Source organism: Vibrio sp. 1727, assembly GCF_033344415.1.
Taxonomy (GTDB): Bacteria; Pseudomonadota; Gammaproteobacteria; order Enterobacterales; family Vibrionaceae; genus Vibrio; species Vibrio alginolyticus.
On record NZ_JAWPOT010000001.1, the window covers coordinates 288358 to 403700 of the forward strand.

115 protein-coding genes, 1 tRNA gene and 1 riboswitch (2 of these 117 only partly in view) are annotated in these 115343 nt (G+C 45.4%); of the genes, 68 read left to right on the plus strand and 48 right to left on the minus strand.

Annotated elements, in window-relative coordinates; translation table 11 throughout:
• The 21 genes from rpsC to rplQ all read left to right on the plus strand — a co-directional run.
• Positions 1-357, plus strand: the 3' portion of a protein-coding gene (gene rpsC, locus R8O10_RS01355; protein ID WP_005383161.1) for a 30S ribosomal protein S3. Its footprint begins 342 nt before the window's first position; only the last 357 of its 699 coding nucleotides appear in the window; its start codon lies off the left edge, out of view; its stop codon occupies positions 355-357.
• Between the two features lie 11 nt (positions 358-368).
• The gene (gene rplP, locus R8O10_RS01360; RefSeq protein WP_005379577.1) at positions 369-779 is read left to right on the plus strand and encodes a 50S ribosomal protein L16; all 411 of its coding nucleotides are present in this window, start codon (positions 369-371) and stop codon (positions 777-779) included.
• Positions 779-970: a 50S ribosomal protein L29 gene (gene rpmC, locus R8O10_RS01365; RefSeq protein WP_005392379.1), complete on the plus strand. Its 192-nt coding sequence runs from the start codon at positions 779-781 to the stop codon at positions 968-970. The genes rplP and rpmC overlap by 1 nt, the downstream gene beginning before the upstream one ends.
• Complete coding sequence (gene rpsQ, locus R8O10_RS01370) at positions 970-1224, plus strand: 30S ribosomal protein S17 (RefSeq protein WP_005379575.1); 255 nt, start codon at positions 970-972, stop codon at positions 1222-1224. Before rpmC ends, rpsQ begins: the two co-directional genes overlap by 1 nt.
• A gap of 162 nt (positions 1225-1386) precedes the next feature.
• Positions 1387-1758 (plus strand): 50S ribosomal protein L14, encoded by a 372-nt coding sequence (gene rplN, locus R8O10_RS01375; protein WP_004410450.1) that lies wholly within the window; start codon positions 1387-1389, stop codon positions 1756-1758.
• 13 nt (positions 1759-1771) lie between these two features.
• The gene (rplX, locus tag R8O10_RS01380) at positions 1772-2089 is read left to right on the plus strand and encodes a 50S ribosomal protein L24 (protein ID WP_005379574.1); all 318 of its coding nucleotides are present in this window, start codon (positions 1772-1774) and stop codon (positions 2087-2089) included.
• A 23-nt stretch (positions 2090-2112) separates the two neighbouring features.
• Positions 2113-2652 carry a 50S ribosomal protein L5 gene (rplE, locus tag R8O10_RS01385; protein ID WP_005379573.1) on the plus strand — a complete coding sequence of 180 codons (540 nt, stop codon included), beginning with the start codon at positions 2113-2115 and terminating at the stop codon, positions 2650-2652.
• A 17-nt stretch (positions 2653-2669) separates the two neighbouring features.
• The gene (gene rpsN, locus R8O10_RS01390; protein WP_004410442.1) at positions 2670-2975 is read left to right on the plus strand and encodes a 30S ribosomal protein S14; all 306 of its coding nucleotides are present in this window, start codon (positions 2670-2672) and stop codon (positions 2973-2975) included.
• A gap of 29 nt (positions 2976-3004) precedes the next feature.
• Positions 3005-3397 (plus strand): 30S ribosomal protein S8, encoded by a 393-nt coding sequence (gene rpsH, locus R8O10_RS01395; protein ID WP_005379572.1) that lies wholly within the window; start codon positions 3005-3007, stop codon positions 3395-3397.
• 13 nt (positions 3398-3410) lie between these two features.
• Positions 3411-3944: a 50S ribosomal protein L6 gene (gene rplF, locus R8O10_RS01400; RefSeq protein ID WP_005392377.1), complete on the plus strand. Its 534-nt coding sequence runs from the start codon at positions 3411-3413 to the stop codon at positions 3942-3944.
• Positions 3945-3953: 9 nt separating this feature from the next.
• Positions 3954-4307: a 50S ribosomal protein L18 gene (gene rplR / locus R8O10_RS01405; RefSeq protein ID WP_005379568.1), complete on the plus strand. Its 354-nt coding sequence runs from the start codon at positions 3954-3956 to the stop codon at positions 4305-4307.
• A gap of 14 nt (positions 4308-4321) precedes the next feature.
• Positions 4322-4825, plus strand: coding sequence for a 30S ribosomal protein S5 (gene rpsE / locus R8O10_RS01410; protein WP_004745894.1), 504 nt, complete (start codon positions 4322-4324; stop codon positions 4823-4825).
• Between the two features lie 7 nt (positions 4826-4832).
• A complete protein-coding gene (gene rpmD, locus R8O10_RS01415; RefSeq protein ID WP_005379565.1) occupies positions 4833-5009 on the plus strand; it encodes a 50S ribosomal protein L30 in 177 nt (58 codons plus the stop codon).
• 5 nt (positions 5010-5014) lie between these two features.
• A complete protein-coding gene (gene rplO, locus R8O10_RS01420) occupies positions 5015-5449 on the plus strand; it encodes a 50S ribosomal protein L15 (RefSeq protein WP_005383155.1) in 435 nt (144 codons plus the stop codon).
• Between the two features lie 20 nt (positions 5450-5469).
• Positions 5470-6804: a preprotein translocase subunit SecY gene (gene secY, locus R8O10_RS01425; RefSeq protein WP_005379562.1), complete on the plus strand. Its 1335-nt coding sequence runs from the start codon at positions 5470-5472 to the stop codon at positions 6802-6804.
• A 38-nt stretch (positions 6805-6842) separates the two neighbouring features.
• Positions 6843-6956, plus strand: a complete 114-nt coding sequence (gene rpmJ / locus R8O10_RS01430; protein WP_000868186.1) for a 50S ribosomal protein L36 — start codon at positions 6843-6845, stop codon at positions 6954-6956.
• Between the two features lie 149 nt (positions 6957-7105).
• Positions 7106-7462: a 30S ribosomal protein S13 gene (gene rpsM, locus R8O10_RS01435; protein ID WP_005383154.1), complete on the plus strand. Its 357-nt coding sequence runs from the start codon at positions 7106-7108 to the stop codon at positions 7460-7462.
• Between the two features lie 18 nt (positions 7463-7480).
• Positions 7481-7870, plus strand: a complete 390-nt coding sequence (rpsK, locus tag R8O10_RS01440; protein WP_001118870.1) for a 30S ribosomal protein S11 — start codon at positions 7481-7483, stop codon at positions 7868-7870.
• 27 nt (positions 7871-7897) lie between these two features.
• On the plus strand, positions 7898-8518 hold the full coding sequence (gene rpsD / locus R8O10_RS01445; RefSeq protein ID WP_005383146.1) for a 30S ribosomal protein S4: 621 nt from the start codon (positions 7898-7900) through the stop codon (positions 8516-8518).
• A 24-nt stretch (positions 8519-8542) separates the two neighbouring features.
• The gene (locus R8O10_RS01450) at positions 8543-9535 is read left to right on the plus strand and encodes a DNA-directed RNA polymerase subunit alpha (protein ID WP_005383143.1); all 993 of its coding nucleotides are present in this window, start codon (positions 8543-8545) and stop codon (positions 9533-9535) included.
• 26 nt (positions 9536-9561) lie between these two features.
• Positions 9562-9942: a 50S ribosomal protein L17 gene (gene rplQ / locus R8O10_RS01455; RefSeq protein ID WP_005383141.1), complete on the plus strand. Its 381-nt coding sequence runs from the start codon at positions 9562-9564 to the stop codon at positions 9940-9942.
• A 135-nt stretch (positions 9943-10077) separates the two neighbouring features.
• Here rplQ and R8O10_RS01460 read toward each other — a convergent pair whose 3' ends face one another.
• Both R8O10_RS01460 and R8O10_RS01465 read right to left on the minus strand, forming a co-directional pair.
• Positions 10078-10557: a DUF2780 domain-containing protein gene (locus R8O10_RS01460; protein WP_017820297.1), complete on the minus strand. Its 480-nt coding sequence runs from the start codon at positions 10555-10557 to the stop codon at positions 10078-10080.
• Between the two features lie 153 nt (positions 10558-10710).
• Positions 10711-11331: an FKBP-type peptidyl-prolyl cis-trans isomerase gene (locus R8O10_RS01465; protein WP_005383137.1), complete on the minus strand. Its 621-nt coding sequence runs from the start codon at positions 11329-11331 to the stop codon at positions 10711-10713.
• A gap of 232 nt (positions 11332-11563) precedes the next feature.
• Between R8O10_RS01465 and R8O10_RS01470 the strand changes: the two genes are divergently transcribed.
• Complete coding sequence (locus R8O10_RS01470; RefSeq protein ID WP_033906006.1) at positions 11564-12160, plus strand: LysM-like peptidoglycan-binding domain-containing protein; 597 nt, start codon at positions 11564-11566, stop codon at positions 12158-12160.
• 89 nt (positions 12161-12249) lie between these two features.
• Here the strand turns inward: R8O10_RS01470 and R8O10_RS01475 are convergent, their stop codons facing one another.
• Positions 12250-12711 carry a GNAT family N-acetyltransferase gene (locus R8O10_RS01475; RefSeq protein ID WP_033906124.1) on the minus strand — a complete coding sequence of 154 codons (462 nt, stop codon included), beginning with the start codon at positions 12709-12711 and terminating at the stop codon, positions 12250-12252.
• Positions 12712-12853: 142 nt separating this feature from the next.
• On the opposite strand from R8O10_RS01475, the gene dbpA reads away from it, so the two are divergent.
• Complete coding sequence (gene dbpA / locus R8O10_RS01480) at positions 12854-14233, plus strand: ATP-dependent RNA helicase DbpA (protein WP_213916451.1); 1380 nt, start codon at positions 12854-12856, stop codon at positions 14231-14233.
• Positions 14234-14287: 54 nt separating this feature from the next.
• Here the strand turns inward: dbpA and R8O10_RS01485 are convergent, their stop codons facing one another.
• On the minus strand, positions 14288-14866 hold the full coding sequence (locus R8O10_RS01485) for a Crp/Fnr family transcriptional regulator (RefSeq protein WP_033906009.1): 579 nt from the start codon (positions 14864-14866) through the stop codon (positions 14288-14290).
• A gap of 97 nt (positions 14867-14963) precedes the next feature.
• Entirely contained in the window at positions 14964-16925 is a 1962-nt protein-coding gene (gene cpdB / locus R8O10_RS01490) for a 2',3'-cyclic-nucleotide 2'-phosphodiesterase (RefSeq protein WP_206970488.1), read from the minus strand.
• A gap of 275 nt (positions 16926-17200) precedes the next feature.
• Here cpdB and cobA point away from each other — a divergent pair, with 275 nt between their 5' ends.
• The 5 genes from cobA to cysC all read left to right on the plus strand — a co-directional run bounded on the left by cobA (position 17201) and on the right by cysC (position 23111).
• Complete coding sequence (cobA, locus tag R8O10_RS01495) at positions 17201-18076, plus strand: uroporphyrinogen-III C-methyltransferase (RefSeq protein ID WP_031780800.1); 876 nt, start codon at positions 17201-17203, stop codon at positions 18074-18076.
• Positions 18077-18135: 59 nt separating this feature from the next.
• Entirely contained in the window at positions 18136-19044 is a 909-nt protein-coding gene (cysD, locus tag R8O10_RS01500) for a sulfate adenylyltransferase subunit CysD (protein ID WP_005379592.1), read from the plus strand.
• Positions 19045-19062: 18 nt separating this feature from the next.
• Positions 19063-20493, plus strand: a complete 1431-nt coding sequence (gene cysN, locus R8O10_RS01505; protein ID WP_017633444.1) for a sulfate adenylyltransferase subunit CysN — start codon at positions 19063-19065, stop codon at positions 20491-20493.
• Between the two features lie 251 nt (positions 20494-20744).
• Positions 20745-22469: an SLC13 family permease gene (locus tag R8O10_RS01510; protein WP_005379596.1), complete on the plus strand. Its 1725-nt coding sequence runs from the start codon at positions 20745-20747 to the stop codon at positions 22467-22469.
• Positions 22470-22493: 24 nt separating this feature from the next.
• Positions 22494-23111, plus strand: a complete 618-nt coding sequence (gene cysC, locus R8O10_RS01515) for an adenylyl-sulfate kinase (RefSeq protein WP_005379598.1) — start codon at positions 22494-22496, stop codon at positions 23109-23111.
• Positions 23112-23200: 89 nt separating this feature from the next.
• On the opposite strand, the gene R8O10_RS01520 is transcribed toward cysC, so the two are convergent.
• From R8O10_RS01520 to R8O10_RS01550, 7 genes are all read right to left on the minus strand, one after another.
• Entirely contained in the window at positions 23201-24106 is a 906-nt protein-coding gene (locus tag R8O10_RS01520; protein ID WP_005379599.1) for a TIGR03899 family protein, read from the minus strand.
• A gap of 322 nt (positions 24107-24428) precedes the next feature.
• The gene (locus tag R8O10_RS01525; RefSeq protein WP_005379600.1) at positions 24429-24923 is read right to left on the minus strand and encodes a DUF3299 domain-containing protein; all 495 of its coding nucleotides are present in this window, start codon (positions 24921-24923) and stop codon (positions 24429-24431) included.
• Positions 24924-24927: 4 nt separating this feature from the next.
• Complete coding sequence (locus R8O10_RS01530) at positions 24928-26187, minus strand: ABC transporter permease (protein ID WP_047101909.1); 1260 nt, start codon at positions 26185-26187, stop codon at positions 24928-24930.
• Complete coding sequence (locus R8O10_RS01535; RefSeq protein ID WP_005379603.1) at positions 26184-26912, minus strand: ABC transporter ATP-binding protein; 729 nt, start codon at positions 26910-26912, stop codon at positions 26184-26186. The genes R8O10_RS01530 and R8O10_RS01535 overlap by 4 nt, the downstream gene beginning before the upstream one ends.
• A 52-nt stretch (positions 26913-26964) precedes the next feature.
• Positions 26965-27618, minus strand: coding sequence for a zinc uptake protein ZrgA (gene zrgA / locus R8O10_RS01540; protein ID WP_025768357.1), 654 nt, complete (start codon positions 27616-27618; stop codon positions 26965-26967).
• Positions 27619-27751: 133 nt separating this feature from the next.
• Positions 27752-28051 carry a DUF2607 family protein gene (locus tag R8O10_RS01545; protein ID WP_005379608.1) on the minus strand — a complete coding sequence of 100 codons (300 nt, stop codon included), beginning with the start codon at positions 28049-28051 and terminating at the stop codon, positions 27752-27754.
• A gap of 226 nt (positions 28052-28277) precedes the next feature.
• Positions 28278-28829, minus strand: coding sequence for a YtfJ family protein (locus R8O10_RS01550; protein WP_005383122.1), 552 nt, complete (start codon positions 28827-28829; stop codon positions 28278-28280).
• A gap of 215 nt (positions 28830-29044) precedes the next feature.
• Here R8O10_RS01550 and R8O10_RS01555 point away from each other — a divergent pair, with 215 nt between their 5' ends.
• On the plus strand, positions 29045-29245 hold the full coding sequence (locus R8O10_RS01555) for a DUF1107 domain-containing protein (RefSeq protein ID WP_005379612.1): 201 nt from the start codon (positions 29045-29047) through the stop codon (positions 29243-29245).
• Between the two features lie 70 nt (positions 29246-29315).
• Here R8O10_RS01555 and msrA read toward each other — a convergent pair whose 3' ends face one another.
• Positions 29316-29954 carry a peptide-methionine (S)-S-oxide reductase MsrA gene (msrA, locus tag R8O10_RS01560; protein WP_047101912.1) on the minus strand — a complete coding sequence of 213 codons (639 nt, stop codon included), beginning with the start codon at positions 29952-29954 and terminating at the stop codon, positions 29316-29318.
• 167 nt (positions 29955-30121) lie between these two features.
• On the opposite strand from msrA, the gene R8O10_RS01565 reads away from it, so the two are divergent.
• From R8O10_RS01565 to R8O10_RS01580, 4 genes are read left to right on the plus strand one after another with little or no spacing between them, the layout of a single operon-like run.
• Positions 30122-31834, plus strand: a complete 1713-nt coding sequence (locus R8O10_RS01565; protein ID WP_065274120.1) for an autotransporter assembly complex protein TamA — start codon at positions 30122-30124, stop codon at positions 31832-31834.
• Positions 31831-35595, plus strand: coding sequence for a translocation/assembly module TamB domain-containing protein (locus tag R8O10_RS01570; protein ID WP_065274121.1), 3765 nt, complete (start codon positions 31831-31833; stop codon positions 35593-35595). Before R8O10_RS01565 ends, R8O10_RS01570 begins: the two co-directional genes overlap by 4 nt.
• A gap of 44 nt (positions 35596-35639) precedes the next feature.
• Complete coding sequence (locus R8O10_RS01575) at positions 35640-35987, plus strand: gamma-glutamylcyclotransferase (RefSeq protein WP_054576638.1); 348 nt, start codon at positions 35640-35642, stop codon at positions 35985-35987.
• Positions 35988-36036: 49 nt separating this feature from the next.
• Entirely contained in the window at positions 36037-36399 is a 363-nt protein-coding gene (locus tag R8O10_RS01580; protein ID WP_025768360.1) for a DUF2799 domain-containing protein, read from the plus strand.
• A 73-nt stretch (positions 36400-36472) separates the two neighbouring features.
• Here R8O10_RS01580 and ppa read toward each other — a convergent pair whose 3' ends face one another.
• Positions 36473-37003: an inorganic diphosphatase gene (gene ppa, locus R8O10_RS01585; protein ID WP_005379635.1), complete on the minus strand. Its 531-nt coding sequence runs from the start codon at positions 37001-37003 to the stop codon at positions 36473-36475.
• 127 nt (positions 37004-37130) lie between these two features.
• Positions 37131-38147, minus strand: coding sequence for a class 1 fructose-bisphosphatase (gene fbp / locus R8O10_RS01590; RefSeq protein ID WP_005383114.1), 1017 nt, complete (start codon positions 38145-38147; stop codon positions 37131-37133).
• A gap of 312 nt (positions 38148-38459) precedes the next feature.
• Between fbp and mpl the strand changes: the two genes are divergently transcribed.
• The 5 genes from mpl to thiQ all read left to right on the plus strand — a co-directional run bounded on the left by mpl (position 38460) and on the right by thiQ (position 44033).
• The gene (gene mpl, locus R8O10_RS01595) at positions 38460-39818 is read left to right on the plus strand and encodes a UDP-N-acetylmuramate:L-alanyl-gamma-D-glutamyl-meso-diaminopimelate ligase (RefSeq protein WP_065274123.1); all 1359 of its coding nucleotides are present in this window, start codon (positions 38460-38462) and stop codon (positions 39816-39818) included.
• Between the two features lie 5 nt (positions 39819-39823).
• Positions 39824-40462 (plus strand): flavin prenyltransferase UbiX, encoded by a 639-nt coding sequence (locus tag R8O10_RS01600; protein ID WP_033906022.1) that lies wholly within the window; start codon positions 39824-39826, stop codon positions 40460-40462.
• 37 nt (positions 40463-40499) lie between these two features.
• Positions 40500-40636: riboswitch (TPP riboswitch) on the plus strand.
• 72 nt (positions 40637-40708) lie between these two features.
• Complete coding sequence (gene thiB, locus R8O10_RS01605) at positions 40709-41701, plus strand: thiamine ABC transporter substrate binding subunit (RefSeq protein WP_065274124.1); 993 nt, start codon at positions 40709-40711, stop codon at positions 41699-41701.
• A 41-nt stretch (positions 41702-41742) separates the two neighbouring features.
• Positions 41743-43329 carry a thiamine/thiamine pyrophosphate ABC transporter permease ThiP gene (thiP, locus tag R8O10_RS01610; RefSeq protein ID WP_017820277.1) on the plus strand — a complete coding sequence of 529 codons (1587 nt, stop codon included), beginning with the start codon at positions 41743-41745 and terminating at the stop codon, positions 43327-43329.
• Complete coding sequence (gene thiQ, locus R8O10_RS01615) at positions 43329-44033, plus strand: thiamine ABC transporter ATP-binding protein (RefSeq protein ID WP_005379648.1); 705 nt, start codon at positions 43329-43331, stop codon at positions 44031-44033. Before thiP ends, thiQ begins: the two co-directional genes overlap by 1 nt.
• An 18-nt stretch (positions 44034-44051) precedes the next feature.
• Here thiQ and R8O10_RS01620 read toward each other — a convergent pair whose 3' ends face one another.
• Positions 44052-44999 carry a LysR family transcriptional regulator gene (locus R8O10_RS01620; protein ID WP_005379650.1) on the minus strand — a complete coding sequence of 316 codons (948 nt, stop codon included), beginning with the start codon at positions 44997-44999 and terminating at the stop codon, positions 44052-44054.
• Between the two features lie 92 nt (positions 45000-45091).
• Between R8O10_RS01620 and R8O10_RS01625 the strand changes: the two genes are divergently transcribed.
• Positions 45092-46168, plus strand: a complete 1077-nt coding sequence (locus R8O10_RS01625) for an alkene reductase (RefSeq protein WP_047101924.1) — start codon at positions 45092-45094, stop codon at positions 46166-46168.
• A 63-nt stretch (positions 46169-46231) separates the two neighbouring features.
• Here the strand turns inward: R8O10_RS01625 and R8O10_RS01630 are convergent, their stop codons facing one another.
• The 4 genes from R8O10_RS01630 to argR all read right to left on the minus strand — a co-directional run bounded on the left by R8O10_RS01630 (position 46232) and on the right by argR (position 51430).
• A complete protein-coding gene (locus R8O10_RS01630; protein WP_005379654.1) occupies positions 46232-46669 on the minus strand; it encodes a universal stress protein in 438 nt (145 codons plus the stop codon).
• Positions 46670-46714: 45 nt separating this feature from the next.
• Entirely contained in the window at positions 46715-49294 is a 2580-nt protein-coding gene (locus R8O10_RS01635) for a TRAP transporter permease (protein ID WP_005383099.1), read from the minus strand.
• 291 nt (positions 49295-49585) lie between these two features.
• The gene (locus tag R8O10_RS01640; RefSeq protein WP_065274126.1) at positions 49586-50554 is read right to left on the minus strand and encodes a TAXI family TRAP transporter solute-binding subunit; all 969 of its coding nucleotides are present in this window, start codon (positions 50552-50554) and stop codon (positions 49586-49588) included.
• Between the two features lie 405 nt (positions 50555-50959).
• Positions 50960-51430 carry a transcriptional regulator ArgR gene (gene argR / locus R8O10_RS01645; protein ID WP_005379659.1) on the minus strand — a complete coding sequence of 157 codons (471 nt, stop codon included), beginning with the start codon at positions 51428-51430 and terminating at the stop codon, positions 50960-50962.
• 359 nt (positions 51431-51789) lie between these two features.
• Between argR and mdh the strand changes: the two genes are divergently transcribed.
• Together mdh and R8O10_RS01655 are read left to right on the plus strand one after the other, a co-directional pair.
• Positions 51790-52725 (plus strand): malate dehydrogenase, encoded by a 936-nt coding sequence (mdh, locus tag R8O10_RS01650; protein ID WP_005379660.1) that lies wholly within the window; start codon positions 51790-51792, stop codon positions 52723-52725.
• Positions 52726-52838: 113 nt separating this feature from the next.
• Complete coding sequence (locus tag R8O10_RS01655; RefSeq protein WP_005379661.1) at positions 52839-53030, plus strand: hypothetical protein; 192 nt, start codon at positions 52839-52841, stop codon at positions 53028-53030.
• Between the two features lie 93 nt (positions 53031-53123).
• Here the strand turns inward: R8O10_RS01655 and ispB are convergent, their stop codons facing one another.
• Positions 53124-54095 carry an octaprenyl diphosphate synthase gene (ispB, locus tag R8O10_RS01660; protein WP_047101929.1) on the minus strand — a complete coding sequence of 324 codons (972 nt, stop codon included), beginning with the start codon at positions 54093-54095 and terminating at the stop codon, positions 53124-53126.
• A gap of 256 nt (positions 54096-54351) precedes the next feature.
• On the opposite strand from ispB, the gene rplU reads away from it, so the two are divergent.
• The 6 genes from rplU to folA all read left to right on the plus strand — a co-directional run bounded on the left by rplU (position 54352) and on the right by folA (position 58287).
• Entirely contained in the window at positions 54352-54663 is a 312-nt protein-coding gene (gene rplU, locus R8O10_RS01665; protein WP_005383096.1) for a 50S ribosomal protein L21, read from the plus strand.
• 20 nt (positions 54664-54683) lie between these two features.
• Entirely contained in the window at positions 54684-54941 is a 258-nt protein-coding gene (rpmA, locus tag R8O10_RS01670; RefSeq protein ID WP_005383095.1) for a 50S ribosomal protein L27, read from the plus strand.
• A 212-nt stretch (positions 54942-55153) separates the two neighbouring features.
• Positions 55154-56329, plus strand: coding sequence for an Obg family GTPase CgtA (gene cgtA, locus R8O10_RS01675; RefSeq protein ID WP_005383091.1), 1176 nt, complete (start codon positions 55154-55156; stop codon positions 56327-56329).
• Positions 56330-56524: 195 nt separating this feature from the next.
• Positions 56525-57325 (plus strand): threonine/serine exporter family protein, encoded by an 801-nt coding sequence (locus R8O10_RS01680; protein WP_065274127.1) that lies wholly within the window; start codon positions 56525-56527, stop codon positions 57323-57325.
• The gene (locus tag R8O10_RS01685) at positions 57325-57798 is read left to right on the plus strand and encodes a threonine/serine exporter family protein (RefSeq protein WP_005379665.1); all 474 of its coding nucleotides are present in this window, start codon (positions 57325-57327) and stop codon (positions 57796-57798) included. The genes R8O10_RS01680 and R8O10_RS01685 overlap by 1 nt, the downstream gene beginning before the upstream one ends.
• A gap of 9 nt (positions 57799-57807) precedes the next feature.
• The gene (gene folA / locus R8O10_RS01690; protein WP_005379666.1) at positions 57808-58287 is read left to right on the plus strand and encodes a type 3 dihydrofolate reductase; all 480 of its coding nucleotides are present in this window, start codon (positions 57808-57810) and stop codon (positions 58285-58287) included.
• Positions 58288-58556: 269 nt separating this feature from the next.
• On the opposite strand, the gene apaH is transcribed toward folA, so the two are convergent.
• The 6 genes from apaH to lptD all read right to left on the minus strand — a co-directional run bounded on the left by apaH (position 58557) and on the right by lptD (position 65317).
• Complete coding sequence (gene apaH, locus R8O10_RS01695) at positions 58557-59363, minus strand: bis(5'-nucleosyl)-tetraphosphatase (symmetrical) ApaH (RefSeq protein WP_047101938.1); 807 nt, start codon at positions 59361-59363, stop codon at positions 58557-58559.
• Between the two features lie 15 nt (positions 59364-59378).
• Entirely contained in the window at positions 59379-59759 is a 381-nt protein-coding gene (gene apaG / locus R8O10_RS01700; protein WP_005379668.1) for a Co2+/Mg2+ efflux protein ApaG, read from the minus strand.
• Between the two features lie 75 nt (positions 59760-59834).
• Positions 59835-60644 carry a 16S rRNA (adenine(1518)-N(6)/adenine(1519)-N(6))-dimethyltransferase RsmA gene (gene rsmA, locus R8O10_RS01705; protein ID WP_005379669.1) on the minus strand — a complete coding sequence of 270 codons (810 nt, stop codon included), beginning with the start codon at positions 60642-60644 and terminating at the stop codon, positions 59835-59837.
• Positions 60641-61639 carry a 4-hydroxythreonine-4-phosphate dehydrogenase PdxA gene (gene pdxA, locus R8O10_RS01710; RefSeq protein ID WP_005383085.1) on the minus strand — a complete coding sequence of 333 codons (999 nt, stop codon included), beginning with the start codon at positions 61637-61639 and terminating at the stop codon, positions 60641-60643. Before pdxA ends, rsmA begins: the two co-directional genes overlap by 4 nt.
• Complete coding sequence (gene surA, locus R8O10_RS01715; protein ID WP_206970486.1) at positions 61629-62912, minus strand: peptidylprolyl isomerase SurA; 1284 nt, start codon at positions 62910-62912, stop codon at positions 61629-61631. The genes pdxA and surA overlap by 11 nt, the downstream gene beginning before the upstream one ends.
• A 59-nt stretch (positions 62913-62971) precedes the next feature.
• On the minus strand, positions 62972-65317 hold the full coding sequence (lptD, locus tag R8O10_RS01720) for an LPS assembly protein LptD (RefSeq protein WP_206970485.1): 2346 nt from the start codon (positions 65315-65317) through the stop codon (positions 62972-62974).
• Positions 65318-65583: 266 nt separating this feature from the next.
• On the opposite strand from lptD, the gene djlA reads away from it, so the two are divergent.
• The gene (gene djlA, locus R8O10_RS01725; RefSeq protein ID WP_005383076.1) at positions 65584-66438 is read left to right on the plus strand and encodes a co-chaperone DjlA; all 855 of its coding nucleotides are present in this window, start codon (positions 65584-65586) and stop codon (positions 66436-66438) included.
• 141 nt (positions 66439-66579) lie between these two features.
• Here djlA and R8O10_RS01730 read toward each other — a convergent pair whose 3' ends face one another.
• The 5 genes from R8O10_RS01730 to leuA form a co-directional block, all read right to left on the minus strand.
• Positions 66580-67362 (minus strand): DUF547 domain-containing protein, encoded by a 783-nt coding sequence (locus tag R8O10_RS01730; protein ID WP_206970484.1) that lies wholly within the window; start codon positions 67360-67362, stop codon positions 66580-66582.
• Positions 67363-67497: 135 nt separating this feature from the next.
• The gene (gene leuD / locus R8O10_RS01735) at positions 67498-68100 is read right to left on the minus strand and encodes a 3-isopropylmalate dehydratase small subunit (RefSeq protein ID WP_005430484.1); all 603 of its coding nucleotides are present in this window, start codon (positions 68098-68100) and stop codon (positions 67498-67500) included.
• 11 nt (positions 68101-68111) lie between these two features.
• Positions 68112-69512, minus strand: coding sequence for a 3-isopropylmalate dehydratase large subunit (gene leuC / locus R8O10_RS01740; RefSeq protein WP_206970483.1), 1401 nt, complete (start codon positions 69510-69512; stop codon positions 68112-68114).
• A gap of 73 nt (positions 69513-69585) precedes the next feature.
• Entirely contained in the window at positions 69586-70677 is a 1092-nt protein-coding gene (gene leuB / locus R8O10_RS01745; RefSeq protein ID WP_005430431.1) for a 3-isopropylmalate dehydrogenase, read from the minus strand.
• A 93-nt stretch (positions 70678-70770) separates the two neighbouring features.
• Positions 70771-72318, minus strand: a complete 1548-nt coding sequence (gene leuA, locus R8O10_RS01750) for a 2-isopropylmalate synthase (protein WP_206970482.1) — start codon at positions 72316-72318, stop codon at positions 70771-70773.
• Between the two features lie 519 nt (positions 72319-72837).
• Between leuA and R8O10_RS01755 the strand changes: the two genes are divergently transcribed.
• The 8 genes from R8O10_RS01755 (at position 72838) to R8O10_RS01790 (ending at position 83664) form a co-directional block, all read left to right on the plus strand.
• Entirely contained in the window at positions 72838-73635 is a 798-nt protein-coding gene (locus R8O10_RS01755; RefSeq protein ID WP_042522418.1) for an SH3 domain-containing protein, read from the plus strand.
• A 152-nt stretch (positions 73636-73787) separates the two neighbouring features.
• On the plus strand, positions 73788-74336 hold the full coding sequence (locus tag R8O10_RS01760) for a phosphatase PAP2 family protein (RefSeq protein ID WP_042522417.1): 549 nt from the start codon (positions 73788-73790) through the stop codon (positions 74334-74336).
• A gap of 3 nt (positions 74337-74339) precedes the next feature.
• Positions 74340-75386 (plus strand): MJ1255/VC2487 family glycosyltransferase, encoded by a 1047-nt coding sequence (locus R8O10_RS01765; protein WP_042522415.1) that lies wholly within the window; start codon positions 74340-74342, stop codon positions 75384-75386.
• A 555-nt stretch (positions 75387-75941) separates the two neighbouring features.
• Positions 75942-76901 (plus strand): LysR family transcriptional regulator CalR, encoded by a 960-nt coding sequence (gene calR / locus R8O10_RS01770; RefSeq protein ID WP_005379693.1) that lies wholly within the window; start codon positions 75942-75944, stop codon positions 76899-76901.
• A gap of 293 nt (positions 76902-77194) precedes the next feature.
• Positions 77195-79003, plus strand: coding sequence for an AMP-dependent synthetase/ligase (locus R8O10_RS01775; RefSeq protein WP_206970481.1), 1809 nt, complete (start codon positions 77195-77197; stop codon positions 79001-79003).
• A 449-nt stretch (positions 79004-79452) separates the two neighbouring features.
• On the plus strand, positions 79453-81177 hold the full coding sequence (locus R8O10_RS01780) for an acetolactate synthase 3 large subunit (protein WP_005383061.1): 1725 nt from the start codon (positions 79453-79455) through the stop codon (positions 81175-81177).
• A gap of 1 nt (position 81178) precedes the next feature.
• The gene (ilvN, locus tag R8O10_RS01785) at positions 81179-81673 is read left to right on the plus strand and encodes an acetolactate synthase small subunit (protein WP_005379697.1); all 495 of its coding nucleotides are present in this window, start codon (positions 81179-81181) and stop codon (positions 81671-81673) included.
• Between the two features lie 110 nt (positions 81674-81783).
• Positions 81784-83664, plus strand: coding sequence for a GGDEF domain-containing protein (locus R8O10_RS01790; protein WP_206953635.1), 1881 nt, complete (start codon positions 81784-81786; stop codon positions 83662-83664).
• Positions 83665-83718: 54 nt separating this feature from the next.
• Here R8O10_RS01790 and R8O10_RS01795 read toward each other — a convergent pair whose 3' ends face one another.
• Positions 83719-84405: a GntR family transcriptional regulator gene (locus R8O10_RS01795; RefSeq protein WP_080659233.1), complete on the minus strand. Its 687-nt coding sequence runs from the start codon at positions 84403-84405 to the stop codon at positions 83719-83721.
• 160 nt (positions 84406-84565) lie between these two features.
• Positions 84566-85978, minus strand: coding sequence for a pyruvate kinase PykF (pykF, locus tag R8O10_RS01800; RefSeq protein WP_005392243.1), 1413 nt, complete (start codon positions 85976-85978; stop codon positions 84566-84568).
• A 433-nt stretch (positions 85979-86411) separates the two neighbouring features.
• On the opposite strand from pykF, the gene R8O10_RS01805 reads away from it, so the two are divergent.
• Positions 86412-87173 carry a DeoR/GlpR family DNA-binding transcription regulator gene (locus R8O10_RS01805; protein WP_005379701.1) on the plus strand — a complete coding sequence of 254 codons (762 nt, stop codon included), beginning with the start codon at positions 86412-86414 and terminating at the stop codon, positions 87171-87173.
• 110 nt (positions 87174-87283) lie between these two features.
• Complete coding sequence (gene glmS / locus R8O10_RS01810; RefSeq protein ID WP_033906046.1) at positions 87284-89116, plus strand: glutamine--fructose-6-phosphate transaminase (isomerizing); 1833 nt, start codon at positions 87284-87286, stop codon at positions 89114-89116.
• Positions 89117-89201: 85 nt separating this feature from the next.
• On the opposite strand, the gene R8O10_RS01815 is transcribed toward glmS, so the two are convergent.
• On the minus strand, positions 89202-90284 hold the full coding sequence (locus R8O10_RS01815; protein WP_005379703.1) for a glycerol dehydrogenase: 1083 nt from the start codon (positions 90282-90284) through the stop codon (positions 89202-89204).
• 353 nt (positions 90285-90637) lie between these two features.
• On the opposite strand from R8O10_RS01815, the gene dhaK reads away from it, so the two are divergent.
• Genes dhaK through ptsP form a run of 3 tightly spaced genes read left to right on the plus strand, consistent with a single transcriptional unit; the run spans position 90638 to position 94748 of the window.
• Positions 90638-91696, plus strand: a complete 1059-nt coding sequence (dhaK, locus tag R8O10_RS01820; protein ID WP_206970480.1) for a dihydroxyacetone kinase subunit DhaK — start codon at positions 90638-90640, stop codon at positions 91694-91696.
• Positions 91697-91711: 15 nt separating this feature from the next.
• Complete coding sequence (gene dhaL, locus R8O10_RS01825) at positions 91712-92347, plus strand: dihydroxyacetone kinase subunit DhaL (RefSeq protein ID WP_005379705.1); 636 nt, start codon at positions 91712-91714, stop codon at positions 92345-92347.
• Position 92348: 1 nt separating this feature from the next.
• Positions 92349-94748 (plus strand): phosphoenolpyruvate--protein phosphotransferase, encoded by a 2400-nt coding sequence (ptsP, locus tag R8O10_RS01830; RefSeq protein WP_206970479.1) that lies wholly within the window; start codon positions 92349-92351, stop codon positions 94746-94748.
• An 80-nt stretch (positions 94749-94828) separates the two neighbouring features.
• Here the strand turns inward: ptsP and dhaR are convergent, their stop codons facing one another.
• The 5 genes from dhaR to R8O10_RS01855 all read right to left on the minus strand — a co-directional run bounded on the left by dhaR (position 94829) and on the right by R8O10_RS01855 (position 103088).
• Complete coding sequence (dhaR, locus tag R8O10_RS01835) at positions 94829-96754, minus strand: dihydroxyacetone kinase operon transcriptional regulator DhaR (RefSeq protein WP_065274141.1); 1926 nt, start codon at positions 96752-96754, stop codon at positions 94829-94831.
• A 145-nt stretch (positions 96755-96899) separates the two neighbouring features.
• A complete protein-coding gene (locus R8O10_RS01840) occupies positions 96900-97430 on the minus strand; it encodes an MltR family transcriptional regulator (RefSeq protein ID WP_005379708.1) in 531 nt (176 codons plus the stop codon).
• 86 nt (positions 97431-97516) lie between these two features.
• Positions 97517-98665: a mannitol-1-phosphate 5-dehydrogenase gene (locus R8O10_RS01845; RefSeq protein ID WP_005379709.1), complete on the minus strand. Its 1149-nt coding sequence runs from the start codon at positions 98663-98665 to the stop codon at positions 97517-97519.
• Between the two features lie 111 nt (positions 98666-98776).
• Entirely contained in the window at positions 98777-100729 is a 1953-nt protein-coding gene (locus tag R8O10_RS01850) for a PTS mannitol transporter subunit IICBA (protein WP_065274142.1), read from the minus strand.
• 595 nt (positions 100730-101324) lie between these two features.
• Positions 101325-103088 carry a lysophospholipid acyltransferase family protein gene (locus tag R8O10_RS01855; protein WP_065274143.1) on the minus strand — a complete coding sequence of 588 codons (1764 nt, stop codon included), beginning with the start codon at positions 103086-103088 and terminating at the stop codon, positions 101325-101327.
• A gap of 233 nt (positions 103089-103321) precedes the next feature.
• Here R8O10_RS01855 and R8O10_RS01860 point away from each other — a divergent pair, with 233 nt between their 5' ends.
• Together R8O10_RS01860 and R8O10_RS01865 are read left to right on the plus strand one after the other, a co-directional pair.
• The gene (locus R8O10_RS01860) at positions 103322-104041 is read left to right on the plus strand and encodes an SIMPL domain-containing protein (RefSeq protein WP_005379714.1); all 720 of its coding nucleotides are present in this window, start codon (positions 103322-103324) and stop codon (positions 104039-104041) included.
• 223 nt (positions 104042-104264) lie between these two features.
• Entirely contained in the window at positions 104265-104540 is a 276-nt protein-coding gene (locus R8O10_RS01865) for a hypothetical protein (protein ID WP_005383040.1), read from the plus strand.
• Between the two features lie 95 nt (positions 104541-104635).
• Here R8O10_RS01865 and R8O10_RS01870 read toward each other — a convergent pair whose 3' ends face one another.
• The 6 genes from R8O10_RS01870 to rpsU all read right to left on the minus strand — a co-directional run bounded on the left by R8O10_RS01870 (position 104636) and on the right by rpsU (position 110496).
• A complete protein-coding gene (locus R8O10_RS01870) occupies positions 104636-105439 on the minus strand; it encodes a MetQ/NlpA family ABC transporter substrate-binding protein (protein ID WP_017633488.1) in 804 nt (267 codons plus the stop codon).
• A 261-nt stretch (positions 105440-105700) separates the two neighbouring features.
• A tRNA-Ile gene (locus tag R8O10_RS01875) sits at positions 105701-105776 on the minus strand.
• A 155-nt stretch (positions 105777-105931) separates the two neighbouring features.
• Entirely contained in the window at positions 105932-107794 is a 1863-nt protein-coding gene (gene rpoD / locus R8O10_RS01880) for an RNA polymerase sigma factor RpoD (RefSeq protein WP_005395986.1), read from the minus strand.
• 99 nt (positions 107795-107893) lie between these two features.
• Positions 107894-109660 (minus strand): DNA primase, encoded by a 1767-nt coding sequence (gene dnaG / locus R8O10_RS01885; RefSeq protein WP_005379719.1) that lies wholly within the window; start codon positions 109658-109660, stop codon positions 107894-107896.
• Between the two features lie 149 nt (positions 109661-109809).
• Positions 109810-110253 (minus strand): GatB/YqeY domain-containing protein, encoded by a 444-nt coding sequence (locus R8O10_RS01890; RefSeq protein ID WP_005379720.1) that lies wholly within the window; start codon positions 110251-110253, stop codon positions 109810-109812.
• Positions 110254-110280: 27 nt separating this feature from the next.
• Complete coding sequence (gene rpsU, locus R8O10_RS01895) at positions 110281-110496, minus strand: 30S ribosomal protein S21 (RefSeq protein WP_001145625.1); 216 nt, start codon at positions 110494-110496, stop codon at positions 110281-110283.
• A 230-nt stretch (positions 110497-110726) separates the two neighbouring features.
• On the opposite strand from rpsU, the gene tsaD reads away from it, so the two are divergent.
• Both tsaD and R8O10_RS01905 read left to right on the plus strand, forming a co-directional pair.
• Positions 110727-111743 (plus strand): tRNA (adenosine(37)-N6)-threonylcarbamoyltransferase complex transferase subunit TsaD, encoded by a 1017-nt coding sequence (gene tsaD / locus R8O10_RS01900; RefSeq protein WP_005379854.1) that lies wholly within the window; start codon positions 110727-110729, stop codon positions 111741-111743.
• 176 nt (positions 111744-111919) lie between these two features.
• Positions 111920-112735 (plus strand): alpha/beta fold hydrolase, encoded by an 816-nt coding sequence (locus R8O10_RS01905; RefSeq protein ID WP_065274166.1) that lies wholly within the window; start codon positions 111920-111922, stop codon positions 112733-112735.
• A gap of 34 nt (positions 112736-112769) precedes the next feature.
• On the opposite strand, the gene plsY is transcribed toward R8O10_RS01905, so the two are convergent.
• Positions 112770-113381, minus strand: a complete 612-nt coding sequence (plsY, locus tag R8O10_RS01910; RefSeq protein WP_065274167.1) for a glycerol-3-phosphate 1-O-acyltransferase PlsY — start codon at positions 113379-113381, stop codon at positions 112770-112772.
• A 250-nt stretch (positions 113382-113631) separates the two neighbouring features.
• Between plsY and folB the strand changes: the two genes are divergently transcribed.
• The 3 genes from folB to R8O10_RS01925 are packed head-to-tail and all read left to right on the plus strand — an operon-like array spanning position 113632 to position 115288.
• The gene (gene folB, locus R8O10_RS01915) at positions 113632-113991 is read left to right on the plus strand and encodes a bifunctional dihydroneopterin aldolase/7,8-dihydroneopterin epimerase (RefSeq protein ID WP_005379859.1); all 360 of its coding nucleotides are present in this window, start codon (positions 113632-113634) and stop codon (positions 113989-113991) included.
• On the plus strand, positions 113988-114470 hold the full coding sequence (folK, locus tag R8O10_RS01920) for a 2-amino-4-hydroxy-6-hydroxymethyldihydropteridine diphosphokinase (protein WP_005387457.1): 483 nt from the start codon (positions 113988-113990) through the stop codon (positions 114468-114470). The genes folB and folK overlap by 4 nt, the downstream gene beginning before the upstream one ends.
• A gap of 14 nt (positions 114471-114484) precedes the next feature.
• The gene (locus R8O10_RS01925; RefSeq protein WP_017820255.1) at positions 114485-115288 is read left to right on the plus strand and encodes an undecaprenyl-diphosphate phosphatase; all 804 of its coding nucleotides are present in this window, start codon (positions 114485-114487) and stop codon (positions 115286-115288) included.
• A gap of 52 nt (positions 115289-115340) precedes the next feature.
• On the opposite strand, the gene R8O10_RS01930 is transcribed toward R8O10_RS01925, so the two are convergent.
• Positions 115341-115343: the final stretch of a multifunctional CCA addition/repair protein gene (locus tag R8O10_RS01930; protein ID WP_005379907.1), read on the minus strand. Its footprint extends 1218 nt past the window's final position; only the last 3 of its 1221 coding nucleotides appear in the window; the start codon falls outside the window, past its right edge — the gene reads right to left on this strand; it ends in the stop codon at positions 115341-115343.

Below are 115343 nucleotides of genomic sequence, written 5' to 3' on the forward strand. Positions count from 1 at the left end.
CTTGTTGGTGACAGCATCGCGTCTCAGCTAGAGCGTCGTGTTATGTTCCGTCGTGCTATGAAGCGCGCAGTACAAAACGCAATGCGCCTAGGCGCTAAAGGTATCAAAGTGGAAGTAAGCGGTCGTCTAGGCGGCGCTGAAATCGCACGTTCAGAGTGGTACCGTGAAGGCCGTGTGCCTCTACACACTCTACGTGCTGACATTGATTACGCAACTTCTTCGGCTCACACTCAATACGGTGTGATCGGCATTAAAACTTGGATCTTCAAAGGTGAAATCCTAGGTGGTATGCCAGCAGCTAACGCTGTAGAGCCTAAAGGCGACAAGCCTAAGAAGCAGCGTAAAGGCCGTAAGTAAGGAGTCGACAGATGCTACAACCTAAACGTACTAAGTTCCGTAAGGTTCAGACTGGTCGTAACCGTGGTCTAGCTAAAGGTACTGATGTAAGCTTCGGCGAATTCGGTCTTAAAGCTGTTGGCCGTGGTCGTCTAACTGCTCGTCAAATCGAAGCGGCACGTCGTGCAATGACACGTCACGTTAAGCGTCAAGGTAAAATCTGGATCCGTGTGTTCCCAGACAAACCAATCACAGAAAAACCACTTGAAGTTCGTCAAGGTAAGGGTAAAGGTAACGTTGAGTACTGGGTAGCCCAAATCCAACCTGGTAAGGTTATGTACGAAATGGGTGGTGTACCTGAAGAATTGGCACGTGAAGCGTTCCGTCTTGCGGCACGTAAACTGCCTTTCAAAACTACATTTGTAACTAAGCAGGTGATGTGATGAAAGCACAAGATCTACGCGAGAAAAGCGTTGAAGAGCTTAACGCTGAGCTAATGAATTTGCTACGTGAACAGTTCAACTTGCGCATGCAAGCTGCGACTGGTCAACTACAGCAAACTCATGCTCTGAAAGCTGTACGCCGTGATATCGCACGTGTGAAAACTGTTTTGACTGAGAAGGCAGGCGCATAATGAGCGAAGTAAAACGTACTCAACAAGGTCGTGTTGTTAGCGATAAGATGGACAAGTCTATCACTGTTGCTATCGAGCGTTTCGTAAAACACCCAATCTACGGTAAATACGTAAAACGTACGACTAAAGTACACGCACATGACGAGAACAACGAGTGTGGCCTAGGCGACACAGTTGAAATCGCAGAGTGTCGTCCACTGTCTAAGACTAAGTCTTGGACTTTGGTAAAAGTTCTAGAAAAGGCGAAGATTTAATCTCGTTAATTCTATGAAACTAAAGCGGCTCCAAAATATTTTTGGAGCCGTTTATTTTTTGACTACCCAATCACAAAAAAGGGTGGTACAATTCGCGTCCCTTTTAAAGAGGCAGCCCGACCCGTGATGGGTCTAGTTATTAATATTTAGCGGAGCACTAACATGATCCAAATGCAAAGTATGCTGGACGCAGCTGATAACTCAGGCGCACGCAGCGTAATGTGTATTAAGGTTCTGGGTGGCTCTCACCGCCGTTATGCACATATCGGTGACGTCATCAAAGTTACTGTGAAGGAAGCAATCCCTCGCGGTAAAGTTAAAAAAGGTGATGTTCTGAAGGCGGTGGTAGTGCGCACCCGTAAAGGCGTACGTCGTCCTGACGGTTCTGTCATTCGCTTCGACCGAAATGCTTGCGTATTGCTAAACGACAATACTGAGCAACCAATCGGTACACGTATCTTTGGTCCTGTGACACGCGAACTTCGTGGCGATAAGTTCATGAAGATCGTTTCACTGGCTCCAGAAGTTCTGTAAGGAGCACGTAGAAATGGCAGCTAAAATCCGTCGTAATGACGAAGTAATCGTTCTTGCTGGTAAAGACAAAGGCAAGAAAGGTAAAGTAACTAAGGTTCTAGCAACTGGTAAAGTTATCGTTGAAGGTATCAACCTAGTTAAGAAGCATCAGAAACCTGTTCCAGCTATGGGTATCCAAGGCGGTATCGTAGAGCAAGAAGCAGCAATCGACGTTTCTAACGTGGCGATTTTCAACGCAGCTACTGGTAAAGCTGACCGTATCGGTTTCCGTTTTGAAGACGGCAAAAAAGTTCGTTTCTTCAAGTCTAACGGCGAAACCGTTTCTAACTAATAGAAGTAATTTGGAGTTCTACTATGGCGAAACTGCATGATTACTACAAGTCGTCTGTAGTCGCTGAACTGACCAAACAGTTCGGTTACACAAGCGTCATGCAAGTCCCTAGAATCGAGAAAATCACCCTAAACATGGGTGTTGGTGAAGCAATCAACGATAAGAAACTGCTAGAAAATGCAGCGTCTGATATGGCAACGATCTCTGGTCAAAAGCCACTTATCACAAAAGCGCGCAAATCTGTTGCAGGTTTCAAAATCCGTGAAGGCTACCCTATCGGTTGTAAAGTAACCTTGCGTGGCGAACGTATGTGGGATTTTCTTGAGCGTTTAATTAACATCGCTCTTCCACGTGTACGTGACTTCCGTGGTGTTAGCGCTAAGTCTTTTGACGGTCGCGGTAACTACAGCATGGGCGTTCGCGAGCAAATCATCTTCCCGGAAATCGACTTTGATAAAGTTGATCGAGTACGCGGTCTAGACATCACTATTACGACGTCTGCTGGTACTGATGAGGAAGGCCGTGCTCTGCTGGCTGCCTTTAACTTCCCATTCCGTAAGTAAGGTGAAGGGTTACTGTTATGGCTAAAAATTCAATGAAAGCGCGTGAAGCAAAACGTGCGAAGCTAGTAGCTAAGTTCGCTGAAAAGCGTGCAGCGCTAAAAGCTATCATCAGCGATGTAAACGCATCTGAAGAAGATCGTTGGAACGCGGTTCTTACACTGCAATCTCTTCCACGTGATTCAAGTGCATCACGTCAGCGCAACCGTTGCAACCAAACTGGTCGTCCACACGGTTACCTACGTAAGTTCGGTCTAAGCCGTATTAAGGTTCGTGAAGCTTGCATGAAAGGCGAGATTCCGGGTCTTCGTAAGGCTAGCTGGTAATTGCCACTTAATCATTTGGAGTAAATCATATGAGCATGCAAGATCCGATTTCGGATATGCTGACCCGCGTTCGTAACGGTCAGGCAGCAAACAAAGTTGCTGTAAAAATGCCTTCTTCAAAGCTTAAAGTTGCAATTGCTGCACTACTAAAAGCTGAAGGTTACATCGTTGACTTCGCTGTTGAAGGCGAAGCAAAACCTGAGCTAGAAGTTACACTTAAGTACTTCCAAGCTAAACCAGTAATCGAGCAACTTAAACGTGTTTCTCGTCCAGGTCTACGTGTTTACAAGAAGAAAGATGAACTTCCTTCTGTAATGGGTGGTCTTGGTATTGCTATCGTTTCTACTTCCAAGGGTCTTATGTCAGACCGCGCTGCACGTAAAGCAGGTCTTGGTGGTGAAATCATCGCTTACGTAGCTTAATAAGGAGTAGACTATGTCTCGTGTTGCAAAAGCACCTGTCGCTATTCCAGCTGGCGTAGAGGTGAAACTAAACGGCCAAGAAATCACTGTAAAAGGTGCGAAAGGCGAACTAACTCGCGTTCTTAACGATGCAGTTGTAATCGCTCAGGAAGAAAATAACCTGACTTTCGGTCCTAAAGAAGGTGTTGCTAACGCATGGGCTCAAGCAGGTACTGCTCGCGCTCTAGTTAACAACATGGTTGTTGGTGTTACTGAAGGCTTTACTAAGAAGCTAACTCTTAAAGGTGTAGGTTACCGTGCTGCTATCAAAGGCAACGCTGTAGGTCTAACACTAGGCTTCTCACACCCAGTTGAGCACGAGTTGCCAGCGGGTATTAAAGCTGAATGTCCAAGCCAAACTGAAATCGTGATCACTGGTGCTGACAAGCAACTAGTTGGTCAAGTTGCGGCTGACATTCGTTCTTACCGTGAGCCTGAGCCATACAAAGGCAAAGGTGTTCGTTACGCAGATGAAAATGTGCGTACTAAAGAAGCTAAGAAGAAGTAAGGTAACACTATGGATAAGAAAGCATCTCGCATCCGTCGTGCTACACGTGCACGTCGTAAGATTGCAGAACTGGGTGCGACTCGCCTAGTTGTACACCGTACTCCTCGTCACGTGTACGCACAGGTTATCGCGGCTAACGGCTCTGAGGTTATCGCAGCAGCTTCTACTGTAGAAAAAGCGATCCGTGAGCAAGTGAAATACACTGGTAACGTTGATGCAGCTAAAGCAGTGGGTAAAGCTATTGCTGAGCGCGCTCTTGAGAAGGGCGTAACTGCAGTTGCATTTGATCGTTCTGGTTTCCAATACCACGGTCGAGTAGCGGCGCTAGCAGAATCTGCTCGCGAAGCTGGTCTGAAATTCTAAGGTAGGGTTGGAAGATGGCTAAAGAACAACAAGTTCAAGCGAATGATTTGCAAGAAAAGCTAATCGCAGTTAACCGCGTATCTAAGACGGTTAAAGGCGGTCGAATCATGAGCTTCACTGCACTAACAGTAGTTGGTGACGGTAATGGTCGTGTAGGTTTCGGTTACGGCAAAGCTCGTGAAGTACCTGCAGCGATTCAAAAAGCAATGGAAAAAGCGCGTCGTAACATGACTACGATCGCTCTAAACGAAGGCACTCTTCACCACCCAGTGAAAGGTCGCCATTCGGGCTCTAAAGTTTACATGCAGCCTGCTGCAGAAGGTACTGGTGTTATCGCAGGTGGTGCGATGCGTGCAGTACTAGAAGTTGCTGGTGTACACAACGTACTATCTAAAGCGTACGGTTCTACGAACCCTATCAACATCGTTCGTGCAACGATCGATGCACTAGGTAGCATGAAGTCACCAGAAATGGTTGCTGCTAAACGTGGTCTAACTGTTGAATCTATTTCGGAGTAAGAACACCATGGCAACTATTAAAGTAACTCAAACTAAAAGCTCAATTGGTCGTCTGCCAAAGCACAAAGCTACTTTGCGCGGTCTAGGTCTTCGTAAAATCAACCACACAGTAGAACTTGAAGATACTCCGTGTATTCGCGGTATGATCAACAAGGTTTACTACATGGTTAAAGTTGAGGAGTAATCAGAATGCGTTTGAATACTCTAGCACCGGCTGCTGGCGCGAAAACTTCTGCGAAGCGAGTAGGTCGTGGTATCGGTTCAGGCCTAGGTAAAACTGGTGGCCGTGGTCACAAAGGTCAAAAATCACGTTCTGGCGGCAGTGTTCGTCCAGGTTTCGAAGGCGGTCAGATGCCTCTGAAACAACGTCTACCAAAATTCGGTTTCACTTCTCGTAAGAGCCTAGTGTCTGCTGAAGTTCGTCTAGCTGAGCTAGCGAAAGTTTCTGGTGACGTAGTTGATCTAAACAGTCTTAAAGCTGCTAACATCATCACTAAGAACATCGAGTTTGTAAAAGTTGTTCTTTCTGGTGAAATCAACAAAGCAGTGACTGTGAAAGGTCTACGTGTGACTAAAGGCGCTAAAGCTGCAATCGAAGCTGCAGGCGGTAAAATCGAGGAATAATCTCGAGGAACGAGGTACAGATGGCTAAGAAACCAGGACAAGATTTTCGTAGTGCTCAGAGCGGCTTAAGTGAACTAAAGTCGCGCTTGTTATTCGTAATTGGTGCACTTTTAGTATTCCGAGCCGGCTCTTTTGTGCCGATTCCTGGTATTGACGCTGCTGTACTTGCCGATTTGTTCGAACAGCAAAAAGGTACCATCGTTGAAATGTTTAACATGTTCTCCGGTGGTGCTCTTGAGCGTGCATCTATATTAGCATTGGGCATCATGCCGTATATTTCGGCATCTATTGTTGTCCAATTGCTAACTGTAGTTCATCCAGCGTTAGCTGAACTCAAAAAAGAGGGTGAAGCAGGCCGTCGTAAGATAAGCCAATACACACGCTACGGCACGCTTGTACTTGCAACCTTCCAAGCTATAGGTATTGCAACTGGCCTACCAAACATGGTCGACAATCTGGTTGTTATCAACCAAACCATGTTTACGCTAATTGCTACCGTAAGTTTAGTAACCGGTACCATGTTCTTGATGTGGTTAGGTGAACAAATTACAGAGCGCGGAATTGGTAACGGTATTTCGATACTGATTTTTGCAGGTATTGTTGCTGGATTGCCTTCTGCAATCGGTCAAACAATCGAGCAAGCGCGTCAAGGTGAATTGCATGTACTTCTTCTGTTGCTAATCGCGGTATTAGCTTTTGCAGTAATTTACTTCGTTGTTTTCATGGAACGTGGTCAACGCCGAATCGTCGTTAACTATGCGAAACGTCAACAAGGTCGTAAAGTGTTTGCTGCGCAAAGCTCGCACTTGCCTCTTAAAATTAACATGGCAGGTGTAATTCCAGCGATTTTTGCATCAAGTATTATCTTGTTCCCAGGAACATTGGCTCAGTGGTTTGGTCAAAACGGTGAGAGCAGCGCGTTCGGTTGGTTAACTGACGTGTCTTTGGCTCTTAGCCCTGGTCAACCGTTGTATGTAATGCTTTATGCAGCAGCAATTATCTTCTTCTGTTTCTTCTACACGGCGTTGGTTTTCAACCCGCGTGAAACAGCAGATAACTTGAAGAAGTCTGGTGCATTCGTACCCGGTATCCGCCCAGGTGAGCAGACAGCGAAATACATTGATAAAGTAATGACACGTTTAACCCTTGCTGGTGCACTGTACATTACCTTTATCTGTCTGATTCCCGAGTTCATGATGGTCGCGTGGAACGTACGTTTCTACTTCGGCGGTACATCGCTACTAATCGTAGTTGTTGTAATTATGGACTTTATGGCACAGGTACAGACTCATCTGATGTCTCAACAGTATGATTCTGTGTTGAAGAAAGCGAATCTGAAAGGCTACGGCCGTTAATCCGGCGGTAGACTCAGTTTCATTTACGGAGTTTAGCAATGAAAGTTCGTGCTTCCGTTAAAAAAATCTGCCGTAACTGTAAAGTAATCAAGCGTAACGGTGTCGTTCGCGTGATTTGCAGTGAGCCAAAGCACAAACAGCGCCAAGGCTAATTAGCAGAAATTTTTACTTGAAAATGAAGGTTGGGTCGAGTATATTCCTCGGCCTACCTTTTGCGTGCAAAAGAAGTAGTATTCCGCAGCGTATCCATAACGGGCTTTGCTGCGGCTAATTCTTTTATAGAAACACTTAGGAGTGAATAATGGCCCGTATAGCAGGCATTAACATTCCTGATCAGAAACATGCAGTAATCGCTCTAACAGCGATCTACGGCATCGGTAAAACTCGCTCTCAAGCTATCCTAGCTGAAGTGGGTATTGCTGAAAATGTTAAGATCAGTGAACTAACTGAAGAGCAGATCGATCAACTGCGTGATGGTGTAGCTAAGTACACTGTAGAAGGTGATCTACGTCGTGAAGTATCTATGAACATCAAGCGTCTTATGGACCTTGGCTGTTACCGTGGTCTTCGTCATCGTCGCAGTCTACCACTACGTGGACAGCGTACTAAAACCAACGCTCGCACCCGCAAGGGTCCGCGTAAGCCGATCAAGAAATAATCGGGAAGGTAGAGTACAATGGCTAAACAACCAACTCGCGCTCGTAAGCGCGTACGCAAGCAAGTTGCAGATGGCGTTGCGCACATCCATGCTTCTTTCAATAACACAATCGTAACCATTACTGACCGTCAAGGTAACGCTCTTGCATGGGCTACTGCAGGTGGTTCTGGTTTCCGTGGTTCTCGTAAGTCTACTCCGTTCGCTGCACAGGTTGCTGCTGAGCGTTGTGCTGAAATGGCTAAAGAATACGGCCTAAAGAACTTGGAAGTTATGGTTAAGGGTCCTGGTCCAGGTCGCGAATCTACTGTTCGTGCACTAAACGCCGCTGGTTTCCGCATCACAAACATCGTTGATGCTACACCAATCCCTCATAACGGTTGTCGTCCACCTAAGAAACGTCGCGTATAACGTTTCTAGGACAATTGGAGAAGAATCATGGCAAGATATTTGGGTCCTAAGCTGAAGCTTAGCCGTCGTGAAGGCACTGACTTATTCCTTAAGTCTGGTGTTCGCGCGATCGATACCAAGTGTAAAATTGATAACGCACCAGGTGTACACGGCGCTCGTCGCGGTCGTCTATCTGAGTATGGCGTTCAGCTTCGTGAGAAGCAAAAAGTACGTCGTATGTACGGCGTTCTAGAAAAACAATTCCGTAACTACTACAAAGAAGCTGCTCGCCTAAAAGGCAACACTGGTGAAAACCTACTTCAGCTTCTTGAAGGTCGTCTTGATAACGTAGTTTACCGCATGGGCTTTGGCGCAACTCGCGCAGAAGCACGTCAGCTAGTTAGCCACAAAGCTATCCTAGTAAACGGTAAAGTTGTAAACGTTCCTTCTTTCAAAGTAGCGGCTAATGACGTTGTTTCTATTCGCGAGAAAGCTAAACAGCAAGCTCGTATCAAAGCAGCTCTAGAAGTTGCTGAACAACGTGAAAAACCAACTTGGATTGAAGTAGATGGTGGCAAGATGGAAGGTACATTCAAGCGTATGCCTGAGCGTTCTGATCTATCAGCTGACATCAACGAACAATTGATCGTCGAGCTTTACTCTAAGTAAGGTTTAAACTAAAGAGAGGACACAATGCAGGGTTCTGTAACAGAATTTCTTAAGCCACGTCTAGTTGACATCGAACAAATCAGCTCGACTCACGCAAAAGTAACTCTTGAGCCATTAGAGCGTGGCTTTGGTCATACTCTGGGTAATGCACTTCGCCGCATCCTTCTATCTTCTATGCCAGGTTGTGCTGTAACAGAAGTAGAAATTGAAGGCGTACTTCATGAGTACAGCACGAAAGAAGGCGTTCAAGAAGATATTCTTGAAATTCTTCTAAACCTTAAAGGTTTGGCTGTGCGCGTTGCCGAAGGCAAAGATGAAGTGTTCATTACTTTGAACAAATCAGGCTCGGGCCCTGTGGTTGCAGGTGACATCACCCATGATGGTGATGTAGAGATCGCTAACCCTGAACACGTAATTTGTCACCTAACGGATGACAACGCTGAGATCGCAATGCGTATCAAAGTTGAACGTGGTCGTGGTTATGTTCCAGCTTCTGCGCGTATCCATAACGAAGAAGACGAGCGTCCTATCGGTCGCCTACTAGTAGATGCTACTTACAGCCCAGTAGACAAAATTGCCTACGCTGTAGAAGCTGCTCGTGTAGAACAGCGTACTGATCTAGACAAGCTTGTTATCGATATGGAAACAAACGGTACTCTAGAACCTGAGGAAGCAATCCGTCGTGCAGCTACAATCCTAGCTGAACAATTGGATGCATTCGTAGATCTTCGTGATGTACGAGTTCCTGAGGAGAAGGAAGAGAAGCCAGAATTCGATCCGATCCTACTGCGTCCTGTAGACGATCTTGAACTAACAGTTCGCTCTGCTAACTGTCTGAAAGCAGAAGCGATTCACTACATCGGTGATCTAGTACAACGTACTGAGGTTGAGCTACTTAAAACGCCTAACCTTGGTAAAAAATCTCTTACTGAGATTAAAGACGTACTTGCGTCACGTGGTCTGTCTCTGGGCATGCGCCTAGAAAACTGGCCACCTGCATCAATCGCTGAAGATTAATCGATACTAGTTAGAAGGATTAGGTCATGCGCCATCGTAAGAGTGGTCGTCAACTCAACCGCAACAGCTCACATCGCAAAGCGATGTTCAGCAACATGGCTAGCTCTCTAGTACGTCATGAAGTTATCAAGACTACTTTGCCAAAAGCAAAAGAGCTACGTCGCGTAGTTGAGCCTTTGATTACACTAGCTAAGACTGACAGTGTTGCTAACCGTCGTCTAGCATTTGCACGTACTCGTGACAACGAAGTAGTTGCAAAACTATTTAACGAACTAGGTCCACGTTTTGCTGCTCGTCAGGGCGGTTACACTCGTATCCTAAAAGCTGGCTTCCGTGCTGGTGATAAAGCTCCAATGGCTTACATTGAGCTTGTAGATCGCCCAGCTGCTGAAGAAGCTGCTGAGTAATCAGTTCGTAAGAACGAGAAAGCCGAGCATTAGCTCGGCTTTTTTGTATCTGTAATTCAGTAAACCTTTATATCCAGCCTGCATTTATTTCAACCCATGCAGACTGGCAATTTAAAAAGTGATTATCACTTACGCTTATTTACTAGTATTCCACAACCCGCCCAACGAACTTAGAAGCCCTTCGCTAGCGCCTTGCTTGTTCAAGTAATCCAAGATGACTGGAGCAAACTGACTGATCATAGATGGGTCTAAACCTAACGTATCGAATGCACTTTTGACTGCACTGATATTCTCAATATTTCCTAGTAAGCTTTGTGCTCCTTGCAAGTTTGAAAGTCCAGGAATCAAAGACTGTAATTCACTACTATTTTCTTGCGAAAGCTGGCTTTGAGCCAAAGCGAGTAGCGCACCACTGCCTCCGGCTGCTTGCTCAGTGGATACTGGTAATTGGCTAGTTAGCATGTCTGTTAATGGAGATGACTCGGTGTTCAAGCTGCTGCCGACCATGTCCATCAGGCCACTTTCTTTACTTTTTTGAGTGACTGAATCTAAGAATGCGTGCGCACTACCAATGTTGATTGATAGGAGTGCTAGAGTTAGGAGTGTTTTACGCATAGTACCTCCAAAGGTTGAGCGTTTTTTAAAAGTGATTTTATTTTTAAAGGCTATCAGAGTGAAAGGTTCAGAGGTGAGAAAGTCTATTCAGTTTAGACAAAAAAACGGCGCTAGTGCGCCGTTTTATTTAATCATAATTGAAAATGGTTTCAATTAGATAATATCTAATAGTTCTACTTCGAAAACTAAAGCTGCAAATGGAGGGATAGCCGCACCAGCGCCACGCTCACCGTACGCAAGATCTTGTGGTACGTATAGCTTCCACTTAGAGCCAACAGGCATTAGTTGTAGTGCCTCTACCCAACCTTTGATTACACCTGTAACAGGGAATTCAGCAGGTTGACCGCGAGATACAGAGCTATCGAATACAGTACCGTCAGTTAGCTCACCGTGGTAGTGAACGCGAACTGAGCTTTCTGCTGTAGGAACTGCACCAGTACCTTCAGAAATGATTTCGTACTGAAGACCAGAGTCTAGAACGTTAACTTCAGGTCGTAGAGCGTTGTCTTTTAGGAACGCTTCGCCTTCTGCTGCCGCAATTTTTGCTGCTTCTTGGCGAGCTGTTTCTGCACGAGTGTGAAGTTCTTGTAGTGCTTTGTTGATTTCATCAATTTCGATTGATGGCATGTCACCAGTTAGTGCTGTTGCAATACCTGCTGCGATAGCATCAACGCTAAGACCTTCAAGACCAGAGCCTGCAAGTTGCTGACCCATTTGCAGACCAATGCCGTAGCTTGCTTTTTGTTCTGCAGTTTCAAATTTAATTTCAGACATGAATGTCGCTCTTATTAGGAGTGATAAAGGTAACAGGATATCAGTTTCGAGCTTAGGTTTAAATGATTGCGACTGAATGCTTAATTGAGGCGACCAGGTTGTGACTTATCTCTTACTCCAAGTGAAATTTCTGCTAATTTAATCCCAATTCCATTTTAGTTTGGTGAAAAACATATACTCTCCGCGTCGGTATTTTTATACTGGCCGTAGAAGTATTAAGGGACTCATTACAATGAATCGTCGCAGAAAGAAAAAGCAGCAAGTCGACTATGTCGAGTTGGTTAAACAAAAATTCGCTGCTATCGACTGGAAGCAGCCGTTCAACAAAGAGCAATGGTTGGAGCGTATACAGCCTGTTAAGCAGTTTTGGTTGCGCCTGCCTAAATTTCATCAGCGTGCTTTGATGGTCTTAGTGCCATTGATTCTGGTACTCCTTGTTATTCCTTTGCCTAATAAAACAGACCAGCCAGTTGAGCAGACTGAGGTCGATCATCAACGCGTAGCGATTGAGCTGAACGCGCAGAGTTTAAGCCAGCAGAGAACCTCTCAGAACTCTGGACCGAAATCTGAAGACTGGAAAGAGTACACGGTTAAAAATGGTGATACATTAGCGCAGGTTTTCAGAAGTAATCAGCTCTCTATGGCGGATCTTAGCGCTCTAGTCAAAATAGAAGGCAGTGATAAGCCGCTAAGCCAAATAAAGCAGGGACAGTTGATTCGCTTTAAGCTTAGTGACGAAGGCGAGTTAGATATGCTACAGCTGGAAAAAAGCGGGCGGTCCGTTATGTTTTTCCGTTTATCGGATGGGTCCTTTGGGCGTAACAAGTAAACGCTTCAAATGAAAAGACGCGAATATCGCGTCTTTTTAGTCGGTTTTTCATAGCGATTAGTTTTCATAGTAACCAATCGAATTGAAGCTTATAGCGCTACGGATTCTTTCCGCATATCCACATGAGGGATACCATCTTCAAGATAGCACTCTGAGATAACCTTGAATCCATGACTTGCATAAAACTGGATGAGGTGTTCTTGAGCACCTATATCTATTGTCTGTCCTGGCCATAATGTTTCGCATTGTGCCAAGGCCTTGTCCAATAACTTATGGCCTAAGCCACCGCCTCGCGCGGTCTGCTTTGTCACCACTCGACCAATACTCACATTGTCATACGAGGTGCCTGCGGGCAGTAATCGTGCGCAAGCAACCAGTTCATCACCGTGATAGCCTATTAGATGATAAACGCCTTCCAGTGTGTCCTTACCATCAAGTTCAGGGTAAGGGCAGGTTTGTTCAACAACGAATACATCCACACGCAATTTCATCATTTCATACAGCTGTGTGGTTGTTAGCTGAGCAAAGGGCAAAGTAATCCAAGTGAGCATGTTGTTATCCGTAATGAGAATAGAGTGACTGACTTTACTTTGTTTTGAGCTCATACTCATTAACAAAGGTTAATTAGCACTGGTTTTCCCACCAAATCTGGTGATAATGTGCCCTCTTTCCATCTCACCTGAGGATATCCCCGTGAGCAAACAAACATTCGATCAAGTTGGGCTGAACCCAGCGTTACTCGCCACACTTGATTCCCTGAACTATACCCACATGACGCCAATTCAAGCTTTGAGCTTGCCTGCAATCCTAAAACATCGTGATGTCATCGGGCAGGGTAAAACGGGCTCAGGTAAAACCGCTGTATTTGGTTTAGGGGTTTTATCGAACCTCAACGTCAAACGCTTTCGTGTCCAGTCATTAGTATTGTGTCCAACACGTGAGCTTGCAGATCAAGTAGCGAAGGAAATTCGTACTTTAGGTCGCGGCATTCATAATATTAAAGTGCTTACTCTCTGCGGTGGGATGCCAATGGGGCCACAAATTGGTTCGTTAGAGCATGGTGCGCATATCCTAGTTGGTACTCCTGGTCGTATTTTGGATCACCTTGAGAAAGGCCGAATTGATCTTAGCGAACTGAATACCTTGGTGCTAGATGAAGCTGATCGCATGTTGGACATGGGTTTCCAAGACGCATTAGATGCAATCATCGATGCAGCGCCAAAGCAGCGTCAAACTCTACTTTTCAGTGCTACTTTTCCAGAAAAAATTGAGCAAATTGCGCAGCGTATAATGCAGACACCGGAAGTGATTAAGGTGGAATCGACGCATGATACTTCAAGCATTGCGCAGTACTTCTATAAAGTTGAAGGCTCGGAAGCGCGTGATGAAGCATTGGCGAATTTGCTGCTGACTCACCAACCAGAGTCCGCGGTTGTTTTTTGTAATACCAAAAAAGAAGTGCAAAGTGTCGCAGATGAGTTGCATCACAAAGGATTCTGCGTTATTGATATCCATGGGGACTTAGAGCAGCGTGAACGCGACCAAGCATTGGTGCAGTTTGCTAACAAGAGTGTGTCTATCCTTGTTGCAACAGACGTTGCGGCGCGTGGTTTGGACGTTGATAATCTTGATGCTGTCTTTAACTTTGAGCTATCGCGCGATCCTGAGGTTCATGTGCACCGTATTGGTCGTACAGGTCGTGCGGGTAGTAAAGGTTTAGCGTTCAGCTTTTTTGGTGAGAAAGACGGTTTACGTGTAGCTCGTATTGAAGAATACCTAGAGATGGACGTGGTACCAGCAACATTGCCTGCCAAATCAAATCAGCAGCCATACCAAGCGAAGATGGTGACGATTAACATTGATGGCGGTAAGAAACAGAAAGTACGACCGGGTGATATTTTAGGTTGTTTGACAGGAAAAAATGGTATTCCAGGCTCTCAAGTCGGAAAGATTCACCTGTTCCCTGTGCGCGCTTATGTTGCCGTCGAAAAATCTGTGGCTAAAAAGGCTCTACAAACCATTAGTAACGGCAAGATGAAAGGGCGCCAGTTCCGGGCGCGAATTCTTAAATAGCTCAAATAGCAGAGAAAAAGCTCTTCGTTTGAAGAGCTTTTTTCTTTTTTGAGTTTATTTGAGAGTGTGATCTTTGGTTAAGCGTGCTTTGATTCGACTCAAACTGATTGGCGTAATGCCCAGGTAGGCCGCAATTTGACTATCGGTAATACGTTGCTTTAAATCTGGGTAATGAGCGCAAAATAATTGATATCGTTCCTCTGGAGAGTAGAGCAACATAAAGCGTTCTTTATTCTCTTTATTAACCAGTTGGTTTTCGAGTAGCTTTAAGTAAATGGCGTGCTTTTCTGCTCGCCAGTGATGCAACGTTTCAATTGGCAAGCAAAATAGCTGACAAGCGCTCAGCGTTTCCAATAAGTAAGGCGAAGGTTGGTCCTTTATTATGCTCTCAAACCCGATAACCCAGTCCTTCTCCCAATAAAATTCTTTACTGAATTCTTTGCCGTGCTCAGTGAGATAGCTTGCGTGACATAACCCCTCAATGATGAAGTAAAGGTGTGAGCTCAACTCTCCTTGGTGATTAAGAATGTGGCGTGTAGGCAGTTCGAGCAACTCACCATTTTCAATAAGTTGGTTTGCTTCTGTCTCTAAAAAGCCATGATTGACTAAGTCTGAAAAAAGATCGCTGTGCATGTGATAACTCGGAAACGGTTTTCTTTATTTTAACGGGTTTTATTGATAACAAAAAAGCGGCTCATGAGAGCCGCTTAGTGTTGCTGTCAAATCAACCTTATTTATTCAGATCGATTTGATAAATTGCGAAACCAATGTCGTCTGTTGACACGCGTTTCATTGGGTATTGTCCTTTCTCTTTGATGAACTGCGCCGCTTTATCGCTAGGGGAGGTTTCGAAACGAATATCTAGCTTGTTATCGGACTTAATCGGTGCGAAAGACCAGTTGTTGTCAGCGCTTGGTGTCACTTCTCCTTTTTCTTCACTCACGCGAGAAATATAAGTGGCGACGACAGAGCGGTTTTCATCTGGTGCGTCAAACGCAATGAAATCTGGGCCTGTACCAGGGAAAGTATTGCTATAAGCACGGTAGTTATTGGTTGCGATGATGAAATCTTGCTTCGGATTGAAAGGCTTACCGTTGAACGTCAGGTTCACAATACGCTGAGAATCTGGATTAATCACTTTACAATCCGCATCGTACTTCGGCGGTTGGGTAACGTCGATTTGGTAGTTAACCCCATCAATAACATCGAAGTTGTAAGTACGGAAATTATCCCAATCAATCAAAGATTGCGGTTTAGGATTGTTGATGTCGATGTGGTTGAATTGACCCGCACTGCACTCTAGCCATTCGCGAACTTCTTTACCTTTCACTTTCATCGCAACCAAGGTGTTTGGGTATAAGTAAAGATCGGCCGCATTACGAAAGGTGAGTTGACCGGATTCTACTTCTGTAAAGTTATTCGGATCGTTCTTACGACCGCCGACTTTAAATGGTGCTGCCGCACTCAGTACTGGAATGTCAGAAAGGTCTGGGTCGCCTTGAATAAAGCGTTCTACGTAGTCTTTCTGAGCAAGGTTAACGATTTGAATGGTGGGGTCGTCCTGCACTAATGCCAAGAAGCTGTACATGACATCATTTGCTTTGCCGATTGGTTGGTTTACAAATTCACGAGTGCCTTTGTGATCTTCTTCTAACGCTTTCACAATATCTTCATCGGCTTTAGCTAATGACTTCTTATTTACTTTATCGAAGATAGGGCGTGCTTCTGCTTGGCCTTCGATGACTTGCCATCTGCCGTCTTTCTCTTTCAGCATCAAATCCATCACACCTACGTGACTTCCCCAGCGGCCCGGCATCACGGACGTTACACCATTGATGGTCCCTTTATCTATATCAACACCAGGTAGATTTGCGAAGTCTTTCCCTGGGAAGACGGCGTGAGAGTGGCCAAAAGCAATCGCATCAATACCTTCAACTTCTGTGAGGTAGTAAACAGAGTTTTCTGCGCCTAGTTTGTATGGATCAGTAGAAATGCCCGAGTGTGGAATCGCCACAATAACGTCTGCGCCTTCTTTCTTCATCTGAGGAACCAGCTTTTTCGCTGTCTCAGTGATGTCTTCAGCGAAGACTTTTCCTTCTAGATTCTTCTTATCCCATACCATGATTTGTGGCGGGACGAAGCCGATGTAACCCACTTTGATTTCGTGGCTTTGACCATCAGTGTCTTTGAACGTGTGCGTTTTAATTAGATAAGGTTTGAAGTAGTGCTCGCCTGTCTTCTTGTCGAAAACGTTAGCACTAACATAAGGGAAGTTCGCACCGTCGATAGAGTTTTTCAGGAACTCAAGGCCGTAGTTGAATTCGTGGTTACCAATGTTACCCACATCGTAATCCAACTGGTTCATCGCTTTGTATACCGGGTGGATTTCGCCAGCGTTAATCCCTTTCGCCGCCATGTAATCGCCCATTGGGCTGCCCTGAATTAAATCACCGTTATCTACTAGTACCGTGTTTTCTGTCTCGGACTTAGCTTGTTTCACTATTGTCGCTGCGCGACTTAAACCGATTTGCTGTGATGGTTGGTCTTTGTAGTAATCGTAATCCATCACGTTGGTGTGAATGTCGGTGGTTTCGATAATACGAAGCTTGATGGTATCGGCCATTGTTGGGCCAGCAAGCGTTAGCATGCCACTTAATACTGCGAGGGAAATAGGATGAACTGCCACTTTCATTTGGTGCTCCAATTCAATGATAAGGGGAAATCGCACTGCGTAATGTATCAAACACAGATGCAACTCGATGATAAAGATACAGAAAACTGTGAACATTAATCAGTTTACTGAACCTTATTCATATTAACCGCCGACTTTTTCACGCTTTTGAATGAGACCAAACAAAAACTTCTTAGCAGATTTTTGAATAAAAAATGAAATTTTAGAATTTCAGGTAATATAAACGCCCCGCCATAATGCTTGCATGACGATATCAATGGACGATGAGCAAGCACATGGCAACGAACGATTCAGTCACTTCTTTTCCTAAACCAAAGCCCCGGTTAGTTTCTGACAACCCAGTCGCTGGTGTTACTCGTTTTGCAAAGCAATCGCTACAGCCTGGTGAAGTCGCCTTAGTAGGTGCAGGACCAGGCGATCCTGAACTTCTGACGGTGAAAGCACTGAACTGCTTGCAGCAAGCTGACGTGGTTTTGTACGACTACTTGGTGTCTGAAGAAATCATGGCATTGATTCCAAGCGATACGATTTTGGTGTGCGTTGGGAAGCGAGCTGGGCATCACAGTGTGCCGCAGGAGAAGACGAATCAGCTTTTGGTGGATTTTGCCAAGCAGGGCTACAAAGTAGTGCGCATTAAAGGTGGGGATCCGTTTGTATTTGGTCGTGGTGGTGAAGAGTTAGAAGTGCTTGCTGATGCCGGCGTTCGTTTTCAAGTTGTCCCTGGCATTACCGCAGCAGCTGGCGCAACCGCTTATGCTGGTATTCCACTGACTCATCGTGATTATGCGCAATCGGCCATCTTTGTGACTGGCCACTTGAAAGAAGAAAGTGATGAGATGGATTGGTCCACGTTGGCGCGTGGGAATCAGACTTTAGTGATCTACATGGGGCTGATGAAATCACACTATATTCAGAATCAACTCATTAAGCATGGCCGTTCAGCGTCGACTCCGATTGCCATTATTGAGCGTGGCACGCAGATTCAACAAAAAGTATTTACGGGAGAACTCTCCCAACTCTCTGATTTATCGAAGGAAGCACAATCGCCATCTTTGATTGTTGTCGGAGAGGTAGTGCGACTGTCTCAAAAGTTAGACTGGTTTTTGTCTAGTACTGAATTCAACAAAAGTGCTATTGCCAACTCCATATAATTTCAGACCAAAGATTAGAGACGTAATGCGCCTTCAAGCTTAAAAAGGAAATACAAAACATGGACCAACAACGTTTAACTCACCTTAAACAACTCGAAGCGGAGAGTATCCATATTATCCGCGAAGTTGCGGCTGAGTTTGATAACCCAGTCATGATGTATTCGATTGGTAAAGACTCATCAGTGATGCTGCACCTAGCGCGTAAAGCTTTTTACCCAGGTAAGATTCCATTTCCATTGCTGCATGTCGACACCGATTGGAAGTTCCGCGAGATGATTGAATTTCGTGATCGCACCGCGGCCAAATACGGTTTTGAGCTTTTGGTACATAAGAATCCAGAAGGTCTAGCCATGGGCTGTAGTCCGTTTGTTCATGGTTCTTCTAAGCACACTGACATCATGAAGACTCAAGGCTTAAAACAAGCGCTGAACAAGTACGGTTTTGATGCGGCTTTTGGTGGTGCGCGCCGCGACGAAGAGAAATCACGGGCGAAAGAGCGCGTGTATTCATTCCGCGATAAGAACCATACATGGGATCCTAAAAACCAACGTCCTGAGCTATGGAAGACGTACAACGGCCAGGTCAATAAGGGTGAGAGCATTCGTGTATTCCCGCTGTCTAACTGGACTGAGCTTGATATCTGGCAATACATCTATTTAGAAAACATCGAGATCGTGCCGCTTTACCTCGCGGACAAACGCCCAGTTGTTGAACGCGATGGCATGCTGATCATGGTTGATGATGATCGTATGGAGCTTCAACCGGGTGAAGTGATTGAAGAGAAGAGTGTGCGCTTCCGTACCCTTGGTTGTTATCCATTGACCGGGGCCATCGAGTCTGAAGCAAACACTTTAACTGGCATTATTGAAGAGATGCTAGTGGCAACGTCGAGTGAGCGCCAAGGCCGAGCGATCGACCACGATCAGTCAGGATCGATGGAGCTTAAGAAACGTCAAGGTTACTTCTAAAGGATCTAAGGAAAGATAATGAACAGTGCAGTTGAAGCTCAATTAGCCGAGCTTGGTATCGAAGGCTATTTAACACAACACCAGTACAAGTCGTTACTTAGATTCTTGACTTGTGGCTCGGTGGATGACGGTAAAAGTACATTAATCGGTCGCTTACTCCATGACTCAAAACAAATTTATGAAGATCAGCTAGCGGCAGTGCATTCAGACAGCCAACGTGTGGGCACCACGGGTGAAAAACCTGACCTTGCGTTGTTGGTCGATGGCTTACAAGCTGAGCGCGAGCAGGGGATCACGATTGATGTAGCTTACCGCTATTTCTCGACGCAGAAACGTAAATTCATCATTGCAGATACTCCTGGACACGAGCAGTACACACGTAACATGGCTACAGGTGCATCGACATGTGACTTAGCTGTGATTCTGGTTGATGCACGTAAGGGCATTCTCGATCAAACTCGTCGTCACTCTTTCATTTCCAACCTGTTGGGCTTGAAGCACTTTGTTGTCGCGATCAACAAGATGGACTTAGTGGATTACTCCCAAGAGCGCTTTGAAGAGATCCGCGATGAGTATCTGAAGTTCTCTGAGAATCTGACAGGGGATATTGATATTCAAATCATCCCGATCTCAGCGCTTGAAGGGGACAATGTGGTGGATAAAGGCCAAAACCTGACTTGGTTTAAAGGCCCATCATTGCTTGAGCTTCTTGAAACGGTCGATGTGGATCAAGAAAAAGGCGCGGGTGAATTCCGCTTCCCTGTGCAATACGTTAATCGTCCTAACCTCGATTTCCGTGGTTTTGCGGGGACCATTTCTTCTGGTTCGATCAAAGTCGGTGATGCCATTAAAGCATTGCCATCGGGTAAAACGTCAACTGTGGCACGTATTGTGACCTTTGATGGTGATATTGAAGAAGCTCGTGCCGGATTAGCTGTCACTCTGACGCTAAGCGATGAGATCGATATTAGCCGTGGCGATTTGATTGTTCTAGATAATGCTCAAGTGGAAACCACAAACCATTTGCTTGCCGATGTGGTGTGGATGACAGAGCAACCCCTGCAACCGGGTCGTGACTATGACATCAAAATCGCAGGTAAGAAAACCGTAGGTCATGTTGAAGCGATTCGTCATCAATATGACATTAATAATCTCTCGACTCATAGCTCGGCAGAGCTGCCATTGAATGGTATTGGTTTGTGTGAATGGTCTCTTAATGAGTCAGTCGCGCTGGACAATTATCAAGACTGTGCAGATACCGGTGGCTTTATCATTATCGATCGTCTGACGAACGTGACGGTTGGTGCCGGCATGGTTAAAGAGAGCCTCGCCGTGGTTGAGCGCGATTTGACGGACATCTCTGCGTTTGAAGTTGAGCTTAATGCGCTTGTCCGTAAACACTTCCCACACTGGGAAGCAAAAGACGTCAGCCAGTTTCTGAAAAAGTAACTGGCTCACCCAAGTACGATAATTTCAGACACTGTCTGCTGTTGTACTTGGGGCGTCGCTACCTAACTGAATTGCGAAATGTCGTTAGGTATTCTCCTAATACCAGAATGCTTCGGTGGAGCCCAAGAAAACCGAGCATTCTGATGTTCTTTTCGCTTGCGCTGATTTTTGTCTGTTTACTCGTTTGTCGGTGTCTCATGGATAAATGAGTCGTTGTTGTGCCCTTTGGGGCTATTTGGTAAGGAAAGGCTATGTGGGAACAAGGGTTTGTGTTAGCGATTTTGCTTGGCATTATCACTTGCTTGCTTGTCACGAAAATTAAGCCTAGTTACGTCTTTGCGGGTGCCGCTTTTATTGCATTCATGGCTGGGATGATGGATTCAGCCACTATCGCATCCAATTTTACCAACTCTTCATTGTTAACCCTGGTTCTATTGATTCTTGCATCCTGTGCTCTAGAAAAAACACTGCTGATCAGTTGGGTGAGCCGAAGTATCTCTGAGGGCCAGTTAGGCAGCGTGATTGCTAAGCTCGGTGTATCGACAGCCTTGCTCTCTTCATTTACGAATAATACCGCTGTGGTTGTCTCATTGATTGGGGCGATTAAGCGTAATCAGCAGCATGCACCTTCGAAATTACTTATTCCCTTGTCTTATGCCGCCATTTTTGGTGGCACGTTAACTTTGATTGGTACGTCGACTAACTTAATCATCAACAGCTTTGTCGAAGACGCAGGCTTACCGAGCCTGAGCTTTTTTACACCTACGATGATAGGTTTGGCTGTGCTGGTGGGAGGGATGCTGATTCTTATCCCGCTTAGCTACTTGCTACCGAATTATGATGATCAAAACCAAGAAGATTTACCTTACTTTCTTGAGTCTCGCGTTGAGCCAGGCTCACCGCTAGTTGGGCGTACGATCAGCGAGAATAATTTACGTGCGCTGCGCAAACTGTTTCTTGCAGAAGTGGTGCGCGATGGTGTTACTGTTTCTTCTGTGGGACCGGATTTTGTGCTCAATGCAAAAGACCGTCTGTTATTTTGTGGCGATGTTGAGAGCGTCGCTACCCTGCAAGAAATTCCGGGCCTCAAGTTGTTTGGTCAGCAGCACTTAAATGGGCAAAACTTTATCGAAGTTGTGGTGAGCTCGTCGGCGACATTTTGCTACAAAACCCTCAAAGAGAGCCGATTCCGCGACCGATTCGATGCCGTTGTTGTGGCGATTCGCCGAGGCCACGAACGCCTAGAGGGTGGCTTGGGTAGCATTACCTTAGCGCCAGGGGACACGTTAGTTCTGGTTCCAGGCAAGCGTTTTGAGTCTGAACGCCGAGCTCATCGTAAAGAGTTTGTCTTAGTGCATGACTTGGACTCTAGCGCTCGGCTTGATACGAATAAGTCTTCCATTGTATTACTGGGCTTTGCAGCCGTAATTGGATGCGCTCTATTAGAGTTAGTGCCAATTATTAAAGGTCTAGCTGCGTACCTTATCGCGCTTATTGCGTTTGGTATTGTGCAGATTTCAGAACTGCGCCGCCGTTTTCCGATCGATATCGTCGTGATTGTCGGTTCCGCTTTGTCTATTGCTCAACTGATGATCTCTTCTGGATTGTCAGAAAGAATGGGAGTGATGTTTATTGAAGCGTTTAATGGCTGGGGAGTATTTGGTGCCTTGGTGGCGACTTATATCATGACATTGGTACTCACTGAATTGGTGACAAACAATGCCGCGGCTGCGCTTTCTTTTCCTATCGGCTATAGCATGGCGGTGGGTTATGGCGTGGATCCGATGCCATTCATCATGGCGGTTTTGTTCGGCGCGAGTGCGAGCTTTATCTCTCCCTACGGTTACCAAACTAACCTGCTGGTGTACAGCGTAGGAAATTACAAATTGACCGACTACGTGAGAATTGGAGTGCCAATTTCGATTGTGTACTCTGTATTAGTACTTACTTTGATCCCGGTCTTTTTCCCGTTTTAATTCCGATATTTACAAGGATACGTTATGACTGCCGAAACGACGGTAAAAGATGAAAACATTGTTTGGCACCAGCATTCGGTTGATAAACAGTTTCGTGCTGAATTAAAGAAGCAAAAACCTGCCGTATTGTGGTTCACTGGTCTATCTGGAGCGGGTAAATCAACCGTAGCAGGGGCGTTGGAAAATCGCCTTGCAGCATTGGGTTACCACACCTATTTATTGGATGGTGACAATGTACGGCATGGTTTGTGTAGCGATTTAGGTTTTTCTGAACAGGACCGTCGCGAGAACATTCGTCGCATTGGTGAACTGGCGAAGTTGATGGCAGATGCGGGTTTAATTGTTCTGTCGGCGTTTATTTCACCGCATCGTGCAGAGCGGAAGTTAGTACGCGATTTATTGCCAGAAGGCGAGTTTATCGAAGTGTATGTCAATGCATCTCTAGAGGTTTGCGAAGGTCGAGATCCTAAGGGTTTATACCGTAAAGCCCGTGCGGGAGAGATTCCTAATTTCACTGGTATTGATTCGGAATATCAAGCGCCAGAGAACCCTGAAATCGATTTGCCCGCGGGAGAAAAGAGTGTCGATGAGCTGGTGGATTTGTGCTTAATCGATCTTAAACAACGCGGTGTGATCCGATAAAAAAGCATTTAGATCATAGGTGACCTAAAGCTCTTTGAGCAGCTTGATAAGTATTTGGATCATAGGTGATCAAATGCTTCTCAAGCTGGCTAGACGGTATGATGAACCGTACTTTTAGCTTCACTATGGACACTAAACCTATGATTTAACAGTGCAAGCATTTGATCGTAGTATTCGGCATGTGGTTTGTTACCGAGCAAGGTACAGAGCTCATTACCTGTGGGTGTGAATCGGTAATATAAAAGGCGGACACCTTTGCTGTTTACGTTCAGTGATAAGTTTTTACCTTGGTAGGTAAGGACCAACGGTGTCTCGATACTAATTTCGCCAGATTCAAGTTCGGCACTGTGCAGCAGCCCTAGTTCAATTAAGAGCAACAAGCTTGAATACGGCAGTTGAAAACTTCCCATATTTAGGCTGTTAGCGACGTCTCGCTTGCCGAAGCTAAATATGCCTCCTTGCGCTTTGTAACCAATCAGCAGTTTTCTGCTGTGATCCCCTCCAAAACTGCACGCTAAAGAGGCAGCTCTTTGCAGAGTTTGTGCTTCCTTTGGTGACATATCCTTGAGGGTTTTCAACGCTTTCATGGACGTTGAACCCGGGTTGGTCACTTCACGCTTCATCACTTGAGCCCATAGCTTTTGCATCGCGCTGTTATGGATGTCTTGAGCCATCTCAAAAAATCGATGCAACCAATCTTGGTCTGGCTCTCCCGCTGTCTCATCTCGGCATGAACTGTGCGCTAATTTTAAAATCTGTTCTAAGTTTTTTTGTCGCTGTTCTTGGCGTCGTTGCTCTCGCAATTGGGCTCTTTCAAACGCAGATTTGGCTGGCGGTTCGGTTTGCAGTAAGGCGTCAAGACCGTGTATTTGGGCTATGGTTTTTACCTTACTAGCACTGTCTTTTATGTAGCCTTGTTTCTTTTCTTGTTGCGTATTTTTTTTTGTGTCTGACTGATGTTCGATGACAACAGGTTGCTTTGTCGGGTCTGCCATTCGTTTTCCTACCAAGAACTGCGCGGTTCGCACGTTTAAATTTACACCTTATCTGACCAAGCGACCAGACAGGAGTTCTCAGTTTTTGAACGAATAGGGCTATTCAAAATGATAATGAGTTGTTAAAATTGTTATCGTTATTTTGGAGGGGCTATGAAGTTCTCAGAAGCAGGTAAACTCAAAAAGCACCTGTCGATAGCGTTTCTTTTGGTTATTTATGTGGGCGTGTTAGCGTATTTATCTCGTTATATCGTGTAGCACAAAGCTAAAAAAGGCGCCAGTGTGACGCCTTAGGTGTAGCGAGGCTTATCGACGACTTAAATTACATATCGTCGTAGGCTTCTATTTCTGATCCCTCAATAACGTAAGCCGTTTCTGCCAGTTCGTGGTTTATCGTCTCGGTTTTCAACGTTCCAACCACATATATAACATCCCACAACTCTTGAACAGGCGCGCCTTTCGGAAACTTCACGTAAATGATCTGGTTTGGAGGCGGTGGTGGCACGTGAATACAAGCTCCAAAATATGGCACCAATAAAAATTCGGTGACGGTATCGGCATCACCTTCAAGTGGGATAACAAACCCCGGAATTTTAACTTGGCTTCCGTTCAGTTCTGGTCGAACGTTACCAATCTTGGACTGCTGGGCTGCGCCACCACTGTGATCAGATGCGGGCATGCCTATACTGTCGAACAATTTACGCTCTTTTTCTGGAACAAGGTCAATCCAGTCAAGCTTTAATGGTTCTTCGCTGGCCATAACAGGCGCTGTGAATGCGACGACCAGCAAGCAACTTGCGAGTATTTTTTTCCACATTTTATTAAATCCTTATTGTCATTCCGTCACTCAGTGACTGTCGGTAGGCGCGGAGTGCGGGAATGAAACCAATCACAATACCAGCGCATTGTACGAAACCTAATAGCATCCACTCATAAGTAGATAAGATGCTTAAGGTGAGATGTATTCCATAGTGCTGTTGGATGATCGGCTGCGCGATAGTAAGAATGGCATACAGCCCAGTAACGCCAGTAATAATACCAGCAGCAGTGAGCAAGCTGGCTTCACTAATTAATAGTGAGAAAACATGACGAGGCCTTGCTCCCATGGCTCGCAAAATCGCCATTTCACGGCGGCGTTCCTGTAGGCTAGTTAATAGACTGCTTAACATACCTAACAACCCTGCGATCACGACAAAACCAGATACTGCCATTAGGGCTTGCTCTGCAACCGACATCATTCCCCATAACTCATGCAACGCAACGCCGGGCATAATGGCGCTGAGCGGCTCTTTGGGGTAGGTGTTAATTTGTCTTTGCAGGGCGAAAGTTTGAATACGAGATTTCAAACCAACGAGCATAGCGGTAATTTGTTTGGGCTGAAAGTCTCTGTTTTTGAGATCTTGTGCCTTGGGTGTCGGGCCCAAACGCGCACCACTTTCCCATCCGACGTGAATGGCTTCGATGGCTTCCAATGATACATGGACAGTTTTGTCGACTGGTGTTCCTGTAGGTGCAAGGATACCGACAACTTTAAATGGCAGATTGTCATGACGGCTAAAGCCAACGTCGCTAATGCCGTGGGCAATGATGATTTCGCTACCGATATCATAACCAAGTTGTTTAGCGACATCAGAACCTAGCACGGTTTCAAATAAACCATTGAATTCTCTGCCCTTGCTAAATGTTAGTGGTTGCTTACTTCCAAACTTGTAATGCTCAAAGTAACTGTGATTGGTTCCCATAACTCGGAAGCCTTTATGCGAGTCGCCAAGCGAGATTGGAATAGCCCAATCGACTGAACGATGATTGGCAAACTCTTGGTAGCTTTTCCAATCGATGTTGTTGGTCGCATTACCAATACGAAACACAGAATAGAGCAATAGGTTCACTTGCCCAGAGCGTCCACCAATAATGAGGTCAGTGCCTGAAATTGTATTGGCGAAGCTATCCTTCGCTTGAGTTCGGATACGCTCGACGCCCAAGAGGAGTACCACTGAAATCGCAACGGTCATGATGGTTAGAATTGCCGTCGCTTTGCGGTTCATCAAGCTTTTCCAGGCGAGCTTTACAACAGCACTCATGATATGGCTCCTAGGCTAGATACTTGATTAATGTCGGGTAGATTGAGCGTGCGATCGAATAAGGGTTCGAGTGTTGGGTCGTGGCTAACGAATACCAGTGTGGCATTGGCTTGATTCGCTTGCTCCATAAGGAGCTCAATAAATGCTTTACGATTGTCATAGTCTAAAGCTGAGGTTGGTTCGTCAGCGATCACTAACTCTGGATGTCCTATCAGAGCTCGAGCCGCAGCCACACGTTGTTGTTGACCAATACTCAATTCAGAGACAGGGCGTGTATGAAGCTCGTTTGGCAAGTGCAGTCGTTCTAGTAGGGCCTGAGCCTGTTCATTTAATGTTTGAGATGAGGCACCTAAATGGGCACGGTCACGTCGTATTTTACTGAACTGACATGGCAATAATACGTTTTCAAGTACGTTAAGGTACGGCAATAAATTGAACTGTTGAAAGATGTAGCCAATATGATTGGCGCGAAAGCGGTCTCTCTGACTGGCACTTAAACTAGCAAGGTCAGTATCGAGTACAGATAGAGAGCCTGAAGTTAATGTGTTAATCCCCGTCAACAAAGCGAGCAAGGTCGATTTACCGCAGCCACTTGGACCTTTGATAAACACATGCTCGCCTTGTGTAATGTGTAATTTGGGGATGTGGATGGTTGGGTTGGTTGAACCGGGCCAGAAAAATTGGGCATCCTCTAGCTCGACAACATTTGGTGTGGTTTCAGTCATATTAAATCACCAAAGCTGTGGCGTGTAAGTGGGTACTCACACGCCACTCGTGTTATTTGATTACGATTTGGGTGTTATCTTTGCTTAATTTAATTGCTGATTGCATGGTATCAGTGAATATATTGACGCTGATGGACTCTGTAGTTGGGAATTGGTTAAACCAATCGGTTTGGATTTGGCTAAGCTGATTAACTTGTTCGCAATTGAAGCGATATTGCACCGAAAACTCACCGTGACCGCCATGATCGTGCGCCTCATCATGATCGTCATGGTGGTCATGTTTATCATGATGTTCATTATGATCATGGTGTTCGTGTCCTTCATGATCGTGATGTGCATGGTCATCATGGTCGTGCTCACTATGATCATGTTCCTCATGAGTTTCGCTTAGGTTGTGGCTCACGTAAGCTTCTTCAACATTACAATCAGCTTGTGAGTTAATAGCGAACAATGCGTTGCTGTCTTCGAGTGTAGCGACGGCTTGTTTAAGCGCTTGCTCTTGTTGTGCGTTTTCTGGAGCATGTTCGAAACCCACAACATCAGCTCCAGGAGCTGTGATCTCTACTAACAGATCTTTGCCATCTTGGGCGATATTAAACTCGACGTGACCATGCACATGAGCACCATGCTGGCGGTATTCGTTTGCATTCGCTGCTGTCGATAAAGTGAGGCCAATAGCAAGGGCTAAAACGTGTTTTGATGACATTGTATTTTTCCTAATTTTACTGGCATTAACCAAAGGCGGTATTGCTCAGATTCGAGTTTCACTAAGTTATTGTTCCTGACACACTAGGTGCGGAAATGAACTCAATAATTTTGAGTGTGGAATAGTTTGGAAATTAAGCAAAATAAGGAGGGGCACGAGCAGCGCCAAGAACTTCTTCGCCGTACACGAGATGCAAAAAAACATGATGATGCTGGGCGCGCGTAAAAGTCGGTGTAGAGAGGGTAGGTTGTACCTTTGCTATACCGTGCTGAACACCAGAAAATAATTGGCAATGATGATGGGTATGATGGTCGGGCGTCAGATCGACTTGATGGAGTACAACCGCAAAGTTCCAAGCGATCAGCAACGCAACACTGAAAAATAAAGCAGTGCGATACCAATATCTTAGTGTTTTTTGCTGGTGGTGGTACATCTGAGCTCCTCTTACCGACTGTTATAATATAACACCCATAATGAATAAAAGTTCACTCTTTTGTTGGCTAGCAGAAAAATTTAACTCCACACATACGTGCCGAAAAATATTGGTAATACTCTCTGTGGAAGTGTCGCACTTATAAAGAGCAGAGTTGTCACTGCCCATGCTTCTAATCAAATTCATATAGCTCCTTACAACAAGAACAAGGAGCCATTCAATGAAGCTAGATGTTCTGTTTAATAAGCTCAATGACTTTTGTTATCTCATCTTGCTCAAGTGCGCCCTCTTTGACAAACAGAACTTTGCCCGTTTTGTCTTGAACAATAATGGCCGAGCTTTCTTCTTTCAGGTCCCAAGTATTGGCAACTACGCCATTTTCATCAAGAACCATGGATGACCAAGGAAACTCTTTTTTGCTGTCTTGAGCTGAAGACTTCACGAAAGAGCCTGTCCCCCAAATTGCATCATCTTGGTTGATGATAGTCGTCGTCTGGTAGCTTTCTTGTGGAAAATTTGCCGCTGTTATTGCCGACATTAAAGGGGCATTCATCTCTTTTGAACTGCTACGGCCTGCGATGGCTTGAATAACACGAACTTTGCCTTGCATATGTTGAGTTGCCCAGGGTTGGTATGCAACGCCTTCGCCTTGTAAAACAATCTCGCCGTAAGCGGCAACATTGACAGGAGGAACGCTTTTTCCTACTGATAAGTTGTGTGCAAAGGTCAAGCTTGGCGTTAAGGCCAGTAGTAGAGGTAGGAGAGTCTTAGTTTTCATATTGTTATATTCCGTACGAGGTTTGGAAGCTTCCAGTATATATCCAGATCTTAGAAATTTGTAGGACCGTTTATAACATTTATTTAACGTATGGAGTGGTGTAATCTTGCGTTATATTTAGAATTTGCTAAAATGAGTTCCGTCGCAAATTGCGCATTAAGATTGCAGAGGAAAAATAAGCAATCCGTGTTTTCTCAAAGGAATTGAGGTGAGTTATGCTACGTGAGTTTGCTGTATATCGACCATTACAAGTGGCCCGTTTTGTTAAAACGTTGTTCAAAGGTCAGTTTTTTATTGTCGGGGTTGGTTGTTTTCAGTTCGACAATGGCAAAGTGTTACTACCTGACGTCAACGATCATAAAAGGCTCACCATCTTTAAAGAAGTCAACCAAGTGATAGCATCATTATCGGCTTAGTTAGCTTGGTACCCACTTAGATTTAGAAAAGAGCGACCATATCGGTCGCTCTTTTTGATGCTGGTTAGGTTTATCCTTGGAGGCTTGGTGGGAAGCAAACTCCCGTTCCTCCGATGCCACAGTAACCATCAGGGTTTTTCGCCAAATATTGCTGGTGGTAGGTTTCCGCAAAGTAATACGGACCTGCTGGTTGTATTTCGGTGGTGATGTTCGCGCGTTGCTCTTCTTGCAGTGCTTGTTGATACAAGAGTTTCGATTTCTCTGCGCTCTCGAGTTGCTCCGTCGAATAAGTGTAAATTGCAGAACGATATTGAGTACCTAAGTCGTTACCTTGACGCATTCCCTGAGTTGGGTCGTGTTTTTCCCAAAAAACAGCCAGTAGCTTTTCTAATGAGATGACGCGTTCATCGAAAACGACTCGTACGACTTCTGTATGACCCGTTTTACCTGTACAGACCTCTTCATAGGTGGGATTGGGTGTATATCCCCCAGCGTAACCGACCGAAGTGGATACAACGCCGTCGAGTTGCCAAAATACGCGCTCAGCGCCCCAAAAACAGCCCATTCCGAGCAAAATCTGCTGTTGGTGTGACGCAAGAGGCGCCTTTAGGTTAGATTTATTTACAAAATGATGATCGTCAACCTGCATTGGTTGATCTCTACCTGGCAAGGCATCTTCTATACTGATCAATGTTTGTTTGTTGAGCATGGTATTTGTCCTTCAATACGTGTCTTAAATTTGCGAACTTTTTCATTTCGTCTGTATCTGATGCTGTGATGACATAGACCGCGTTAAACCTATTAATATTACAGACTTAGAATCTAATTGGCGTTATCATTATTTACGTTTACTTAACCTCATTCAGCCATAAAAGCATGATAAAAAAAGCTCTCCCCACCATTGTTGGCCTGTTTGCCTTTTCTCATGGTGCCTATGCCGATGTTTCTTTGACTTTGAAAGGCATTGATGGCGCTTTAGAAGAGAATGTCAGTGCGTATCTATCATCTATTCCAGAGAAGGATTACTCCACTTCTCTGCGTTTTCAAGCGAGATTAGATCAAAGTATCACTGAAGCGCTTAACGCGCTTGGGTATTATCATGCAAAAATTTCATACTCTATTCCTGAAGCGAATGATGAGTTAATTGTGCTCATCAAGCCGGGCTTGCCAGTGAAAGTGAAAGTCATGGATGTGGTCATCACTGGAGAGGCCAAGGACGATGAAGAGTTTGCAAAACTTATTGAGAGCTCTCCGCTCAAAGTTGGCCAAGTTTTGAATCAAGGCCAATACGACAGCCTTAAGTCAGGCATTCGTAACTTGGCGCTTCAGCGTGGTTACTTCAATGGTGAGTTTACGCTAAGTCGATTAGAGGTTATCCCTGATCTGAACGAAGCTAATGTCCGTTTGCACTACAGCAGTGGAATACGTTTCAATTTTGGCGACGTTTCTTTTATTGGCAACCACATCTGGGAAGACCGTGTCGCATCACTACAACCTTTTAAAGAAGGGGACCCATACAACGTTTCGAAGCTGGGCGAGTTTAACCAGAAGCTATCAAATACGGAGTGGTTTTCCTCAGTTTTTGTTGAGCCTGAATTGGATAGGCTTGATGATGGCCGAGACTTGCCAATTAAAGTGTCTTTATCTCCTGCTTCCAAGAATCAGATTGAGACGGGTATCGGTTACTCAACGGATGTCGGCGTTCGAGGAACGTTGAAGTGGAAGAAACCTTGGGTGAGCTCCCGAGGACACAGTTTCAACACTGCTTTATCCCTATCTAAGCCAGAGCAAACCGTGACTGCTTCTTACAAAATTCCTTTAGAAGATGTCGCTAACGATTATTATCAAGTTCAATATGGGCTTAAAAATCTAGACAACCGTGACACGCAGAGTATCGAGTCTAACCTTGCAGTGGAGCGTCATTGGTTAGCAGACGGTGGTTGGCATAATACCGTTTATGTTCGTCATTTGTACGAGAGCTTTACGCAAGGTTTACAAGATGATGAATTCAACTTCGTACTTCCAGGTGCGACATTTTCTCGGACTAGGGTTCGAGGGGGCAATATGCCAATGTGGGGAGACAAGCAAAGCATCACTATTGAGTATGGTGATACCGCTATGCTTTCTGAAACTAGAGTGCTCCGCTTAATTGGCTCGACTTCTTGGATTCGTGGTATTGGAGAGAATCATCGTGGTTTGTTCCGCTTAGAAGGTGGTGCGAATATTACCGATGAACTTGAAAAGCTATCACCGTCGCTGCGTTTCTTCGCAGGTGGTGACAATAATATTCGTGGTTACGGCTATGAATCTATTTCACCTGTGGATGAGAGTGGTGCTTTGACGGGTGGTAAATACATTGTTAGCAGTACATTAGAATACCAATATCGTGTTTATGGAAACTGGTGGGCTGCAACGTTTTACGATATTGGTGATGCGTTTAATGAAACACCAGATTGGAAATCAGGTGCTGGTGTTGGTATCCGCTGGGCGTCTCCGGTGGGCCCTGTTAGTTTTGATTTTGCATGGGGGTTGGATGCAAAACCAGAACGAGAGTTTCGTATCCACTTCTCATTGGGGCCTGAGCTATGATCAAAATGATGTTTAAGTGGACCAAATGGCTGTCGCTCAGTTTGATTGGTCTATTGCTGTTGCTCATCATTATTGTCGCGACAGTTTTGTTTACCCACCCAGGCCTCAAATTTGCCTTGTGGGGAGCTGAAAAAGCATTACCACAATTGCAGATTGAAAAAGTGCAGGGTTCATTGTTTCCTCGCTTCGAACTGCATAACGTCAGTTTTGTCGATGAGTCTTTGAATATCGACGCCAAAGTTGAGCGTTTAGCTTTGGCAGTGAACTTCCGCTGTTTCTTTGACCCTAAGGTCTGTGTCGATGAGTTAAGACTGCAGGGGCTTGACTTTAAGATGCCTGAGCTACCGCCAGCAACCGAGGAGCAAGAGGAAACACCACCACTGCGTTCTATCAGTACGCCAGTGCCAATTTTTGTTAATAAAGTCAGCTTTAATGACATCAATGTCAATGTGCTGGGCAATCAAATTAATTGGCAAACATTCTCGACCGCTTTGTCGATGCAGGGTGATCGTTTGGTGATTGCACCTACCGCGTTGAAAGACATTAATGTGGCTTTAGCACCAAGTGAGGCTGAACCTGAAGCGGCTGCCGAGGAGCCGAAAGAAACTGACGTTACGCCGCAAGATATTGTGTTACCCGAAGTATGGATTCCACTGACGGTTGAAGCGCGTCGTCTTGATATTCACAATTTCAAACTGGCGGGTGAAACGCCAGTGATCGTCAATCATCTTGGTTTGGTTGCAAGAGCAGGCGGTGAACGTGTTGATGTCAAAACGTTAGAGCTCGACATGCCAGAAGTGGAAGGCAAGTTGAGCACACAAGTGACGCTTTCTTCTGATTACCCTATCAAAGCGCAATTGGACGCGTTAGTGAAGCAAGCGGATGCGAAGGGACAAAAACTGTCGCTTTCGGTCTCGGGTTCGGTTGGTGATTTGTCACTAAATGCTACGCTTTCTGAGCTTGTACAAGCGGAGATCAAAGGTGATATTCAACCGCTTAAAACACAGTTGCCGTTTGATGTCGCGATTAAAAATGTACAGGCGCAATGGCCGCTATTTGGACAAAGCGATTACCAGGTTTCTGTACCAAGCTTGGCGGCAAAAGGCTCACTTGATGGCTACGAAGTCGCATTAGAAACCAAAGCTTCGGGCAAAGATATTCCCGCCGTTGATGTCGCACTAAACGGCAAAGGTACGCTAGAGCAAATTGACCTCGAAAGCCTTGTAGTGAAAACCTTAGGGGGCGAACTCTCTGGGAAAGTCATGGCCAATTGGGCCGCGCCAATCAACTGGCAAGCTGACTTGAACCTGAAAAACATTCAACCAGGTTTACAATGGAAAGAAGCTGAAGGGGATATCAGCGGTAACCTTTCGACTTCGGGGTCGTTAACAGAACAAGGCGGTTGGCAAGTCAGTTTGCCTAAGTTAGACATTGACGGCATTTTGCGAGGGTATCCGCTGAATGTTGAAGGGCAACTTGAAGCGTCTGATAAAAACGGCAAAGGCGAAGACATCCAACTTACCACTCAGGGTCTAGCGCTTTCTCATGGTCCAAACCAACTGAGTGCAAAGGGTAAGATCGATAAGCAAATTCTGATGGATGTTGAGGTTAACTTCCCTGATTTTGCGAAAAGTGTTCCGGATCTTGCAGGTAAAATGCAAGGTAAAGTCGCACTACGTGGTAGCTTGAAAGAACCAGACATCAATCTTGCTCTCGCTTTAAATCAGATAAACTGGCAGCAACAGGCGAACGTAGAAACGATCACTTTAAAGGGTGATGTGAAGCCTCTGCCAGCACCAAAAGCGAACATAAGCCTTATTGCGAACAACATTACCTATGACGACATAAAAGTTGATAGTGCTGACCTTGAAGTCTCTGGGGATGAAAAACTGCATCAACTTACGCTCGATGTAGTGTCTGACCTAGTGTCGACCAGTTTAGAAATTGAAGGGACATTCCAGCAGAAACCAGAAATGATTTGGGATGGGGCGCTGCGCCGCTTGACGCTGAGCTCGCAACAAGGCCCGTGGGCGTTGCAAAAATCGACCGCGGTGAAGGTCAATATCGACAAACAGATCGCGAACGTTCAAGCGCATTGTTGGTTGCAAGCGGAGTCGAGCGTATGTCTAACCGAAGACATTAGTGTCGGTAAGAGTGGCCAGGCGAAGTTAGCCATCAATGATTTTGATTTTGACCAAATCAAACAATTCCTGCCGTCAGAAACCAAGCTGCAAGGCTCGGTTAATGCACAGGCTTTTGCTAAATGGGCACCAGAGAAAAAGCCTGAAGTAACCTTAAGTGTCAATATGCCAAAAGGCCAAGTTGAACAAGCGCTTGAACAGCCAATTAAAGTCGGTTGGGAAAGCTTCAACTTTAAAGCAGCATTAGCGAAAGACAAGCTTGATGCCGAGTGGCTATTTGATGTGAAAGATAACGGTGACTTGTCTGGTAAGGTTTCTTTACTGAATGTCTCGTCTGAAAAGCCCACTATTGATGGTAAGGTTTCACTCTCTACGTTCCACTTGGATTTCTTGGCACCGTTGATTGGTGAGTACAGCTTGTTTAAAGCAAACATGAATACTGACCTAGCGATATCAGGTGACGTCATGCATCCGAAGGTGAATGGTCAGTTCTTGATTGACCAAATGAAGCTACAGGGTGAAGTCACACCGATAGATATAAACTCAGGGCAGGTCGTCATCAACTTTAAAGGCCATCAAGCGGACTTGGATGCCGGAATTCTAACCCCGGATGGTGAGTTGAACGTTACCGGTGATGCCGACTGGCAGGACTTACAGAACTGGCGCACTAAAGCGCGTGTATTTGCTAAAGAGCTCAATGTTGATGTGCCTCCAATGGTAAAAATCAAAGTTGAGCCTGACATGACAATAGATGTGACCCCTCAGCTTGCGAAAATTGAGGGTGATATTAATTTGCCATGGGGAAGAATTGTCGTCGAAGAGCTTCCACCAAGTGCAGTAGGCGTATCGAGTGATACCGTTATTCTCGATAAAAACTTGCAGCCAGTGGACGATGTGGCTGCGATGCCGTTTGATGTGGAAACGAACATCAACATTAAAATTGGTGATGACTTCCAACTTGCCGCTTTTGGCTTAAAAGGTGGGTTGAAAGGGAGCCTAAACGTGACACAAAAAGACAAAGGTCCGTTCATCGTTGGTGAAGTGAATGTTGTCGATGGTTCTTATCGTTCGTTTGGTCAGGACTTATTGATTAAAGAAGGTAAGATTCTGATGAATGGTCCACCAGATCAACCTTACTTGTCTATCAAAGCGATTCGTAATCCAGACAATACCCAAGATGATGTCATTGCGGGGGTACAAGTGTCGGGCCCAGCATCTGATCCGAGTATAGAAATTTTCTCAGAGCCCGCGATGAACCAAGCCAATGCACTTTCTTATCTACTTCGTGGTCAAGATATTGATGGTGAAGCCGGTGGTAATGCAATGACGACTACCTTAATTGGTTTAAGCTTGGCGAAGAGTGGTCGTGTGGTTGGTGAAATCGGTGAAGCCTTTGGCGTACAGGATTTACAGCTGGACACTGCTGGTTCGGGCGATGATTCGCAAGTGACGGTGAGTGGTTATATTCTGCCAGGTTTGCAGGTGAAATATGGTGTCGGCATCTTTAACTCCCTAGGTGAGTTCACTGTGCGTTACCGATTGATGCAAGACTTGTATTTAGAAGCGGTATCTGGTGTAGATAGCGCCGTTGACCTACTCTATCAGTTTGAGTTCGATTAAAGTGCTTTAACCTAAGCATACACAGTCATGACTAAGGAGTGGTTATGCAGCATTTGATTTTTGTCTACGGCACGTTACGCAAGGGAGAGTACAACCATCAGTATTTGCGCTCGGCGCAGTTTCTTGGTTTACATGAAACGGATGCTCAATTTGCAATGTATGACTTAGGCCCTTATCCAGCGTTGTCTGATGGGCAACGCTCGATTCAAGGTGAAGTGTATCTGATTGATGATGAAACCTTATCCGAGCTAGATAAGTTGGAAGATGTGCCAGTGGAATATCGCCGAGAGAGCATCGTTACGCCTTTTGGCCAAGCTTGGATCTACTTATATCAAGATACTGAGCAATTAACCGAAGAAATCGCTTCCGGCGATTGGTGTCAAAAGGTGTGAGCTATACTGACATTATCAATAGCAACGAGCTAAACACTAAGGAGTCACGATGAAAACATTTGTAATTGGAGTAATGGCGTTGCTTCTTGCTGCATGCGCACAAACAACACTACCGACTTCGAATAATGTGACCGATTGGCAAGTGTTTGGTAAGCAGTCAGCTTTAGATGGATTACGGGAGTTATCTGAGGAGCGAATTGCGAAGCTGGATGATGTTAACCATGCGACGCCAGAACTGATAATGGCTTATCAAGCGGGTTACCAGCAAGGCAAACAAGAGTATTGTGAGCAAAGTGCTTATATGCTCGGTGTTATCGGGCGTCCGTATTTTGGCATTTGTGATGATGTTGACCCCTTCTTTCAACATGACTACGACGCTGGACGAATGTCTTCAGCAGGCGCACCTATCTAGTTGACACAGGTAAGATGAAAGCAAAAGAGCTGCCCTAGAGCAGCTCTTTTTAATTTTGTATCAGCAGTGATGTTTATTTTTTCTGAGCGCGCTCGTAAGATTCTAGGATCTCAGCTTTAGCGGCAGCAACATCTGCCCAACCATCCACTTTCACCCATTTGCCTGCTTCAAGCTCTTTGTAACGCTCAAAGAATTGCGTGATCTGCGCTTTCAGTAGTTCTGGGATATCGTCCACATCTTGGATGTGCTCGTACTCTTTCGAGATTTTTGAGTGGGGAACCGCAAACACTTTTGCATCTTCACCCGATTCATCTGTCATCTTCAAAACGCCAACAGGACGGCAGCGAATGACTGAACCTGGCATGAGTGGGTATGGTGTTGGTACCAATACGTCGACTGGGTCGCCATCAAGAGACAGGGTATTGTTCACATAGCCATAGTTGCATGGGTAGAACATTGGTGCAGACATGAAACGGTCGACAAATACAGCACCAGAGTCTTTATCTACTTCGTACTTGATTGGATCTGCATTTGCAGGAATTTCGATCACGACATAGATATCTTCAGGCAGCGACTTGCCTGCTGGTACATGGTTTAAGCTCATTAGAATATTCCTTTTCATTAACGATGAGTCACACAAAAGCGGCTTCATCTGATGATAAATTCGCGTTTCACTTTAGCGACAAAAACGCGGCAGGTAAACACCTGCCGCGTTGGACAAAGGTCTGAAATTATTCTTCGTCGCGGTGCAGTTCAAGGAACTCTTCAACTTTGCGAACCATGTTCTTCGAACCCACAAAGAAAGGTACACGCTGGTGCAACTCAGTAGGCTTGATGTCCATAATGCGATTCACGCCGTCCGATGCAATGCCGCCAGCTTGCTCAATGAGGAATGCCATAGGGTTACATTCGTAAAGCAGGCGTAGCTTGCCTTGTGGGTGGCTTTGTGTGCTTGGGTAAAGGTAGATACCACCTTTCAGTAGGTTGCGGTGGAAATCAGCAACCAGCGAGCCAATGTAGCGAGAAGTGTATGGGCGACCGTCTTCTGGCACGTTTTCTTGGCAGTACTTGATGTACTTCTTCACCCCTTGAGGGAAACGAATGTAATTACCTTCGTTGATGGAGTAGATCTTACCATCATCAGGAATCATCATGTTTTCATGAGAAAGACAGAAGCTGCCGATAGATGGGTCGTAAGTAAAGCCGTTTACGCCGTTACCAGTTGTGTATACCAACATGGTGGAGGAGCCGTAAATCACGTAGCCCGCAGCCACTTGTTTGTGACCAGGTTGTAGGAAGTCTTCTTCAGTTGGTGGAGTACCGATTGGAGAAACACGACGGTAAATCGAGAAGATAGTACCAACAGAGACGTTCACATCGATGTTAGAAGAACCATCAAGTGGGTCCATCAATACTACATATTTGGCGTTTTGGTTGAGTTCTTTATTGAACGCAACTGCTTCGTCTTCTTCTTCACTGGCAACGCCACACACTTGATCACGAGCTTCAAGCGCGGCTTTGAACTTATCGTTCGCGTAAACATCGAGCTTTTGCTGATCTTCACCTTGGACATTTTCCGTGCCTACAGCACCAGTGATATCACCAAGACCCGCTGCGTTGATTTCGCGGTTAACGATTTTTGCAGCTAAACGAATGGAGGCTAAAAGGGATGATAGATCACCGCTAGCGTGGGGGAAATCCGCTTGTTTTTCGACAATGAACTCGCCTAGGGTGCGCAGTCCTGACATGGTTAATCCTTACATTTTCATTTCATTGGGGGTAGTGCGCAAGTGAGCATCTCTTTATGGATGTTAAACGATTGCGCTGGATGTAAGTTTAAGTCGCAGATCTTTTTAATGGTAATGAAGTAACTGTTTGAGATCTCAATTTATTTGTAGACTTGTTTGAGGGATTCATCAGTAAGCAAGAGGTTGTACAGTCTGTGTTCAACCTTGTCATATTTGTGAAAGGGACTGCAAGAAGAAGGCTAAAGTCACTCGCTTTTCAGGCGGTAATCGCGATAATGAAAGCATTAAAGAACGCATTACAAGGTTTAGTTTATGCACATTCATATCTTGGGTATCTGTGGCACATTTATGGGCGGCGCTGCGATTTTAGCGCGCCAATTAGGGCATAAAGTCACTGGTTCTGATGCCAACGTTTACCCACCGATGAGCACGTTGCTTGAGTCTCAAGGTATTGAAATTATTGAAGGCTTCGACCCGTCTCAACTCGACCCTCAACCAGACCTTGTTGTGATTGGTAATGCCATGAGCCGTGGCAACCCGTGTGTCGAGCATGTGCTCAACACTAACATGCGTTACACCTCTGGCCCGCAGTGGCTCAACGAGTTTTTGCTGCATGATCGGTGGGTATTGGCGGTATCGGGTACACATGGGAAAACGACTACGTCGAGCATGCTTGCTTGGATACTTGAAGATTGTGGTTATCAACCGGGTTTCTTAGTCGGTGGGGTACTCGGTAACTTCGGAGTGTCTGCTCGTTTGGGTGAAAGCATGTTTTTTGTCGTTGAAGCGGACGAATATGACAGTGCTTTTTTCGATAAGCGTTCTAAGTTTGTGCATTACCATCCTCGCACTTTAATCATGAATAACCTTGAGTTCGATCATGCTGATATCTTCGATGATCTAGAAGCGATCAAGCGCCAATTCCATCATTTAGTGCGAACTGTACCGGGCAATGGATTGATCTTAGCGCCGAGGCAGGATCAAGCGTTAGCGGATGTATTAGAGCGTGGCTGCTGGACTGAAAAACAGTTCTCAGGTGAGGATGGTGACTGGCAAGCGCACAAATTAGTGCTTGATGGCTCAAAATTTGACGTTGCGTTGCAAGGCGAGAAGGTTGGTACCGTCGAATGGAATTTGGTGGGTGACCACAATGTGGATAATGCGCTGATGGCAATCGCTGCTGCACGACATGTTGGAGTCACTCCGGATCTTGCTTGCCAGGTATTAGGGCGTTTCATCAATACCAAGCGCCGTTTAGAGCTGAAAGGTGAAGAACAAGGTGTGACGGTTTACGATGATTTTGCGCATCACCCAACGGCAATTGAACTTACTGTCGGTGGTTTGCGTAACAAGGTAGGTGAAAAACGCATCCTTGCTGTGTTAGAGCCGCGGTCTGCCACCATGAAGCGTGGTGTACACAAAAACACACTTGCAGAGTCACTACACAGTGCAGATGAAGTCTTCTTGTTCCAGCCAGATAATATCGAGTGGTCTGTGCAAGACATTGCCGACCAATGCACACAGCCAGCGTTTGTCGATGCGGATATAGATAACTTTGTAGCCAAGATCGTCGAGCGTGCGCGACCAGGTGACCAAATTCTAGTCATGAGTAACGGTGGCTTTGGTGGTATTCACGGAAAACTTCTTGAGCAGTTAAAACAAAAAGCCTGATTGATATGCAAAACAAAACACAACCCTCTCATAAAAAAGCCATCACGTTGGCATTAACGGGTGCTTCTGGTGCTCCCTACGGCCTTCGTCTTTTAGAATGCTTGGTTGCGGCGGATTATCATGTCTACGTTCTGATTTCTTCGGCAGCTCGTGTTGTGATGGCAACCGAGCATAATCTTAAGCTACCAAGTGGCCCAGAAGCGGCGCAGCAAGCATTGGTAGAGCACCTGAACTGCAATCCCGATAACATCACCGTTTGCGGTAAAGATGACTGGTTCTCACCGGTTGCGTCTGGTTCTGCTGCACCAAAGCAAATGGTGGTTTGCCCATGTTCTGCGGGAAGCGTTGCAGCGATTGCGCATGGTATGTCAGATAACTTGATCGAGCGGGCCGCTGATGTGGTAATGAAAGAGCGCGGGCAGCTGTTGCTCGTGGTTCGCGAAACACCATTTTCAACGCTACATCTGGAGAACATGCACAAACTGTCGCAAATGGGCGTCACCATCATGCCAGCAGCTCCAGGCTTCTATCATCAGCCAAAGAGTATTGAAGACTTAGTGGATTTTATGGTGGCGAGAATTCTTGACCACTTAGGTATTGAGCAAGGTTTGGTGCCTCGTTGGGGTTATGACCAGCGCTCGTGAGCTGATTGTGTAACCACTCAAATACCTTTACAATCCATCCAACTCATCGGGGAGCAAACCCATTTAGCATTGAGTCAATCAATGCATTGGGGCGCTGAGACCTAAGTGTTTAACTAGGGACCCGTATTACCTGAACCAGATAATGCTGGCGTAGGAATTGAGTCTGGATATTGGAAGTCCTTAATAGCCGCCTCAAACCCTGTGCCGCTCAACTTATTTCTCTGAAATACTCATGGAGAGCGAGCAGTGAAACCCACTCTAAATCTGATTGCCCTAGCTGCAATCACCTCTACTTCAGCGTTTGCCACTGAAAACACATTAACCATCTATACCTACGACTCTTTTGCCGCAGATTGGGGGCCAGGTCCTAAAATCGAGCAAGCTTTTGAAGCAAAATGTGGCTGTGACGTTAACTTCGTAGCGTTGGACGATGGTGTGTCGATTCTGAATCGTCTTCGTCTTGAAGGCGGTAATAGCAAAGCGGACATCGTATTAGGTTTGGATAACAATCTGATGGCAGAAGCGAAGAAAACCGATCTGCTTGCCGAGCACAATGTGGATACGGCTAACACAGTGTTACCAAACGGTTGGAGTGACACTACGTTTGTACCGTACGATTACGGCTACTTCGCGTTTGTGTACAACAAAGAGAAACTGGCTAATCCGCCGAAAAGCATGAAAGAGCTGGTGGAAACGCGCAACGATCTGAAAGTGATTTACCAAGATCCGCGGACTTCAACGCCGGGCCAAGGCTTAATGCTATGGATGAAATCTATTTATGGCGACGATGTGACGCAAGCGTGGCAGAAGCTAGCGAGCAAAACCGTAACGGTCACGAAAGGTTGGTCTGAGGCGTATTCTATGTTCCTCAATGGTGAGTCCGATTTAGTGCTTTCTTACACCACTTCACCTGCGTACCACTTAATTGCGGAAAACGATTCGAAGTTTGCTACGGCGAATTTTGCTGAAGGCCACTACATGCAAGTTGAAGTAGCCGCCAAAGTGAAAGGGGCAAAAAATTCAGAACTTGCTGATCAATTTATGAGTTTCATTTTAAGTGATGAGTTCCAATCGGCGATGCCAACGGGTAACTGGATGTACCCAGTCACTGACGTTGAGTTACCTAAAGGTTTTGAAACTTTGAGTGTTCCAAGCAAGTCGTTGAGCTTTAGTGCTGATGAAGTGGCAAAAATGCGTAAGTCTTGGATTCGCGAATGGCAAAGCGCATTGACGTTTTAGCTGACGTTTCCATCCTCATCTGAATGAGATAGGTTTTACCTTTGAATTCTGTTCCAAAAATAGGTTTAGGGGTCGCGATGATCATCGCGACCTTTGTTATTTCTGCCCTAGGTGCTTTGATTGTTCAAGCCCCTTCACTTGATGTGTCTGTGGTATGGGGCGACCCGTACTATCAACATGTCACCAAGTTCAGTTTCTACCAAGCGTTTCTTTCCACATTGCTCAGTGTTGGCTTTGCCATTCCAGTAGCGCACGCACTTTCGCGTCGCCAATTTATTGGTAAATCATTACTGCTTAAGCTGTTTGCATCGACACTGGTTTTGCCGGTTTTGGTTGGTGTTTTTGGGCTGTTAGCGATTTATGGCAACAGTGGTTTGTTGGCGCAGTGGTTGCAAAGTTTCGACACTAAACTGCCATTCTCTATTTACGGTTTGAACGGCATTTTACTCGCCCATGTGTTCTTTAATTTACCTTACGCGGCACGATTGCTTCTGCAAGCCTTGGAGTCTATTCCTGCCGAGCAGCATAAGCTTTGCGCGCATCTTGGGATGAGCCATTGGGATAAGTTTCGCTGGGTAGAATGGCCGCGTTTAAGGCAGCAGCTTCCCCACGTTTGTGGGTTGGTGTTTATGTTGTGCTTTACCAGTTTTGCCACTGTAATGGCGTTGGGGGGCGGGCCAAAATCCACCACCATTGAATTGGCCATTTACCAAGCGATTAAGTTTGATTTTGATTTACAAGCTGGGGCGTTATTGGCGCTGTGGCAGATGCTGTTATGTGGACTGCTTGCTATTGGAGTGCAGAAGTTAACAAGGCCTGTTTCTATCAGTGCTGGAAGCACATCGGTACAGCAATATTTAACGAAGGATCATGGGTGGTCAAAAGCTTGGGATAGCTTTTGGATCATAGGTGCCTTTTTACTGGTAATACCGCCGTTATTGATGGTGTTACTGAGTGGCATCAACCAACAAGTTTGGACAGTATTAACCGATGAGCGTTTTTGGTCTGCGCTATTGAACTCCCTCAAAGTCGCCTGTGTCGCTAGCGCGCTTGCGGTCGCTGCAGGGGTGTCCATACTATTGACCAGTCGCCGTTGGCGGTTGCAGTACAAAAACACGCGAGCCGATCAGATAGAGTTAATCGGCACCGTTATTTTGGTGACTCCAGGTCTGGTGATTAGCACCGGTTTATTCTTACTACTGCGCGCATTTACCGATGTTTTTAGCTTGGCATTTTTTGTCGTGATTTTGGTGAACGGTTTGATGGCTTTGCCTTACGTGATCAAAACGCTAGCGCAGCCAATGCTGCACATTGAACAACAGTATCAGTATGTATGTGCCAGCTTAGGCATGCGTGGCTGGCAACGGTTTAAAGTGGTGGAGTGGCAGGCGCTACGCAAGCCGTTTGCACATGCGTTTGCGATCAGCTTTATGTTTGCGATTGGCGATTTAAGTGCTATTGCGTTGTTTGGCGGACAAGAGTTCCGCACTTTACCTCTGTATTTATTCCAGCTGCTTGGCAGCTATCAGATGGACGCGGCTGCGGTGGTATCGGTGACCTTATTGTTGTTGAGTGTGGGCTGTTTTGCCTTGATTGAGAAAGTATTGAAAACGAAGGAGAGAGCGTAATGTTAGTGTTGGATGATGTGCAGTACACCTACCAACGTGAACTGTTTCGTTTTGACTTAACGATTGAGCAAGGACAGATTGTGTCGCTGATGGGACCAAGTGGGGCAGGGAAGTCAACCTTGCTGGCGTTGGTGGCAGGATTCATCCATCCTGACCGTGGTGATATTTGTGTTGATGGTGAGTCCATTGTGCGTAAAGAGCCTTATCTGCGTCCGTTCTCTATGTTGTTCCAAGAGCACAATTTGTTTGCTCACTTATCGGTGCGTGACAACATCGGTTTGGGCTTACACCCAGGGCTAAAGCTTACGGTGGACCAAAATCGTCAGATTGAACAAGCCGCGCAGCAAGTTGGTGTTGCAGAGTACCTCGACCGTTTGCCAGAGCATCTTTCTGGTGGCCAGCGTCAACGTGTTGCCTTAGCGCGTTGTTTTGTTCAGCCTCATCCCATGTGGCTATTGGATGAGCCGTTCTCGGCGCTTGATCCGGTGTTGCGTGAAGAGATGCTGAGCTTGGTAAAAAAACTCGCAGCAGAGCGGGGAATAACCGTATTGATGGTCACGCACCATTTAAGCGATGCCAAAGCGATTGCCAGCCACTTTGTGTTTGTGGCAGATGGTAAAGTGGAAGCCGCGGGTGATATGTCTGCATTGAGTGAACAGCATGCTAGTGAGAAGCTTGCGGCATTTATCCGAGCAGCATGCTAGTGCCTGATAGTTGCTAGGTTATGCTTCTCCGCAACACAAACCATGCCGAGGGCCAAATTCAAATTGAGATCTTAAGCTCATGATATGGTCAATCATTGCTTGTACACGCCGTGGGCGGTTTGCTCCAGGACGATAGACTAAATAAATAGGCATTGGTACCGTGTGCCATTGCGGTAACACTCTGACTAAGGTGCCACTTTCTAGCTCTTGCGTCATGTTCTGCACAGGTAAGTTAGCGATGCCTAGTCCTTTAAGTGCGCCTTTCAATATTGCTTCTACAGTTGTACTTGAGAAGTTACTGGTTATTGAAACATTGACGGTATTATCGTGTGAGATCAGCGTCCAAGGCCCTATTTCTGAAACATATTGATACCTCAAACAGTTGTGTTTTGTCAGATCTTCTGGCGTTTCAGGTACGCCGAACTCAGCTAAATACTCAGGGCTAGCAGCCAGGACTCGAGTGGTATAGCCTAATTTTTTTGCGATCAATCGATCATCAACTATCTGACCGACTCGAATTGCCATATCAAAGCCGTGTGAAAACAGATCAACAAAATCGTTCGATGCTTCTAACGCAATTTGTACTTTTGGCCATTGTTTTAAAAATGGCAAAAAGATGTGTTCCGCCATATACGCATCCAACGCTGGTGGCGCGGAAATACGCAGCCGGCCTTGGATCTGTTGTTCCATCTCCTGTACGTCATGGCCAATTGAGTGGAATTCCTCAACTAAGCTTGCAGCACGCTCTAAAACCATTTGGCCAGCTTCGGTGATCACTAACTTTCGGGTTGTGCGCTCTAGCAGTTTGGCTTCAAAGTGTTGTTCGAGTTTGGTTATGGCTTTACTAACAGTAGATTTTGGTAGGTTTAACTCCAGCGCGCACTTGGTTAAGCTCAGTAGTCGACAGCTTGTGACAAAGATAGAAAGCGTTCTAAAGTCAATTGTTTCTAAATTGCGAACAATCACTTTCAATTATCCATATTGTTTCAATATTAATCTGATTATAGTCTGGCACCTCATCCTTAGCCATCAAGTTATTGTCATTTGAGGTAAACACCATGTCCAACTCTGTAGACTTATTTTCTCCTATCGAACTCGGTCAATTAGCATTAGATAACCGTGCCATTATGGCGCCTTTAACGCGAGCTCGTGCTGGTGCGGACCATATTCCTAATGACCTTATGGTTGAATACTACGCTCAACGTGCGAGTGCCGGACTTATCATTGCTGAATGCACCATGGTGATGGAAGGTACGTCTGCTTTCATGGCAGAGCCGGGCATTTACAGCGAAGAGCAAATCGCAGCTTGGAAAAAGGTAACGGATGCGGTTCATGAGAGAGGCGGTAAGATTGTACTGCAAATTTGGCATGCGGGACGAGCTTGTCATCCTGATCTGAATGAAGGAAAAACACCTGTAGCGGCGAGCGCATTGGCCATTCGTGATGAATTAGTCCATACCCCTTCGGGTAAGCAAGCATATACGGTACCACGAGCACTCGAAGTGGATGAGATAGCTTCCATTGTTGCGGCGTTTAAACAAGGTGCAGAAAACGCCAAGAAAGCCGGCTTTGATGGGGTCGAGATACATGGCGCCAATGGTTATCTTATTGATAACTTCCTTCGTGACGGCTCAAATTTACGTACCGATGAATACGGTGGCTCGGTTGAAAATCGTGCTCGATTTTTACTTGAGATAGTGAAAGAAGTCGTTGAGGTGTGGGGACCCGGAAGAGTCGGTCTGCGCACATCTCCGCTAAATGGATTTAATGACATGAAAGACAGTGATCCAGTTGGCTTGATGCGTTACTTAGCAGAGCAACTTAATTCTTTCGATCTTGCTTATTGGCACGTGATGCGTGCGGATCTGAAAGGCGTACAAAAAGCAGATGTTCTCAAGCCAGCACGCGAAAACTATAAAGGTCACTTAATGGCGAACGTGGGCTACAGTGCACAAGAAGCGGCAACAGCAATTGCAGAAAACAAAGTTGATGTGGTCGCATTTGGCGTTCCCTTTATCGCAAACCCAGATTTAGTTGAGCGATTTAAGAAAAATGCACCTCTTAATGAGGCGAAACCAGAACACTTTTATTTGGGTGGAGCAGAAGGTTATACCGATTACCCAGTGATGGCATAACCCTTACTTGTTTAATATAAAAAGGACGCTAATGTTAGCGTCCTTTTTCGTTTCTGTATTTACTTAGCCTTGCGGTTTTACGACCATCACATTGATTGGAGAATATTCCACAACCTTACTCGCGACAGAGCCAAGCATTACTTTATTGATTTTAGAGCGCTTGTGACTTGGCATAATGATGAGATCTGCGCCTAAACGTTCTGCATAATCAAGAATGGTCGCGTAGGCCTTGCCTTCAGCAACATGCACTTGGTAAACCACATCTTCAGCAATATGCTCATTAGCGAAAGTTTTTAGTTGCTGCTTCACGTCTTGCTTCATTTTGGCCGCAGCATCTTTCGGAAAGTATGTGGCAACCATCGACATGTGAATACCAGGTAGTACCGTCAGAAGATGGATTTGAGCATTTGCTTGCTTTGCCTGCCAAACCGCTAGTTCAACCGCTCGGTCTGAAAAGCCTTGGTCATTTAGATCAACCGGAACAAGAATTTGTTTGTACATTCAATGTCTCTCATTAAGGCCCCTTTATCCTCGGGGCCAAATCGGTTATGCGCTCAATTGTTCCTTACGAGCACGACGTTTTTGGTTCATTGCAAGCACCAGCAAAATCATTAAGCATGGTACAAACACCCACTCTTTCATCGGACGGTCTGCATCCTGGATAACCCACTTGATTTCCCAATCAAAGTCGATACCTGCGGACTCTGCTGGACTACCAAATTCAACCATATCGACAATCATTTTGTTGTCACTTTCGGTCAGCATTAGACCCATAGATGAAATACGTGCGTCTGCTGTTGTCGCACTGTCTTCGAATGGAAGACGAACCGTTTTCTCAATGTAGTCGCCCTCAAGGTTTTCACCGGCAACACGTAACTCCAATGATTCTCCTACATTTAGTGTTTCCGTGATTTGAGCTACCTCAACGCCAGGAGAAAGAACTTTCGCTGGGTACAGCATGTCCCACCAAAAACCTGGACGGAAAAACGAAAACGTCAGTACTAATAATAGGACTGTTTCCCACCACTTGTTACGCGTGAACCACCACCCTTGAGTTGCCGCAGAGAATATCAGCATTGCAATGATCGATGAGATGACCGTGAGCGCCAAATGCCACCAAGAGTCGATCCCCATTAACAATAGCTGGGTATTGAACACAAACATGAACGGCAAAATAGCGGTTCGAATATCGTAAGTAAAACCTTGGATACCGGTACGAATTGGATCTGATTTCGCAATTGCGGCTGCTGCAAAAGCTGCAAGACCTACAGGTGGGGTATCGTCGGCCAAAATACCAAAGTAGAAAACGAATAAGTGCACCGCTATCAACGGAATAATCAAGCCATGCGCCGCGCCGAGCGTAACAATAACCGGCGCCATTAGCGTAGAGACCACGATGTAGTTCGCCGTTGTTGGCAGACCCATCCCCAGAACCAAGCTAATGATGGCGGTAAACAGCAGCATAAGAATGATACTGCCACCAGAGATAAACTCGACGAAGTCGGTCATCACTAGGCCGATACCCGTTAGTGTAACAACACCAACAACGGTGCCCGCTGCCGCGGTTGCAACGCCGATACCAATCATATTACGCGCACCAGAAACTAAGCTCTCGGCAAGATCGACAAAGCCATCTTTGGTTTGCTGAAGCATGTCACCTTGCTTTGACAGCAGTGCAATCAACGGACGTTGAGTAAGCAAAATGAAAATCATGAATACCGTTGCCCAGAATGCCGAAAGGCCAGGTGAGAAACGTTCGACAGTCAAACACCAAACTAATACGACGATAGGGAGTAGGTAGTGCAAGCCTGACTTAACGGTTGGGCCAGGATCAGGTACTTCTGTTAATTCTGCATCAATCTCAATTGCGCCATCTTGCACGTGATTTGCTGAGACTTTCACCAACCCAACGTACGCGATTAATAGTGCGACGGTAACAATTGGTGTCGCGGCATCACCAAAGACGTCTTTTGTCCAACCCACTCCGTAGTAAACCAATGCGCTGATCACACACAATCCTAAGATTGTGCCAGTAAAGGACAGCAGACTTTGTACTAGTGTTGGGTTGTGGCGACGAGGAAGGCCCGTCATGCCTGCTTTACATGCTTCAAGGTGAACAATGTAAATTAAAGCAATATAAGAGATTAGCGCTGGAAGTAGGGCAGCTTTAATCACCTCAACGTAGGAGATACCGACGTATTCCACCATCAAAAATGCGGCTGCACCCATGATTGGCGGTGTTAACTGACCATTGGTTGAAGCCGCTACCTCTACCGCACCCGCTTTTGTGCCGGGAAAGCCAACACGCTTCATCAGTGGAATGGTAAAGGTGCCAGTTGTTACTACGTTTGCGATTGAAGAACCAGAAACCAGACCAGATAAACCTGATGCAACAACGGCCGCTTTAGCTGGACCACCTTTCATATGGCCAAGCAACGAGAAGGCAACTTTAATGAAGTAAGCACCAGCACCAGCGCGTTCCAGCATTGCTCCAAACAATACAAACAAGAAGACAAAAGAGGTAGAAACACCTAGCGCAACCCCAAATACGCCTTCTGTTGTTAGCCACAAGTGAGACATGGCCTTGTTCAAGCTTGCCCCTTTGTGCGCGATAACGTCAGGCATGTAAGGGCCTGCAAAGGTGTAAGTAAGGAAAACAGCAGCCACGACCATTAATGGTGGACCAAGAGCTCGGCGTGTTGCTTCTAAAAGGAGGATCATACCGATAACAGCAACAACGATATCAACCGTTGTCGGTGCGCCTGAGCGTCCTGCTAGCTCGGTATAAAAAAGGTATATATAGGCTGCTGAAAAGCTGCCAGCCAACGCGAGTATCCAATCAACAAGAGGGATATGATCGCGAGGAGAATTCTTCATCGCTGGATAAGCAGTGAAAGCCAAAAAGATCGCGAAAGTAAGGTGGATAGATCGCGCTTCCGTGTCGTTCAGTACGCCAAAATTGAAAATAAATGGTAACGGGGATGCGTACCATAATTGAAATAGTGACCAACACAGAGGAACAAACCAAAGGATTCGTCCTTGCATTCCCGAAGGGCTACGTGCACCTGTGTCTGCCTGAGCCACCATTTCTTGCACATCTTGTGACGGAGCTTGATTCGTCGCCATGTACTTTTTCCTTATTATTGATGGTCCTGTCTGATTTTTATCGAGAACCACACTTCGCCTCTATCAGTGTAGTGAATGGAGCGAAGTTTGCTTTCGAGTATTTTGCTGCCTGAACTCAAAGTGTTGATTGTTGGATACTCTGTTAGGCGGCGTTTAAGTTTTCTTGGGTATGAGCTCGCAGTTTTCAGAAGAAAACTGGCGAATGAAGCATACAGTTAGAACGTGCTACAACCTGTATGCTCAAACAGGCAGAAAATATTCTTTCCTGCCTGTATGTAGAGTCTGAGGAAATTACTTAATTAGACCCATTTCTTTGTAGTACTTTTCTGCACCTGGGTGAAGAGGAATAGAAAGACCAGCTTTCACCATGTCTTCTTTCTTCAAGTTTGCGAATGCAGGGTGTAGACGTTTGAAGGTATCAAAGTTTTCAAACACAGCTTTTGCCACGTTGTAAGCGACATCGTCTGAAACATCAGAGGTCGTTACCATTGTTGCTGCAACACCAAAGCTGTTTACGTCTTTGTCTGTACCGCGGTACATACCAGCCGGTACTGAGCTAAAGGCGTAGTATGGGTTGTCGGCAACAATTTTATCGATTTTAGGGCCTGTTGCTGAAACTAGCTTCGCATCACATGATGTGGTTGCTTCTTTGATTGAACCGTTCGGGTGGCCGACCATGTAAATGAAGGCGTCAATTTTGTTATCACAAAGTGCCTGAGAGCGTTCAGAGCCTTTTAGCTCAGACGCCAACTTGAAGCTGTCGTTTGTCCAACCCATCGCTTCCATGACAACGCCCATCGTTGCACGGTCACCAGAGCCTGGATTACCGATGTTTACGCGCTTACCTTTCAGGTCTTCAACGTTTTCAATACCTGAATCTGCACGCGCAATGATGTTGAAAGGTTCTGTATGAAGAGAGAACATTGCGCGTAGCTTCTTGTACGGGCCTTGTTCTTCAAACTTGCTCGTACCGTTGTAGCCGTGGTACTGCCAATCCGATTGCACGATACCAAAATCTAATTCGCCTGCACGGATAGTGTTAACGTTGTAAATTGAGCCACCAGTCGATTCTACTGAACAACGGATGTTGTGGTCTTTACGATCTTTATTTACCAACTTACAGATAGCACCACCAGTTGGGTAGTAAACACCTGTCACGGAGCCAGTACCGATGGTAATAAACTCTTGAGCGTTAACTGCGCCTGCGCCCATTACGGCTGCAGCGATAGCGCCTACTTTGAGAAGTTTGTTAAATGCCATGAATTTCCCTTCCTTATATTCATTATTTACCCGGAAATAACCATAAATCACTTCTGGAGTTTCCTATTTGGAAACGGCACCTTTTTCAATCCAATCGTTTGAAAAAGCGAGCGAATCATAACAAAAAATTGGCAGAAAATTATCCAATTGTTAAATGTTATAGTTGATAAGTCTGAATTTTGTATCAGGGGATAGGATTCAATTTGTGATTTAATTCTTTTTAAAACAATTGCTTAATTAACGTTTAGTGACTGAAATGAAAAAGATCAATTGCGTGATGTTAATCACAAAATGGATGGTTGAAGAATGAGCGGAGTAAGCAAAAAATTTACATAAATTATGGGCTACAAAATGAGACTTCTTTTATAACCCACAATGAGTTAGCTGATTGAAGCTTTATAGAACTTAACCAGTATATTCGAACAGCTCGCACACTGATTTGAAGAGTTGCTCAGTCGTAATTGCCATGGTTGGCGTAATGAAAATGGTATCGTCACCTGCGACAACACCAAGAATACCTTCGGATTTACCGAGTGAATCAAGCAAGCGAGCAATCAACTGTGCTGCACCTGGGCCAGTGTGAATTACCACTAACGCTGCGTTACGATCGATGTCTAGTACTAGTTCACGCAGAGAGCTGCTGACTGTTGGGACACCTAGCTCAGCAGGAAGACAGTAAACCATTTCCATTTTTGCATTGCGCGTACGGACAGCGCCAAATTTAGTCAGCATACGTGAGACTTTAGATTGGTTGATACTCTCAAATCCTTGCTGTTTGAGTGCGTCAACAATCTCGCCCTGTGAGCCAAAGCTTTCTTCTTTTAACAGGGCTTTAAAGGCGCGAACTAAGTTGTCTTGTTTTTCTGAATTGCGCATAGTCATTACAAATCTCTTATTACGGGTCAGCAATTTTGCATATTCTCGCATATATATTCAGGCGATGCCAAAGAGTCCCAGGATTATGTTAGATGCGTCACTGTAAACTATATACCACATAGAATTCTTTAGCGCGCTGAAGTAGGGCTGTATCTGTTTTCTTGAATTCCTTGTCATTTCAACAGAATAAAAGAATAATCCAAGCCCCATTTGTAGCACGGTAACAGCGAGTTGCGCGAGGTCGCAAAGCTAGCGTTAATTGATTGTAATCAAGTTGTGATTCCGATAGCTTTATTTAAGTTGGTTACAAACTACCCTACGAATACGTTTATAAGAGAAATACTCTCAAGGAGAACTACATGAAAGTAGCCGTTATTGGTGCCGCTGGTGGCATCGGTCAAGCCCTGGCCCTTCTACTTAAGAACCGTCTTCCTGCTGGTTCTGATCTAGCCCTATATGATATTGCTCCAGTAACTCCTGGTGTGGCCGCTGATCTTAGCCACATCCCTACGCCAGTTTCTATCAAAGGTTACGCTGGTGAAGATCCTACTCCAGCACTAGAAGGCGCGGATGTTGTGCTAATTTCTGCTGGTGTTGCGCGTAAGCCAGGTATGGATCGTGCGGATCTATTTAATGTAAACGCTGGTATCGTTAAATCGCTAGCGGAGAAGATTGCGGTTGTTTGTCCGAAAGCTTGTGTTGGTATCATCACAAACCCTGTAAATACAACAGTGCCAATTGCTGCTGAAGTTCTTAAAAAAGCGGGTGTTTATGATAAGCGTCGTCTATTTGGTGTAACAACGTTGGATGTTATCCGTTCAGAAACGTTTGTTGCTGAGCTAAAAGACAAAGATCCAGGTGACGTTCGCGTGCCAGTTATTGGTGGTCACTCTGGCGTAACGATCTTACCTCTACTGTCTCAAGTAGAAGGTGTTGAGTTTACAGCTGAAGAAGTAGAAGCATTAACGAAACGTATTCAAAATGCAGGTACTGAAGTTGTAGAAGCGAAAGCGGGTGGTGGTAGTGCAACACTATCAATGGGCCAAGCTGCATGTCGCTTTGGTCTGTCTCTGGTTCGTGCTCTTCAAGGTGAAGAAGGCGTAGTTGAGTGCGCTTACGTTGAAGGCGACGGCGAACACGCGACGTACTTCGCGCAACCTGTGAAACTGGGTAAAGAAGGCGTTGAAGAAGTACTAAGCTACGGCAAACTCAGCGATTACGAAAAGTCTGCATTAGACGGTATGCTAGAAACACTAAATGGCGACATCAACATTGGTGTTGAATTCGCAAAGTAATCTAGAAAGCCTATATAAGAAGAAAGCCGATCATTTTGATCGGCTTTTTTGATCCTTGATTTCTCAACTTCGTAAAAATGATCGAATAAAACGACGTAGTGAAGGAGAAGATGATGGAAGCGAGTCGAATCCGTAAAGGCATGGTTGTTGAGTGCCAACAAGGCGTCGGTACGATATTAGTGGTCGACCATGAAGCAGAGACGGTATTGTTGTCCAAACAAGGGACTGAACAGCAGCTCGCCGTTAGCTTTGATGAAATAGAAGATGATCCACAACTGCATGGCGGTAGTGACAGATATTACTAGCGTCTCGGGCGTCGTCATTAGGTATCAAACGTAAAAAAGGAAGAGCATGCTCTTCCTTTTAGCTATAAGCCTTGCGTTATGGGTAGCTATTGATTACTTCGTGCGTTGTACTGCGACATGAGCCAAAGTAACAAGCGCTTGTTTGTATTCAGACTCTGGCAACACTGATAGTTCTGCGATTGCTTTGTCTGCTTCTTCTAGAGCTTTTTGCGTTGTGTACTCCAGAGAGCCTGCTTTTTTCATGACCGCAAGAATTTCTTCTAAGCGATCCATGCCATTCGCTTTCTCAATTGCTTCACGAATCATGATGGCGTTTTCTGGTGTGGTATTACGCATAGCATGGAGTAGAGGTAAAGTTGGCTTGCCTTCGGCCAAGTCATCACCCACATTTTTACCCATGTCTTCGCCATCAGAAGTGTAATCCATGACGTCATCAATGAGCTGAAACGCAGTGCCTAGATACTTACCGTAATTTTGCATTGCGATTTCCACATGCTCAGGAGCATCATTTAAGATTGCACCGATTTGAGTTGCGGATTCAAATAAGCGCGCAGTCTTAGAGTAGATGACTTGCATGTAGCTTTCTTCTGTCGTGTCAGGGTCGTTACAGTTCATCAACTGCTGTACTTCACCTTCGGCGATCACGTTTACGGCATTGCTCATTAGTTTAAGGATCTTCATGGATCCTAGTTCCGTCATCATCTGAAATGAGCGTGTATAGATAAAGTCCCCAACTAATACGCTAGCCGCATTGCCAAATGCTGCATTCGCAGTGGCTTTACCACGGCGCATGTCTGATTCATCTACCACGTCATCATGCAGCAAAGTCGCTGTATGGATGAACTCAATAAACGCAGCTGCCATTGTATGACCATTGCCTTGGTAACCAAGTGCACGGGCTGACAGTATCGCTAAAAGCGGTCTTAGACGTTTGCCTCCACCACTCACGATATAAAAACCGAGCTGGTTGATTAAAGAGACATCAGAATTAAGTTGGGCTTGAATTGTTTCATTCACTTTTGCCATGTCATCGGCAGTAAGCGCTTGGATAGTTTTAAAATCCATCGTATATCCGGCTGAAGTTAGACCCTGCAAGGCTTATTCGATTTATATAATTGTCGAATAATACACTAAAAAACGTTGATTAATACATTACTAAAGGGCATGATTGCCGCACTTTTCTTTGGCGATTAGCTTTTCGCCAATTTTTTCAAAATATGGCTTGTCATAGGAGCATCTATTCTGTAGAATCTGCGCCCTATTGATGATTAGTTTAGCGCACACCCTCAAGAAAGGCTGTGCGGAAAAAGCGGAGTAAAATATGTACGCTGTTTTCCAATCTGGTGGTAAACAACACCGTGTAAGCGAAGGTCAAACTCTTCGTTTAGAGAAATTAGACGTTGAAACTGGTGCAACTGTAGAATTTGATAAAGTTCTTCTTGTTGCTAACGGCGAAGACATCAAAGTTGGTGCTCCTCTTGTAGAGGGCGGCAAAATTGTTGCTGAAGTTGTACAACACGGTCGTGGCGATAAAGTTAAAATCGTTAAGTTCCGTCGTCGTAAGCACTCTCGTAAGCAACAGGGTCACCGTCAGTGGTTCACTGAAGTGAAGATCACTGGTATCAACGCTTAATCTATTAGGAGAGTTTAACAATGGCACACAAAAAAGCTGGTGGTTCTACTCGTAACGGCCGCGATTCAGAAAGCAAACGTCTAGGTGTTAAGCGTTTCGGTGGTGAATCTGTACTTGCAGGTAACATCATCGTTCGTCAACGTGGTACTAAGTTCCACGCTGGTAACAACGTAGGTATCGGTAAAGACCACACTCTATTCGCTCTTACTGAAGGTAAAGTGAAGTTCGAAGTGAAAGGTCCTAAGAACCGTAAGTTTGTAAGCATCGAAGCTGAGTAATTAGGTTTTTAACCAAATTACTTAATAGCTTTAAGCTGAATTCAAAAGCCCTGCCGAATCGGCGGGGTTTTTTATTTGTGGCAGTCGACATATCGAAGTTTCTCGCTAAGATCCTAAGCGATTTGAATCTGGGAGCTTAGATCTGTCATCTGCTAAAATTGTCGGATGACATAGTAAGATTTAATCCACGCACGAAGTAGTCGGAGTAAAAGATGAAGTTCGTAGATGAAGCGGTAGTAAAAGTTCAGGCTGGTGATGGCGGTAGTGGCGTTGTCAGTTTCTGGCGTGAAAAATTCATCACTAAAGGTGGCCCTGATGGCGGTGATGGCGGTGACGGTGGTGATGTTTATATCCAAGCCGATGAAAACCTAAATACCCTGATTGATTACCGTTTCCAGCGCTTCTACGAAGCTGAGCGTGGTGAAAACGGTCGCGGTGGTAACTGTACAGGTAAGCGTGGTAAAGACATCGTTCTTCGTGTACCTGTGGGTACGCGCGCTGTGGATATCCACACAAATGAAATCGTGGCGGAAGTTGCTGAACACGGTAAGAAAGTGATGATCGCAAAAGGCGGTTGGCACGGTCTAGGTAACACGCGTTTCAAATCTTCAGTAAACCGCGCGCCTCGTCAGAGAACATTGGGTACAAAAGGTGAAGTACGCGAAATTCGCCTTGAGCTATTGCTTCTTGCTGATGTGGGTATGCTTGGTCTACCTAATGCCGGTAAATCAACCTTTATCCGCGCAGTATCAGCAGCAAAACCGAAAGTCGCTGATTACCCATTCACGACTTTGATCCCAAGCTTGGGTGTCGTAAGTGTCGTACCAGAGAAAAGTTTTGTTGTTGCAGACATCCCTGGTTTGATCGAGGGTGCAGCAGATGGCGCTGGCCTTGGTATTCGATTCTTGAAGCACTTAGAGCGTTGTCGAGTGTTGCTGCACATGATCGATATTATGCCAATTGATCAGTCCGATCCGGTGCAAAATGCATTGACGATCATTGATGAACTAGAACAATACAGCGAGAAACTGGCAAGTAAGCCGCGCTGGTTAGTGTTCAACAAAGTTGATCTAATGCCTGAAGAAGAAGCGAATGAGAAGATCCAAGAAATCTTAGACGCACTAGGTTGGGAAGACGAGTACTTTAAGATCTCGGCGATCAATCGTAACGGTACTAAAGAGCTTTGTTACAAACTGGCTGACTTTATGGATAACCTACCTCGCGAAGAGGAAGAAGTGGCTGAAGAAGATAAAGTTAACTTCATGTGGGATGATTACCATAAAGATGCGATGGCGGGTAAAGACGTTATCACTGAAGATGACGACGACGATTGGGATGACTGGGACGATGAAGAAGATGACGGTCACGTTGTCTACGTTCGTGACTAATCAGAACGGTCAAACAATGCCTGTTTGCCTATAATTCATTAAGCCGCAATTATCTATTGCGGCTTTTTTTGTATCTAAATCATATTTAGGTGATGTGATTTACGGCACAATAACCGATACGTCGTGTTTTTTGAGGGTTAGTTTGGCCCTCGCGCGTATGAATGAGTAACACCCTAAAAGGAATTAGACTTATTTATGACTCTAGAAACCATACCGCATAGAGAGTTGGCGGTATCTACTCAACGATCGATTTCTCGTCTTGTCGCCCAAGCCGGACAAATGCTACTCGCTCATGGTGCTGAAAGTACTCTTGTGAGCGATATTATGCGTCGTATTGGCCTTGCTTGTGGGGTGAATGAAGTTGCGGTAGCACTATCAGCTAATGCATTGGTTGTGACGACGGTAATGGATGGGCATTGCATCACCACCACCCGAAGCTGCGCTGATCGTGGCATCAATATGCGCGTTATTACGCAAATTCAACGAATCTGTATCATGATGGAACGTGGTTTGCTCGATTCAACCATGGCGCAGAAAAAGCTGAACGCTATCAGTCCAGAGCGTTATAACCGCTGGTTGGTGGTGTTTATGATTGGCTTGTCTTGTGCGGCATTCAGTCATCTTGCTGGTGGTGATTGGGGAGTATTCATCATGACCTTTTTAGCTTCAGCTGGTGGCATGATCGTTCGCCAAGAAATTGGTCATCGTCATTTCAACCCTCTATTGAACTTTGCTGCGACCGCTTTTGTGACTACCTTAATTTCAGCACAGGCGGAAATTTACCAAATCGGTAATCTACCTACCGTAGCAATGGCATCGTCGGTATTAATGCTTGTACCTGGTTTCCCACTCATTAACTCTGTCGCAGATATGTTGAAAGGCCACATTAATATGGGCATTGCTCGATTTGTGATGGCTAGTTTACTAACGTTGGCGACATGTTTGGGGATCGTTGCTGCGATGAGTGTAACTGGAATTTGGGGGTGGGCTATCTAATGAGTTTATTTGATTTGATGTTTGGCCTTTTGAATGACATGTTTTTTGCGGCGATTCCCGCCGTAGGATTTGCATTGGTTTTTAACGTGCCACAAAGAGCCTTAGTGTATTGCGCTGTTGGTGGCGCGATTGGTCATGGTAGCCGCTACTTGATGATGCAGTTTGGCATTCCTATTGAGTGGGCAACCTTTTTTGCCGCGACGTTAGTTGGGATGATTGGTGTGTACTGGTCTCACCGTTTTCTCGCGCATCCAAAAGTGTTTACTGTGGCTGCTTTGATCCCGATGGTGCCGGGTGTGTTTGCGTACAAAGCAATGATCGCTATGGTAGAGATCAATCATGTTGGCTACTCACCCGAGCTTGTCGCAACCTGTATGGAAAACTTTCTTAAGGCCATGTTTATTATTGCAGGTTTAGCTGTTGGTCTTGCGGTTCCAGGGCTGTTATTCTATCGCCGCAGACCAATTGTATAAGGACCTAACATGATCATTAGTATGATTGCCGCGATGGCCGACAATCGCATCATTGGCAAAGACAATCAAATGCCTTGGCATCTTCCCGCCGATTTCGCTTGGTTTAAGCGTTGTACCATGGGAAAACCGGTTGTGATGGGACGCAAAACCTATGAGTCTATTGGTCGCCCTTTACCAGGTCGCTTGAATATTGTTATTAGCCGTGATGAGACACTAAAGATCGAAGGTGTCACTACCGTAACATCGATTGAGCAGGCTCTGGAAGTCGCAGGTGATGTGGAAGAAGTGATGATCATTGGTGGTGGTGCGATTTACACCACTTGTCTGCCTATGGCCAATAAACTGTATGTAACACACATTGAAGCGGCCATTGATGGTGATACTCAGTTCCCAGATTGGGGAGACGAGTTTAAGGAGACTTACTCAGAAATGTATCAAGCCGATGAGAAGAACGCCTATAACATGCGCTTTACTGTGTTAGAAAAGTAATTCGAGATTAACACCGCGTAGTTAATACGGTAATGCCGTTCGTGTAACAGCGAGCGGCCATCCCAACCTACCGTCATCCTGAAAAGCGACGAAAGAGCGAGATTCAGGAGCCTCTATACGAGTACCTTGTTGTCAAAGGTATTTCTATCTATTCGCAGCGCGAGGATATTAGATTCCTAGTCTCGTTAAGGCTCGTTGGAATGACCCTACAGGAAGTGTTAAGTGACAGGTATTCCTCCTACTATGGATTATCGACTGTTATTCAGTGTTTAACTTAACGCATCCTGAGTAAAAATTTTCTTATCTTCCCAACGGATCATGGTTAGGCTTCCGCCCCAAACGCAGCCAGTATCTAGCCCGATGACTTCGTTGTTCATATAGCCTTGTAGTGCAGCCCAGTGCCCAAAGAGCACCGCTTTATTTAAGTGAATACGTTTAGGCACATCAAACCATGGAATAAGTTCGTTACCGGAAACTTGTTGCGGTGGCAATTTACAATCCATATCCAAACGACCATCAGGGAAACAAAAGCGCATCCGCGTAAAAGCATTGATAATATAGCGGTATCGGTCCAAACCCTGTAGAGAGTCATCCCAGGAATCCGGTTGATTGCTGTACATGTTTTTTAATAGCCAAGGCAGCTCTTCACTTTGGATGATGCGCTCAACTTCACGGGCACACTTTCTCGCTGTTTTTAGATTCCACTGCGGTGATATGCCAGCGTGACACATCACGAACTCGTCATGCTCGGCCAATAGAGGTTGCTGAGCTAGCCATGTCAGTAATTCCTCTTTGTCGGGGGCCGTGAAAATAGGTGCGGTTTTATCTTTGTCTTTGACCTTTTTTATCCCGTGAGCCACAGCGAGAAGATGGAGGTCGTGATTACCAAGCACCACGATTGCGCTTGCGCCAAGTGACTTCACAAAGCGTAACGTTTCTAGTGATTTAGGCCCTCTGGCGACCAAATCACCAGCAAGCCAAAGTTGGTCTTTTTTCGCAGAGAAAGATACTTTTTCTAGTAGTCGCTGCAGTTCATCAAAACAGCCTTGGATGTCACCAACAATATAGGTAGCCACTGAATCTCCAATTTACTAATTTAAAACATTTGGAACAGCCAAGCGAAATGGTTCAATTTCGGTGATGAACTCTTGCCCTTTCTCATCCAGCATTTTGTAGTGTCCTTGCATAACGCCGACAGGGGTTTCTAACGCGGTTCCGCTACTGTACGTGTATTCATCATTGCTTGGAATAAAGGGCTGCTGGCCTACCACTCCGTCACCTTCAACCGTCATTTGCTTGCCATTCGAGTCTGTGATTAGCCAGCGGCGGCTCACTAACTGTACGGTTTGTTGGCTAAGGTTTTTGATGGTGATGATATAAGCGAAAACGTAGCGTTGTAGCTCTGGGTTGGACTGTTCTTCGATGTATTTGGTGTGAACTTGAATTTTGATGCAAGGTTGAATGACGTCCATGTGCACTCCTCAGAAACGTAATATCCCAATAATAATAAGCCAAACCTACAAGGGTTTGGCTCATTGTTTGAGTTCTTAGTGCTGCGGGTTATCCGCAAGCCAGTTCGCCATTGCGACGAATTGTTCTAGCGTCAGGTTCTCTGGACGCATGCTTGGATTAACACCTAGCTCTTCTAGTACTTCTGTGCTTAACAACGATTTGTAGCAGTTACGAACTGTTTTACGACGTTGGTTAAAGCCTTCACGACAAACGCGATCGAGCAAACGCAGATCTTTCGCCGGGCATGGCAACTCTTCGTAAGGCACTAAACGAACAACGGCAGAATCCACTTTCGGTGGTGGAACGAATGCCGTTGGCGGTACTTCCAGTACCGGTACCACTTTACAGTAGTACTGAGCCATTACCGTTAAACGGCCGTAAGCTTTGCTGCCAGGGCCGGCGGCTAAGCGGTTTACCACTTCTTTTTGCAGCATAAAGTGCATGTCTTGAATGTCTTTATGGAACTCGAAAAGGTGGAACATCAATGGTGTAGAGATGTTGTACGGTAAGTTACCAAAAATGCGCAGCTTGTTGTTTGGCTTCACTAGTTGAGTGAAGTCAAAACGCATAGCGTCACCCTCATGGATGGTCAACTTATCTGCCAGTTCAGGGTGAGTACGTAGGCGTTCCGCCAGATCGCGGTCTAATTCGATAACTGTGAACTTATCTACTTCACGACCTACTGGCTCAGTGATTGCACCAAGACCAGGACCGATTTCAACCAGGTTTTGACCTGGTTTTGGGTTAATCGCTGATACGATTCCATCAATAATGTATGGATCGTTCAGGAAGTTTTGACCAAAACGTTTACGCGCTTTGTGTCCTAAATGGACATCATTTCTCATTGTTTCTTCTCTACCAAATCTATCGCATGCGTGAGCGCTGTTCGGAAACTCCCTGTATCCGCTTGACCTGTCCCTGCCAGATCTAATGCAGTACCGTGGTCCACCGATGTTCTAATAAAAGGTAGACCAAGAGTAATATTTACTGAACGACCAAAGCCTTTGTATTTTAATACTGGCAATACTTGATCATGGTACATGCCTAAAACAGCATCAGCATCATTTAAATATTTTTCATTGAAAATGGTATCAGCCGGCAGAGGGCCGATCAGGTTGATACCTTTTTCTTGTCGAATTTTTTCCAGTGTTGGAGTGATGGTTTCGATCTCTTCACGACCTAAGCAGCCATCTTCGCCAGCATGAGGGTTAAGCCCGCAAACGTAGATGTTTGGTTGTGCGATAGCAAACTTTTCTACAAGGTCTTTATGAAGAATATCGATGATTTTTTCTAATCGCTCTTCGGTGACAGCTTTGGACACATAAGCTAAAGGAATATGTGTTGTAACCAGCGCCACGCGTAGTCCTTCCGTTGCTAGCATCATTACGACTAGCGGCGTTTGTGACTTCTCGGCGAAAAATTCAGTATGACCACTGAATGCAACACCTGCGCGATTAATCACCCCCTTATGAACAGGGCCGGTGACAATAGCATCAAATTCATCATTCATACAGCCTAAAGCCGCTCTTTCTAGCGTTTTTAGTACATAGTGGCCATTCGCTTCATTGAGCTCGCCTGCGACCGCAGGTTCCGATATTTGGATATGGTCAACGATAAGCGTGCCCGCTTTTTGTGCTTTAGGTGCTTCTTCTGGATTGTAATCAGACAGTTGGACTTCGATGCCAAGCTGCTTGGCTCGCTCCGTCAGCATATTCTTATCGGCACAGACGACAATTTGGTGCGCCCAATCTTCTTTCGATAGGGCAAGCACTAAGTCTGGGCCGATACCCGCAGGTTCCCCTGCGGTTACGACAATTCTACGAATTGTATTAGTTGTCATTGTTGTCATCCACGATTTCAACAAACGCACTTGCGCGTAGCTCTTGCATCCATGCGCCCGCTTCTTCATTAAATTTACGGTTAAATAGAATACGGTAAGCTTTGTTCTTCATCGCTGAGTCAGTACGGTCAACTTGGCGACGATCCAACACTTCAACGATATGCCAGCCGTGAACGGTTTTGAACGGTTCGCTGATTGAGCCAACTGGCAGAGTTTCTACTTGGTGCTTGAATTCTGGCACGTAAAGATCTGGTGTTTGATAACCTAGTTCACCGTCTTGTGCTGCCGAGCCAGGATCTTGACTGTATTGTGTTGCCAATTGAGCGAACGTTGCTTCACCGGCTTTGATGCGGCGTACAAATTCATTCAGTTGCTTCTTCGCCCCTTCGTCGCTCAGAATCACGGTTGGTTTAATCAAAATATGACGCGCATTTACTTCCGTTACCGCAACCATTTCTAGGCCTTTGACATCCTCTATTTTTAGGATGTGGAAACCAACGCCACTACGGAATGGACCAATAATGCTGCCTTTGTTTTGCATCTTGATCTGATCAGCAAAGATGGTTGGCATCTCTTCTTTACGCATCCAGCCCCAATCACCACCTTGTAAAGCTTTAGGACCTTTAGAGTAGGTGTAGGCCATCTCCGTAAAATCTGCACCTTCGTTTAGCTTTTTCGCGAGCGCTTTAGCTTCTGCTTCTACAGCAGATTTTTCTTTATCGTCAGAGAAGCGCAGTTGAATGTGTCCAATTTTGTATTGAACAGTTGCATTGGTTTCTTGTGATAGTTGCTCAGCAAGGCTATCGACCTCTGCTGGAAGGATATTAATACGGCGACGAACCAGTGCATTGCGAGCTTCTGATGCGGCGATTTCCTTACGAATTTGTTCGCGGAATTCTGGGTAGCTTAAACCTTCACTTTCTACAGAAGCAGCGAGTTGTTCTACCGATTGCTCATTATTACGTGCGATCTCTGCAATCGCTTGGTTTAAACGGTTGTCGTCAATACGCACACCAATACGGTCTGCTTCTTGGCCTTGCAACGTATCAATGATAAGTTTTTCAACGACTTGTTCTTTTAACACGCTGGTAGAAGGTAAGCTCTTTCCACTTTGACGAGCGTTGGCTTGCAGCGTTTTCATCGCTGTTTCGATGTCGCTTTGTAGAACTACACCGTCGTTCACGATGACCGCAACCTTATCGATCTCTACTGGTGCTGCAACCGCTCCGCAAGAGAGTAGGGTCGTGAATAAGATTGATTTCCAAATTTTCATTTAAAATTCCGTCAGTATTTTTGAATAGGCGTCTTATTCATTTAAGACGCCTATTTTGATTAATTGTTCAGATAGAATGGGCGGCCGTACTTAATCGCGTTGTCAGAACCATCCAGTTCTTTGACAGCAGTGTCTTCACGCTGGTTGGTCGCAAAGCCTTGAATACCGAAGTTAACGCTGAAGTTATTTTCGTATTCAGGTGATGCCCCGGTGCTGCCGATAGCTTGGTCTTCCCAACCAAGCAATTGGTTTGAGTAAGTGACGCCAATGTACCAACAGTCAGATTGGTAACGTAGGCTCGCTAACCATTCTAGGTCCGCATTTTCATTGAGGTCGTAGTAGTATTGACCACTCGCAGACCAGTTCGGGTTGAACTCGTAGGCCGCTACAATACCTGCTTGAGAAATACCTTTACGAGTAATTGTGTCTAGGTTTTCGAGAATGATCGTATCTTCGATGTATTCACGCGTAACGTAGCGATAGTTACCCTGAATAAAGCCGCCGTTGAATTGGTATTCCAAGGTACTGTTTGCCAACTGCATGGAGCTCAAATCAATATCGTATTGAATTCCACCGTGATAGAACAAGTAATCGTTGTAGTTGAAATCAGCTTCAATCGCCCATGATGAGTAATTGGTGGTCTCATCCGGAAGATTTGGACTATTGCTCAGTTTGGTCTTTTTATCGAAGTAGTAAATCTGACCAAATGAAACGTTAAGACGCTCTTTATAGTCATCATCAAAGAAGCGAGTACTCGCACCGTAGCTTAACTGGTTCGCCGAGGCGATTTTATCAATGCCACTGTACTTACGACTGCGGAATAGCCCGTAGTAGTCGGTTTGTAGCAAGGTGGTATCGTAGTTGTAGATGTTGGTCTGATCTTCTTCAGGTACGTACAAGTACTGTAGCTGAGGCTCCAGTGTTTGTGTGTAGCCCTTGATCCAGCTTGTATCTCGCTCTAAGTAAAGTTGCGCATGCGTACGGAACTCAGGAATAACACGAGAAACTTCATCATCCAACTGGTTTTGCAAGTTTACATCTGTCAAACCCGTTAAGTCTTGAGAGTAATACGTAGAGAGCACACGCGCTTCTGATGTCCACGTTGCCCATGAGTTTGAGAGTGGTAATGTAAGCCCTGGTTCAATGTGAACACGGGTCGCATTTGGTCGCGCAGCATCGCTGGTATCGAAGCGGCTCACTTGGCTCTTCACGTCAAAGTTAAGGTAGTCTCCCCACAATGGCGTGTAGTAGTTCAAGTCTAACTGAGGAAGCAGGCGATAAGGGCGGTTCTCTTCTTTCAATAAGATTTGGAAGTCACGAACGGTTAACGAAGCATCCCAGAAATCAGAACGATATTGTACTTGTCCTTCTTGAACCAGTTGACCATCTTCACGGTTACCAATATCGGAGTCGAGATCGAGGAAGTAATCAATATCACTCACTTTTGAGTAATCGACTTTGACTATCCACTGTTTATTGATGATGCCGTCGTGTTTAACTTGGTAGCCCCAACGAGACTCGTCCTGATATTTGCGATCACTATTGAGGTATTCGCCTTTGATTTCCCCATTTCCCCAACCATCTGTTAGGTAGCGGAAATCAGTATCGAGTTTTGTACCACGTTGCTGCATATAGAGCGTGGTGAGTGTCATGTCATATTGAGGCGCGATGTTCCAATAGAATGGCACCTCGACTTCCATACCATCACTAGAACCGTACGATAAAGAAGGGAAGAGGAAACCCGTTTTACGCGTATCTCCAATTGGCATGGTTAGATACGGCACATAGAAAACAGGCACATCTAACACTTCAAATCGAGGGTGGTGCAGCGTCGCTGTCTCTTCATCTTGGTCAACATCGATGCCTGACGCAACCAATCGCCATGAATTATCGCCTTGAGGGCACGATGTGATAGAGCCGTCTTCGAGTTCATAAACCGACTGACCTGTGCGAGCGATATAGGCTGCAGTGCCTCGGCCTTGTTGGCAAAGGAACTGATAATCGGTGTTCTCAAGTGAAAACGTATCTTGATTAATGTCGTTAGTAACACGATCAGATCGAGCTTTGACTTGGCCGTCATTGAAAGTCACGTTGCCTTCGGCAACCACGACGTTGTCTTGTTGGTGCAGCGTTACGCTATCTGCGGTAATTTTCTTCTGGCCTTGGGTGACTTGTACATTACCTGAGTACTGAGCTTTGTCACCATTGATGGCTTGCAGGGTGTCAGCTTCTACCACTACTGGGGTATTAAGAGCGTCCTCCTCGCCACTTGTATCGACCAAACATTGATCTGTGGCGGGCATTTCCTGCACACTATCATGGATATTCGCTTCAGCTTGAGTGGTGGGTACAAACAAGGCGGTGCTGATAGAGGCCGCTAAACATGTGCGGGAGAAATGTTGCATTGAATTGAACTTTCCTGTGTCACTACTACTCGATGGCTATAGGGCTTGTTGTACCCTAGCGTAATAGCCAAATGAATCAACTATAGTCGCATTTATCCCAGCGTATTGATTCACTGTGGCATAATGACGACAAAATAGCTGCAAAGATAAGCAGGCGAAATGGCCTAGCCGAAATAAAACTAATTCCATTATCATAAAGGAAATCGTTGCATCCGGCACTATAAGACCGCCGTCGTCGATAAAAATTCATTGATAGAGAACACATAATGCATATTTTTGGCAAAATTCTGGGTGCCTTTTTTGGCTTGTTACTTGGCGGGCCGCTAGGTTTACTCTTTGGCTTATTTATTGGCCATCAATTCGATAAAGCACGTCGCTTGAGTCAAGCCGGGTTCTCTACTGGCGGCTTTGGAAAAGGGCCAAGTCAAGCTCAGCGCCAAGAAGAGTTTTTTAAAGCGGCGTTTGCGGTAATGGGACATGTGGCAAAAGCGAAAGGCCAAGTCACCAAAGAGGAAATCCAACTGGCTTCTGCCATGATGGACCGCATGAATTTGCATGGCGAACAGCGTCGCGCAGCGCAAGACGCGTTTCGTGAAGGTAAAGACAGCGACTTTCCGTTAGAAGATGTTCTTGTTCGTGTGAAAATTTCGACAGCTGGTCGCTTTGACTTGTTGCAATTTTTCTTAGAGCTGCAAATCTCGGCGGCCTTTGCAGATGGCTCGATTCATCCTAGTGAACGAAATGTGTTACACAAAATAGCACGTGGTTTGGGTTTCTCTTCTGAGCAGCTAGAGCGTCGCTTGCAAATGCAAGAAGCCGCATTCCGTTTCCAAAGCCAGGGTGGTTTTCATGGTCAGCATCAAGGCCAATCTTCTGGTGGTAGCTGGCAACAAGCTTCACAAGCGGATCAGTTGGCCGACGCGTACAAAATTCTGGATGTGTCTTCAGATGCCGACAGTAAAACCGTTAAGCGTGCTTATCGTAAACTGATGAACGAGCATCACCCGGACAAATTGATGGCTAAAGGTTTACCACCAGAGATGATGAACGTCGCGAAAGAGAAATCTCAAGAGATTCAAAACGCTTACGATCTGATTAAGAAAGTCAAAGGCTTCAAGTAGTCGGACGTTTTCTATCAGGTATTGGATTTAAAAAAGGGCACAGAGTGCCCTTTTTTTCATGTCTTAGTCTTTGAGTTGCCGGTGTCTTTAGCTTTTGGCCTATCATGATCCTAACGCTAATTGACCTCAAATCTCCGCAGTTTAGTTGGCTTGATTCAAGTCCCAATCGTATTCGTATTTCACTTTACCAGAGAAATTTTTGTATTGCGGTGCGTACTTTGCGATGTGGTTGAAGACTTGTTTTTCTCCACCAAAGTCCGTTGCAAACCAATCATAAATAGAAGACAACTGTGCCGTGTTACCTTGGATAGATACGCCTTTGCTGCTGTTAATAAATGTTTTAGCGGCACTATCCAGTAGAACTTGCGTGTTGTCAGCAGTGAATGCTTGAGACTGCAGATTAGGGCATCCCAAGCTGGCACAGTTAACCGCGTAATGTGTTCTCGGGTCATTCCAAATTGGACGTAAAATGCGATGTTCAATATCGTTTAAAGTCAGATCCTTCCCGTTGACCACGACCACATCATCCCCCCAAGGGCCAAAGCTAAATAGCCCACCCAGTTTGGTAATCGATTCGACAGGATAGTTATCTAGGATTAAGTCTACAGTGATGGCATTGTAAAGGTTTACCCAGTAGGCGTATTGCTCCGCTTGGTTGTATTGTCGAGGATCGAGTTTTGCCAAACGTTGGATGTATTGTTTCAGCTTAGTTTTATCGGCTGAGGTGACTTGGCTGTAACGAAATAAGGTATTCTCGCCTTGTTCAACTAAATAAGCATCGAGCAATTGCTGCCAATCTTGATGAGAGATTTGACTTTGATTGGCTTGATTCGATTGTTTCCAATACGGCCATAAGTCGGATTTAGGTGCGGCAAATGTCGAGAAAGAAACGAGCGCACATAAGAGTAATAACAGACGTTTCATAGAGATACCTTTGGGTCAAAACCTTATTGATATTGTAGACCTGCATAAGGCGAAGTTTCTTTCTTGAGGCAATGAAAATAAAAGAAAAAAGGTTGGCATAAGCCAACCTTTTGTTTGTTTAAATTACGATTTTAATTAGCTTAAGAAGCTTGGGATATTCGCTTCGTACTCGGCAATCTTATCTTCGTGTTGAAGGGTTAGGCCAATATTGTCCAAACCGTTTAGTAAGCAGTGACGACGGAACGAATCGATTTCAAAACCATATTCTTTGCCGTTGGCGCGAACCACATTCGCTTCTAGGTCTACTTCCACTTCTGCGCCTTCGTTAGCCTCAACAAACTGGAAGATTTCATCCACTTCTTGCTCCGTCAAACGAACTGGCACCATTTGGTTGTTGATCGAGTTACCGTAAAAAATATCGGCAAAGCTTGGTGCGATCATCGCTTTGATGCCGTAATCCGCTAGTGCCCACGGTGCGTGCTCACGAGAAGAACCACAACCGAAGTTTTCACGCGCTAGCAAGATAGATGCGCCTTGGTAACGCGGAGCGTTCATCACGAACTCTGGGTTTGGTTGTTCGCCAGCATCATCTAGGAAGCGCCAGTCATGGAATAGGTGCTTACCAAACCCTAAGCGAGAGACCTTTTGTAGGAACTGCTTTGGAATGATGGCATCAGTATCTACGTTCGCTGCATCTAGAGGAACAACTAAGCCTGTATGTTGTTTAAAGCCTGACATTTGTTTGCTCCTTAGTCTAGTTCACGAATATCTACAAAGTGACCAGCAATTGCTGCTGCCGCTGCCATCGCAGGGCTCACTAGGTGGGTACGGCCATCACGACCTTGGCGGCCTTCAAAGTTACGGTTTGAAGTAGACGCACAACGTTCATGTGGACCCAAACGGTCGTTGTTCATTGCTAGACACATTGAACAACCTGGTAGGCGCCACTCAAAGCCCGCTTCTTTAAAGATGACATCTAGGCCTTCTGCTTCTGCTTGCGCTTTTACTTGCTCAGAGCCAGGAACAATTAGTGCTTGAACGTGAGACGCGACTTTGCGACCTTTCGCTACTTCAGCGGCTGCGCGCATGTCTTCGATACGTGAGTTAGTACAAGAACCAACGAAGACTTTATCGACGTTGTAATCAGACAGTGACTTGCCTGCTTCTAGGCCCATGTAAGCCAACGCTTTTTCAGCAGAAGCTTTTTCTACTGGATCGGCAAAGCTTTCTGGTGCTGGAATCGGTTGGTCTACTGCGATAACTTGGCCTGGGTTAGTACCCCAAGTGACTTGTGGTTTAATGTCTGCTGCGTTTAGCGTCACAACCGCATCAAACTGAGCGTCATCGTCAGTTTTTAATGTCTTCCAGTATTCTACTGCTGCATCAAAATCGGCACCTTGAGGTGAGAATTTACGGCCTTTGATGTATTCGTACGTGGTTTCATCTGGCGCAATCAAACCGGCTTTAGCACCTAGCTCAATTGCCATGTTACATACGGTCATACGGCCTTCCATTGAAAGGTCGGTGATCGCCTCACCACAGAATTCAACCACGTAGCCTGTACCGCCCGCTGCTGTAGTTTCACCGATGATCGCTAGCACGATATCTTTCGCTGTGATCCCCGGAGCTACTTTGCCTTTCACTTCGATCTTCATCGTTTTAGCGCGTGCTTGTTTTAGCGTTTGAGTGGCTAATACGTGCTCAACTTCAGATGTACCAATACCAAAAGCGAGAGAACCGAACGCACCGTGTGTAGCCGTGTGCGAGTCACCACAAACAATGGTCATGCCCGGTAGTGTAATACCAAGCTCTGGGCCCATAACGTGCACAATTCCTTGGTATTTGTGGTTAATGTCGTAAAGCGTAACACCAAACTCTTCACAGTTTTTCGATAGCGTCTCCATCTGGATACGAGCCATCTCACCGGATGCGTTGATGTCTTTGGTGGTTGTCGAAACGTTGTGGTCCATGGTGGCAAAAGTTTTGCTGACCTGACGCACTTTACGACCTTTTTCACGCAAGCCGTCAAATGCTTGCGGAGACGTCACTTCGTGTACCAAGTGACGGTCGATGTACAAGATTGGGTTTTCCCCTTCTGCTGCGACGGCAACGTGTGCGTCGTAGACTTTTTCGTATAGTGTTTTGCCCATTGTTTGCTATCTCGTGTATAGCTCCCGACAACGGCTCATCAGGAGCAAATAATTATTATCAAGTCGTGCTGTATTAAGAGTTTAAGATGTACTCAGCGATCTTATCGCCCATCTCAGACGTCGAAAGTGCTGGGTTGTCACCAGCAAGGTCACCCGTAAGCTCACCCGCTGATAGTGCTTTTGAAACTGCCGTTTCGATGTCTTGTGCCGCAGTTTCTTCACCTAGGCTGTAACGCAGCATCAGTGCAGCTGATAGGATTTGTGCCACTGGGTTAGCGATGTTCTTACCTGCGATATCCGGAGCACTGCCGCCTGCTGGCTCGTACAGACCGAATTTGCTTTCGTTTAGGCTCGCTGAAGGCAACATACCCATAGAGCCAGTGATCATCGCGCACTCATCAGAAATGATGTCGCCGAAGATGTTTGAACATAGCATTACGTCGAACTGTGCTGGGTCTTTGATAAGCTGCATAGTTGCGTTATCAATGTACATGTGTGACAGCTCGACATCTGGGTAGTCTTTTGCGATTTCTTCGACCACTTCACGCCATAGGATAGAGCTTTGTAGAACGTTCGCTTTGTCGATAGAGCACACTTTCTTACGACGTAGGCGAGCAGACTCAAAAGCGATTTTTGCAATACGTTCGATTTCGTAACGGTGGTACACCTCAGTGTCGAACGCTTTCTCTGTTGGACCTTCACCTTCACGACCTTTTGGTTGGCCGAAGTAGATGCCGCCCGTCAGTTCGCGAACAACAACGATATCAAAACCACGACCTGAGATGTCTGCGCGTAGTGGTGAGAAAGCTTCAAGACCTGAGTGAATTTGTGCTGGGCGTAGGTTACAGAATAATTGGAAGTGCTTGCGTAGCGGCAGTAGGGCACCGCGCTCAGGTTGGTCGTTTGGTGGTAAGTGTTCCCACTTAGGGCCACCAACTGAACCGAATAGGACTGCATCAGACTCTTCACACGCTTTTACTGTGCTTTCTGGAAGTGGACAGCCGTGATTATCAATCGCGATACCACCTACATCGTGCTCGTCACGCTCAAACGCAATGCCGTGTTTCTTCTCGATTGCATCTAGCACCTTGTGTGCTTGCGCCATTACTTCTGGGCCGATGCCGTCGCCTGGTAAAACGGCGATTTTGTATGATTTGTCTGTCATGGTAATCCTTTAATTTTTCTAAATTTTTTAGCTTGTCTAAACGAATTGGGTTGGAGCCTGAGTAGTGAGGCTCAAGCTCCGATGAATTAATGATTAAACCGTCGCAATTCTCTTTTGCTTCATCTCTTCAATCTTATCGGCACGATGAATGCTGTTGATAACGTGTAATAGCGCTTGGCCAGATGCTTCTACGATATCGGTAGAAACGCCGGTACCGTGGTACTTACGGCCTTTGTAGTTAGCGATGATGTCTGCTTGACCAAGACCGTCTTCACCTTCGCCTTTTGCGGTTAGGTCAAACTTGTCTAGAACGATTTCGTAACCTGTCACGCGGTAGATACATTGGTATAGCGCATCAACAGGGCCATTACCGACCGCTGCTTCACACATTTCTTCATCACCGCATTGCATTTTGATGCTGGTGGTAGCCATTACGCTGCCAGACTGCACGCTTAGGTAGCTCAATTTGTAGAAGTCATCTTCTTCACGCAAGTTCGAGAAGTGCATTAGGGCTTCTAGGTCGTAATCGAACACTTGGCCTTTGCGATCAGCAAGTTTCAAGAAATCCGCATACAGCGCGTCTAGGTTGTACTCGTCTTCGTTGTAACCCATGGTATCCATATGGCTCTTCACGGCAGCGCGACCGCTGCGGCTGGTTAGGTTCAGAGCTTGGTTTTTTAGGCCAATAGACTCAGGGGTCATGATTTCGTAGGTATTCTTATTCTTCAACATGCCATCTTGGTGGATGCCTGAAGAGTGGCTAAACGCATTTGCACCCACAATTGCTTTGTTGCTTTGAATAGGCATATTGCATAGCTGGCTAACCAACTTACTGGTGCGGTGAATTTCATCATGCTTAATGCCAGTGTGAACGCCCAAAAACTCTTGACGAGTCTTGATGATCATTGCGATCTCTTCAAGTGAACAGTTACCCGCTCGCTCTCCAATGCCATTGATCGTGCCTTCTATCTGACGTGCGCCAGCTTGAACGGCGGCAATAGAGTTGGCAACTGACATCCCCAAATCGTCGTGACAGTGAACGGAGATGATCGCTTTATCAATGTTCGGAACGCGGTTAAATAGGGTTTCAATAATCCCACCAAACTCACTTGGTACGGTGTAGCCAACGGTATCTGGAATGTTGATTGTACTCGCACCTGCATTGATGGCGGCTTCTACCATGCGACATAGGTTGTCGATTGGAGTACGACCAGCATCTTCACAAGAAAACTCGACATCATCAGTGTAGTTACGTGCATGTTTAACGGCGTTGACTGCCATTTCTAGTACATCGTCGTAGCTGCGGCGTAGTTTGTCTTCTACGTGAATGGTGGAAGTGGCTAAAAACGTGTGGATACGGAATTGGTCAGCCACTTTTAAGGCTTCAGCGGCAGCATCAATGTCTTTCGCAACGGCACGCGAAAGGGCACAAACTCGACTGTTTTTTATGTTTTTTGCGATGGTTTGTACAGACTCGAAATCACCTGGTGAAGAGATTGGGAAGCCAGCTTCGATAACATCAACGCCGAGTCTTTCCAGCGCATAGGCAATCTGCAGTTTTTCTTTAACCGTCAAGCTTGCTGACAACGCTTGCTCGCCATCACGCAATGTGGTGTCGAATATAATGACCTGATCGTTCATGTTTGCTTCCTTCCTGATTTCTGCACTTTCGCGCAAGTGAATCGTTTACTTCCAGTATTTAGATATAAAAAAACCCGCATTCTCATGCGGGTTCTTAGAAATTGGTGTGGTTATTTTTCTTCCACAGCCTACCCGCGCGAACTGGTCACGATCAGGAGGAGGCTAAGCAGGATAGAAAAATGAGCTGACATAGTTGTTAAGCTTTCCACATAATTAAGTTAACAAATTAGTACCGCACTCCATGAAGCGCGTCAACCCTAAAGTCGATTTTTTATTCATATCGGATGAGTCTTTTCGTTTGCTTGAAAAAAATGATGCACTAAGTGAAACGACATGATGCGATAGAAACGTGCTAGAAGAAGTAAGTTCTCATCAAGTTTGCGACGTTTCATTACCAAAACAAGCATCGGGATTGCGACTTGTCACACAAAGGTCCGAATTGTTTGGCAAAAGTTTTGAATGACCATTTATAGTAGTGCAGTTGCACTAGGTAAAAGAAATATAAGGGTTAGGGAAAGAATGAGGTTAACAAAACAATTTGGACGTTCAGCCATAGTATTTACTCTGGTCAGCTTGTCGGGTTGTCAGCTGTTTCAATCGCAGACCTATGTGGAAGTGGCTTCCCCCGTTGTTATGAATGATCACTCACAGAGCGTCATGGTCATCAATGATCAAATGGATCGATTTTTGAGTAATGAAGGACGCGAATCGTTCTTGAATCAGATGCTTGTTGCCCTTGAGTCTGACAGCCGAAATAAGTTTAAAGGTAAAGATCCGGAAACGTATTCTTGGTGGAAGATCCGTGTCCAGCCTAGTGAGAAACAGCAAGCGGAAGTTTTCCGACCAACCACTGAAGGTGTCGATACCTCAAACCCAGTAGAGTTTATGGATGTCTCTTACCGCTCTAAGACCACATTAAACCTACGCTCCAAACCGAGTCTTGAAGGGGAAAAGCTTGGCGTATTATCGAAAGGGGAAGTCTTTAATGTGCTAGCAAAAGTGGTTGATCAACCTTGGTTTCTCGTTGAACAGAAAGGAGTGATAAAAGGTTATGTCCATAAGGATTATGCGCGCAGCAATGTGATAAATCGTGACATTTTATCTACACAGCCTAACCCTTTACTAGAGCCTAACTCGAGTAAAACGGAGCAAACGAGTATAGAGCATGAACTGTCGGGAAACTATACTTGCCGCTCACTGAGCTATGAGCTTACAAAAGATGGCGACATGACGACGGGCTCTTTGCGCGCCTGCCGCAAGAAGAGAAAAGTCTGGTATATAGACACCCCTCAACCGCAACTATCAAACCCTTCTTAATGTTCTATTTTTATGGTTATGCCCAATAGATAAATTGTTGGGCACACTTTAATTTGGCCTTTGTCATTAATTGTCCAAACTCCCGTCATGCTGTTGTCACCTAAACCTCCTACTTTTCACACAAAGGCGTTGTCAAAGTAAGGAAAGGTCACATGCGAACCATAGAGACAATTACACAGCCAATTGCAACCATTGCTAAGTTTGATTTAGCGCTCTCTAGTGTTTGTCTTAAGCACCGTTTTAATCAACAAGTCGCCAATATCAGCAAAGGAGTCTCCCACAGTGGTGACGGGCATCTTTACTTGGTGTTGGGTTTATTAGCTTGGTATTTAGATAAGGAGCAAGGAGTCTGGTTTTTACTGGCGGGTTTACTTGCTTTTGCTATCGAGCTACCAATTTATTGGACGCTGAAAAATAGTTTTAAGCGTCGTCGCCCTGAAGAGTTTAGTGCACTCCTTCCTGCTTTTATTACTCCCTCTGATCGCTATAGTCTTCCTTCAGGACACACTGCCGCTGCGTTTGTCATGGCGACGCTGATTGATCATTTCTATCCGAGCCTAGGCGTTGCTGCATTCTTTTGGGCAAGTTTAATCGGAACCGCGCGAATCTTATTGGGTGTGCACTTTTTTACTGATGTCATCATTGGTGCACTGCTTGGCAGTCTTTGTGGTGGATTAGCGATTGCGATGTTGGGAGGCTAATTGATGAAAATCTTGTACGGTGTTCAAGGGACAGGAAACGGACATATTGCACGCGCAAGGGCGATGAGTCATGCGTTTAAAGAGCACGATGTTGAGGTCGACTTTTTGTTTTCTGGGCGAGCGCCGGAAAAATACTTTTCAATGGAAGCATTTGGCGATTACCAGACTCGCCGAGGCTTCACCTTTATTACCGAAAAAGGCTCTGTAAACTACGCGAAAACAGCATTGAATAACAATTTGGTGCAGTTTTTCAAAGAAGTTAAGCAACTCGATCTGTCGTCCTACGATCTTATCATTAATGATTTCGAACCTGTGACTGCGTGGGCAGCGAGACAACAAAATAAGCCTTCTATTGGTATCAGCCACCAAAATGCTTTCCGTTATCCGGTGCCACTAAAGGGAGCAAGTTGGTTAGATAAATCCGTCATTGAATACTTTGCGCCTTCTCAACATCACCTTGGTTTGCATTGGCATCATTTTGATCAACCTTTGTTACCACCGATAGTGCATACCGTCGATAGCCAAGCAGAAAACGACGACTTCGTGTTGGTGTATCTACCGTTCGAATCGATTGAAGATATCTCAGACTTATTGTTCCACTTTAATCAACAAGCGTTTATCTGTTATCACCCGGATGTGATCGAATGTGAGCTGGTAGAAAACATAGAACTGCGCCCTTTATGCCACAGCAACTTCCAGCATCATTTGCATCGCTGTAGTGGTGTCATTGCTAATGGTGGGTTTGAGCTTCCTTCAGAAGCCTTGTCTTTGGGGAAAAAATTGTTACTAAAGCCACTCGCGGGTCAATTCGAGCAGCAGAGCAATGTTGCGACCTTAGAAGATTTAGGGCTTGCGATGTCGATGGAGAGCTTAGACATTTCCGCAGTACGCCAGTGGCTAAAGGAGCAACAAGCCGAAAGTGTGAAATACCCAGATGTTGCTCAGGCTATTGTTCATTGGGTACTGCAAGGTGCATGGGATTCAAAAGCAGAGTTATCCAGACAACTGTGGGAGCAGGTTGATTTTCCAAGTTACGTGTCGAACATTTAAGTACGTTGTTCTAAGTACATTGTTCCTTCCATTTTTGACACGATTTTGTTGCAGCCTTTCTGTTTGGAAGGCTGCATTTTTATTCTTCCTCTCTCATTTCTATTCAGTGTGTATTTGCTGATAATTTGACTGATAAGTGCAAAATTCAATCAGAGATATAGCTGTCATCTGTTGTTCTTATTTCAACTAATAACTGAGCTAAATGCATGCTTGTGTTGACCGCCTGTCCTATCAATTTGCTAAATACGTCCTCAAAGAATGCATTTTTACGTGTTTTATAGTTTTTTATGTTTTTATCAAGCTTTTGTTATTTAACGAATAAATACCTAATTGGCTAAAATTTACTGATTAAATATCAATCTAGTTGCGAAACCGCAATCGATTAGTTGATAGTACAGTTCGAGCCGGAAGTATCCGGACGATAAATATAATAAAAAGTTAGGTTATCTATTCGTAAAATGATTCGAATCCAGCCGCCGTCTTTTGTGCGAGATGGGATTCTATTCGTTATGAATTTAATGAACAAAGTTGACGATTACAAAAGAGGCGCACTCAATGTTAGAGAAGAAAGACGCGATGAGCGCAATTGCTAGCTACCGTATGGAAAGCACTTTGCGTGGTGTAGATTTAAACCTACTGACTGTATTTGATGCTGTAATGCAAGAGCAAAATATTACTCGTGCAGCACATAACCTAGGCATGTCTCAACCGGCAGTAAGTAACGCCGTGGCACGCTTAAAAGTGATGTTTAACGACGAGCTATTCATGCGCCAAGGCCGTGGTATTCAGCCTACGCAACGAGCTCGTCAACTGTTTGGCCCTATTCGCCAAGCACTGCAGCTGATTCGCAATGAACTTCCTAGCTCTGTATTCCAACCAGAATCCTCGACTCGCTTATTCAAGCTTGCGATTTGCAGCCCTTGTGACATGCGTTTTGCTCCGAAGATCATGGCAAAAGTGAATCAACAAGCACCAAACGTTCAGCTTCACCTAGATGCAGAATTTGACCGTTTGTTGTCTGAGCGTATGCGCTACCAAGAAATTGATTTCGTGATCGACTACGCTCGTTTTGATGAGCAAGGTTTCTCAAGTACTGAAATCTTCAAAGATGAATTAGTGGTTATCGCATCAAAAACCCACCCACGCATTCAAGGTGGTGTGACGGCTGAGCAACTGCTTAACGAAAAGCATGCGAAGTTATCGAAAGTGCATGGCCAACGTAGTTTCTCAGAGCAAGCGTACCGTGAACTGGATTGCCAAGCGGCGTATGAAGGTTCTAGTTTAAGCAACCTACTATACGTGGTGGGTCAATCTGAGCTTGTGACTATTGCACCACGTTGGATGGCGGAAAATGCGGTAAACAGCGATCAACTGCAAATTCTTGATTTCCCATTTGCAAACAAAGAAATCAGCGGCTTCTTAAGCTGGCATGAATCAAGTGAAAAAGATAAAGGCCACATTTGGCTACGCGATCAACTGATGATCACTTGTGGTGAAGTCGTTGCCGCAAAATAAGATGACGTTTGGTCTTCTCGATTAGACCATATTGGTAATCATCAATTTTTACAATTCATTGGTCCCCGAGCGATTTTTGTCTCTCGGGGCTTTTTGTTTTCGTAATCAACAATCGAAACAGTAAGTTAAATAGAGTAATCATTCAGCAATTTGAGGTACGTTCGCGACGTATAAGTGATAGTTGTCTCTTATTAGTGATAAGTTTGATACTGGTCAGTTGCGTTTTAGCAAGCCGTGAGTACACTTGTTCGCTCAATTAGCTTACGCCTGTAAGCCAAAAGGTAAGTAAAAGAATGGCCAAGTTAGATTTTCATATCGTTAAACGTATTCGTGAACAAATTGCGAACGGTGGTACACGCGTTGCACTCAAGCATAAAGTGGGTGAGGAGTGGCAAGGTATTACGTGGACGCAATTTGGTCAGCAAGTTGATGCTTTATCACTTGCACTTTTGGCTCAGGGATTAGGAGTCCAAGATAAGATCGGCATTTTCTCGAACAACATGCCGCAATGGACGATCGCTGATATCGCAGCACTGCAATTACGCAGCGTGACAGTACCTATTTACCCAACCAATACTGCCGCCCAGTCGGCGTACATCATTAACAATGCAGACGTAAAAGTTCTGTTTGTTGGTGAACAGCCTCAATTTGATGCAGCAGTGAGCATTTTCGACCAGTGCGAACAGTTAGAGCTCATTGTTGCGATGTCTGATGATATAGAACTTGGCGATCATGATTTCGTTATCTCTTGGCAAGCATTTGTTGCCAAAGGCGACGCTATATATCAAGTTGAATTGGACGCGCGTTTAGGTCAGGCAAAAGAAGATGATCTACTCACGCTGATCTACACCTCGGGTACAACAGGCCAGCCAAAAGGCGTTATGTTGGACTACGCAAACATTGCGGCGCAATTGGAAGGGCACGATCAGCGCTTGAGCCTTTCTCAAAGTGACGTGTCATTATGTTTCCTTCCGTTGTCACACGTATTTGAGCGCGCTTGGACCTTTTATGTATTGTACAAAGGGGCGACCAACTGCTATTTGCAAGACACCATGCAAGTACGTGATGCACTGAGCCAGGTGCGACCTACCGTGATGTGTGCCGTACCGCGTTTCTATGAGAAGATCTTCTCTGCGATTCACGAGAAAGTGTCTCGCGCGCCGATTCACCGTAAGATCATGTTTACTTGGGCAGTCAACATGGGCGCAAAAATGGCCGCTTGTCATCAAGAAAAACGTCAGCCATCGCTCTTGCTGCGTAAGTCATACGCTTTGGCGGATAAGTTGGTTCTGAGCAAACTGCGTGCGCTACTTGGCGGGCAAATCAACTTTATGCCTTGTGGCGGTGCAAAGTTGGATGAAACCATCGGTCGATTCTTCCATGCGATTGGTATCAACGTTAAGTTGGGCTACGGCATGACTGAAACCACTGCGACAGTATCGTGTTGGGATGATAAATGTTTTAACCCCGACTCTATTGGTATGTCGATGCCTGGCGCACAGGTTAAGATCGGCGAAAACAACGAGATTCTGGTTCGTGGTCCAATGGTGATGCGTGGCTATTACAAAATGCCAGAAGAGACGGAAAAGACCTTTGATGAGCACGGTTTCCTAAAAACGGGCGACGCTGGTTACATTGATGAAAATGGCAATTTGTTCATCACCGATCGTATCAAAGAGTTGATGAAAACTTCAGGTGGTAAATACATCGCTCCACAAATGATTGAAGGTGCGATTGGTAAAGACCACTTTATCGAGCAAATCGCAGTCATTGCGGATACTCGTAAGTTTGTTTCTGCGCTTATCGTGCCTTGTTATGACTCGCTAGAAGAGTACGCGAAAGAGCTGAATATCAAATATCACGATCGCGTTGAGTTGATTAAGCACCACCAGGTGGTCGAAATGCTTGAGAAGCGTGTGAACGATCTTCAAAAAGAGTTGGCAAAGTTTGAACAAGTGAAGAAGTTTAAACTGTTACCAAGAGCTTTCTCTATGGATGATGGTGAGTTAACGCCAACTCAAAAACTTCGTCGTAAAGTCATCAATGACAAATACCAAGATGAAATTGAAGAAATGTATAAGGAAAAGTCGGATAAAAAGTAACTTAAGCTGACTTAGATTTTATATTGATGAAAAAATCCCCAGTGATGTGATCGCGCATTGCTGGGGATTTTTGTTTGTATTGATTTTTTCTGTTCTGCTCGTCAAATAACGCTATTTAGCACCCTGTAGCTAAAAGCTTATGAAATAATGTTCTTTTTTTAAGCGTTAATTTTTTAGGTTGTACTGTGAAATAGGAGATGTGTGGCTGCTATTCCTACTAACATTCTAATTACTAGTATCTTGTTTAAAAAGTAGACCAATCTCTCATTAGACCCTTTGATAATAAAACGTTACATTTGTTGGGTAACCTTGCGGGATGTTATGACGAACGCAAGACATAGCCGAAAACGTGGAAGTATTTCGATTAGGCTACGAATAAGACCTAGACTATGTAAAACCAGACCAATCCGTTGACCTTACGGTGAGGAAACTGGCTAAGGAGAGCAATTATGACAGCAATGTTGTCAGGCGCAGAGATGGTGGTTCAATCTCTGATAGAAGAGCACGTAGAGCAGATCTTTGGCTACCCAGGTGGCTCTGTTTTGGATATCTACGATGCACTGCATGCCAAAACCGATCAAATCAAACACGTACTTGTAAGGCATGAGCAAGCCGCCACTCATATGGCAGATGGTTACGCTCGAGCTACCGGTAAACCGGGTGTCGTACTTGTGTGCTCGGGGCCGGGCGCGACCAATACCATTACGGGTATTGCAACAGCATATATGGACTCTATCCCAATGATCGTTATCTCGGGTAACGTACCGAATAGCCTAATTGGTAATGATGCTTTCCAAGAGTGTGACATCGTCGGTGTCTCCCGCCCAGTGGTCAAACACAGCTTTTTAGTAAAAAAAGCGGAAGATATTCCTGAAACAATCAAAAAAGCGTTTTATATTGCGACTACGGGTCGACCTGGTCCAGTTGTGATTGATTTGCCAAAAGATGTGATGAACCCGCAAATCAAACTGCCTTATCAATATCCAGAAACGCTTTCAATGCGTTCTTACAAGCCGACAACTTCGGGCCATAAAGGCCAGATTAAAAAAGCGCTTAAATCGTTATTAGAAGCGAAAAAACCAGTGCTTTATATCGGTGGTGGTGCAGTGATTTCTGGCGCCCATGAACATATTTTAGAGCTTTCCGACAAACTGAACCTACCAGTAGTGAGTACTTTGATGGGCTTGGGGGCATTCCCGGGTACACATAAAAACTCACTGGGCATGTTGGGTATGCACGGCACTTACGAAGCTAATATGGCAATGCATGAAGCGGATCTTATTTTTGGTATCGGTGTGCGTTTTGATGACCGTACAACCAACAACCTTGAAAAGTACTGCCCAAACGCAAAAGTGATGCATATTGATATCGATCCGTCATCGATCTCGAAAAACGTGAAAGTGGATTTGCCGATCGTAGGTTCTGCGGAAAAAGTGCTGACAACCATGCTCGGGCTGCTTGCAGAGCAAGGTAGTGAAAATGATCAAGATGCTATCACCGCATGGTGGGATGACATTCAAGTGTGGCGTGATCGCAACTGCTTGTCTTATGAAACGTCTCCAGAACGAATCAAGCCACAGCAAGTAATTGAAACGCTGCACAAGCTAACTAATGGCGACGCGTATGTGGCGTCTGATGTGGGCCAGCATCAGATGTTTGCGGCACTGTACTACCCATTCAATAAGCCGCGCCGTTGGATAAACTCTGGTGGTCTTGGCACCATGGGATTTGGTCTTCCGGCTGGCATGGGCGTGAAGTTTGCCATGCCACAAGAAGAGGTCGTGGTTGTGACTGGTGACGGCAGTATTCAGATGAATATTCAAGAATTGTCGACAGCCATGCAATACGACATTCCAGTGAAGATCATCAATCTGAACAACCGATTCTTAGGCATGGTAAAACAGTGGCAAGACATTATTTATCAAGGCCGTCACTCTAATTCTTACATGAGTTCTGTTCCTGATTTTGCAGCGATTGCAGAAGCTTATGGTCACGTCGGTATTCGTATCGAAACGCCTGATCAGCTCGAAGAAGGGCTACAAAAAGCGTTGGATATGAAAGATCGTCTGGTGTTTGTGGACATCAACGTAGACGAAACCGAACACGTATACCCGATGCAAATCAAAGGTGAGGGTATGGATAAAATGTGGCTAAGCAAAACGGAGAGAACTTAATATGAGACACATTATTTCATTGCTATTGGAAAACCAACCAGGTGCGTTGTCTCGTGTTGTTGGTTTGTTCTCTCAACGTGGTTACAACATTGAATCTTTGACGGTGTCACCGACTGATGATGAAACCTTGTCGCGAATGAACATTACCACGACATCTGATGAGATGCAGTTGGAACAAATTCAGAAGCAGTTACACAAATTGATCGATGTGCTGAAAGTACAAGAAGTCACCGAGTATGAGCACATTGAGCGTGAACTGATGATGGTGAAAGTGAAAGCCAGTGGTTTTGCGCGAGCAGAAGTGAAGCGGACGGCAGACATCTTCCGTGGCCAGATCGTGGATGTCACGGCTTCCCAATACACCGTACAACTTGCGGGTACGAGTGAAAAGCTAGATGCCTTCATTCAAGCGATATCCGAAGTGACCGAAGTTGTCGAAGTTGCTCGTAGTGGTGTCGTTGGCATTGCGCGAGGAGAGCGAGCCCTCAAACCTTAACTCTCTGATTGCATATAGAAAAGCCACTTAATCTAAGTGGCTTTTTTGTTTAGAAAATAACAATTAATGATATAATTGTCGTTTTAGTAAGCATGATAGGCATTAGACGTGTGAAAGTACCTAAGCGAGTCGGCACCTTATTGGCGACAGCACTATTTTTTAGTGCACTCACTGCCGCTTACTACTATCAGAAATATCTGACGTTGTTAGAAAACAATGTTGAGAACACCGCTCAAGAAGCGTTACATCAATTGGCCTATACTGGCCGTGAATACAGCAATATTCAGGATCAAATCGAAACGATCAGTGACCTACTTGGTCACAGCCAAAGTCTGTATGAATATCTGCGCCAACCTAACCGGGTGAACCGTTCCATCTTAGAAGACATGTGGATCTCGGTCGCAATCAATCAAAAGTTGTATAAGCAAATTCGCTTTCTTGATGTTTCTGGTCGAGAAAAAGTGAGGATTAATTATGAGATTGAAACAGGCGCTGCGTTGCCCGCGATCAAATTGCAAAATAAGTCAGAGCGAGATTACTTTCAATTCGCTAAGAACTTAGACGATGGCGAAATCGCTTCGTGGGGGATAGGTTTAGAACGAGAGTATGGCGAGTTAGTCTATCCCTATAGCCCGTCACTGCGTATTTTGATGCCTATTTCGCTTAACGGAAAGCGCGAAGGGTATCTTGTGCTTAATGTTGATATTGACTATTTATCCTCTCGACTCAACTATTCGTCAGTGCTTGATTTCCATATTGAGCTGATTAAGAGTGACGGATTTTACATTGATAGCCCTAAATCAGCTCGTTTGTATGGCCATATAATTCCCGCTCGCTCTCAATTTAATTTTGGCCGGATGTACCCAAACATTTGGCGTAGTTTAAATTCAAAAGATTCGGGCTATGCTTACAATGGTTCGAATTTGGTCGCGTATCGCACCATCCAGTTTGTTTCTAGCGAACCTCTTCATCTGGTTATTGATCTTACCAATGAGCAGTTATTATCCCGAGCTCAGAGGGATATTGATGACTTAATCCAAGAAGCGTTTTTTGTTCTAAGTTTGGTGCTCGGCTTCACTTTGCCGACGGCAGCCCTTGCTCTGCATTATCGGCGTCATAGTATGGAATCGAAGTTGGCTCGAGCTGCTCTTGATGGTATGACTGCGGTGATGATCTCGGATGCTTCACATAGAATCATCATGGTTAATCAAGAGTTTGAAAACATGATGGGTTACTCAACCAAGCATGCCCAAGGTTGGAGTGCACATCATTTAATTTTTCTACCTGAAGATCTCGAAGCAAACCTGAGTATCTGGAAAACACTGAAGAGTGAACACGTATGGGAAGGGGAGATTCGTTGTCGAACTAAGTTTAATCAAGTCTTTACTGCAATAATGCGTATTCAGGCGAATTTAACCAAATCAGGTAAAGTGAGTTATTACATTACGTCGCTAGTGGATATCTCTGGGCAAAAAGAGTTAGAAGAAAAATTACGAAACCTAAGCGAAAAAGATGGCTTGACGGGGTTGTGGAACCGCCGAAAATTTGAAGAGCAATTGGCGCAATATGCGGGGATTATTGAACGCTATCCTGATAGCCCTCCTGCTTGTTTGGCGTTGTTTGATATTGACCATTTTAAACGTATTAATGACGAGCTTGGCCACGACGAAGGAGACAAGGTGATTTGTAGTGTCGCAGAAACCCTCCTAGAAGAAGTCCGCAGCACAGACTTTGTATCTCGTGTCGGTGGTGAGGAATTTGCAGTGATTATGCCGCATACAACACTAGAAGAGGCTGAAATTGTATTGAACAGGCTACGTGTCGCGGTTCAAATGCGTAGTGATAGAGGCATTACTGTCAGTGCTGGGTATAGTGATTTAACCTCTGATCGTACAAGAACGTATAAATGTGCTGATATTGCTTTGTATGAGTCAAAAAGTGCAGGGCGTAACTGCGTATCGCTATGTCATAGTTATGATGATATTGCTTAGTGCTTTTACAAAAACGAAAAAACGGGGATAGACCCCCGCTTTTTAGTCTCAGCGTTATTCGCTAGCCAGTATGCGACATTGGTTGTCGATGGCGGCTTCGATACACTGTATTGACTGTCTCAAATAACGCTCTAGATAACCTAAAGCATCCTGACTCTTTTTGTCTAGCGATGCCTTCATCAGTATTTCTTGCTCATCGAGATTACAGTGCCCAGGGTTCCCTGTGCCTAAAATCTGCATCGCGAAGTATTGGTAGCGTTTAATTTGCGTGAGTAGATCGCGGAAAAAACCAAACATATTGACAGAGCCAGCACCTTCAAACAGCGCAGTAAGAAACTGATTTTGGCGCTCTTCCCATTCCCTCCAACAAAAGCTTTCGCCAGGTTTTACTCGGGATAACTTGTGATAAGCAGTTAGTACATCCAGTTCCCATTTTTCATCGCCAATCATAATTGCCTTACTGAGTAAGCATGCGGAGACCATTTGCAGGCTTTCGTACAAGTCATGTAACTCATCTTTACATACAGGTGCAACCCAGCAGCCTTTTTGCGGCTCGAGTTTGACGTATTTGCTCCAAGATAATTGCACCAATGCTTCTCGAATGGGTGACGCTCCTACGTTGTACTTCTCTTTGAGTTCGGCAACCACGAGTTTTTGACCTGGTTTAAGCTCGCCATCGAGAATATCCTGACGGATCATTCTTAATACTTTGTCGGTAAGAGTGGGACTAGACACATACACCTCATAGAAGAAACTTTAATCGTGACGATAAAATTAAACAGTACGAAATTCTGATAGAGGTGAATAATACAATTAGCCTATTATGAGAGCAAGAAAGCCATATAAAAAAGGAGGGCATAAGCCCTCCTTCTCAAGAAACTGAAGTGTTAAAAGTTCAGTCTTATAGTACGTGTACAGAAGCTGTGTTCGTAGTACCTGAAGCAACTAGAGCGCCAGAAACCATAACAACGATATCGCCTTTGTTACCTAGACCTGATTCTAGAGCAAGTTCTTTACCCGCTACGTAGAATGCGTCAGTGCTTTCGATTGAATCAACAACTACAGGAGTAACACCTTTAGTTAGAACTAGCTGTGCAGCAGTTTTCTTGTTAGTTGTTAGCGCTAGGATGTTTGCAGTTGGGAAGTACTTACGTACTGAACGTGCAGACTTACCGCCTTCAGTTGCAACAACGATAAGTGGAGCTGCTAGTTTCTCAGCTGTGTCTACAGCGCCTTTACATACTGCTTCAGTGATGCGAAGACGTGGGCTGTCTAGACGAGAACCTAGTTCAGCTTTTAGCGCTGAGTCAGTACGGTTCGCGATTTGAGCCATGATAGTTACCGCTTCAACAGGGTATTTACCTTTCGCCGTTTCACCAGAAAGCATTACTGCGTCAGTACCGTCCATTACTGCGTTAGCAACGTCGCCTGCTTCCGCACGAGTAGGACGTGGGTTGTTGATCATAGAATCAAGCATTTGAGTTGCAGTGATAACCATCTTACGTGCACGGTTACACTTCTCGATCATCATTTTCTGAGCGAAGATTACTTCTTCAGCTGGGATTTCAACACCTAGGTCACCACGAGCAACCATGATGCCGTCAGAAAGCTCTAGGATCTCGTCGAAGTTATCAACACCTTCTTGGTTTTCGATCTTAGAGATGATGTGGATGTTCTCGCCGCCGTTTGCAGCAAGTACTTCACGGATTTCTTGAACGTCAGACGCTTTACGGATGAAAGAAGCTGCTACGAAGTCAACGCCTTGCTCACAACCAAATTTTAGGTCGTTCTTATCTTTTTCAGATAGTGCAGGTAGGTTTACAGAAACGCCAGGAAGGTTAACACCTTTGTTTTCGCCTAGTGCACCGTTGTTAAGAACTTTACATTTAACTTCAGTTTCAGTCTTAGAGATAACTTCCATCTCGATTAGACCGTCGTCTACTAGGATAGTGTTACCTACGTTTAGGTCTGCTGCGAAACCAGCGTAAGTTACTGCAACTTTATCTTTGTTACCTACAACTGAAGTGTCAGTTGTGAAAGTGAATTCTTGACCTGCTACTAGATCAACATCGTTACCGCCTTCTAGCTTGATAGTGCGGATTTCTGGACCTTTAGTATCTAGAAGAATTGCTAGTGGTTTGCCAGTAGCTTCCATTACTTTACGGAAGTTCGCGATACGAGTGCCGTGTTCTTCGTAGTCACCGTGAGAGAAGTTAAGGCGCATTACGTTCATGCCTGCGTTAACTAGTTCAGTTAGCTTCTCTACAGATTCTGTTTTAGGGCCAATCGTACATACGATTTTGGTCTTTTTCATGGAAGATACTCTCCGGTAAGTATAGTTACAATTTGAAAGTCGGTTATTTACTCTGAAGTCAGGACGTTTTTGATGACATTTAGTACCTGTCACCCACCGATTTTTCGTCTCATTATTAGAACTTCAGATTCTGAAAGTCTTTCACCAAGTTTAGTCATTTTATGACTAAAAGATCGGCGATTTTGGTTACCTTTTTGTGACTAATCCCACTTTATATGCAGAAAGTTGCAAAAAAATAGCCTTCAATTCTGTAATTTTTTTTCTTTTCGGTGGCGAATTCTACCACTGAATGAATCCAATATCACTGTTTAAGAATTGTCTTAGGACAAGGTTTTATCGAGAAATATTAATTTTTTGGATCGAAATAAATGGACTTGAAAGTTTCGGTTTGACTATAATAAGTTTCACATCGAAACTTAAAATAAAAACTTAAATGTCGAAACGAAACACTCAATTAAGAAGACACGCCATTTCTAACTTGGTTTCTGAACTAGGAGAAGTCAGCGTTGATGAACTTGCTCAGAAATTCGAAACCTCAGAGGTCACGATTAGAAAGGATTTAGCTTCTTTAGAGAAAAACGGCCAACTTCTACGCCGCTATGGCGGTGCGATTGCTATCCCAAAGGAAGTCATTCACGAAGAATTGGGCGCTAATGTTTCGACTCGAAAGTTAAGCTTAGCAAAAGCAGCAGCATCATTGATTCGCGATCATAATCGCATCGTGATCGACAGTGGCAGCACGACTGCCGCGCTGATTCAACAGTTGAATGACAAACGTGGCTTAGTGGTCATGACCAACTCGTTGCATGTTGCTAACGCCCTAAATGAATTAGAGAGCGAACCGACACTGCTGATGACTGGTGGTACTTGGGATACGCACTCAGAGTCCTTTCAAGGCAAAGTGGCCGAATCTGTATTACGAGCTTACGACTTTGACCAACTATTCATCGGTGCGGATGGCATCGATCTCGAGCGTGGAACCACGACATTTAATGAGTTGGTTGGCTTAAGTAAGGTAATGGCAGAAGCGTCACGTGAAGTGATCGTAATGATCGAGTCCGAAAAAATCGGCCGTAAGATCCCAAACTTAGAGCTCGCTTGGCATCAAGTTGATGTGTTGGTGACCGATGCAGATATCCAAGCAGAGCATAAAGTACAGATAGAACAACATGGCGTGAAAGTCATTTGCGCCTAATAATGTAATCAGTTTCATATTTTACTTCCCTCTGGATAAAGGCCTTTGCTTGCTGCCTCTATTTGAAATCATGGCTAGGGAAGAACAAAACTACAAACGGAGATAAACACATGTGTGGAATCGTAGGTGCAGTAGCACAACGAGATGTTGCAGAAATTTTGGTTGAAGGTCTACGCCGCTTAGAGTACCGCGGTTACGACTCTGCTGGCGTTGCGGTTGTTGATGGCGAATCAAACCTAACGCGCGTTCGTCGCTTGGGTAAAGTACAAGAATTGGCTGATGCAGTAGAAGAAGCAAAAGTGATCGGCGGAACTGGTATTGCGCACACTCGTTGGGCGACGCACGGTGAACCTTCTGAAATCAACGCTCACCCACACATGTCTGGTGATATCGCAGTGGTCCATAACGGCATCATCGAAAACCATGAAGAGCTGCGTGAGCTGCTTCAATCTCGTGGCTACGTGTTTGAATCGCAAACGGATACAGAAGTTATCGCACACATGGTTGAGTGGGAACTTCGTACTTCAGAAACGCTATTAGAAGCGGTACAAAAAACAGCAAAACAACTTGAAGGCGCATACGGCACCGTAGCGTTGGATCGCAAAGATCCTTCACGCATCGTAGTAGCGCGTTCAGGCAGCCCGATCGTGATCGGTTTTGGTGTAGGTGAAAACTTCCTAGCGTCTGACCAACTTGCATTACTTAACGTTACGCGCCGTTTCATGTACCTAGAAGAAGGGGACGTAGCAGAAATTACTCGCCGTGAAGTCACTGTGTTTGATGCAACGGGTGAGCCAGTTGAGCGTGAAATTGTTGAATCTAACGCAGAGCATGATGCAGGTGATAAAGGCCAATACCGTCACTTCATGCAAAAAGAAATCTATGAGCAACCTAAAGCGTTGATCAACACAATGGAAGGTCGTATCACGGCAGACTCTGTTGTGACAGACGCGATCGGTGTGCACGCGGCAGACATTCTAAGCAAAGTAGAACACGTACAAATCGTCGCGTGTGGTACGTCTTACAACGCAGGTATGACGGCACGTTACTGGTTTGAAGACATTGCTGGCGTTAGCTGTGATGTAGAAATCGCGTCTGAGTTCCGTTACCGCAAGTTTGTGACTCGTCCAAACAGCCTATTGATCACGTTGTCTCAGTCTGGTGAAACCGCTGATACCCTAGCAGCACTTCGCCTAGCAAAAGAGAAAGGTTACATGGCGGCGATGACCATTTGTAACGTAGCAGGCTCTTCTCTGGTTCGTGAATCAGATTTTGCGTTCATGACTCGCGCTGGTGTTGAAATCGGTGTGGCTTCAACCAAAGCGTTCACGACTCAACTTTCTGCACTACTTATGTTGGTAACGGCACTAGGTAAAGAGCAAGGCCGCATCAGCAAAGAGAAAGAAAAAGAGATCGTTGAAGCGCTGCATGCACTTCCTAAGCAAATCAACGCGGCACTTTCTTTCGAGAAAGAAATTGAAGCACTAGCAACGGATTTTGCAGACAAGCACCACACATTGTTCCTAGGCCGTGGCGAGTTCTACCCAATCGCGATGGAAGCGTCTCTAAAACTGAAAGAGATCTCGTACATCCACGCAGAAGCGTACGCGGCGGGTGAACTGAAACACGGTCCTCTTGCGCTGATTGATGCTGACATGCCTGTTGTTGTAGTTGCACCAAGCAACGACCTACTTGAAAAGCTAAAATCAAACGTTGAAGAAGTGCGTGCGCGTGGCGGCCTTCTATACGTATTCGCAGATGCAGACGCAGGCTTCGAAGGCGATGAGACAATGAAGATCATCACTATGCCTCACGTTAGTGAAATCACGGCGGCGATCTACTACACCATCCCAATGCAGTTGCTGTCTTACTACGTAGCACTGATCAAAGGTACGGACGTAGACCAACCACGTAACCTAGCGAAAGCGGTAACGGTTGAGTAATTACGCTTAACAGCAAAAATCCTGAGCGGCACATGCGAGAGTATGTGCCGCTTTTTTATTTAAGCCCACTTTAAGGGGGGGGGAGTTATTGACCCAACTGGTGAGCGGTTAGAATTGCAGAGTAGACATTTTCTGCCGTCACTGGGAATGGCATATTGTGGATGGTTTCTCCCTCGGCCGTTGAGGCTTCGGCGACCTCGCGCAACTTAGCGTGGTTAAGCTCTTTAACGCCCATATCAAATAAGTTGGTTGGTAGACCTACAGAGCGGCAGAATGCAAGAACCGTATTAATCTCTTCCATCGCTGCGTTTTCTAGTACCAGCTGAACAAGTGTGCCGAACGCGACTTTCTCACCATGATAGAGATGATGACACTCTTCAAGCTTAGTTAGGCCGTTATGAATAGCGTGAGCACCCGCTAGACCACTGCTTTCAAAACCGATACCGCTTAGGTATGTATTGGCTTCAATAATGTTTTCTACCGCTTTGGTGCTCACACCATTTTCTACCGCAGCTTTTGCTTTTACACCATCTTCAAGCAAGGTTTCATAGCAAAGTTTCGCAAGCGCTTGTGCTGAACGCGTCGCTAACCCACCAGCCATTGTTGCCTTACCAGAAGTCATGTTGGCACGAGCTTCAAAGTAGGTGGAAAGCGCGTCGCCCATCCCCGATACAAGTAAGCGAACAGGGGCTTTGGCGATGACTGACGTATCCATGATGACCATGTCTGGGTTTTTAGGGATCATCAAATATTCTGCAAATTCACCTTCAGGTGTGTATATCACCGCAAGCGCTGAGGTTGGCGCATCAGTCGAGGCAATCGTAGGAACCACCACGACAGGAATTTTTGTGTAAAACGCAACAGCCTTTGCTGTATCTAACGTTTTACCACCACCAATACCGACAATGACATCGTGTTTCTGAGTGGCACAAATGTCCGTGATGCGTTCAATCTCAACGCGCGAACATTCGCCACCAAAAATGTTCATAGTGAGTGGAAGCTTTTCGTCAGCAAAACTTTGCTTGACGTCATCACCAACCAGGTTAGTCACGAACTCATCGGCAATTACTAACGGACGTTCACCCAATGTTTTCACATAGTGAGCGATAGATGTAAGTACTTGTTCACCTTGGACGTATTTGCTTGGGCTGATAATAATTTTGTCCATAATTCAAACCTTTAACCTTTTTTATGTGTGTTTTGGACTGCAATGAATATCCATTGTAGGGATAAGGTTTATATTAGGTTTGGTGTGGTAGGTGGTGAAGGATATCTCTGGTTTTGTTCCATGCTTTTATGACCTCTGTGTCAAACCGACTGTCAGAAGTAATAAGCATCAGCATGCTTTATGGCGCCGATCACTATTCAGGAAAATTTGTCGTTTTACGTTTCATATTGAAACAAAAATGCCGAAGATTTCGTTTCAATATGAAACGAATTGATTTTTGTTGAGCACGCTTTTTCTCTGTTTAAGATGAATTCATACCCTACATAAAAATATAAATGGAATGAGATAGAACGATGAAAAAATTAATTAACCAAATTGATGATGTTGTATTCCAGCAAATGGAAGGTCTGGCTTTATCTCGCCCAGAGCTAAAAGCGAACTACGAACCTCGTTACATGTGGCACGAGGAAACACCGGGGCAAGTGGCACTGGTTTCTGGTGGTGGCTGTGGTCATGAACCTTTGCACGCTGGTTTTATTGGTAAAGGCATGCTGACAGGCGCCTGCCCTGGAGAGGTATTTACTTCACCAACGCCAGATCAAATGTACGAATGTGGCAACCAAGTGAATACTGGTGAAGGCGTGCTATTTATCATTAAAAACTACACCGGAGACGTGTTGAACTTTGAAACGGCTGTGGAGCTGCTTCATACCGATGGCATCAAAGTTGGGTCGGTGTTGGTGGATGACGATGTTGCAGTCAAAGACAGCCTGTATACCGCTGGTCGCCGTGGCGTAGCTGGAACGGTATTGGTTGAAAAGTTAGTTGGGGCTGCCGCGAGCAAAGGTTATTCGTTGGAGCAATGTGAAGCACTGGCTCGTCGCGTTAATAATCACTGTCGTTCATTTGGCGTGGCGCTTAATGCTTGTGTTGTACCCGCAGCAGGTAAACCATCTTTTGTTCTGGAAGATGATGAAGTTGAGTTTGGTGTTGGTATCCATGGTGAACCAGGTATCAAGCGAGTGAAATACACCGATGTCGATACGTTAGTGGATGAAATGTTTGCTGAAGTTGCTGAAAACACACCTTATCAGCGCACATTGCGTATTTGGAATCGTGACGAAGGTGAATGGGATGAAGTGGAATCCAGCATTGAGCCTTTCGCCGCTGAACACGACTACATCGTGATGGTGAATGGTATGGGTGGTACGCCAACTTCAGAGCTTTACGGAGTGTACCGTCGTCTGGCTCATAACTGCGAGCAAGCAGGGTTCCGTATCGTGCGTAATATGGTTGGTAACTTCTGTACGTCACTTGATATGGAAGGCGTTTCGATTACGTTGCTAAAGGCAGACAAAGAGATGTTGGAGCTGTTTGATGCTCCTGTCGATACGGCCGCGATCAAGTGGTAACAGGGGAGAGCAAACATGCAAATTGAAAAACAACATATCGTTCACTGGCTAGAGTTATGTGCAAAAACGTATCAAGAGAATCAAGATTTTCTGACCGACCTTGATCGTGATATTGGTGACGCCGACCACGGTCTCAATATGAACCGTGGCTTTAAAAAAGTTGCTGAAAAACTGCCGCAATTTGCGGACCAAAATATCGGCAGCATTCTCAAGAATACGGGTATGACCTTGCTTTCTAGTGTCGGTGGGGCAAGTGGCCCGCTGTATGGCACGCTGTTTATTCGTACGGCTGCCGCTGTCGGAACTCGAGAGCAATTAACGTTTGAAGAGTTAGTGGATGCACTAAAAAGCGGTGTGGATGGCGTGGTGTCTCGTGGTAAAGCAGAGCTGGGTGATAAAACCATGTGTGATGTTTGGTTACCCGTTTTAGTTAGCGTGAAGGCGTCGTTAGAAAATGGCATGAGCGCCGATCACTTACTTAATGAAATGGTTGAGCTAGCAGAAACGAACGCGGTTGCCACGATTGAAATGTTGGCGAAAAAAGGGCGAGCAAGCTATTTAGGTGAACGCAGTATTGGTCACCAAGATCCCGGTGCAACCTCTTCTTTGTTAATGATTAAAGCACTACAGCAGGCAATAGCAGGTAATTAAGATGGTGGGAATTGTAGTTGTATCTCATAGTCGTCGACTTGCCGAAGGGGTGGCAGAACTTGCCACCCAAATGACGCAAGGCAAAGCCAAGCTTGCGATTGCTGCTGGGATTGATGATCCAGAGAACCCGATCGGAACCGATGCCATTGCCGTGATGGAAGCGATTGAGCAGGTACAAGATCAACAAGGGGTTGTTGTGTTGATGGATCTTGGCAGCGCGTTGCTTAGCACGGAAATGGCTCTGGATCTGATTGATGATCATGTGAGGGAAAATGTCACCCTTATCTCGGCACCTATTGTTGAAGGAACCATGGCGGCGTCGGTGGCTGCCGCCGCCGGACTGCCTTTATCGACGGTAGTCGAAGAGGCACAGAATGCGTTAAGCGTAAAACAAGAGCACCTTGGTGATCAGCCACTAACATCCGCTGAGATAGCGCCAGTATCAGAGAACTTTGAGCAAGAATGGACATTTGATTGGGTAGTGCAAAATCCGCATGGATTACATGCTCGTCCCGCTGCGGCCATTGTTGGTGCACTCGCGCCTTTTGACTGCCAATTATGGTTGAAAAAAGGCGAGCGCCGTGTGAACGCGAAAAGCTTAAACAGCATTGCGAAACTTGGCGTTCGTAGCCAAGAGACGATCACGCTGTGCGCACTCGGCTCTCAATCCAGTGAAGCAATCAAGGCATTTGAAGCCTTAGCTTATGAGCACTTCGGAGAAAAAGAGGCGGTTGAGCAAGGCATTATCGAACCTGAAGAAAGTTCAGATACTCTGCTCGATGGCATGGCCTCAAATCAGATTGAAGGTGCTGTTGTTGGTATTCGAGTCAATGACGGTATCGCTACTGCTCCTGCTGTCCTTTTTACTCATGAAATGCCAGCAGTGCCTGAACGTGATTTCCAAAGTGAACAAGATGAAATTGAACGGGTTAAGCGTGCGATAGGCGTGGTTGTTCAACATTTGCAGGAGCAAGCGAAGCAGCCGAAAGGGGAAATATTTGCTGCTCATAGCATGATGCTCAGTGACCCAGAATTATGGGCATCGGTCGAGTCGCGAATTCAAACGGGCATGATAGCCGAGCAAGCTTGGGTAGAATCACTGCAAACGTTGGCCGAAGAGTTTCGCCAGGCAGAAAGTCAGTACATGCGGGAACGCGAAGCAGATGTACATGATATAGCACGCCAAGTTATGGTCGAAATGACAGGCGTAACGCCTAATGCCATCGACATTCAGGAACCGAGTATTTTGTTGGCCCGCGACCTGATGCCTTCTGATGTGGCCGGGCTTGATAAATCGAAAGTGCTTGGTATCTGTTTGAGTGAGGGAGGGAAAACCTCTCACAGTGCGATTCTTGCTCGTGCGATGGGGATTCCTGCCATCGTTAAAGCTCAGGGTTGCCTTGATGCTGTGCGTGCTGGGCAAGTGGTGACTATTGATGGCTTTCGAGGGCATTTATGGTTTTCTCCTTCAGATGCAATACAACAGGAATTAGAAGCGCAACAAATTGAGTGGCAAAGCACCCGACAAAGTGCACTAGCGAGTGCTCAGCAAGCCGCAGTCACCTGTGATGGTGTCCATATTCCAGTATTCGCCAATATTGGTGGACCGAAAGATATTGATGATGCACTAACATCAGGAGCTGAGGGCGTTGGTCTATTCCGGACTGAGTTTCTATTTCAAAACAGTGATGAGTTGCCGACTGAGGAAGTGCAATACCAAGTGTATCGTGATATTGCTGCCGCACTTGGTGATAAGCCACTTACGATTCGTAGTCTAGATGTTGGCGGTGACAAGCCTTTAGCCGCTTATCCTATGCCAGCAGAAGATAATCCATTTTTAGGTTTGAGAGGGGTGCGGTTGTGCCTTCAACATGAGTCATTGTTTACCGCTCAACTTCGAGCCATTCTGAGAGCCTTTCACGAGCAACCGAATATTCAATTGATGATACCGATGGTGGCTCAGGTTGAAGAAGTGAGAAAAGTAAAAGCGCTGTTGGCGCATCAAGCAAACCAACTCGGCTTGGATGCGACTCATTTGCCCGTTGGTATTATGATTGAGGTGCCAGCCGCGGTATTAAATGCTGATGCGTTAGCCCAAGAAGTCGACTTTTTCTCTATCGGCACCAATGATTTGACTCAATATGTTATGGCCGCCGATCGAGGTAACGCCGCCGTTGCTGAATTGGTGAACTACTTTGAACCATCGGTACTAAAAGCCATTGAGCTCACGTGTGCAGCAGGCGATCGCGCGGGCATACCGGTTAGTATGTGTGGTGAGATGGCTGGCGATCCAAATGCCACAGAAACATTGCTTCGCGTGGGGTTGCGAAAATTCAGCGCCAGTTCAAGTATGCTCCCGGGACTAAAAGCGCAGATTCGTCAGTTGTCTGTCGATGTTTAATCGATACCTTATCGTTAGTACATCTGTACCGGCGTGCTTACGCCGGTTTTACTTTTGTTATAGGAACGCCAATTCACGGCTTAATACAGCTTCATTTGCTCCTGCAGCCCAAACTTATTAATTTTTCTCCATAAGGTCGTGCGGCCAATTTGCAATGCTTTCGCCATATCATGCATTTTGCCATCACACTGATTCCAAGCTTGAACGATAGCTCTTCTCTCGGCTTCTTCTAACGTGATTACTGGCGTATTTTCTGCGGTATGGCGAGAATTCAGTTTAATGTCTTCAGGAATATCGTTCAGCTTGATTAAGTTGGAACTGCGGTTAAGCAAAATTCGCTCAGTTCGATTTCTTAATTCAGAGTTGTTGCCTGACCAACGAAAATTCATCAACGCTTCCAGTGCGACTGGCTCTATCGAGATCGTCACATTGTGGCGGCGTTCATAATGGCTGATAAGCTGCTGGACGAGAAATTCAATGTCTTCTTTACGCTTTCGTAGTGGCGGAATATGCAGCTCGTTCGAGGAGATTTCATAATAAAGTTGCCGACCAAATGAGCGTTGAGTGACATACTCGCTGATCTCTGAAGCGGTGCTCGTGATAAGTTGAAAGTCTACGGGGATCAATCGCAAACTGTCGCTGCGGCTGACGAGCCCAGTTTTTAACAACTTAAGTAGCACGGCTTGTAAATCGGGCGACAGATATTCCACCTTTTCTAAAAAGAGCGTACCGCCATGGGCGAGCTCAAACTTTGAAGGCATGCCTTGCCCTTCGTCATACCCCAGGGTTTCTTTGACCAGTTGCTCTGTATTGATGGAGCGGCAGTTGAGCGTAATGAACGGCCCTTCTTTGTAGGTGCTTTCGTTATGAATCGCCATGGCGAGAGTGGCTTTTCCTACACCTTCTTCACCCGTAATTAGAATCGGTGATTTGGACTTTATGGCCCGTTTTGCCACGGTAATGACATGCTTCATTTTTCGTGAAATGACAGGCAAAGTGCTGAACGTATAGCGCGCACTGCCACCTATTTGTTGTTGAGCAAGTTCGCGAATTTTATCGATAGGGTGCAAGAACAATAAGTGTGTGCCGTCGTTGAGTGGACGCAAGGTGATGATCGCCTCAACAAACTCGCCACGAACCTCTACCGTTGTGAGTTTACGGTTTATGCTCGCACCTGACTCAATACTAGTAAGGACATTCGGTGGGAAGCGCAAAACAGAAAAGACTTCTTTATCCAAGACCTGACTGGCTTCAATGTTTAACAAACGCTCGGACTGGTGATTTACCATGGTGATGCGATTTTCTTCATCCCAGGCCAGAAGGCCATCATCGATGCACTCTAACGTTGCGTTATGCGCACAAGTGAGGCGGTTCATGTTCTCTTGTTCCGACTGAATGTGGATTTGCAAGCTGACTTCTTTCGCGCTCGACGCGATGATGACTAAGTCTTCTTTCTTATAGCTTTCCGCTTTTCTGAAAAGGCATGTTGTACCGCGTAATTTGCCAAATTGGTCGAAAACAGGCGCCGCTACAGAGGCATAAGAGTGCAAGTGGCGATTGAAATGTTCGGCGGCAAAAACTTCACACGGGATATGAGTGTTGATACAGAGATTGACTGCATTTGTGCCTATCTTTCCTTCGGAGAGAAAACAGCCTTGTTTTATGCCGAGCGTTTGCATCTCTTGTCGCATAGAGTCGTGCCCGACGGTGGAGAGAATACAGCCGTTGCCATCGGTTACCATCAATACCAGGTCTTCGTCACCTAGCATGTCGTAAGTGTCTTCAAGTACGGTCGTGGCGCATTCGATGAGATGTTCGTTGCGCTTCATTAGAGATGAGAAGGTAAATCCAGAGGCAATATGTGGTTTTGACCAGGTGTAAGGGCTGCATTGCTTTATGCAACGCTCCCACGACTCGAGGACGGGAGTGCGGGAAAATTCTGGAGATACCCAGTGGTGTTTCTGGAAAAACTCCCACTTAGTTTTAGTGTCTTCGATTGAAAGCATGCGATCCCGTTTCAATACTAGCGATAGATTGGTCTGATGTTACAGAGACATCGGAATATGGACTGTGATGGCTTTCACGCACGTTGTATAGAAGAATGTGCAAAAAGAGGGGCGAGTTGAGGAGGCTTCCGTGCCAGTTTTTCGATTAAAAAGGGCTGTCTTTGCCGAGCTCATTGCAAATCTCGACAATGGCAAGTGAGAGCCCTGACTTAATGATTTGTTGTTGACGTTGCAGTTGTAGCTGATAAAACTCAAGGTCGATGTCGTCATCTGGTTCGCTGACTTCCAGTTGTACCATGCCCATTTTCTTCACCAAGTGCAGTTTCTTAATTGGTTCTAGAATATTCGGGTCAGTGAATTCGTAATCTGAAGCGTCACTATTGAGTTGGTTTTTGAGTTTGATGATGTCTTCGATGTCGTGGTAAATATCATCGGGGAGCACTCCCAAGCCAAACAATAACTTCAAACGAACAGACAGATCGCCCAGCGGTCCAGAGTCTTGTAGCAGCGGACCGACAACCGATTGAACAGCGAAGTTATCTTTACGAAAGATTCTTTGCACTAACCCGTCGATCGAATCGTTAAAAACGTCGACTGCTGCAATGAAAAAGCCTCGTACCGATGGTGCGCTGTTTAATCGCTCAATGATCTCGGTTTCGTTGATGTTATCTGCCATATACTGAATACATTTCTAATTATTAGCTATCCCAACTCTTCAAGCAGAGAAGGACATAGAAGGGGAGCCGAGCTCCCCTAGGTAAATCAAAGTTGGTTGTAAAGTGTCTCGATTTGAGCCACTTCATCGCTGTCTTCTGCAAGACCTGTGTATGTCGCTAGCGTCTTCTTCACTCCCACTTCTTTTAATGAGTTTTGTAGCTCTACGGCTTGTGGGTCAGTGTCGTTAGTGTACTTCAACGCAGCGGCAATGCCTTTCAAAAGTGTTTGATTTTCAGTGCCATACTCAATTGTACCGAGTAAAGGCTTCACTAATCTATCGTTTGCACCCAATTTTCGAATTGGTTGACGACCTACGCGATCCACCTCATCCACTAAGTATGGGTTGGCAAAGCGTCCTAAAATCTTCTCGATGTAGGCGTTGTGCATGTCACGGTCGAAGCCGTAACGTTTGATCAGCACTTCACCACTCTCTTGCATCGCCTGTTTTACTTCAGCGTGAATGCTTGGGTCTTCAATTGCTTCACGAATGGTGCGATGGCCTTTCAAGCAACCTAGGTAAGCGGTAATGCAGTGGCCTGTATTGAGAGTGAATAGCTTGCGTTCTACGAATGCCATTAGGTTGTTGGTTCTTTCCATGCCAGCTATGTCAGGGATTTCGCCCTTGAATTGCTGCTCATCCACAATCCATTCGCTAAAACTCTCTACAGTGACTTCTAGTGGGTCATCGTTCGCCGCTTCTGCTGGTGGTACGATGCGGTCCACTGCGGAGTCGACGAAGCCAACTAGCTCGTCTGCTTTCGCGTGTAATGATTCATCCAAATGTTTGTACACTTCACCTTTTAGGTGAGTCGTGCCACGAACCATGTTTTCGCACGCGATGATGTTCAATGGTTTATCGTTACCTGCTGCAAAGCGTTTAGCAATGCCGGTAGCGATGGTTTTTGCAATGATGTCCAGTACGTTAGGGCCAACCGCTGTTGTTACCAAGTCGGTTTTTACAATGCGGTCGATGACATCTTCACTGGCTGAGTTTACCGCGGTGACGTGAGTTACTGTGTCGATTTGGCACTCAGTACCGACCACTTTTACTTTGTATTCTTGCTTGTGACTCAGTTGGTCGACGAGTGGAGCGTCAACGTCTGCAAATGTGACCTCGACTTCTGCATCTGCTAAGAGTTTTCCGATGAAGCCACGACCAATGTTACCTGCGCCAAAATGAACTGCGTTTTTCATAATTCTTACCTACCAATGTCTAAAATGTTGACTTACGAAACTAGGGGGAGGCCAACCGCATAGGGGGTGACAGCTGACCTCATTTGCCTCAGGAGCAAATTAAAGGGGTAATTAAGCCGCTTGTTGACCGCCAAGGATGTTCAGAATCTCTTCCACATCGTTGGTGCTGGTTAGCTTCTCAATTGCCTCCGGCTCATCGAGCGCGTTCGTAATGGTGGTAATCACCTGGATGTGCTCATCGTTCTTAGCGGCAATGCCGATAACCAGTTTCGCTACATCATCGTCGTCTTCAGTAAATTGGATACCCGATGGGTATTGGCAGATTACAATGCCGGTTTTCTTCACGCGGTCTTTCGCTTCTACCGTGCCGTGAGGCACTGCGATAGATTCGCCTAGGTAAGTTGGAACCAATGCTTCACGCTCAAACATCGCGTCTACGTATTCTGGTTCTGCGTAGCCAAGTTCGACCAACTTGTTGCCCGCGAAGCGAATCGCTTCTTCTTTGTTGGCAGCTTTCAAACCTAGGTGAATGTTCTCACGCTGGATTTGGAACACCGACGTTTGCTGTGGCTCGAAGTTGTCGTCGTTTGCCGCCATGACTGACACTTTTACCATCTGGTCGTCATTGGCTGCGGATTGGTTTTGTGCTGCTAGTAGTTTGGTGACTAGCTGGTTGTACATTTCGCTATCTAGGAAGTTAGTCAATGAAATGTGGTGTGCGTTTGGAGCATGCTTACGTGCACGATCCGTTAAGTCTTTATGAGTAATCACGATATCTGCACTCTCTGGTAAGCTGTTAATGGCAAGGTTGGTTACGTGGATGTTCAGACCTGCGTCTTGAACCTTTTTGCGTAGCATGCTCGCGCCCATTGCACTCGAGCCCATGCCCGCATCACAAGCGACAATGATGCTTTGTACTGTCGCTAGGTCTACGTCACCTTTGCTTTGGCTGTTTACCACCGCATCGTTTTTAGATGCAGATTTCATGTCTTTCATTTGTGATGTTGCTTTTTCTAGTGCTGCTTCATCACCGTCTTCTTCTGTTGACGTTTGAGTCTTCATTAGCAGTGCTGCTACCGCGAATGACACGCCTGTTGCTGCTGCGATAGACGCTAGTACACCAACGATTGAGCCTTTCTGAGTCATCAACAAGATTGCAAAGATTGAACCCGGTGATGCTGGAGAAACGATACCTGCGTTAAAGATAGTTAGAACGAATACGCCAGTCATACCGCCTGCGATAGCCGCAAGGATTAGGCGAGGGTTCATTAGGATGTATGGGAAGTAAATCTCGTGGATACCGCCGAAGAAGTGGATGACTGATGCACCACCTGCCGTTTGACGAGCCGTACCTTTACCAAACACCATGTAAGCTAGCAGGATACCTAGACCAGGACCTGGGTTTGCTTCGATTAGGAAGAAGATCGATTGACCTGTCTCAGACGCTTGCTGGATACCCAGTGGAGAGAAAATACCGTGGTTGATCGCATTGTTTAGGAACAGGATCTTCGCAGGTTCAACGAAGATTGAAGTCAGTGGTAGTAGGTGAGCAGAAACTAGGAAGTTAACGCCAGCCGCCAAGCCACCAGAAAGAATTTTTACGAATGGACCGATAAAGATGAAAGCAAGGATCGCACACAGCATGCCGATGATGCCCGCAGAGAAGTTGTTAACCAACATCTCGAAGCCACTTTTTACTTTACCATCGATGTAGTTATCGAATTTCTTGATAGCCCAGCCGCCCATTGGGCCGACCATCATTGCACCCATAAACATTGGGATGTCTGTGCCGACAATCACACCCATTGTTGTGATTGCACCGACTACCGCACCACGATCGCCACCAACTAATTTACCACCGGTGTAACCGATAAGTAGTGGCAGCAAGTAGGTAATCATTGGGCCAACCATAGAGGCTAACGTTTCGTTTGGTAGCCATCCAGTTGGGATAAATAGAGCAGTGATAAAGCCCCACGCGATAAACGCGCCGATGTTTGGCATTACCATGTTTGACAGAAAACGACCAAAATTTTGTATCTTGATCTTGGCATCTGGTGATATCATAACAATTCCCCGTTCGATGTTCTGATGTATCTTGTTGTAGTAAACGGTTCGCCAAAACCGTTTGTTTGATTGCTTAGTACCCAATCAATTTACCACACATTTTCCAATTGGAACTGACAACGGGTTTTTTGTGATCTACGCCCGCATTTCTTAGGCTGAGAAACGGTTTTTAAGTGACCAAGTTCAACTTATTAACTTGTAACTTAATAACAAAAAGCCACTTTCAAATCTGTCAATAAAAATCTTAGTGATCAATTCGATCTTCTGACAAATTTAAAATCAAAATACTTTGTGACTTTGATCACTTTTGATTTCTTTTGAAATTCAAATTAAATACCAGTAACGATCAATGTCACATTCTGTGCTGGTTTGGTCTGGATATAAAATGTGATCTAAGTCGATTTTGGTGTTTTGTGAAAGTTTGTGACGGAATTGGTGAGATAAATGCTATCTAGATCTTTCGATAGATTGTATCTATAAGAGTCTTTTCGGCGCACTTCACGGAGCACGCCTAATTAGTTGATGAAAGGGTAAATAAAGAGAGTCGCCACACGGTTCTTCTTGTGATTCCCAACTCTCTACTTAATCACTGTTCTTAATCATCGTTGCTATTAGTATGATAGACGAGGTAGTCATGAGCTTGCTCGCGTCCCATATACCTTGCCAACGTCTTTTCTTGAACATCGCGCAAATCCACCATAATCAATCCATCTAGAGCGTTATTGAATGCAGGGTCGACGTTGAAGCATACCAGCTTGCCATTGAGGCTTAAGTACTGACGCAGCAAAACGGGCACTCCTTTCCCTTCATCGATTCTGGCAATGACACGTGACAATAGCTGTAAATCACCCAGAGCAGTGAGCATGCTGGTGTTCCAGTCACGGTGGTGCTCAGGAAGTGGGTTAGAAGGTGTGACGTACTCTGCGCAATTGTTGTCGTAGTGGTGCAGTGTCATTGATTGAGCCAGTAATTGACGTGCAGTATCGCTATAATCGTTGCTAATGCTTACCGGACCAAATAGGTGAGTGTAATCTGGGTTTTGATGAACGAACGTTGCGATGCCTTTCCACAGTAGCAGTAGCGCGCTCATGCTCTTTTGATATTGATGTGCAATCACAGAGCGCCCCATCTCAATGGATTTACCCATTTGGTCGATAAAGCGTTGGTCATAGTTAAACAACGTTCGTGAATACAGACCTGCTACGCCGCGCTTTTCAATCAGTTGATCAACCAGACCTAAACGATACGCGCCCACCAAGCATTGGTTCTCTCTGTCCCACACAAACAGATGCAGGTAATCATGATCGAAATGGTCAATGTCTATTGCTAGTCCAGTCCCTTCGCCAACTTGTCGGAAATTGAGCTCACGTAGGCGACCAATTTCATGCAGTAGGGAAGGGATACTCTGCGACTCCGTGCAGTAAACATCGAACTCACCACTTGTTAGCAGCTTGGACTCTTTTGGTAAGTTGTTCAGCTCTTCAAGCAATTCGCCTACGGGTAACCCTGCCGCTATTGGAGAGAGCAGTTCTGATGAAGAAGAAGGCTTAACTGATTGGGTTTCACGATTGAGCAAGTAAGTGTTGAGCCGCAAATAGTTCACCACTTGATCATCGTTAAGTGTGTTGAGCTCTTTGAATTTAATCGCTTGGCCAAAAGACAAGTTGATGGTTTGTGCATGTTTGTTCAGTAGCTCCCGCCCGAGCATTAGGGTACGCAAAAGTGGATGGATTTTCCCTGCCATATAGAAGCGTTTCGAGTTCTGACCACTGATGAATACTGGAACTGTCGTTGCTTTGTTTTTGCGGATCAGGCTACTTACGCTTCGACTCCACGCTTTGTCTTCCAAGCGTTGCTGTTTGGCATCGACTAACTGGGAAACCTCACCGGCAGGAAAGACAAGCAATAAGCCGCCACTTGCGAGGTGTTTATTAGCCGCTCTGAGGGCCTTCATATTTGATTTGACGGCGTCTTTGCCTTCAAACACATCGACACCAATGAAGAGCTGATCTAACTCTGGTACGGTTTTCAGGTATTGATTGGCTAGAATTTGGATATCGTCTCGTACCATCAACAAGAGTTCGGCCAAGATGACGCCTTCCACACAACCAAGCGGGTGGTTCGCCACAATGACGGTAGCACCTTGTTTAGGCACTGAGTCGAGTGAACCATGAGCAATGCGATAATCGATACCTAAGATATCTAGCGTGAAGCGGAGAAAAGTTTTGGTATCGGCATTAACGGGGCGTTGGGCGTAGAACTTATCAAGTTGGTTTAAACCGGTTGCCCATTCAGCAACGTTTTCACCAATGCCAAACGGGGTTTTACGAGGGAGACGAAAAGGGGTTGAACTATCCATATTTACCTCAGCGTACAAGTTGCTGATTGGATAGTAGAAATTACAGATGACAGTTAAGAGGCAAAAGCATGAGCCTTTGGTGACAAACCAATGAAGCTTTATTGACTAAAGAAAACGGTATATCACTGTGCTATGAATCAAAACTCGCGTTATGTCTCCCTCTTAAAACAATAGATAGGCTATCTTATCTAGAACAAAGATTAAGCTAAGTTGATATTTATCAGGGGGAAATAATGGAACGAGTTTCCAATAAAGCAGCACTTTGGATTGGGCTAAGTTTGATACTTGGTCTTGGCATCCTTGGCTATTTTATGCAGCAGACGGCGGTGAAATACCGAGCCTATGAAAGAGTCGTGACAGTAAAAGGTTTGTCGGAGCGTGAGTATCCTGCTGATACGGTGATTTGGCCGATTCAATTTACTCTAGCGAGTAATGATATGGGGGCCATGTTTGATGAAATTGACCAGCAAACCCGTTTGATTTTGGACTTTCTAAGTGCCAAAGGGCTTCCTGAAACCAGCGTTTCCCTTTCTTCCCCAGCGGTCATTGACAGAAAAGCACAGCAATATGGGAGCGAGCAAGACATTGAGTATCGTTATTTGGCCTCGCGAACCGTTACGGTTTATAGCCAGAGTGTTGATGTTGTTCGAGCGGCAATCAATGAAATAGGTGAGCTAGGAAAGCAAGGCGTTTTGCTTAACCAAGATCCTTATGCAAATCGTGTTGAGTACAGCTTTACTAAGCTGAATGATGTGAAGCCAGACATGATCGAAGAAGCGACTAAGAATGCGCGTGAAGTGGCTGAGAAATTTGCGAAAGACTCACAGAGTTCACTGGGTAAGATCAAACGTGCAACTCAAGGGCAGTTCTCGATTTATGACCGAGACAGCAACACGCCTTACATTAAGAAAGTACGAGTGGTATCGACGGTTCAATATTACTTATCTGATTAAAGTTGCGCTCATATAGTCAATAGTTGGTCGTTCCATCACCTTCTATTTGTAGAGGTATCTATGCTCTGTGATAGGGAAATCAGTCTTCGATGACGCTATATACAAGTACTTTTTTATAAAACTAAGTTCTTAACTGTGATGAGGGGAGTTTGATGATAGTCAAGCTGGCTTCTTTCTTATGAGCGTAAGTTAGTATGACTTATTGCTAGAAGGAATTAGTATCATGGCATACAAGCACTTTATTAGAGAACTACTGGGTTTAGCGATTGTTGTCTCTGTCGTCTTTGGCGTATTAGGCGTGATGTTAGAGCTCTTCGCACTGACGGCACTTTGGGAGCATCAGCAAACGATAGCCGATGTTTTCTTCCATGAATCTCTCTACTTCATCGTATTTTTAATCCCACCATACTTCCTCTGGAAGTTGATTAACCGTCCTGAATTGGTTTCTGCTGACCAAGCTTATTTGGCAATGAAGTTAGAGGCTGAAAGTCGACAATGAGTCGATTTAGTGAGTAATGAAAAGAAGAGGCTATGAGAAAACATTAGCCTCTTTTCTATCTGATTCGTGGGGCAAAGTATTCGCTGCTTTATTGATTAAAAAGCTGCTTCGATTGTGCCTTTGAAAGTGCGATCGAGATAATCACGAATCGCTTGAGATTGATAAATAGAAACGAACTTTTTATACGCTTCATTATTTTTGTCTGCGTCACGAGTGGCGATGACCATGACTGCTAATGGGGCGTCTTTTGCTTCAAGATAGATACTTTGTTTCTTCGGATCTAAACCAGAAGACATTACGTAGTTCATTGTAATCGCAGCCGCGTCCACATCATCTAATGTTCTTGGTAGCTGAGCGGCATCTACCTCGACAAATTCAAATGATTTTGCGTTTTTTGTGATATCAGTTAGGGCGGCTTTATGGCCAACACCCTGTTTCAGCTCAATTAAACCTGCATCGGCGAGTAGCAACAGACCACGACCACCGTTGGTAGGGTCATTTGGAAGCGCTATACGTGCATTGTTTGGAAGCTCTTGCAGTGAGCGATACTTATTGGAATAAAGCCCCATACGCATAAGAATGGACTGACCAATTGATACTAATTGGGCGTTATGGCTACTGTTGAAGTTGTCTAAAAATGGCTGGTGCTGATAGCTATTAATATCGATGCTACCATCGCTAAGAGCGGCATTAGGTGTCACGTAGTCAGAAAACTCAATGACTTCGACATTCAAACCTTGCTTCGCTGCCTCCTTCGCTACCGCCTCGACTACTTGTGCATGTGGTCCAACTGTCGCGCCCACTTTAATGACAGAGTCATCTTTTTCTCCACAAGCGCTTAAGCCGACTACTGCCGTGAGAATCAAAGCTAGTTTCTTTAAGTGACCAATACTTTTCATTGTAGCTCCATTTTTGCTTTAGACGTCCATACGTTTATATGTCCATACTATCAGAAGTTGTCTGAGGGTCAATGGTTTAAATCACGAGCAGACATTTTGTTTCTATTGTTCGTATAGAAAGCCAGATAATAGTTAAAGAAGAGGGGAAGAAGAAAAGCGATTACGAGGTTAGTGACGAGTTACCGCAACCGAAACTGTACCCAAAGATATAAGATACAAAAAAGGCGTAGTAGGTATTAACCTGCTACGCCTTTCGAAATATGGTGGCCCCTCGCAGACTTGAACTGCGGACCAATCGATTATGAGTCGACTGCTCTAACCACTGAGCTAAGGGGCCTTAATAGGACAACGATTATAGGGGAAGCGTTGCAAGGTGTCTAGATACCAACTAGGGCAATTGCGCTTAGTTTTTATCCACTTAGAACAGTAGATAATAAAAAAGGTGACCTAAAGTCACCTTTTTTGATTTCTAAAAGCTTGTATGCGCTGCGATTATTCGTCTAGGAAGCTGCGCAGAGTCTCTGAGCGGCTTGGGTGACGAAGTTTACGTAGTGCTTTTGCTTCGATCTGACGGATACGCTCACGAGTAACGTCGAACTGCTTACCAACTTCTTCTAGAGTATGGTCAGTGTTCATGTCGATACCAAAGCGCATACGAAGTACTTTCGCTTCACGTGGCGTTAGACCTGCAAGCACGTCTTTTGTTGCCACTTTAAGGCTAGTTGCTGTTGCAGAATCTAGCGGAAGTTCTAGCGTTGTATCTTCGATAAAATCACCTAGATGCGAATCTTCGTCGTCACCGATTGGTGTCTCCATTGAGATAGGCTCTTTAGCGATTTTTAGAACTTTACGAATCTTGTCTTCTGGCATTTGCATGCGCTCTGCCAGTTCTTCCGGTAGTGGCTCGCGACCCATCTCTTGCAACATTTGACGAGAAATACGGTTTAGCTTGTTGATCGTTTCGATCATGTGTACCGGGATACGAATCGTACGTGCTTGGTCCGCGATTGAACGAGTGATTGCCTGACGGATCCACCACGTTGCGTAAGTCGAGAACTTGTAACCACGACGATATTCGAACTTATCTACCGCTTTCATCAGACCGATGTTACCTTCTTGGATCAGATCCAAGAACTGTAGGCCACGGTTGGTGTATTTCTTCGCGATAGAAATTACAAGACGCAAGTTCGCTTCAACCATCTCTTTCTTCGCACGGCGAGCTTTTGCTTCACCGATAGACATACGACGGCTGATGTCTTTAATGTTCTGTACGTTTAGAGAAGTCTCTTCTTCAATCATTTTTAGCTTAGCGATTGAACGACGGATTTCTTCTTCGTTACGTTTGATCTTTTCAGCGTATGGCTTGTCTGAAGCAAGAACTTCATCCAGCCAAGCTTCACTTGATTCATTACCAGTGAACAGCGCGATGAATGATTTCTTCGGCATTTTGCCGTATTCAACCACTGACTTCATGATCAGACGCTCTTGTGTACGAACGCGATCCATAGCAGTACGCAGTTCATTCACTAGGTGATCAAACTGTTTAGGCGTTAGACGAAACTCGCGGAATACGTCTAGCATCATTTCATTAGCAACGGTTGCTTTCGGGCTGTTATAGCCGTACTCGTTGATTGCTAATTGAAGATTTTGATAGGTGCTGCGTAGTTGGTTGAATTTCTCTAGCGCTAATTCTGGATCGATACCTACATCTTCTTCAGAATCATCTGAATCGTCATCGCTATCTTCGTCGTCATCGACGTCTTCATCGTCTTCTTCTTCTAACTGAGATTCAGTCAGTTCAGAACCGATGTGTGTTGCCGTTGGTGCAGCGGTGTCGTCAGCATCTGGATCTACAAAACCTGAAATTAGGTCTGTAAGACGTAGTTCTTCAGCTTGAACTTTGTCAAATTGCTCAAGAATGTACGGAATTGTGCCTGGGTATTCAGCAACAGACGATTGAACTTGGTTAATACCTTCTTCAATACGTTTTGCGATGTCGATTTCGCCTTCGCGAGTTAGAAGTTCGACAGTACCCATCTCACGCATGTACATACGTACTGGGTCTGTTGTACGACCAATCTCACTCTCTACGCTAGAAAGTGCAGCGGCTGCAGCTTCGGCTGCATCTTCATCGGTAATATTTGTGTCATCGTTCAGTGCTAAATCATCAGCATCAGGAGCAGTTTCTACTACCTTAATGCCCATGTCGTTGATCATCTGAATGATGTCTTCTACCTGTTCTGAATCTACGATTTCAGCAGGTAGGTGGTCATTTACTTCGGCGTAGGTCAGATAGCCTTGTTCCTTGCCTTTAATAACAAGTGACTTTAGCTGTGACTGCGGATTGTGATCCATAGACGGTATCCAACTTCGTAATCTGGTGAAGGAATCAGTATGCGAAATGCAAACCACTTACTATAACAAATTAAATCGTTGCTGACTAATTAAACAGGGTTACGCTTTTAAATCTAGCATAAGTGCTAGCAGCTCCCTTTTCTCTTCGGCTGATAAACCGACACTTCTTGCTTTGGCCTGCAGGTTTTCAATTTGTTTTTCTACGCACTGGGCAATAATTTTATCCAGTGAGTCTAAAAAGATTTCTTCTTGGTTGTCCTCATCGAGTGGAATGTCCCAACTCGCGAGACGAGACAGAAGGGTCTCATTTTGGCTGTTTCGCCAATGCTCTAATAATTGGCCTGTGTTGATATGGGGATGCGCTTGGCATTTATCAAGTACATCAACAAATAAACTTAGACCAGGAATGGGCAAATCTCTAACGCTAGTTAGATCTGGCACCATACTTACGTATTGTGGGTTTTGAATCAGTAACGCGATCACTTCTCGCATCGGCGTTCGCTTGATTTCTTTATGAGGTTGAGGCCTTTTATCCTCTTTACCTTGTTTTGAAATTAGCTGCTGTAGTTGGCGTTCATCAACCAAACCCAAACGGCGGCCAAGCAATTCTCTCAAGTATAGTCTTAAAGTGCCGCCAGGGACTTTATCAATGAGAGGAACCGCAAGAGTACTCAGTTTTGCCATGCCTTCTTTCGTGCTCATGTCGACCTGCTGAGTCAATGAGCTGAACATGAATTCAGACAAGGGCATCGCATTAGACACTTGCTGCTCAAATGCTTGTTTTCCGTTTTGCCGGATATAAGAGTCGGGATCTTCTCCATCCGGCAAAAACATGAATTTTAACTGGCGACCATCAGTTAGGTAAGGCAATGCATTTTCCATGGCACGCCACGCTGCTTCACGGCCTGCGCGGTCACCGTCATAACAACACACGACGGTGCTTGTTTGCCTGAATAACACTTGCAAGTGATCGCCCGTTGTCGAGGTTCCCAATGAGGCAACGGAATAATCTACGCCATATTGAGCAAGCGCGACAACATCCATATAGCCTTCAACCACTAAAATTTGTGGTGGCTCACGGTACGCTTGTAGTACTTCATAAAGGCCATACAACTCTTTACCTTTATGAAATATCGGGGTTTCGGGTGAGTTGAGATATTTTGGTGTCCCGTCACCTAATACTCTACCACCAAAGCCTATTACTCGGCCGCGTCTGTCTCGAATAGGAAACATCACTCGACCACGGAATCGGTCGTAGCGGTTGCCTTTATCGTTTTCAATCAACATGCCGCCTGTGACGAGCATGTCTTGGTTTTCTTTATTCTGGCCAAAGTTCTTACGAACTAAATCCCATTCATCAGCCACATAGCCGATGCCAAACTTCTGGACGATTTCACCAGACAGGCCGCGATCTTTTAGATACTCAATCGCCACCTTACTTGCTGGCTGTTTGAGTTGGTTACGATAAAATTGAGCAATGCTGCCCATTAAGTCGTATAGGTTACGTTTTTCACTGCTGCTTGCTTGTGGGCCTGATTGAAACGAACCATTACCGCCGCTACGTTGTTCGCGAGGAACATCTAAACCCAAGTATGAAGCGAGTTCTTCAATGGCTTCGACAAATTCTAGTCGGTCGAATTCCATCAAAAAATCGATGGCATTTCCATGCGCGCCACAACCAAAACAATGGTAGAACTGCTTTTCTTGACTGACACTGAATGAGGGTGTCTTTTCGTTGTGGAACGGGCAGCATGCGCCGTAGTTTTTGCCTTTTTTCTTAAGTTTCACACGTGCGTCGATGATATCGACAATATCAAGTCGAGCTAGAAGGTCATCGATAAAACTGCGAGGGATGTGTCCAGCCATAAAACCTAACAAAAAAAGAAGATGATGAGTGGAGTGAATGCCTTAAAAGAATGAGCGTATTGCCCATTGATTTCATTCCATCCATCCAGATACAAACAAGCCGTGCGCTCCAAAGGATAGCACGGCTTGCTGCAATTGGGTGGGGTACCTTAAGCTAATTTAGCGCGAACTAAACCGCTTACTTTACCCATATCTGCACGCCCTTGAATTTGCGGTTTCAGAACGCCCATTACTTTGCCCATGTCTTGCATGCCAGCTGCGCCAGATTCAGCAATCGCGTTCTCGATGAGAGCCGCTACTTCTTCGTCTGTCAGTGGTTGAGGCATAAAGTCCTCAAGAACGGTAATTTCTGCTTGTTCCGCATCAGCAAGATCTTGACGACCCGCTGCTTCAAACTGCGCTACAGAGTCGCGACGTTGTTTAACCATCTTGGTCAATACTGCAAGAATGTCGTCATCGTTCAGAGTAATCTGTTCGTCAACTTCACGTTGCTTGATTGCTGATAGGGCTAAACGAATAGTACCAAGGCGCAATTTGTCCTTGGCTTTCATCGCTAATTTTTGCTCTTCTTTGAGTTGATCAATCAGAGCCATAACTAAATTCCTTTTGGAGCTCAGTTATTAGTACAGGCGAACGCGACGAGCGTTTTCGCGAGCTAGCTTCTTAGCGTGACGCTTTTGAGCTGCTGCTTTAGCGCGTTTGCGAACTGTAGTTGGTTTTTCGTAGTGCTCACGACGACGCACTTCAGAAAGGATACCTGCTTTTTCGCAAGAGCGCTTAAAACGACGTAGAGCAACGTCGAACGGTTCGTTTTCACGTACTTTAACTACTGGCATATGCCTTTCACCTCAGGGGTTATTCGTTAACGCTGGTATTCAACAGACCAAATCACAATTGTTAGGTCTCTTACCAGCTTGATCAAAAATGGTGCGGAATTTTAATCCGATCACAACTACTTTGTAAAGCCTTTTGTCGATTATTGTCTGTACAAAATTTGTTTGCAGCACCAAGGCGAGGTAATATGACGCCCAAATTTCCTCTATACAGAAAGCATACTGAGAAAACCATGCGCATTATTGGTATTGAAACCTCTTGTGACGAGACTGGCATCGCAATTTATGACGATGAAAACGGTCTCTTGTCACACAAGCTATACAGCCAAGTAAAACTGCACGCAGATTACGGCGGTGTGGTGCCTGAGTTGGCTTCACGTGACCACGTAAAGAAAACCATTCCTCTTATTAAAGAGGCACTAAAAGAAGCGAACTTAACTTCAAAAGACATCGATGGTGTCGCGTATACCGCGGGGCCTGGTCTTGTTGGGGCGCTATTAGTGGGTGCGACTATCGGTCGCAGTATTGCTTATGCTTGGGGAGTGCCAGCGGTACCTGTTCATCATATGGAAGGTCACCTATTGGCCCCAATGTTGGAAGATAACCCTCCACCGTTCCCGTTTGTGGCGGTATTAGTATCGGGCGGTCACTCTATGATGGTGGAGGTGAGAGGCATCGGTGAGTACAAAATTCTAGGTGAGTCGATTGATGATGCGGCGGGCGAAGCGTTTGATAAAACAGCGAAGCTAATGGGTTTGGATTACCCAGGCGGTCCACTATTATCTAAACTGGCGGAAAAAGGTACACCGGGCCGCTTTAAGTTCCCGCGCCCAATGACGAATGTGCCAGGTTTGGACATGAGTTTCTCTGGTCTAAAAACCTTTACGGCTAACACGATTGCTGCAAACGGTGATGACGAGCAAACTCGCGCGGACATCGCATTGGCATTTGAAGAGGCTGTGTGTGCTACGTTGGCTATTAAATGTAAGCGCGCGCTTGAGCAAACAGGCATGAAACGCATTGTTATTGCTGGTGGTGTGAGTGCTAACCGTCGTTTGCGAGCTGAGTTAGAGAAGTTAGCGAAGAAAGTTGGCGGCGAAGTTTACTACCCACGTACTGAGTTCTGTACAGATAACGGTGCGATGATCGCTTACGCAGGCATGCAGCGCTTGAAGAATGGCGAAGTGGCTGATATGTCAGTAGAGGCTCGTCCACGTTGGCCAATTGATCAACTAACACCTGTCGCTTAGTCAAATTTATGCGGTAGGTTTGAAACCGGTTCTGTGTAATAAAGGTCTCTGCTCCTCAGAGGCCTTTATTTTTAATTATTCAATGAACCGCCTCGTTTTACATTCTGACTGATGCGAGCAGTTCGCTATTGTTTCAGTGCTAGGATGACGTGGAAGAATAAGAAATGGATATAACAATGAATAAGTTTGAAATTGAAGGTCAGCAACTTGCTTATCTAGATAAAGGTGAGGGCCCTGTGCTTCTATTTGGTCATAGTTACCTTTGGGATAGCCAAATGTGGGCGCCGCAAGTTGAGGTTTTAAGCCAGTCATTCCGTTGTATTGTGCCAGATCTTTGGGCACATGGTGAATCGGACGCTGCACCTGCATCGACACAGTCATTGGCCGACTATGCACAACATATGTTGGCATTGATGGATCATTTAGATATCGAAGAATTCTCGATAGTGGGCTTATCTGTTGGCGGCATGTGGGGAGCAGAGCTAACGGCTCAAGCGCCGCAACGTGTTAAGTCACTGGTATTGATGGATACCTTCATTGGCTGGGAGCCAGAAGTTACGTATAAGAAGTATTTTGCAATGCTTGATACCATCAGCCAAGTCCAAGCAGTGCCTGCGCCAATTATTGAAGCCGTTGTGCCGCTGTTCTTTGCCAACAACGTCAATCAGGATAACCCTAAACTTGTCGCTTCATTCAAACGCAGTTTAGAAGACCTGAATGGTGAGCGTGCGGTGGAAGTAGCTCGCATAGGGCGCATGGTGTTTGGTCGCCGGGATGTGATTGAGGATTCGGAAAAATTTGCTCTGCCGACGTTAATTGCAGTGGGCTGTGAAGATAAACCCCGTCCAGTTTTTGAATCTTATTTAATGAAAGACTGTATCACAGGCAGTGAGTTGGTGGAGATTCCCCAAGCGGGACATATCAGTTGTTTAGAGCAACCTGAGTTCGTCAACCAGATGTTGTTGAACTTCCTGAATCGAGTTCATGCGTAACCAATACATCCTTCTTTAAACGAAAAACTCGGCATTAAGCCGAGTTTTTTTGTGTCAGTTTTTTCTCGCCGATTTTTGGCTCGTCGCCAGACAAAAGCCGACGAATATTTTGATGATGCTTAAAAACGATTAAGCAGCACAGCATAGCAACAGGTAACGTGTATTGCGGTTTAAACATCCAAGTATAAAACGGAGTGACCAAAACCGTGACGAGAGCCGCTAAGGATGAATAGCGGAATAGCGCGGCTACTGACAGCCAAGTTAACATTACCAATCCTGTTAAGTCCAAACCGATCGGAGCGATAGCGCCAAGCGCGGTTGCGACACCTTTTCCGCCTTTAAAGTGGAAAAAGATGGGGTACATGTGGCCAAGACAGGCAGCAATGGCGATGACGCCCAGAATGATAGGGTCGATACCAAGAAAGTATCCGCCCCACACGGGGATAGTGCCTTTGAGCATATCGCACAACAAGACTGAAACAGCGGCTCCTCGTCCGCCAATACGCAATACGTTCGTTGCTCCAGGATTGTTAGATCCCACATTGCGTGGGTCTGGCAGTTTTAAGAGTCGACAGATCAAAACCGCACTGGAAACCGAACCTAATAAATAGGCGGCCATTGTCATTATCAGTGCCAGTGCGTCCATAGAAGTCCTTGATGGATTGGAATTTAATGCTCGGTTCCCGCGTAGTTGCTATCATACCCCGAATTTACATAATGCAGAAATCCTCACTGTGATAGAGCTTGCATTATGTGATTTCTTGTATATAAAGATGCTTTCGCAGTTTATACCTAAGTAACATTGTGATGACCAAAGTAAATGTTACTTAGGTATAGAATACTACGATCAAATTACCCCTCACGGGTATCCGACCTCTGTAATAGAAGGACATAAGATGGCTCTGGATAAAGTTTTTATTGAACAGTTAGAAGTAATCACCACAATTGGCGTGTACGACTGGGAGCAACAAATCAAACAAAAGTTGGTTCTAGATATTGAAATGGCACACGATAATAAACCTGCGGGCAAAAGTGATGATGTGCAAGATGCACTGGATTATTCGCAGGTGAGTGAGGCGGTACTTAACCACATTGAAAATGGTCGTTTCTTACTGGTCGAGCGCGTGGCTGAAGAAGTAGCAGAGCTTATCATGCTGCGTTTCTCAGTGCCTTGGGTGAAAATCCGCCTAGCGAAGCCTGGCGCCGTGCCGCAAGCACGTGCTGTTGGTGTGGTGATTGAGCGAGGCCGAGCATGATCACCACCTATATCGGTGTTGGGACGAACGTAGAAAGAGAGCAACATGTGCTTGCTGCGTATCAGGAGCTGCAACGGCTTGGAGAAAATCTCCTCGTATCACCGATATATGAATGCGAACCTATTGGTTTTAGCAGCAAGAATTTCTACAACTTTGTCGTTGCAATGCGTACCGAGTTGTCATTAGAAGAGTTGAGCCATCAACTACGCGAGATTGAATTTAAGTGGGGACGCGAAGAAAACGCGCAAAAGTATCAGGATCGAACACTGGATCTCGATATAGTGTTGTTCGGTGAGCGCGTCTCCAAGAAAAAACCTGAGCTACCTCGCAGTGATATCTACAAATATCCTTTTGTCACAAAGCCGCTGTATGATCTCGAACCGCAATTAGTGATCCCAGGCGATGGACGCACAGTCGCAGACATTTGGCATGCTATGCAGCCAGTCGATTCGCTCAAACCCGTTTCCTTTCATTTTTAATTTGAGTTGTTTACATGAGTTATTTTGAAGCCTTTATTTTGGCTCTGATTCAGGGGCTGACAGAGTTTTTGCCTATTTCAAGCTCTGCCCATTTGATCCTGCCTTCCGCTATTTTAGGATGGGAAGACCAAGGTCTAGCCTTTGATGTTGCTGTTCACGTCGGTACATTAATGGCTGTCGTGATCTATTTTCGTCATGAAGTAATCACTTTGTTTCAAGCGTTATTTGCTTCGATCTTTAAAGGAGATCGCAGTAAAGAAGCTAAATTGGCTTGGATGATCGTGATTGCGACGATTCCAGCTTGTGTGTTCGGCTTATTGATGAAAGACATCATTGAAGTGTATCTACGTAGCGCTTACGTCATCGCGACTACTACGATCGTATTTGGCCTGTTGCTATGGTGGGTAGACAAAAACGCTAAACTCGTTGCCGATGAATACCAAACGGGTTGGAAGAAAGCTGTATTTATCGGTATTGCTCAAGCCTTAGCGATGATTCCTGGAACTTCACGTTCAGGGGCGACCATCACAGCAGCGCTTTACCTTGGCTTTACTCGAGAAGCGGCTGCCCGATTTTCGTTTTTAATGTCGATCCCAATCATTACATTAGCTGGTAGCTACTTAGGCATGAAGTTAGTGACCAGTGGTGAACCTGTCCATGTTGGTTTCTTAATGACTGGCATTATCACATCGTTTATCAGTGCGTACATCTGTATCCACTTCTTCTTGAAGATGATTTCACGAATGGGCATGACACCGTTTGTGATTTACCGTCTCATTTTGGGCGTCGGTTTGTTCGCTTTTCTATTAAGTGCATAATTGATGTTAACGAAAAACGCACGCGAAATCCGCGGGCGTTTTTGTTTGTTCGTTA

Bases quoted from the DNA above. Each gene is read 5' to 3' on its own strand.
- R8O10_RS01535 (WP_005379603.1), bottom strand. From the start codon at position 26,912: ATGACTGAAACCACACCAAATGTTGTCGAGCTAGAGGATGCCCAATTT.
- pdxA (WP_005383085.1), bottom strand. From the start codon at position 61,639: ATGACAACTAATACAATTCGTAGAATTGTCGTAACCGCAGGGGAACCT.
- rplN (WP_004410450.1), top strand. From the start codon at position 1,387: ATGATCCAAATGCAAAGTATGCTGGACGCAGCTGATAACTCAGGCGCA.
- R8O10_RS01685 (WP_005379665.1), top strand. From the start codon at position 57,325: ATGAGTTTATTTGATTTGATGTTTGGCCTTTTGAATGACATGTTTTTT.
- cysC (WP_005379598.1), top strand. From the start codon at position 22,494: ATGACTGCCGAAACGACGGTAAAAGATGAAAACATTGTTTGGCACCAG.
- R8O10_RS01545 (WP_005379608.1), bottom strand. From the start codon at position 28,051: ATGTACCACCACCAGCAAAAAACACTAAGATATTGGTATCGCACTGCT.
- R8O10_RS01460 (WP_017820297.1), bottom strand. From the start codon at position 10,557: ATGCGTAAAACACTCCTAACTCTAGCACTCCTATCAATCAACATTGGT.
- R8O10_RS01565 (WP_065274120.1), top strand. From the start codon at position 30,122: ATGATAAAAAAAGCTCTCCCCACCATTGTTGGCCTGTTTGCCTTTTCT.
- rpmA (WP_005383095.1), top strand. From the start codon at position 54,684: ATGGCACACAAAAAAGCTGGTGGTTCTACTCGTAACGGCCGCGATTCA.
- R8O10_RS01450 (WP_005383143.1), top strand. From the start codon at position 8,543: ATGCAGGGTTCTGTAACAGAATTTCTTAAGCCACGTCTAGTTGACATC.
- rpsQ (WP_005379575.1), top strand. From the start codon at position 970: ATGAGCGAAGTAAAACGTACTCAACAAGGTCGTGTTGTTAGCGATAAG.
- R8O10_RS01680 (WP_065274127.1), top strand. From the start codon at position 56,525: ATGACTCTAGAAACCATACCGCATAGAGAGTTGGCGGTATCTACTCAA.
- cysD (WP_005379592.1), top strand. From the start codon at position 18,136: ATGGACCAACAACGTTTAACTCACCTTAAACAACTCGAAGCGGAGAGT.
- rplR (WP_005379568.1), top strand. From the start codon at position 3,954: ATGGATAAGAAAGCATCTCGCATCCGTCGTGCTACACGTGCACGTCGT.
- R8O10_RS01635 (WP_005383099.1), bottom strand. From the start codon at position 49,294: ATGGCGACGAATCAAGCTCCGTCACAAGATGTGCAAGAAATGGTGGCT.
- R8O10_RS01550 (WP_005383122.1), bottom strand. From the start codon at position 28,829: ATGAAAACTAAGACTCTCCTACCTCTACTACTGGCCTTAACGCCAAGC.
- rpsM (WP_005383154.1), top strand. From the start codon at position 7,106: ATGGCCCGTATAGCAGGCATTAACATTCCTGATCAGAAACATGCAGTA.
- dhaK (WP_206970480.1), top strand. From the start codon at position 90,638: ATGAAAAAATTAATTAACCAAATTGATGATGTTGTATTCCAGCAAATG.
- R8O10_RS01890 (WP_005379720.1), bottom strand. From the start codon at position 110,253: ATGGCTCTGATTGATCAACTCAAAGAAGAGCAAAAATTAGCGATGAAA.
- R8O10_RS01780 (WP_005383061.1), top strand. From the start codon at position 79,453: ATGACAGCAATGTTGTCAGGCGCAGAGATGGTGGTTCAATCTCTGATA.
- R8O10_RS01465 (WP_005383137.1), bottom strand. From the start codon at position 11,331: ATGTCTGAAATTAAATTTGAAACTGCAGAACAAAAAGCAAGCTACGGC.
- leuB (WP_005430431.1), bottom strand. From the start codon at position 70,677: ATGACAGACAAATCATACAAAATCGCCGTTTTACCAGGCGACGGCATC.
- folB (WP_005379859.1), top strand. From the start codon at position 113,632: ATGGCTCTGGATAAAGTTTTTATTGAACAGTTAGAAGTAATCACCACA.
- R8O10_RS01470 (WP_033906006.1), top strand. From the start codon at position 11,564: ATGAATCGTCGCAGAAAGAAAAAGCAGCAAGTCGACTATGTCGAGTTG.
- rpsD (WP_005383146.1), top strand. From the start codon at position 7,898: ATGGCAAGATATTTGGGTCCTAAGCTGAAGCTTAGCCGTCGTGAAGGC.
- leuA (WP_206970482.1), bottom strand. From the start codon at position 72,318: ATGAACGATCAGGTCATTATATTCGACACCACATTGCGTGATGGCGAG.
- R8O10_RS01905 (WP_065274166.1), top strand. From the start codon at position 111,920: ATGAATAAGTTTGAAATTGAAGGTCAGCAACTTGCTTATCTAGATAAA.
- R8O10_RS01815 (WP_005379703.1), bottom strand. From the start codon at position 90,284: ATGGACAAAATTATTATCAGCCCAAGCAAATACGTCCAAGGTGAACAA.
- cgtA (WP_005383091.1), top strand. From the start codon at position 55,154: ATGAAGTTCGTAGATGAAGCGGTAGTAAAAGTTCAGGCTGGTGATGGC.
- rpsK (WP_001118870.1), top strand. From the start codon at position 7,481: ATGGCTAAACAACCAACTCGCGCTCGTAAGCGCGTACGCAAGCAAGTT.
- R8O10_RS01575 (WP_054576638.1), top strand. From the start codon at position 35,640: ATGCAGCATTTGATTTTTGTCTACGGCACGTTACGCAAGGGAGAGTAC.
- mdh (WP_005379660.1), top strand. From the start codon at position 51,790: ATGAAAGTAGCCGTTATTGGTGCCGCTGGTGGCATCGGTCAAGCCCTG.
- plsY (WP_065274167.1), bottom strand. From the start codon at position 113,381: ATGGACGCACTGGCACTGATAATGACAATGGCCGCCTATTTATTAGGT.
- R8O10_RS01860 (WP_005379714.1), top strand. From the start codon at position 103,322: ATGGAACGAGTTTCCAATAAAGCAGCACTTTGGATTGGGCTAAGTTTG.
- fbp (WP_005383114.1), bottom strand. From the start codon at position 38,147: ATGTCAGGACTGCGCACCCTAGGCGAGTTCATTGTCGAAAAACAAGCG.
- ilvN (WP_005379697.1), top strand. From the start codon at position 81,179: ATGAGACACATTATTTCATTGCTATTGGAAAACCAACCAGGTGCGTTG.
- R8O10_RS01510 (WP_005379596.1), top strand. From the start codon at position 20,745: ATGTGGGAACAAGGGTTTGTGTTAGCGATTTTGCTTGGCATTATCACT.
- dhaR (WP_065274141.1), bottom strand. From the start codon at position 96,754: ATGCTTTCAATCGAAGACACTAAAACTAAGTGGGAGTTTTTCCAGAAA.
- leuC (WP_206970483.1), bottom strand. From the start codon at position 69,512: ATGGGCAAAACACTATACGAAAAAGTCTACGACGCACACGTTGCCGTC.
- cpdB (WP_206970488.1), bottom strand. From the start codon at position 16,925: ATGAAAGTGGCAGTTCATCCTATTTCCCTCGCAGTATTAAGTGGCATG.
- R8O10_RS01855 (WP_065274143.1), bottom strand. From the start codon at position 103,088: ATGGATAGTTCAACCCCTTTTCGTCTCCCTCGTAAAACCCCGTTTGGC.
- thiQ (WP_005379648.1), top strand. From the start codon at position 43,329: ATGTTAGTGTTGGATGATGTGCAGTACACCTACCAACGTGAACTGTTT.
- rsmA (WP_005379669.1), bottom strand. From the start codon at position 60,644: ATGAGAAATGATGTCCATTTAGGACACAAAGCGCGTAAACGTTTTGGT.
- R8O10_RS01600 (WP_033906022.1), top strand. From the start codon at position 39,824: ATGCAAAACAAAACACAACCCTCTCATAAAAAAGCCATCACGTTGGCA.
- apaG (WP_005379668.1), bottom strand. From the start codon at position 59,759: ATGGACGTCATTCAACCTTGCATCAAAATTCAAGTTCACACCAAATAC.
- dnaG (WP_005379719.1), bottom strand. From the start codon at position 109,660: ATGGCTGGACACATCCCTCGCAGTTTTATCGATGACCTTCTAGCTCGA.
- R8O10_RS01865 (WP_005383040.1), top strand. From the start codon at position 104,265: ATGGCATACAAGCACTTTATTAGAGAACTACTGGGTTTAGCGATTGTT.
- argR (WP_005379659.1), bottom strand. From the start codon at position 51,430: ATGCGCAATTCAGAAAAACAAGACAACTTAGTTCGCGCCTTTAAAGCC.
- R8O10_RS01580 (WP_025768360.1), top strand. From the start codon at position 36,037: ATGAAAACATTTGTAATTGGAGTAATGGCGTTGCTTCTTGCTGCATGC.
- secY (WP_005379562.1), top strand. From the start codon at position 5,470: ATGGCTAAGAAACCAGGACAAGATTTTCGTAGTGCTCAGAGCGGCTTA.
- lptD (WP_206970485.1), bottom strand. From the start codon at position 65,317: ATGCAACATTTCTCCCGCACATGTTTAGCGGCCTCTATCAGCACCGCC.
- pykF (WP_005392243.1), bottom strand. From the start codon at position 85,978: ATGAAAAAGACCAAAATCGTATGTACGATTGGCCCTAAAACAGAATCT.
- R8O10_RS01730 (WP_206970484.1), bottom strand. From the start codon at position 67,362: ATGAAACGTCTGTTATTACTCTTATGTGCGCTCGTTTCTTTCTCGACA.
- R8O10_RS01570 (WP_065274121.1), top strand. From the start codon at position 31,831: ATGATCAAAATGATGTTTAAGTGGACCAAATGGCTGTCGCTCAGTTTG.
- mpl (WP_065274123.1), top strand. From the start codon at position 38,460: ATGCACATTCATATCTTGGGTATCTGTGGCACATTTATGGGCGGCGCT.
- folK (WP_005387457.1), top strand. From the start codon at position 113,988: ATGATCACCACCTATATCGGTGTTGGGACGAACGTAGAAAGAGAGCAA.
- R8O10_RS01520 (WP_005379599.1), bottom strand. From the start codon at position 24,106: ATGGCAGACCCGACAAAGCAACCTGTTGTCATCGAACATCAGTCAGAC.
- rpmJ (WP_000868186.1), top strand. From the start codon at position 6,843: ATGAAAGTTCGTGCTTCCGTTAAAAAAATCTGCCGTAACTGTAAAGTA.
- R8O10_RS01805 (WP_005379701.1), top strand. From the start codon at position 86,412: ATGTCGAAACGAAACACTCAATTAAGAAGACACGCCATTTCTAACTTG.
- R8O10_RS01485 (WP_033906009.1), bottom strand. From the start codon at position 14,866: ATGCACAGCGATCTTTTTTCAGACTTAGTCAATCATGGCTTTTTAGAG.
- leuD (WP_005430484.1), bottom strand. From the start codon at position 68,100: ATGTCAGGCTTTAAACAACATACAGGCTTAGTTGTTCCTCTAGATGCA.
- rplP (WP_005379577.1), top strand. From the start codon at position 369: ATGCTACAACCTAAACGTACTAAGTTCCGTAAGGTTCAGACTGGTCGT.
- rplE (WP_005379573.1), top strand. From the start codon at position 2,113: ATGGCGAAACTGCATGATTACTACAAGTCGTCTGTAGTCGCTGAACTG.
- rplQ (WP_005383141.1), top strand. From the start codon at position 9,562: ATGCGCCATCGTAAGAGTGGTCGTCAACTCAACCGCAACAGCTCACAT.
- ptsP (WP_206970479.1), top strand. From the start codon at position 92,349: ATGGTGGGAATTGTAGTTGTATCTCATAGTCGTCGACTTGCCGAAGGG.
- R8O10_RS01870 (WP_017633488.1), bottom strand. From the start codon at position 105,439: ATGAAAAGTATTGGTCACTTAAAGAAACTAGCTTTGATTCTCACGGCA.
- R8O10_RS01630 (WP_005379654.1), bottom strand. From the start codon at position 46,669: ATGTACAAACAAATTCTTGTTCCGGTTGATCTAAATGACCAAGGCTTT.
- rplU (WP_005383096.1), top strand. From the start codon at position 54,352: ATGTACGCTGTTTTCCAATCTGGTGGTAAACAACACCGTGTAAGCGAA.
- rpsE (WP_004745894.1), top strand. From the start codon at position 4,322: ATGGCTAAAGAACAACAAGTTCAAGCGAATGATTTGCAAGAAAAGCTA.
- R8O10_RS01475 (WP_033906124.1), bottom strand. From the start codon at position 12,711: ATGCTCACTTGGATTACTTTGCCCTTTGCTCAGCTAACAACCACACAG.
- surA (WP_206970486.1), bottom strand. From the start codon at position 62,912: ATGAAAATTTGGAAATCAATCTTATTCACGACCCTACTCTCTTGCGGA.
- djlA (WP_005383076.1), top strand. From the start codon at position 65,584: ATGCATATTTTTGGCAAAATTCTGGGTGCCTTTTTTGGCTTGTTACTT.
- R8O10_RS01655 (WP_005379661.1), top strand. From the start codon at position 52,839: ATGGAAGCGAGTCGAATCCGTAAAGGCATGGTTGTTGAGTGCCAACAA.
- R8O10_RS01640 (WP_065274126.1), bottom strand. From the start codon at position 50,554: ATGGCATTTAACAAACTTCTCAAAGTAGGCGCTATCGCTGCAGCCGTA.
- dhaL (WP_005379705.1), top strand. From the start codon at position 91,712: ATGCAAATTGAAAAACAACATATCGTTCACTGGCTAGAGTTATGTGCA.
- ispB (WP_047101929.1), bottom strand. From the start codon at position 54,095: ATGGATTTTAAAACTATCCAAGCGCTTACTGCCGATGACATGGCAAAA.
- R8O10_RS01765 (WP_042522415.1), top strand. From the start codon at position 74,340: ATGAAAATCTTGTACGGTGTTCAAGGGACAGGAAACGGACATATTGCA.
- rplF (WP_005392377.1), top strand. From the start codon at position 3,411: ATGTCTCGTGTTGCAAAAGCACCTGTCGCTATTCCAGCTGGCGTAGAG.
- cobA (WP_031780800.1), top strand. From the start codon at position 17,201: ATGGCAACGAACGATTCAGTCACTTCTTTTCCTAAACCAAAGCCCCGG.
- rpmD (WP_005379565.1), top strand. From the start codon at position 4,833: ATGGCAACTATTAAAGTAACTCAAACTAAAAGCTCAATTGGTCGTCTG.
- rpsN (WP_004410442.1), top strand. From the start codon at position 2,670: ATGGCTAAAAATTCAATGAAAGCGCGTGAAGCAAAACGTGCGAAGCTA.
- R8O10_RS01760 (WP_042522417.1), top strand. From the start codon at position 73,788: ATGCGAACCATAGAGACAATTACACAGCCAATTGCAACCATTGCTAAG.
- R8O10_RS01555 (WP_005379612.1), top strand. From the start codon at position 29,045: ATGCTACGTGAGTTTGCTGTATATCGACCATTACAAGTGGCCCGTTTT.
- rpsH (WP_005379572.1), top strand. From the start codon at position 3,005: ATGAGCATGCAAGATCCGATTTCGGATATGCTGACCCGCGTTCGTAAC.
- calR (WP_005379693.1), top strand. From the start codon at position 75,942: ATGTTAGAGAAGAAAGACGCGATGAGCGCAATTGCTAGCTACCGTATG.
- R8O10_RS01925 (WP_017820255.1), top strand. From the start codon at position 114,485: ATGAGTTATTTTGAAGCCTTTATTTTGGCTCTGATTCAGGGGCTGACA.
- R8O10_RS01625 (WP_047101924.1), top strand. From the start codon at position 45,092: ATGTCCAACTCTGTAGACTTATTTTCTCCTATCGAACTCGGTCAATTA.
- R8O10_RS01840 (WP_005379708.1), bottom strand. From the start codon at position 97,430: ATGGCAGATAACATCAACGAAACCGAGATCATTGAGCGATTAAACAGC.
- rpsU (WP_001145625.1), bottom strand. From the start codon at position 110,496: ATGCCAGTAGTTAAAGTACGTGAAAACGAACCGTTCGACGTTGCTCTA.
- R8O10_RS01775 (WP_206970481.1), top strand. From the start codon at position 77,195: ATGGCCAAGTTAGATTTTCATATCGTTAAACGTATTCGTGAACAAATT.
- R8O10_RS01845 (WP_005379709.1), bottom strand. From the start codon at position 98,665: ATGAAAAACGCAGTTCATTTTGGCGCAGGTAACATTGGTCGTGGCTTC.
- R8O10_RS01525 (WP_005379600.1), bottom strand. From the start codon at position 24,923: ATGTGGAAAAAAATACTCGCAAGTTGCTTGCTGGTCGTCGCATTCACA.
- rplO (WP_005383155.1), top strand. From the start codon at position 5,015: ATGCGTTTGAATACTCTAGCACCGGCTGCTGGCGCGAAAACTTCTGCG.
- rplX (WP_005379574.1), top strand. From the start codon at position 1,772: ATGGCAGCTAAAATCCGTCGTAATGACGAAGTAATCGTTCTTGCTGGT.
- R8O10_RS01850 (WP_065274142.1), bottom strand. From the start codon at position 100,729: ATGATATCACCAGATGCCAAGATCAAGATACAAAATTTTGGTCGTTTT.
- glmS (WP_033906046.1), top strand. From the start codon at position 87,284: ATGTGTGGAATCGTAGGTGCAGTAGCACAACGAGATGTTGCAGAAATT.
- folA (WP_005379666.1), top strand. From the start codon at position 57,808: ATGATCATTAGTATGATTGCCGCGATGGCCGACAATCGCATCATTGGC.
- R8O10_RS01755 (WP_042522418.1), top strand. From the start codon at position 72,838: ATGAGGTTAACAAAACAATTTGGACGTTCAGCCATAGTATTTACTCTG.
- rpoD (WP_005395986.1), bottom strand. From the start codon at position 107,794: ATGGATCACAATCCGCAGTCACAGCTAAAGTCACTTGTTATTAAAGGC.
- rpmC (WP_005392379.1), top strand. From the start codon at position 779: ATGAAAGCACAAGATCTACGCGAGAAAAGCGTTGAAGAGCTTAACGCT.
- ppa (WP_005379635.1), bottom strand. From the start codon at position 37,003: ATGAGCTTAAACCATGTACCAGCAGGCAAGTCGCTGCCTGAAGATATC.
- msrA (WP_047101912.1), bottom strand. From the start codon at position 29,954: ATGCTCAACAAACAAACATTGATCAGTATAGAAGATGCCTTGCCAGGT.
- cysN (WP_017633444.1), top strand. From the start codon at position 19,063: ATGAACAGTGCAGTTGAAGCTCAATTAGCCGAGCTTGGTATCGAAGGC.
- R8O10_RS01530 (WP_047101909.1), bottom strand. From the start codon at position 26,187: ATGAGTGCTGTTGTAAAGCTCGCCTGGAAAAGCTTGATGAACCGCAAA.
- zrgA (WP_025768357.1), bottom strand. From the start codon at position 27,618: ATGTCATCAAAACACGTTTTAGCCCTTGCTATTGGCCTCACTTTATCG.
- tsaD (WP_005379854.1), top strand. From the start codon at position 110,727: ATGCGCATTATTGGTATTGAAACCTCTTGTGACGAGACTGGCATCGCA.